This is a genomic window from Desulfofarcimen acetoxidans DSM 771 (genome assembly GCF_000024205.1).
Taxonomy (GTDB): Bacteria; Bacillota; Desulfotomaculia; order Desulfotomaculales; family Desulfofarciminaceae; genus Desulfofarcimen; species Desulfofarcimen acetoxidans.
The window spans coordinates 1-115,343 of record NC_013216.1 but is presented as its reverse complement, the minus strand read 5'-3'; the positions used below and the strand labels follow the sequence as shown (position 1 = coordinate 115,343).

Sequence of the window (115,343 nt, the reverse complement as noted above, 5' to 3'; positions counted from 1 at the left end):
ATTGTTCCAGTAATACCGGCTCCCTGGGTGTTTCGGGTTCCTCCAGCACACCTTTGCTGAACTTAACTATCATAGAGGTGGAGCGGCTGATCAGGTTGCCCAGATCATTGGCTAAATCGATATTAATCCTGTTTACCAGAGCCTCCTCTGAATAATAACCGTCAGAACCCAGAGGCAATTCCCTTAAAAGGTAATAGCGAATGGCATCTACCCCGTACTTATCACAAAGCTCCAGCGGATCAACAACGTTTCCTTTTGACTTGGACATCTTGCCGCTGTCCAGCAAAAGCCAGCCATGACCTAAAACCTGCTTGGGCAGTTCTATACCTGCAGCCATTAGCATTATTGGCCAAATAATAGTGTGAAATCTTACGATATCTTTACCCACCAGGTGCATATCAGCCGGCCAATACTTTCTAAATAAGCTGTCGTCCCCGGTACCATAGCCCAGTGCCGAAATGTAATTGGTCAAAGCATCCACCCAGACATAAATCACATGCTTGGGATCAAAAGGAACCTGTATACCCCAGTCAAAAGTTGTTCTGGATACGCAAAGATCCGCCAGACCGCTCTTGATAAAACTAACCATTTCATTGCGGCGGCTGTTGGGCTGAATAAACTCCGCATTATCCTCAATATATTTTAATATCTCGTCGGCATATTTAGACATCTTAAAGAAATAGCTTTCTTCCTGGAGGATCTCTACCGGCCTGCCGCAATCAGGACAATTGCCGTCTGCGTCAAGCTGGTACTCAGTCCAAAAGGTCTCGCAGGGAGTGCAATAATGTCCTTCATACTGTGCCTTATAAATATCACCCTGATCATAGAGCTTCTGAAAAATATCCTGTACTACTTTTTTATGCCTTTCCTGAGTAGTGCGGATAAAATCATCGTAGCTAACGTCCAGCTTTTTCCATAAGCTTTTAAATCCGGCCACAATTTGATCCACATATTCCAGGGGTGACTGGCCTTTTTCTTTAGCTGTCCTCTCAATCTTCTGACCGTGTTCATCTGAACCGGTTAAAAACCAAACATCATAACCCTTCATCCGTTTATAGCGGGCAAAGGAATCCGCCGCTACGGTAGTATAAGCGTGACCTATATGAAGTTTATCGCTGGGATAATAAATTGGCGTGCTAATATAAAATGTAGGTTTGCTCAAAATTTCAACCGCTCCTTTCCCTTAAATAAAAATACCCTAAAAGAGCCTGCTCTTCTAGGGACGAAGTTAACCTCCGCGGTACCACCCAAATTACCGCACCTAAATAAAAACATCAAAAAAAGCACAATAAGCACGGTCTCTTTTAAGTATGCTAACGGGTACTCTACCCGGCCCGGCCTACTGTGTCTTTCGCCAAAATCGTAAACCGTCATATCCTAAATGAAGCCGGTGGTTACCCCAAAACCAACCCCATTGTCGAAATTTGACGATACACTTTGCTTACACTTTCGCCGCAACATCTTCGGCGATCTCTGTAATAAGACGGCAACACATTTCTGCCAGCAGCTCTAAGGCCATGTTCACCGGGCTTACCTGACGGGCTTTCACCCTACCCCGCTCTCTGCACAGTTACACCGGGTTACTCTTCCTCTTCCACGCCTTTGTTTTATTTAGATTTTAAAATATTCTACTAAAGATATCCCCAGCTTGTCAAGTTTTACCTTGCTTTTATACTTCTTCGGTAAATGCAAGTACAATTAACAAATTTTACTTTAAGTATTGCCAGAGCAATATTTACAAGGTATACTATAATTATTATTTTAAGACAAATTACATCACAAATTGGCGCAATTGACGAATCGTACGACATTATCTGCAAAATTAAATTAATAATTAATTACGAACAGTTTCTAATTGAGTCGAATTTTAAAAAAAACCGGCAAATATGCAAAAAAAAATGTTGACTTATACTGCCAAGCTTGGTACCATTTAGTTGCGGCTATTTTGTGGTAGTTTGTTGGACAAGTTATTATTTCTGAGGGGGGGAGCTTTTTTGAAATCTACAGGTATAGTAAGAAAAGTTGATGAGTTGGGACGGGTGGTAATCCCCATAGAATTGCGTCGAACCTTAGGTATCGATGAAAAAGACGCATTGGAGATCTATGTGGATCATGAAAAAATAATTCTGAAAAAATATGAACCGGCCTGCGTATTTTGTCATAATGCTTCAGATGTGCAGCATTATAAAGGCAAGCTTGTCTGCCGCGAGTGCGCTACTGCTATGTTTGAAAATGTAAAAGATCAAGCTATATAACTAATTAAAAATTATTAGGAAAACCTCCGGGACAAGCACCGGAGGTTTTCTGCCTTTAAACCAAGGAATAAATTTTCATCTTAGAAGATTTTCTTTCGACTGAACATAGTGACTATAGACCTCTTTCTTAGGTATACCTCGAAGAACAGCCACCCTTTTCAATGCCTCTTTTCTGTCAAGACCCTGCAATAAAAACAATTCTACATGTTCGGCAATTGTCATATCGCCCCATAAATCGGCAACCTCTCCACTTTCCGACTCTCCCGCGCCTTCCACTACAACCGTAAATTCACCTCTTGGCCTGTCAGTCTTAAGAGAGTTTATTGCCTCACTGGCAGTACCCCTGACAGTCTGCTCAAATTTTTTGGTTAATTCCCTGGACAGTGAAATGCGCCTATCACCCAAGCAATGCATCACATCTTGCAGCATTTCGGTAATACGGTGCGGCGCCTCGTAAAATACCAGTGTTTCTGTCTGCTTTTTTAATTCAATCAGCCTATCCCGTCGCGCCTTTTTGGAAGCAGGCAAAAAACCGGCAAACATAAAAGAACGGGTAGAAAAACCGGATATCACTAAAGCTGCAATTACCGCCGATGCTCCGGGCAGAGGAATAACCTCTATCCCGTTTTCTATAGCCAATGCCACCATTTCCTCACCGGGATCAGAAATACCGGGCATGCCCGCATCAGATACCAAAGCTATATGTTCCCCCGCAAGCAGCTTTGTTAACAAAAATTGGCTCTTTTCTTCAATATTATGCCGGTGATAGCTGGTTAAGGGAATATGTATGTCATAATGACTGAGTAACTTTCTGGTGTGCCTGGTATCCTCGGCAGCAATCAGATCAACTTCCTTTAATACACGCAGAACACGCAGCGTAATATCCTCTAAATTACCGATGGGAGTGGCACACAAGTATAGTTTTCCGGCATTATTACTCATGATTTTATGGTCAATCCTTTTAAAATATAGTAAAAAATATTATGTATTCTTTTGCTCCGCACCGCTTTTTTGCAAAAGCGCCTGACAAAAAAGACAGTCATTGGATCTTTCCAATCCAAAGGAAAGATTGCAAATATGAAAACCCCTATCATATATTGTGATCAAATTTTTTAAGCCAATCCCAACATCCTCCCGATCACCGGCTGCACTATTATTTACCTGTTCACTGTTATAACAGCTAAGTGCCAATTCACGCCGTAAATTAGCATTTTCCTCCTCAAGGGCATATACTCTTACTGATAATTCTTGAATATCTCGTGACAGTTCCTGTAATTTCTCCTGAGATCTTTTCATTAATTGGGCCAGGGACAGCAATACCGTCACTCCTTATTCTTAAAAGTTACTTCATTAATTGGATAACTTTTAATAATTTTACTTTCTTTCAATTCAACACTAACAGTCCTTTTAAAAATATTTCTACCCGTAACCTTACCCTCACCGTCAGGTGAAATAACTCTGCTGCCGGCCTCAGGGAAATTTTCTCTCTCCTGTTCATAGAGTTCATTTTCATACTTCAAACAGCACATCAATCTGCCACATATACCTGAGATTTTCGTCGGATTAAGCGACAGATTCTGTTCTTTAGCCATGCGAATAGAAACAGAAACAAAATCAGATAACCAGGAGCAACAACATAATTCCCGGCCACAGCAACCTAAACCACCTATCATCTTAGCCTCATCACGTACTCCGATTTGTCTTAATTCGATACGAGTGCGAAACACCCCGGCTAAATCCTTGACCAGTTCCCGGAAATCGATCCGCCCGTCAGCAGTAAAATAGAAAATAATTTTATTCCCGTCAAAAGTCTGTTCTACATTAACCAGTTTCATCGGCAGGTTATGCTTGGCTATTTTCTCTTCAGCTACCTGAAAGGCCCTTACTTCTTTTTCCTGATTAATTTCTATCTGGTCCATATCTTCTTTTTCAGCCTTGCGAATCACCTTTTTCAGCGGCTGCACAATATCTTCCTCAGCCACCTCCATACTCTCAGAAACCACCTGACCGAACTCTATCCCCCTTGCCGTTTCCACAATAACATTATCACCTTCAGATAATTCAAAACCATCAGGCTCAAAAAAATATATCTTTCCCGCCTTTTTAAATCTTACTCCGACAACCTTGTAGGGCATAGTCAGTGCTCCCCTCTTCCTAAACGGGTCAAACTCAGCAGCAGCACATCCAGTGCCGCACGCCGGTTAGCGTTGCGCATTAATTTATATTTGGTCATCTCAGACATTTCCAAAGCGTTTACCAGTTTTTCCAAAGTATAATGCTCTGCTTCCGTATCTATTACATCCAGCTTGTCCCGGTTAAAAACGAGCTTTTCGTTATGTGAGGACTTCCAAATTAATAAATCCCGATACCATAATGAAAGCATTTCCAACATTTCAAAGATATTTACTTTTTTACCCAAAAGCTCTTCAACTTCTTGTAACAACAAAGAAATGGCCGAGCGCCTGGTACTTTGGGACAAGCGTATAACCAGCTCTCTTAGTTTATATTGTTGATCGTCATTAAAGTAGCTTAAAGCTCTGCCAATACTGCCTCGTGCCATCTGCGCAGCTAAACCGGCTTTTTCCTGATTAACACCGGATAATTGGATGAGCAATGAGGAAATCTCCTCCAAACCAAGATCTTTAAAAGACATCGGCTGACATCTGGAAATTACCGTCGGCAGCAGCAATTCCGGCTCAGCTGAAATCAAGATAAATACAGTTTGCTCCGGCGGTTCCTCCAAAATCTTCAGGAAGCAGTTAGCAGCTTCTCTGGTCATTCCTTCCGCCTGGTCAATTATAAAAATCTGGTGCTTATTTTGATAGGACTTGTACCTGGCTTTCTGCTGCAAGTCTCTGATCTGTTCAATTTTTATACTGGCTCCGTCAGGAGATATAATATGCAGATCAGGGTGGTTGCCATTCACCAGTTGACGGCAACTTGTACATTTGCCGCAAGCATCCCCACTCCGGTTAAAATCACAAAGAAGTGAGGCTGACAAAGCGAGTGCGGTAGTTTTTTTACCTACTCCATGCTGTCCGGAAAAGAGATAAGCATGGGCCACCCTTCCTGTTGCTACAGCTTGTTCCAGTCCTCTAATCAAACTTTTGTGCCCTATTATTTGGGAAAACATGTGCATGGAAAAACTCCTTTTAGGGTAACAGTTATCAAGCAAATGCAATGTTTTTATATCCTGAGACGCCGACAATAACAAATACCAGCCTCCTGTCATATTTTACCCAAAGGTCGCACCGGTTTAATCTTTTATATATACAATAGCTTTGGATTATTTAAGCAGAGTTTCTGACCTTATTTTATTATTATACCTTACAAAAAAGAATTTTCATACAGTATTGATTTTATCTAAACTGTACCGCTAGCTTTGGAAGGCAGTTACCCACACCGTCTATAATCCGGTCACTTACTTTATTTAACTCTTGATCTGCATTTACAACAAGATAACCGCCGCTTCCGGCACTGTTATTATCTATACCGGTACCTGCAATTTTTAAATAGCCTTCTCTCACTCTTTCGTAAAAAGAAACAGCTTCACTCTCCAAGCGATCCTTTTCTATACCGCTAACCTGGCGGTTGTTCAAGCGTTTTAAAGCTGCGCCCACTGGCAGATCCAATAATATCGTTAAATCCGGCTTTAACCCACCTGCAGCCAGTTGATTAAGATTATGCAAAAAGCTCAGGTCCTGTCCCCGCCCGTACCCCTGGTAAGCCAGTGAAGAGTCAATAAAACGGTCACATATAACTATTTTGCCACTGGATAAAGCGGGCCTAATCCTTTCCTCCACATGCTGTGCTCTGGCCGCAGCATACAAAAGTGCTTCAGTTCTGGCACACAGCTTGTCATTGGCAGGATTCAACAATATGTTCCTGATTAACTCACTGGTAGCAGTGCCTCCGGGTTCCCTGGTCAATAGTACATATTCAGAACCTGCCGGTTGGTTTTTAATTCTATTATGCTGAAGCAAATTTTTATATAAAATATTAATCTGTGTTGTTTTACCGGAACCGTCTATCCCTTCAAAAACAATAAAAACCCCGCGCATATGCTTCCTTCCAATCATTATTATTGGTCGATTATTAATCCAATTTCAATATCCATTTAAAGTAACTAATACCTTAATAATACTGTATCAATTTTTCAGATACCGGCGTCTATCAAAGGACGGTTTTAACTGTGGACAAACTGCTGTCTGCCAGGCCCTGTGTCGGCAAACCCAATTCTCTTACTTTTCTCAAATAATCAATTATATCAGTACTGATTATTTCTCCCGGACATAATAAAGGTATGCCCGGCGGGTAAACCGCTACCCACTCAGCGCTTATTTTATTTTTTGCTTTTACCAGGGCTGTTGTCTCGGTTTTTGCAAACCAGGCCTCCCTAGGTGTCATAGCTTTTTGAGGCAATTCCGTCAGTGCAGCACAAAATCCTTCGGCTCGATAATTTACTATGACACACTTATCCATATTATGCGGCAACTCTTTCTGCATAATGTCTCTTAATGCCTGCACTAAACACAGACAATCCCCTTCTGTTGTTCCAATTGTCACCGGCACGATTAAATTCAGGGCATCTGCCATCTCAATAAAGACACTGTAGCGCTCCGCCAGCAGCCTGGCTATATAATACCCGCTCAGACCACTCTCGGCCACATTTATAACCAGGCGGGTCGGGTCAAATACCTCCGCACCCGGCAAACGGGTTGAAATTTCATTTGATGAAGCACCATCAAAGCCTGCCTGCTGAGCTGTGAGGTGTCTATCGCTTAAAACCTTTATATAGGGTATTTCATCCAGCAAACTCCCGGTTTGAGCTGACAGCATAAGAGCGCGCTGCAACAATTCCCGCCCATGCAGAGCGAGCTGCCGGCGAGCGGTATCCAGAGATGCCATAAGCACGTAGGAAGGGCTGGTTGACTGCACCAGTCTCAGCGAGTCAGCCACCTTTTCGAAATCCAAGAACCCTCCCTTCAAGTGTAATACCGATGACTGCGTCAGGGAACCTCCCAGCTTATGAGTGCTCTGCACCGAGGCGTCAACTCCCAGTGCCAGAGCCTGCTCAGGCAGCTCGGGGTGAAAGGCCAGATGGGCTCCGTGTGCCTCATCAACAAGAAGAGGACAACAAGCTTCATGTGCAATCTCAGCAATGGACTTAATATCGCCTCCCACACCGTAAAAAACCGGGTATACCGCCATGATAGATTTTGCCCCGGAATGCTCATGTAAAATCTTCTTTAAATTTTGTTTTGTAAAACCGGCTGAAAAATTAAACCCCGGTATTATCTCCGGCATAATAAAAACAGGATCAGCCCCGCTAAAAATTAGTCCCGCCATTACCGACCTGTGCATATTTCTCGGCAGGATTACTTTGTCATAATGACCGCAAACCGACATTAATAAAGCCTGAAGCCCGCAGGAAGTCCCGTTTATTAAAAAAAAAGAACGCTCAGCACCATATAAATCGGCAACCAGTTCCTGTGCGTCTGCTATAACACCTTGAGGATTATGTAAGTCATCAAGTCCAGGAATTTCTGTCATATCAATTTTGAAAATATTCTTTCCCGCAAACTGCACCAGAATATCCGGCGCCGCCTTTCCCTGCCGGTGAGCAGGTATATGCAAATTTACCGACCCTTTAGCATGCCTGACTAATGCATCAAAGAGCGGTGCATTTTTTTGGTCCAGCAATGTTTGACAACTCCAATATTTTAAATAATTTATTCTACCACATACATGTGCTGCTTCCAAGGCGTTTAAAGGTTAGTCTGCCAACACTTTTACATCATATTAGTCCTTTCGACAGGCAAAAATATATATAAGGCAAGCGAAAGGAGCTGAATCTGTGACCGGGGAAAAAACCCTTATAAATATCAAACAACTCTCTAAAAAATATCGCACCAATGTCTCAAAACTAATTCAGGCATGGAGAAGGGGACACAGTGATCTGGAAATATCCCGGTCCTACAGAATTAATCTTACTACCTTACGCCAGATAAAGGCCGATATCGAGCTCACTCACAGGCGTATCAGGCTCGAAAAAAGAAAAGAAAAATTTTCGGATTTTTATTCTTCCCCGCAGCACCATATCTTTTTAAGGCCATTTATGTAAAAATTATATTTTGGATCATCAATTTTGATAGTTTTGATTTGCTTCTCACAATCCTCACATATGTATTTTTTATTAATCATCACACCATTATAACCGGTGATTTTTTCCTTATTGCAACAAATACATTTCATTGTGCCACCACCTTTTCTGTTTAATGTATTCTCACCGGTACCTGTCAGTGCCTGGTTATCTCATCTCATTAATTCACACTATTAACCAATATAGACCAAATAATATTTTTTTAACAAGCATAATTTTCCGGAACAACGGCAAAACCCCGCACCCATTATAGAGCGCGGGGTTTCTTACCGAAAAAGCTAACCGCAGGCCTTAATATTATTCTCCGGCCAAGCGTTTATAATTGGCCAATCTCTCCTTAGAGTCTTGTTCAGCCGCTTCAAACAGTTTCTCCGCAATATCCGGGAAAGTCTGCTGCAAGGAAGCATACCGTACCTCACCGGTAAGGAACTCCTTGTAAGAATCTTGAGGCTCCTTAGAATCCAGAATGAACGGGTTTTTACCCTGATCTTTAAGTATCGGATTATATCTGTAAAGGTGCCAGTAGCCCGCTGCCACAGCCTTTTTCATTTCTGCTGTACTGGTACCCATACCGGACTTGATGCCATGGTTAATGCAAGGAGCATAAGCAATAATTAAGGACGGACCGTCATAGGCTTCAGCTTCTGCAATAGCCTTTAAGGCCTGGCTCATGTTGGCACCCAGAGCTATCTGAGCCACATAGATATAGCCATAACTCATAGCCATTAAGCCCATGTCTTTCTTTTTAATCTTTTTGCCTGAGGCCGCAAATTTGGCAACTGCTCCGGTAGGAGTAGCCTTGGAAGACTGTCCGCCGGTATTGGAGTAAACTTCTGTATCCATTACCAATACATTTACATTTTCCCCACTGGCCAATACATGATCCAAACCGCCAAAACCGATATCATAAGCCCAGCCGTCACCGCCGAGAATCCACTGGGACTTCTTAACCAAATAATCCTTCTTCTCTACAATTTCCTCAATAGCCTTATTGCCGCTATAATCAATACCTTCCAGAACAGCCAGCAGTTTAGACGCGGCAGCCTTGGAAGCTTCGGCTTCATTCATGCCGGCCAACCACTCATGACAGGCTTCTTTTAATACGTCGCTGTCGGAAGTCTCTACTACTTGTTTCATTAAGCCAGCCAATTTATCTCTGGTCTGCTTAACTCCTAGATACATGCCGAAACCAAATTCCGCATTATCTTCAAACAGTGAGTTTGCCCAGGAGGGGCCTTTGCCTTCAGAATTAGTTGTATACGGTATAGCAGGAGAACTGGCCCCATAAATAGAGGAACAGCCTGTCGCATTGGCAATCATCATCCTGTCACCGAATAATTGTGTTATAAGTTTTATATAAGGAGTCTCACCGCAACCGGGACAGGCTCCGCTGAACTCAAACAAAGGCTGTTTAAACTGGCTGCCTTTAAGTGTCTTAGGATCGAGTAATTTATCCTTGATACTGACAGTTGCGGCAAACCCCCAGTTAGCTACCTGCTCGCTGTTTTGCTCATCCGCAGACTTCAGAACCAAGGCCTTCTCCTTAGCCGGACAGGTTTCTACACAGTTTCCGCAGCCGGTACAATCCAGAGTGCTTACCTGCATGCGATACTGCAGTCCCAGTTCCTCCAACCCTTTGCCTTTTGCAGCCTTAGTTATAAAAGTTGCCGGTGCCTTTGCAGCTTCTTCACTGTTCAGCAAAAACGGCCTTATGGCTGCGTGAGGGCACACAAAAGAGCACTGATTGCACTGGATACAATTATCCGGCTGCCACTCCGGCACCATTACAGCAATACCCCGTTTTTCATAAGCGGAAGATCCTACCGGCAAACTGCCGTCAACTCTTTCCATAAAGGCACTAACCGGAAGGGAGTCGCCCTCGTTTTTAACCATTAATCGTAAAATATTCTTGATAAAATCAGGCTCATTCTGTTCAACTTCTGCTTCATCCTGCACACCGGCCCAATCTGCCGGTACATTAACTTTGACCAGAGCGTCGATACCGCGATCTACCGCCGCAAAGTTCATATCAACAATATTGTCGCCTTTTTTACCATAAGACTTCTCTATAGAATCTTTCAGATATTTAACAGCATCTTCTACCGGAATTACATTGGCCAATTTAAAGAAAGCTGACTGCATAATCATGTTAATGTGACCACCCAATCCGATTTCCTGGGCAATCTTAACGGCATCAATAATATAGAAATTAATATTGTTTTCGGCTACAAACCTTTTAACCTTAGCCGGAAGTTTTTCTTCCAACTCTTCCTGACTCCACTGGCAGTTGAGTACAAAAGTACCGTTTTTCTTTAAACCCTTCAGTACATCATATTTATAAATATAAGCACTGTTATGGCAGGCAGTATAATCGGAATTTATTACCAGATAAGTTGACTTAATCGGGTTTTTCCCAAATCTCAAATGAGAAATAGTCGAACCGCCGGACTTCTTACTGTCATAGGCAAAATAACCTTGAGCATATAAGTCCGTGTGGTCACCAATAATTTTAATAGCAGACTTGTTGGCACCAACCGTTCCGTCTGATCCCAAACCCCAGAATTTACAGCAAATAGTACCTTCAGCACTGGTATCAACCAGGGGCTCTTCCGGCAGTGATGTGTAAGTAACATCATCTAAAATGCCGACAGTAAAGCGATCCTTAGGATCATCCTGTTTCAGGTTATTAAATACTGCTATTATTTGGGAAGGAGTGGTATCTTTAGAACCCAGACCATAGCGACCGCCAACAATCAGCGGCTTATTTTCTTTCTTATAGAATACATTAACAACATCCAGATACAAGGGTTCACCAACAGAACCATGTTCCTTGGTTCTGTCCATTACAGCAATTTTCTTTACCGTGCCAGGCATGACAGCTAAAAAGTGCTCTACTGAAAAAGGACGGTAGAGGCGTACTTTAACAACCCCAACTTTTTCACCCTTGCTCAATAAGTAGTCAATTGTTTCTTCGATTGTTTCACATACCGAACCCATGGCTACTATTACATACTCGGCGTCAGCCGCGCCATAGTAATCAAAGAGCTTATATTGACGGCCTGTAATCTTGCCGATTTCCTGCATATAGCCTTCTACTATAGAAGGTACTTTTTGATAATAACTGTTGGCAGCTTCTTTACCCTGAAAATAGATATCCGGGTTTTGAGCCGAGCCCCTTACCACAGGATGCTCAGGATTTAATCCCCTGGACTTAAATTCTTTTAATGCCTCATAATCAACCAGCTTAGCCATATCTTCATAATTTATCACTTCAATTTTTTGGATTTCATGGGAAGTCCGGAAACCGTCAAAGAAATGCATAAACGGCATCCTGCCTTTAATAGCTGATAAATGTGCGACACCGGCCATATCCATGGCTTCCTGTACACTGGAAGAAGCCAAAATAGCAAAACCGGTCGGCCGACAGGCCATTACATCCTGGTGATCACCAAAAATTGACAAAGCGTGTCCCGCTATCGCCCTGGCTGTAACATGAAAAACGCCGGGAAGCAGTTCGCCGGAAATTTTATACATATTGGGAACCATCAACAGCAAGCCTTGTGAGCAAGTATACGTGGTCGTCAATGTCCCGGCAGCCAGGGAACCGTGCACTGCACCGGCGGCTCCACCCTCAGACTGCATTTCCACAACTTTCAAAGGTTGTCCGAATATGTTCCTCTTACCATAAGCAGACCACTCATCCACCAGCTCTGCCATTAAAGAAGACGGGGTAATAGGATAGATTGCTGCTACCTCTGTAAAGGCATAGGACATATACGCAGCTGCTTCATTTCCATCCATAGTCTTTGTAACCTTTGCCATTAAAAAAATTCCCTCCTTTATAGATTAACTTAATTAGCTAACTAGTACGAAAAGTTTAATAATAATTTTTTTGTCACTGGTTTAATTAAAAAATCCTATAATTTCTGAGAAGTTATAAAGATAACCTATTACGATATATTATGCTCACATATGTAGTTTTATTTTATAAATCTGCCCTTCTATTCCCAATATTAGTTATACGTATTAGTATAAAACAAAAACAAATGAACGTCAAGAAAAATAATGACCACCAATGTGGTCATTTACATGATAAGATAATTAAGTATTAACAATAAAATAACCCCTGGCAATTGCAATAAACCCGCTGTCAGCATAGTAAGCGGATTTATTGCAAGCTGCAGTCCTAAATGCTTTAGTGCGAAGTTCACAAGCACCAATAAAAAACCACCTATAATAAAATAGAAACAAATGCGCATCAGATATTTAACCGGTTTATAGAATACAGTGCTTACAAGATAAATACCGGTAAAACCCAGCAGTCCCCAATAAATAAATTCCTTTTCCAATTCATAAAGCACCTCCATAAAAACAGCATAATAACTCTGCTAAATTTATATGGATTGAATTGGAATTTATGCCTGTAAATTATCCTGGGCCTGATAAAATAGCTAAATCTCCTGCCTGCCTTCCAATGCTTTGGTCAAAGTTACCCCGTCGGCATACTCCAAGCAAGCACCTACCGGTAAACCATGAGCAATCCTGGTTACCTTAATGCCTAAAGGCTTAATTAATCGCGCCAAATAAAAAGCCGTGGCATCCCCTTCCACGTTAGGGTTGGTGGCCAGAATCAATTCTCCGACTTTTTCCTTATGCAATCTGCTCAAAAGCTCTTTGATCCTCAGATTTTCGGGCCCAATACCGTCCATCGGAGAGATAGCACCGTGCAGAACATGGTAGAGTCCTTTAAAGCCACGGCTCTTTTCCATAGCTATGACATCACGAGGTTCCTGAACTATACATATAATGTTTTTGCTGCGCTTATTGTCGCTGCAAATAAGACAAGGATCAACGTCCGTTAAGTTGCTGCATACGGAGCAGTATTTGATGTTATCACGGGCCTCCCTCACTGCCTCAGCCAACCGGTGGGCTACCTCTTCCGGTGCGTTCAAAAGATAAAAAGCTATTCTCTGAGCAGTTTTAGGACCGACCCCGGGCAATAAAGAAAACTCATTTATCAGGCGACTTACCACTCCGGAATGGTTTAGCAAGAGTATTCCTCCTAAAACAAGCCGGGAATATTCAAACCGCCTGTTAGTTTACCCATTTCCTTGTTAACCATTTCCTGAGAATTCTTAATTCCTTCGTTAACAGCAGCCAGGATTAAATCCTGCAGCATTTCAACATCTTCAGGATCCACCGCTTCCGGTTTTATTTCAATTGCCAGGATTTCCTGCTTACCATTTACCGTAACCTTAACTGCTCCACCACCGGCAGTGCTGACCACAGTCCGGTTAGCCAGTTCTTCCTGCATCTTTAACATATCAGCCTGCATTTTTTGAACTTGCTTCATCATTTTATTCATATTACCGCCCATCAAAATAAAAACCTCCTTATTTAATATATCTTTTTTGTTATGCTTCAAACAAATTGATAATGCTCTGGGTAGTTATATCCTCTGTTTCAGGAATATCCTGTGCCAACTCGCTTACTTCAATAAATTTAAATTGACATTCCCATCCCAAAATTGATTTTATCGTCTGTTTAATTATGTCCCTGCATTTTTGATTACTATCTAACCTTTGCCTGTTAAAGTCATTACGAATACCTATTGAAAGCACATTATTTTCTATTCTGACCGGATACCCGTCTGACAGGGGTACAGCGATAGCCGGCATGGCCTTCCTGATCTCTTCCAAAACGAGCTTCCAGGAATTCTTAACTCTATTTATAGATATATTGTCCCTCTGCTCGTTTTTCTCTGCAACCGGCAAGTCATAACTTTTAACAAGCTTGCTGTTATCAGTATTTTCTGCAAGCAACTTTTCTTGATCATCTGCCGGCAATTTAACTTCCGACGGTAAAGATACTCTCATATCCTGATTATTTTGAATTTCAGTGCTTTCTTTAGTATTAATGCTTTGCAGCAGGTGATCCCGTCTGCTATAAATAAATTTAATCAGTGCCAACTCCAAGATTACCCTTGGCTGGGAGCTGAACTTCATTTTGGGTTCCAGCTCCGTTAAGCAGTCCAACAAAGCCAATAAATATTCAACGGAATAAATTTGATCTGTCCGAGAAAAGTTTTTTATTGCAGTTGGCTCAATGCTTTGGAGCAACAAATCTCTAACACAGGAGGCAAACCCTTTAACAAACATCTTTAAATCCTTGCCTTCCAGGAAAATTTCAGCAATAACTTGCAGTGAACTGCCGGCATCCCCCCGTAAAAGATACTCTAACAAACTATTAATAACCCTTTCATTTACCGTACCCAACAGGTTATGTATATCTTCTTCAGAAATTTCAGCTGTATTGTTAAAAGTTATTATTTGATCCAGAATGCTTAGAGCATCTCTTAGACCGCCTTCCGCCGCTTGTACTATCAATTCCAAAGCAGCAGGGCTGATTTTAACCTGCAAATCCTGCAAAATATCCTTCAACCTGGATGTCATAGGCTCTGCGCCAATACTTTTAAAATCAAATCTCTGACAGCGTGATAAAATGGTTAGGGGTAATTTATGCGGCTCCGTAGTTGCCAAAACAAATATAACATGCTCGGGTGGTTCTTCCAAGGTTTTCAATAACGCGTTAAAGGCTTCAATCGTCAACATATGCACCTCGTCAACAATATATACCTTATATTTACCGCCCGTCGGAGCAAACTTAACTCTCTCTTTTAAATCCCTTATTTCATCAATCCCACGGTTGGAGGCAGCATCAATCTCAATAACGTCTATAGCAGAACCCTGGGCAACAGATACGCAACTACTACACTTATTACAAGGCTCCACACCTTTTATCTGATGACAATTCAGAGCTTTAGCCAGTATCTTGGCTGTACTGGTTTTACCGGTGCCCCTGGGACCGCAAAATAAATAAGCATGTGCAATGCGGTTGTTTTTTAACGCGTTTTCCAGGGTATCAACAATATGTCTTTGGCCCATTATTTCCGCAAATAACTGTGGCCGGTATTCTCTGTACAAAGCACGGTAAGCCATTTACGCTACCTCCAACTCATATGATGCACGGCATGATGAATAATTGTAATATTCTTTAGCTTTATTAACTTCGCTAAGAAAATATTATTTCCTTTTCCTACACATTGAATAATTTCCTAGAGCATAAAAAGAACCGTTCAATAACATTGACGGTTCAGCATATATTTTAAAATAGATTTTTAGCTAAAATTTAAGTCGTGCATCCCGCCTTTGGATAATAACTTCCGAGCGTTACTGCTGTAGGTAGCTCGAACCAGGCAACCTCACGGCACCCGGAGGGCTTCTCTTAGTGCTGCTTCCGTCAGGACCTGACACGGTTCAAGAATCTCCGTCGCGTAAGACCCAATCGTCAACACCCCTTGCAACAGCCTGGCCTCACAAATTACACCCGGGGGCAGGCATTCAACCCCGCTACAGCGGATTGCGGGTACAGGGCACCGCTACCTCCCCGTCTAGCACGACAAATTTATAAAATAAATGGCGGAGAGAGAGGGATTCGAACCCTCGAGACGGGGTTAAAGCCGCCTACTCGCTTTCCAGGCGAGCGCCTTCATCCAACTCAGCCATCTCTCCACTAAGCGCACTACCTAACGTATACTATTAATTTTTAATTGCGGCGATAGCCGACTAAATTATTATACATCTTAATTTAAATGATTGCAAGCGTTTTTAGCTGATTAATTTTAGTCACAAAAAAATAATGAAAAAATTTTTCTTTTTCGGCAGGTATTATTTATTTTTTAACGAAATATGCAGTACAGCTTAAAAGACAATTATTGTTATTTTTATCCTGCTTTTTGGGGGATTGCATGATGTCGGCTATAAAAGAAAATGACTCAGAGAAAACCAGAGAACAGCTGCTGAACGAGCTTAATGAACTGAGACATAAAATAAGTAATCAGAAAAAACTTCATGAACAGCTAAGTGAGATCAAAAGTCACTTGGACAAGGCAATTGAAATTAATAAATCACTGGCCGAATTATCCGCCAAACTTTTGTCCCCAGCCACAGTGGAAGATATCTCATCACTTATATTGCGGCATGCGCAACAACTGACAAGCAGCAAATTCGGTTATGTCGGTTATATCGAACAGTCAACAGGATATCTGGTTTGCCATACTATGACCAAAGATATATGGGCTATTTGCCAGGTAGAAAATAAGGATATTGTTTTCAAAAAATTCGGCGGTTTATGGGGGCATGTATTGAAATCACGCAAATCTCTTTATACTAATTCCCCCTTACAACACGAACATTCTTCAGGAACACCGGAGGGACACATACAGATTAACCGCTTTTTATCTGCACCCGCAATAATAAACGGCTTACTGGTTGGACAAATAGCCCTGGCTAACTCTGAACGTGATTACACAAAGCAGGATTTGGCAATTGTCGAAAGATTAGCCGGTCTTTATGCAATTGCAGTTCAACGAAAACAAGCAGAAGATATACTAAGCCTGTCCGAAGAAAAATTTTTTAAAGCCTTCCACGCCAGCCCCTGCTTGATGAGTATTTCCAAATTATCTAACAGCACTTATCTTGATGTCAACGAGTATTTTCTGGATATTACAGGACATACAAGAGATGAGGTTATAGGCCATACTTTATTGGAAATAGAAATCTGGCTAAACCCAGAGGAACGCGAAAATATTATCAACAGGTTGTACAGGCATGAAAAAGTACGCAACCAGGAAGTTATGCTGCGCACCAAATCAGGTGAAATCCTTGAAGTACTTCTCTCAGCGGAAATCATAAAAGTAAGCGGCGAACATTTTTTTCTTATAGCCGCCAGCGACATTACGGAATACAAAAGATTGGGAGAAAACCTCCAGGAAAGTGAAGCAAGATATCGTATGTTGTTTAACAAAGGAAATGATTCTATCTTTGTACATGAGATAATTAATCAAGGAATTATGAGCAAATTCATGGAAGTCAATGATATTGCCTGCCATACATTAGGCTATTCCAGAGAAGAATTACTGCAATTAACGCCTTATGATTTGAGACCGGATAGCGAATCGAACAGCTATCAAGATATCTCGCAAAAACTGCTGTCAGAAAAAAACGCAATTTTTGAAAGAATACATTTAACCAGGGACGGCAAAAAAATACCGGTCGAAGTAAGTTCCCATGCTTTTGAATATAGGGGAAAATCAATGGTATTATCCATAGCCAGAGATATTACTGAGCGCAAACAGATGGAAAGGGAAATGGATCGCTTCTCCAGATTGAATTTAGTAGCTGAATTAGCGGCCGGAATAGGTCACGAAATCAGGAATCCATTAACAACAGTTCGCGGTTTTCTGCAAATGCTGCGCAGCAAAAAAAACGCCCAATACATGGAATACTATGATCTTATGATTGAGGAGCTGGATAGAGCAAATTCAATTATCAGTGAATTTCTTTCACTTGCGAGAAATAAGCCGTTGGATTTACATAAGCAAAATTTAAAACAGATAATAATAAATATCTCCCCTCTGATTCAGGCTGAAGCCATAATCTCGGATAAAAATATTAAGCTCGAATTAGAAGACATCCCGGAACTGTTGTTAGATAAAAAGGAAATCCATCAACTCATCCTCAACCTGGTCCTTAATGCTATTGAAGCAATGTTTCCAGGCGGAACTATAACTATAAAAACTTATACGGCTAACGATAAAGTGGTCCTGGCTATAAAGGATGAGGGACAGGGAATCAAACCTAATATATTGGAAAAGATAGGTACACCCTTTTTTACTACCAAAGAAAACGGTACCGGGCTTGGCCTGTCTATGTGCCACAGCATAGCCGGCAGGCATAATGCGACAATAAAATACGAAAGCGGGATTAACGGAACTACCGTGCTGGTTGAATTTATACCGGTCATATAAAAGATATTATTGATAGGGGGGTTAATTATGGATATTGCCGCGGCCTCAATTATTATGTCACAATCTAAGGCGCAAAACAGCGCCGGCATAATATTGTTGAAAAAAACCATGGATCTCAACCAGGAGAGCCAGCATAGGCTCTTACAAATGATTAACGATACGAATCAGAATATTTCCGCAGATCCCAATCTTGGTGCCATTTTAGATATCAAAGTTTAGTGTACCTAAATAATAGCAGGATATAAACAGAAAGGAGCATTCTCAGGCAACAAAACCCGTTAAAGTCTCAAAATATCAACATCACAGGAGTAGTTCAAAAATGAAATCAAAATACACACTTTTTTGCCTAACATTTCTCATCTCAATTTTGTTTTGCGGGTCAGCCTATGCTGATTTTAAACCACCGGCATATACAGATATTAAGGGTTCCTTTGCAGAGGATTCAATCAACAAACTGGTTGAAAAAGGCATCATTACGGGTGTTAACTCTCAAGAATTTTGTCCTAACAACAATCTCAACCGTTATGATTTTACTGTTTTAATTGCCAAAACATTAGGCATACAACCCATTTTTCCGACTGCAGCCACTTTCTCTGATTTACCGTCGGGAACATTGGAAACAGGCTACGTAGAGGCTTTATTTAAACTGGGTATGATAAAAGGCATAGACAAAAATCATTTTGGAGTAAACGAGCCGGTGTTAAGACAGGACGCCGCTGTGTTAATTCAAAGAACAATGGCAGAAGAAATTGATGTGCCTTCTTTAAGCGGCAGATACGCCGATTCAGGTCAAATCGCTTCTTATGCTATAAAAGGCGTAGACTTTGTTTCATGGAAGGGCTGGATGAACGGCAGCGAAAATAATTTCTATCCATTACGGCCAATAACAAGAGCGGAAGCTGCTGTTTTAGCTTATAGGTTACTCATTATCAGAACAGGACAGGCCTCCACAGCTTTTGAGCACATATCTTCCGACCTGGTACAGTTAGAAACTGAATCAGAGTGTCAACTGGAACAACGCGGCAGCAAAAAAGCTTTAAATTTTTCCACAACCTATGGATTGGATAACCAAGCGCTTTTTTCAGTTACTCCAAGCGGCAGCATAGTTTCCGGAAAAGAATCCGGAACCGGTTTGATTACAGTAAACTCCGGCAGCAATTATTATTCTGTAACAACAAAAGTATCTGCCCCTAAAGCAAACAACACCGTACAAAACTCCGTATACAAGGATTTTGCTGCCGAACTGGCCAATAAATCAACATATACTGTAACACAAACAGAACCTGATCCTGTACACAGCCAGGTAGAAAAAAACAGTTATCCCGGCCCACCGGAAGGGATTACTTCCAGCAGCGATACATGGACAGGGTTTCTGCGGCAGAAATCACGTGATATCACAGTAGACTTGAAAAAGATATGTTCTATATCGTATATTTCTATGGAATTTAACAGAAACGAAACTATGGGTATATATTTACCTGATTACATGCAATGCTCTGCATCACCTGACGGCATCAGCTGGTATAAATTAGGTTATGCGTACCGTAACAGTGATTTGCCCGCCGGCACAAAAGAGCAAAACGTTACGCTAACCCTTGTTTTACCAGCGGCAAACTTTCGTTATGTAAGAGTATCCTTTCCTGTAGAGTTATGGGTTTTTGCAAGACACTTATCCATCAGAGGAGACGAGGCTGCTGTTGATCCAGTCATTCTTGCCCACTCTGACTCAGCAAATAAAAATGTTAGCAGCAGTCCCTATATCAAAGTTCCCGGAAGCAAAAATATTTTGCTTATTTATACGGGAGATAAAAGCAAGAAGGCAGATTGGACAGCAGGTGATTTTATTCCGGTTGTAGCTTATATGGATGAAAACAGACGAATCAAGGGCAGCATGTTCGATACAATGCTGTTTCTCCCTTATTCGTTTGAGATAACTTGTACAAAAGAAAGCTGGAATGCTTATCTGGAAGATTTGTTTAACCCGGTCAAGCAGCTTAACGCACTTAATTTAGCAGTGGGGCAAATAAACCAGATAACCGGTCAGCAAGAAAAGGAAAAAGTTATTCTCTCACTTCCTTATCCCAGTGTTGACCAGCAAGACTTTGGGCAACTGGACAAAAATGAACCTTCACTTTCTTTTTCTGAGACTCAATTAGGAAAGGAACAGGCTGAAAAAAACAGGTTTGCTGCAGTACAATGGTACTATAACAAACTGATGGAAAAATGGCAGCAAGCTGATTTCAAAAACCTCGAGTTGATAGGTATCTACTGGTACGAGGAATCAGTTGATTATCATAATATCAAGAGTGAAACAGCATTGGTGCAAAAAACCGCCCGACTGGTTCAGGACAACAAACTAAAATTTTTCTGGATTCCTTATTACGGTGCGATTGGCTTTGAGGATTGGAAAAAGTTTGGTTTTGACTACGCTTTTATTCAACCCAGCTTCTATAACAGTGAACAGCTTCCGATTGAACGCATGGATAAGGCAGCCGAACTTGCCAGGAAATATAATATGGGGATTGAAATAGAATTCGATGATGAAATTCTTAATGGGGATTACTTCAACGATTTACTCCATAAACAACTGGATAAAGCGCATCAGCTTGGTTTAGATGACAGTAAAACGACCAGAGCCTTTTACATGGGCTTGCGCGCCATTGTCACTTGTTCCCGCAGCAATCAACCACAGGCTAGGGCCACCTACGATCTTCTCTATAAATGGCTTAACGGCAACTACTAAAAACAACAAAGTTTTAATTTTTCTAAGACCTCTTATTATTCAGAGGTCTTAATTTTTATATATTTAATAATTTAAGCTTGATTTTCATGTATGATTACCCTGCCACATCAAATACTAAGCCTGAATAATCAATCCACAAGGAGGATTTTTCATGGCCAAGGCATCAAAAACTATGGACGGCAATGAAGCAGCTGCCTATATCTCTTATCCTTTTACGGAAGTGGCAGCCATCTACCCCATAACACCCTCTACACCCATGGCCGAGAGTGTGGATTTATGGGCCGCCCATGGTAAAAAGAACTTTTTCGGACAAACGGTGAGAGTTGTCGAATTCCAATCAGAGGCAGGAGCATCGGGAGGGATGCACGGTTCACTGGCAGCCGGCGCATTGACCACCACATATACGGCTTCCCAGGGTCTCTTATTAATGATACCCAATATGTATAAAATGGCGGGTGAACTGCTCCCCGCGGTATTTCATGTTACCGCCAGAGCTATTGCAACACATGCTCTATCCATATTCGGCGATCACCAGGATGTTATGTCCTGCCGCCAAACAGGCGTGGCTCTGCTGGCCTCTGCCAGCGTACAGGAGGCTATGGATTTAGGCTGCATTGCTCACCTGTCAGCCATCAAGTCCAGAATACCCTTTCTGCATTTTTTTGATGGTTTTAGAACCTCTCACGAAGTGCAAAAAATTGAGGTGCTGGATTATACCGAGGTATCTAAACTCTTGGATTACGAGGCAATCAAAGAATTTCGCGACAGATCCTTAAACCCTGAGCACCCTTCTATAAGAGGAACAGCACAGAATCCGGATATCTATTTTCAGGGCAGAGAAGCCTCCAACCCCCTATATGATAAAGTGCCGGATATCGTTGAGAGCTACATGCGGGAAATCAGCAGAATAACCGGGCGTGATTACAAACCTTTCGACTATTACGGAGCGGAAGACGCCGAATATGTGATCGTAGCCATGGGTTCAGTCTGCGAAACAATTGATGAAACAATAGACTACCTCCGCGGAAAAGGAGAAAAGGTAGGAACAATAAGAGTACGCTTATACCGCCCTTTCTCGGCTCAACATTTCTTTAATGTGCTGCCTCCGAGCGTAAAAAGCATAGCGGTACTGGACAGAAGCAAGGAACCCGGTTCTGTAGGTGAACCCTTATATCTGGATATTGTCAAATCCTTTTACAACAAAGATAAAAAACCCGTTCTTGTCGGAGGCCGTTACGGCTTGGGCTCAAAAGATACCAGACCTTCACAAATAATAGCTGTCTTTAATAACCTTAAGAGTGGTACTCCAAAAGATCGTTTTACTATTGGCATTCATGACGATGTCACTCATACATCTCTGCCTGAAGAAGACATCATTGAAACAACACCACAGGGGACTATCAATTGCAAGTTCTGGGGGTTGGGCTCAGACGGTACGGTAGGCGCCAATAAAACCGCTATTAAAATTATTGGTGACAATACCAATCTTTATGCCCAGGGCTATTTTTCTTACGACAGTAAAAAATCCGGAGGTACAACTGTTTCCCACTTAAGATTTGGCAAACAACCTATACGATCAACTTATCTGGTCTATAATGCTGACTATATAGCCTGCCATAACAGTTCCTTTATTTTTCATTATGACTTACTAAAAGGCTTGAAGAAAAACGGCACCTTTGTACTGAACTGCCACTGGAAAACCAACGAGCTGGAAGAGAAACTACCGTCCTATATAAAAAGATACCTTGCTCAAAACCATATTAACTTTTACATCATTAACGCTATAGATATAGCATCTGAAATCGGTCTGGGTGCCAGAATAAATATGATCATGCAGGCCGCCTTTTTTAAACTGGCCAATGTGATTCCCCTGGAGAATGCAGTTAAATATTTAAAGGATTCTATTGTATCCAGTTATGGGCATAAGGGCCAAAATATTGTAGATATGAATAATAAAGCGGTAGACAAAGGTATCTCCTCTCTGGTCAAAGTTGAGGTTCCGGCAGGCTGGGCTAACGCAGATGATGAAAACCAACCCGTTAAGGAAGAACCTTTTTTCACTAAGAATTTTCAAAGACCGATGGCCAGAATGGAAGGTGACGAACTGCCTGTCAGCGCCTTTAAGGGCAGAGAAGACGGCACTTTTCCTTTAAGCACGACGGCCTATGAAAAGCGAGGTATTGCCGCAAGAATACCTCAGTGGCAACCGGAGAAATGCATCCAGTGCAACCAGTGTTCTTTTATCTGCCCCCATGCTGTAGTGAGGCCTTTCCTGCTGAATGAAGAAGAAGTCAAAAAAGCCCCCTCTTCTTTTATAACCAAAAAGGCAACCGGTAAAGGGCTGGAAGGACTGCAATACCGTATTCAGATAACCCCTCTTGATTGTACCGGCTGCGGAAACTGTGCCGATGTTTGCCCGGCTCCCGGCAAGGCTCTGATCATGAACGATCCGGAAGAGGAAATTGCCGCACAGTCAGATAATTGGGAATTCGCTCGATTGCTCACCGGCAAATCTCACTTAATAGACCACCGGACTGTCAAAGGCAGCCAGTTTGCCAAGCCCTTATTTGAATTTAACGGAGCTTGTCCCGGCTGTGGCGAAACCCCTTACATAAAGCTTTTAACACAGCTGTTCGGGGACAGAATGATGATTGCCAACGCTACCGGTTGTTCGTCCATATACAGCGCCAGCGCCCCCTCTTTTCCTTATACTACAACTGCTGAAGGAAAAGGACCGGCCTGGGGCAACTCTCTGTTCGAAGACAACGCGGAATATGGGTACGGTATGCTTCTGGGTGTTAGCCAGATAAGAGAGAGGCTGGCCGATTTAATGAGAACTGCTCTGGGAGAAAAATCTGCCGGGGAACTGAATTCTGACTTAACCTTAGAAGCAGCACACGGGAAAGCTTCAGATCAAGTCTTACGGCAAATTTCACCCGAAGCAGCTGCCGTCCCGCTAAGTGCAGAGCTTCAAGAGGCCTTTCGGGAGTGGCTGGCAGGGATGTATGACGGCGAGGCTTCCAAATCTGCTGCAGCAAAAATACTTGCGGCGCTAAAAGACTTTGGTAATGCTGAAAACCAACTTATAAAAGAGATTATTGATAAAAAAGATTTCTTGATAAAAAAATCTCAATGGATTATCGGTGGTGACGGTTGGGCTTATGATATAGACTTCGGCGGCTTGGATCATGTTCTGGCAGCCGGCGAAGATGTCAATATGCTGGTATTGGATACAGAGGTTTATTCCAATACCGGAGGACAATCATCAAAGAGCACCCCCACCGCTGCTGTAGCCAAGTTTGCCGCAAGCGGTAAAAAGATCAAGAAAAAGGACCTGGGCATGATGATGATGAATTACGGTTACGTCTATGTTGCCCAGATATGTATGGGGGCTAATATGAACCAAACTGTGAAAGCTATGGTGGAAGCAGAAAGCTATAAGGGACCCTCCCTGATCATAGCCTACTCTCCTTGCATTAACCATGGCATCAGATCAGGTATGGGCACCAGCATAGCTGAGGAGAAAAAAGCAGTTGAAGCCGGCTACTGGCATATGTACCGCTATAACCCCATGCTTAAAGAAGAGGGTAAAAATCCCTTTATTCTGGATTCTAAGGAACCTAACGAATCCTATAAAGATTTTATCAAAGGTGAAATCCGCTACTCTTCACTGTTGAATGCATTCCCTGAGCATGCCGAAAAATTGATGGAGGAGTCTGCAAAACAGGCCAGAGAGAGATACGAAGGCTACAAGAAGCTGGCTGAAACAAAATAATGTTATTAAAATGATATATTAAAAATTATCAATATGCCTCTCCCTGCAAAAACAAATCTCCCTCTCGTATAACAGAAGGAATACAATAAACCCGTACCGCCTTTTATGGGGATACGGGTTTATTAGGATTCGGAGTAACTTGTAACAATTCTGAGTTACCTATTTATTCTTATTAGGCAATAAGGTTTATAGACACTGACAACTTTTTTGCAAACCAATTTGCATTGCTTATGCTTATTTACTCTTCCATACTTTAATTAGCTGTAGCTATCCTTTTGATCAGATAATTCCAAATTTTACTTAAAAGCTCCTATTTTTAATTTCTCTATTTCTGGTTTTTATCTACCCATTCCTTGGCATCCCCTACTTCCTGATCACCGGGGATAGCAACCTTTGATACAGGCTGCATCTTATCAATATTTGCCCACGAAGCCGTAACATGTTGTTCTATGGGTTTTGACAGGTTTTTCTCTTTGTACTTATTCTCTGCCATTATATCACTCTCCTTTTGTTTTATTATTTGTCCGGACTGATATTCCTTATAACCTGAATTAAAAATTTTATTTAGCAATACAGTCACCCAGACGGCGCCACCTACCAAACAGTATAAACACAGCTTAGTAATTGACACTTATCCAATCATACTGCTATACTAGAAACAAAAAGTACGCCAGAAGCATTTAAGGAGAGAAATAATATGCCGATTTTTGAATTCCGCTGCCTCAAGTGCGGCAATATTTTTGAGAAGCTTTTTATCAAACATGATGAAGAGGTCAGCATTGAATGTCCGGAATGCCAGTCCGATAGTTTTGAAAGGGTTATTAGCCGGACTAATTATGCTATGGGAACAGGCAAAGGCGCTAATAAACCTAATTTAATCAACAAATCCTGCAGCCAGGGCAACAAGTGTTCTACTCTGGAAATACCAGGCTACGAGAGATAGTCCATGAATAATTTCAGATACAGCATGCAAAATGAACCGCGCGGCAAAGAACTGGCAAGGATTGCGACCTGCCCTTTTTGCGGTTTGCCACTGGAAAGACCTAAAGAACTGGATATAAAAAGACCGGGTGATATGCCGGTTGGCAGCTGTGTATGTGGTGCCGTATACGCTCATGACGCGACAGGACACAACCTGGGAGCCGCTTTTGCCGAAGCACTGGTTTTTGCAGCTAATATGGACTGGGATTTAGCTTGGAATCTCTTGCCTGAAGAAGATTATCAAGATGGTTTAGTCAAGGATTACGACCTGGAAAGCAATCTGATTGTTCCGGGGGGCACCTACGAGGGTAGGAGAGTAAATGGGGCGCTATACTTCATTAGAATGCATAATGAGATTCAAGAAGCTACCGCAGAAGGGGTACAAAGGAAATTGGAGAATGCCAAACCGGCAACACCGGCTTCCACTTCCGCCGGTTTGTCTTCGGAAAAAGCCTTCAACCGGAAGCAAATTGAGGATATGGTCCGGGATTATCAAGTAGAATCTCTTCTTTCCATTGCCTCTCAGGATAAAAGAGTTTTAAGAGAGCTTCAAAGGCTGCTTTACTCGGGCGATGAGTTGATGAGGATGAGAAATGCCGAAATTATTGGCAAAGTATCCGCAATTATTGCCAAATCAAATCCCGGCACTATTTCCAGGCTGCTGCAAAAATTAGTCTCTTCCGTCTCCGATTACGGTACATCTGTCTGGGGGGCCATTGATACAGCAGGTGAGATTATAAGTACTTCTCCTAATCTTTTTATTGGCTATCTCCCCACTTTGTATCAATTGCTTGAGGAGGAAGTTGTCAGGCATAAAGCTATGCGCGCTATAGGAAAAGTTGCGGCAAAAAGACCTGATTTGGTCCAAAAACCTTTTTTCTTCTTTACACCATTTCTTGCAGATCGGCATCCTGCTACCAGGGCATACAGCGCACTGGTCCTGGGACTTATCGGGGCTACCGCGGCTAAAGCTGATTTAGAAAAGCTAACTAGTGACAAACAGGAATTTGATGATTATGAACAAGGAAATATCATTAAAAGAACAGTATGCCAGTTGGTCGAAGAAGCTCTTGCCAAGCTGACCGGCCAAAAATAAGCTGCGAACAGTCATAAACATAATATTAGTAATTCAATGCAAGCTTTAATAAACATAAAAAACATTTCTGTTGAAAATCAGTATAAAAGGCAGTCCCTTTTTTCTCAGCTTTTTTCTGAGAAAGCAGAGATTGCCTTTATTTTTCTTGTATCTGGATTACTATAAAACTGCCATTTTTCAGACAAATTATCTTTCACCGATACGGTCTTTCCTGTGCTCATATTATTTAGCCTAATAACTACAGCTTTAGCGTTAGCTAAAATAAAATATCCTCCTGTATTCATTAAACTACCAAACCTGTCCACCTTATTATATCTCCTTCAGTATCTCTTCTATAGGCTTCTGTAGAACTGTGGAAACTGACAGGAGCAAAGCAGCGTTCTCATCTTTGTCGTACTGCAGGGCTTCCAAATACCTGACCGATAATTCAAAAAGCTCCTTATACATCATATCCAGACTAAAAACAGGATAGACCTGGTTGTTTTTAAAACCTGATTTATAACATACATGTACCTTACCGTCAATCATAGTGGGAACCCCGTAAACACGACAAGTAATTGGCCTGTGCTTATACATCTGACATTCCTGCTTATCATTTAAGAGAGGGCACCTGACCCTGAGCTTTTCAATAGGTTCTCCTGTCTGAGCCTTTGACTGCAATTCTAAATCAAACTTTTCCGCCATTACATTAATTTCCTGCCGGATCTTGGCGTCCATTTTTTTAAAGTGATAATTTATATAAGCCGCCTCTATTATAAAAACCCCAAATATCGCGTGACAACAATCTGAGCAGTGAATATCGCATTTGATACAATCGCTGTGATTTTTCTCTGTTTCCTGAAAGGAATGTTCCGCTTTCGCCACTAACTGTTCGTACTCATGAAATAAATCTGCTATAATCATAATTATCTCTCCCTATAGGGCTGCAGTTCTTTTAAAAAGTCAGGGTGTACAGAAAAACCCTGCCGCATAGCAATATCCAAATGTTCAATAGCCTTGTCATATTCTTCATTTAAATAATAAGCAGTGGCAAGATTATTTTGCCCTAATGAAAATTCCGGGGCAAATTCTATTAATTTTTTACCTGTCTCAATGGCCTTATCTATTTCATCCTTTTGCAGGTACGCGTTAATCAGGTTGCTCCATGCTTGAACGATTTCGGGGTTAAGTTCAATGGCCTTTTCCAGAGCTTCTATAGCTTCATCAGGACAGGCCATCTCCAAATAAGCAAAACCCATGTTAGCATAACCCCTGGCATACCTGGGTTCTATTTCAACTGCTTTTTTATTGGTTGCTGCCACCATCTCCAGATCTCTCTTTTTCAGGTATATATAACCCAAATTTACATATCCCTCAAACATTCTTCCGCTGTTCGCTATAGCCTCTTCAAACAACTCAATGGCTTGATCATACTGGCCTAACTCCATCATCGTAACTCCCAAATTATAGTGAGCATTAGCGCACTCGGGATTCTCGTTTATTAAACTTATTTGTTCAGCTATGAATTTTTCAGCGCTTTTTGGTATTTTCATATTATCTGCCTTTCAAAGTGGATTTAAGGGAAATATCTCTTTTCAGATAAAGAGAGGCCGTTATCCCAATAAGGATAACAACCTCCTTTAATACTTTACGGTTTATTCGGGATCTTCTGTCATGCCTCTCCCTTTTAAGCCGTACATAGTGCTGCTGCCGGTAGAAAAATAAATCAAGACTTCTTCATTTACAAGTGCACTGGCAGCCTTTTTAATATCCCTGGCTTTTGCATCCGGAAGGACCTTTTGAATGGCCTTTTCCATGTCCTTGAAATAAAACTTAGTTTTCTTGCTGGTTTCAGCAAACTCAAGGATGGCTTTTTTAATTTCGTCCATTCTATAACATCTCCTTTGTACTACTTGGAACTAGTCTATATCGCCTGCTGCTCTAGAAAGTGCCCAAGCTGCATCAGTGTACTTGAACTGAGTGCTGGTGCGCCATGTATCATAAGCAAGACGATAATCATCAATCAGGTGCTCGGTAAATTCTAAGCCAGTCTTCTCAAAGAATTTTTCCCAACCGATACGCTCAGCCCAGTCACCAAGACGCTCATATTTATTAGCATTCCCAGCGTAAGCTTCAATAATCTTCTTAACGTTTTCAACAACTTGCGGGAATCTCGGGAATTCGTTAGGTAACCAGGGAACAACAACTTTAGAGAATTTGGGTTCACTGATTCTGTTTGAGATTTTGCCGCCTGCCAGGATGGTAACACCGTCACCCTCTTTATCAGAGAGAGGCAGGGCCTGACACATGGTGTAGCAGTTACCGCAGAACATGCAGCGTTCGCCTTTAACTTTTACTGTTTTCTTACCATCAGCAGTCTTATCCGGAGAAATAGCACCAACCGGGCAAGCGGTGATAGCCAGAGGAATTTCACAAACCTTGCTGATAACTTCATGGTCAATAATAGGAGGCTTGCGGTGATAACCTAAAAGCGCTATGTCAGAGCAGTGCACGGCACCGCACATATTCAGACAGCAGGCCATGGATACTCTTACTTTAGCAGGCAAAGTCATGCCGGTGAAGTAATCAAACAGTTCGTCAGCAACCGACTTAACCATGGAGGAAGCATCAGTTGCCGGTGTATGGCAGTGAATATAACCCTGTGTATGAACAATGTTGGTAACGCCGGCACCAGTACCGCCAATGGGGAACTTAAAGCTGCCGGAAACAAACTTGCGGCTGTTTAAATCTGCCTTTAACGCTTCAACTTTTTCCAAGCTATCCACTAAAAACTCAATGTTGTTACGTGTTGTAAAACGAACATAACCGTCACAATGCTTATCAGCAACGGCACAGATTTCACGTACATGCTGAACAGTCATAAAACGCGCAGCACCACATCTAACGGTAAAAACTTTGTCACCGGTTTCCGAAACGTGTACTAATACGCCAGGCTCAAGGACTTCGTGATAAGCCCATTTGCCGTAATTTTCTTTAATTACAGGAGGGAAATATTCCCAATAATGCCTCGGACCAAGGTCAGTCAGCCTGTTTTCCTGTACTTTTTCGGGATTATATCTGCCAAGTCTATCTAAGGATAATGACATTAATCTAAACCTCCTATCTCTTATTATCTACAATTATCTCTTATGTCTCGCTCTGTACTCGTTAATGTCTCTGTCCCAACCGCCCGGTACGTCTTCTTCCTTCCAGAAGATATAGGGGTTAGAACGCGGAGCCTTAACCATTTGAGGAGTAGCCGGCAAACCAATAGTTTCAATGAATTTCGGCAGAGTAATACGCTGAATCATTTCACCCAAACGCTCGCGGTTACGGCCTTCTTCCATCCACAGTTCCCATACTTTCTCAATAAATTCTTTAATATTATCATAGGGAGGTTCTGCTTTCATAAAGGGAACGATCAATGTAGACATTTGAGCACCGTCCAAAATAGGTGCTTTTGCTCCGCAGAGAATGGTTACACCAGTATCAGTACCGGGACGCAGCGCTCTCGGCATTACGGCAATACAGTGCATGCAACGTGTACACTCAGCATTGTCAATTTTGAGCTCTCCACCTTCCATCCACATACACTTTGTCGGGCAAAGATCCAAAACTTCCTTCTTAATATCAAACTTGCCCCAGTCTTTACCGGCATGAGCGCCAGCGTTAGGAGCATATTCACCGTTAATATAAGCCTGTACAGCAGCCTGGTCAATACGAATGTCGTCTCTCCATGTGCCGATAAAAGACATATCGGAACGAGCGATGGAAGCTACGCAACCGTTCGGGCAACCGTCAAACTTGAACTTAAATTTATACGGGAAAGCAGGACGGTGTAATTCATCCTGATAATAATTTGTCATTTCATAGCACATTTCCTGTGTATCATATAATGCCCACTCACAACGAGCTTTACCAATGCAGCAGGAAGGTGTACGCAGGTTTGAACCGGAACCTCCGATATCCTGGTCCATTACGTGAGTAACTTCAAAGAAAATAGGCTCTAACTGTTCGGTAGTGGTTCCCAAGAGAATGATGTCACCGGTAGAACCGTGCAGGTTCAACATACCACTGCCACGATAGTCCCAGAGATCACAAAGAGATTTCAGAAAATCAGTATTATAAAATTTACTGGCAGGCTGGTTTAAACGTACAGTGTGGAAATGAGCAATAGAGGGAAATCTTTCCGGCAAATCGGAATATCTACCGATAACACCACCGCCATAACCGAACACGCCTACGATACCGCCGTGCTTCCAGTGAGTTTCCCCTTCATCAAAGGAAACCTGAAGCTGACCCAGCATATCTTCAACACCATTGGGGTCAATCAGCATACGGTCAGCAGGCAATTTGCTTCTGTGCAAAGCGGCTTGCTTGGCATCAGCAACAAAACTGGGCCAAGGACCGTTTTCCAATTCCTCTAAATCAGGAATATCATACTTAATTTTAAAAGCTTTAAGTTCTTCTTCCGTGTAGTTATTAATTTCTGCATCAGTGTAGATTCTCACGTCTTCATACTTTATGACTTTTTTGGGTTCTTGCGGTTCAAAGCTCACTAACAATACCTCCTTTTGTTGAACATAAGTTATTTCTACTTAAACCACTTGTCCTTTCAAAGAACAACTGCATACCTAACGTATACATTCGTTACTTTTTACATTATTCCTTCTTAAAAGAAATACTTTTTTAGAATTTTCACATATAAAATCTTATATACTTCCTTCTTCCCATATAGACTAACTCTGCTTATATTCTAATCAATTAATTATTATTAGTCTATAGACGTTAGGTGGGGGTTATGGTATTTGCCGGTACTCGGCAGCCCGATTAACCAAATTTGCGGCCCACTCTTTGACTGACAGCGCATGGATATGATTATACGTAGCCAGCACGTTTTTATAAATCATCCCGTCATTTTTGCCGTCAATGCCAAACCCCCGTTCTACACGATAAGCAAATTTGGCTGCCTGGTAATTCAGATTTATGACTCTTGAATGGTGAAATTCATGACCCTTGATCTTTGCTCCTGCCGGAAAGAAAGGATTTTCATCAATTACATCGGCAATCATATACCCATGGCCCTGAGGCTTATCAACCATCTGCACGTCACAAGGCAAAACACCCACCATATCATAAGCCAACCCGTGATAAATCAGTCTCTGGCATAAATACATAAGTCCACCGCACTCGGCATATACCGGCATACCTGCCTCAACTGCTGAGTTAATATCAGAACGCAAAGACTCGTTTGACTGAAGTTGAGCGGCAAAAACTTCCGGAAAGCCACCGCCAATGTATAGCGCGTTAATATAAGGAAGCTTTTTATCCCGCAAAGCATCAATTATCACAATCTCGGCCCCTGCATCTTTAATCGCTTCAATGTTCTCAGGATAATAAAAGCTAAATGCTCTGTCTTTGATTATTCCAACAACCGGCTTCAAGCCTTGACTAGTTTCTGTATCATCGCTTATATTGCTTATATAAGGCTCGTCTAATTCAATGGCCTTAGCACCTGCTGCAATTTCCAGCAACTTATCTAAATCCAGATAATTGCCGGCTGCTTCTCCAACTTTTTGTACCGCCAGGTTAAGCTCGTCATCTTCGTTAGCAGGTATTAATCCCAAATGACGATCAGGTATTATAAACTGCTGTCCTTTCGGTATAGCTCCCAGCACCGGTATACCACAGTAATGATCTATTACAGCTCTCAGCATATTTTCGTGCCTGGGACGAGCTATTTTATTCAAGATAACCCCGGCAATCAGCACATTTTCATCAAAATCCTGAAAACCTTTTACCAAAGCTGCAATACTGCGCGTCATTCTTGTAGCGTCAACAACCAATACAACCGGAGAGCAAATGGCCTTTGCTATTTCAGCAGTACTTCCGCTGCCTTCAATATCCACCCCGTCAAACAGACCCATAGCACCTTCAACAACTGCTATGTCTGCATCGAAAGCCCCCCTTGCGAAGGCTCTCTTGACATCTTCCTTTGTCATTAGGAAGCTGTCAAGATTGCGGCAGTTTCTACCGGTAACCTGTGTCATCCAACTGGGATCAATGAAGTCGGGTCCCTTTTTGAAAGGCTGTATTTTAAGTTTTTTACTCGTTGTCAGCGCTGCTAATATTCCCAATGTGACTGTTGTCTTTCCTGAACGGCCCTGGGGGGCACCAATTACCAAGCGCGGAATCCAATAGCTACTCACTTCAAATACCAGCCTCCCGGTCACCAGGTTAATTAGAAACGGCCCGTTACCAATATTGAATAATCAAAAAACATGCCCGACAGCAGCCAGTTAGGTGTATTATATGCAGGGAAAACCTACTTTACACCTACCTCAACGCCCCGGGCCCTAATAACCAATACCTAACAAAGGGCGAAATACCTGCGCAAATAAATCTGCGCAGTATTTCGATAATATTTTAATTATACACAACCAGTTGGTTTCGGCAGGCCGGAAAGTTTGCAGGCACCCTTAGCCGGGCCAGAGGGAAATAACTCATACATATGCTTAAGGGTTACACCTGTTTCTTTACAAAGCTTACGTACCATCGGAGCAACTTGGAATTGCTGATAATAGTCGCGGAGATACTCAATAATTTTCCAGTGTTCTTCAGTGATTTCTGAGATACCTTCGTCTTTAGCAAAAGCTAAAGCTAAATCTTTTGACCAGGCTGCGGGATCCACTAAAAAACCATCTTCATCCAACTCATAGCTAACACCATTAATTTCAATAGCTGCCATTTAAAACACACCTCCAAAATTATATATAGATTGATTCTTTGGTCACGCCTGATAGCAGGACATGAATATAAGCTAACTTTATATTCTACCTGAACAATAAAGTCTCCTGCCTGAAATAAGGATAACCAATATTTAATTTTGATTTATTATATTGCTACTTCCAAACCAAGGCTTTACCGACTAAATCAACCAGACCTTTTACTTCTACACCCAATTCATGCTCCTCAACCATTGGGTAAAGCTGGGCTTTACAAATGGAACAAGGTGCACATAATATTTTTGCTCCGGTTTCTCTAACCTGTTCGGCTTTTTTAGCTGAAAGCTGTATACGGCGCTGGTACATTTCCGGATCATCAAACAGAATAGCTGAACCTCCACCACAACAGAAATTTTTCTGACGGTTCGGGGTCATTTCACGAAAATCAGCTACTGATGCATTCATAAGCACCCTCATATCGTCGCAAAGACCACAGGCCCTTACATAGTTGCAGGGATCATGCAAGGTAACCGGATACGGGTTCTTACTGGGATCGAGTTTAAGCTGATTAGTACGGATTAGCTGCGCAATTTCCTCATGAACGTGTGTGATTGGAATACTTAAGGGACGATCAGCTAAACTGGGTATATACATTTTTGCCGCACGCCAGCCGTGACCACATTCACCCCAGACAATTTTCTTAATTCCCAGTTCAAAAGCGGCATTAAGCAATCGTGTAACGTTACTCCTCTGAGTATAGTACTGGTCAAATAATAGACCAAAGTTACCGGCTTCAGTTACCGTACTGGGAATCGTCCACTTGGCGCCGATATAGTGAAAAAACATACCTGCGCCAACCAGGGTATACGGGTTTAATAAAAAGTCTGCCGAAGAGGGTATATACATAATATCTGCCGGCTGGTCAACCGGAAATTCGAACTCTACCCCGAATTCTTCAGCTGCGTCCTCAGCCAGGAATTCCAGGGTGTCAATAATACCAGGCTTAGGCAAATTAGTATGGTTGCCTACTCTGCCCATAGCATTACCCACACCGGCATGCAGCTTGGGCACTATACCCAGCCAGTGCAGTATCTGCCGGCCAATAAAGGTAACTTCACAGGTATCAATGCCGAACGGGCAAACATAAGCACAACGCCTGCACTGACTGCACTGGTAATAATAGGAGTACCAGGATTCAATAACATCAAGATTAATATCTTCTGCTCCCACCAGCTTGCCAAACCAGCGGCCTTCAAGTGTAAAATAACGCTTGTAGATTTTCCTAATCAGCTCGGCACGATTAGTTGGTATATTATTAGGATCCCTGGTGCCTAAATATGTGTGACAGTTTTCCGCACATTGACCGCACTTAACACAAGACTCCATGGCCATAACAAATGAACGGAATTTTTTGCGAATATCATCCAGGTACTTCAAAGCCAATTCAGGTTTCTTGTCATCAGGTACCGGTGTCACAAATATTTTCTTTAAATCAGCTTCACTAGCCCTTACAGGCTGAACCATTCCTTTATACTCCGGCATTTTTTACACCTCCCGAGACAGAAACACAGGCAGGACAGTTGTCCCTGGCTTCAATACTGGGTGAATATAATACATCAACCGCATTTTCAACAGGAACATTAATACCAGGCAACCCTGGCGGCAACTCTTTATAAACACGGTTTACAATATTACGCTCAACAAACATGCCTAAAACATGCATTAATTTACTAAACGGGAAAATCATTAATAGAACTTGCACTAAGAAAAAGTGAATTGTAAAGAAAATATTATCAGGCAAAGCAACCGGATTAAGATGAACAATACCGCCTACAATGCTGTTAGCAGTTTCATAGTGCACAGCGTAGTCCGGGAATAAGCGCATAAAATTACCGGCAGAAACAATACCGATAAGCAATAAAAGTTGGAGTATATCGCTTGTTACAGTAACCTGCTTAACTGCGGCAACTGCTAAACGTCTGTACAATAAATACAAAAGCGCAAAGAATATTATGATACCAAAGGAAGTACCCAATAATTCGGATGCATGCTCGCTCATTGCTTCCGACATACCGATATAGGTAAACTGTTTGCCGAGGGTATAAAAACCTACTACGTGACCACCAAGAATGTTAAGCAGGGAAATATGCATAATCCATGCACCTGCCCATAAGCCCTTGTCAAATCTGAATAAACTTCTAAACAAAAAGGCTTCAGAACCGATCAACGCCAGCACCTCAGCGTTTGACTTAGGCCAATGAGTCGGACCGATATTATCGGAAAGAGTAATATTGTGAACTATACGGGTACGACCCCAGCGACTCAGACGATACAATATACCTACCGTAAAAACAATAATAGTGATATACGGCATTACCTGGCCTACAAAGAAATTCAAAAGCTTACACCTCCTTTGGGATTTCCCAAAGCCCAGAACACATTAATGTGTCTTATTTCTAATCTCTTTCCCCAAAAATACATAAGCTGATGGCAAATCAGCAGCTTTTTTCAATAATACCGGTTATAGCAATATAAAATATTGCTATAACCGGTTTTATCTTTAAAAAAACCGGGCCAATTTTAAAAAAATTACTTCTCTTCAATAGAAGTAGCGCCTGCCGGGCAAACAGAAACACAAGTTTCACAGCCCATGCAATCATTAGCGTCACCGGACACAAAGGCTTTTCCATTTTCAAAGCCTAAAATGTCAGCCGGGCAAGATTCTGCGCACTCACCGCAACCCTCACACTTATCCTGATCGATTGTTACTACGAACATAAATACATCCTCCCTCCTAATAGTTTTAAATAATAATATTGTGAAATGGCTGACAACAATAACACTAAGCACCCAGCAGCTTGATGCCAGTTGTCACCAAAGCACACTATATCAGGTTAATCAATGATACAATTAACCACATAACAATTGCGTTATGTACCTTATATTCGTTATATAAAAAATTATTCCTCCTGATCAAGACCTCTTTTTTATAAAAATTATCACAAAAATCAATTAAAGTATAGCACGTAACTTTATCTGTGATAAGGCTCATTTTTAATTATTTTAAAAGATCTAAAGATTTGCTCCAAAAGAATAACACGCATCAGCTGATGCGGAAAAGTAAACCTGGAAAAAGAAAGCAGGAAATCAGCCCTGGACAGCAATTCCCCCGACAAACCCAGGGAACCGCCAATAATAAAACTAACATTGCTCTTACCCGTTAGAGCCAGGTTTTTTAACATACCCGCAAATTCCTCTGATTCAAGCATTTTCCCTCTGCAATCCAATGCGATAAGATAACTTGTTTCATCAATCAGAGACTGAAGTCTTTTGCCCTCCCTGTTTTTAACCTGTTCAATTTCTCTGGACATAACCGAGGGTGCAAAACGCTCATCAACCACCTCTTTTACCTCGCATTTTGCATAGGCGCGCAGTCTTTTCAGATACTCGTTTTGACTTTCAGTCCAGTATTTTTCTTTTAGTTTTCCTACGGCTAAAATATTGATATGCAAAACTTAAACAAACCCTCTCAATCGTTTCTCCAGATCTTAGCACCCAGCGAAGATAATTTATCCTCCAAGTCCTGGTATCCCCTGTCAATGTAAAAAGAATTGATGATTTCGGTAACTCCTTCTGCCATTAAACCGGCAATTACCAAAGCAGCACCGGCCCGCAAATCAGAGGCCTTAACAACAGTCCCCTGTAAAGATGCAACACCCTCAATTACAGCCATACGCCCTTCAACCTTGATTTGAGCTCCCATTCTCTTTAATTCATCTGAAATCTGAAATCTATTTTCGAAAATATTCTCTATAATTATACTGGTTCCCGGCACATTTGTCAGCAGCGTCATTACCTGCGACTGCATATCAGTTGGAAAACCAGGGTAAGGCAGCGTCTTGATATCTATGGGATTTAGTTGGCTAACCGCTCTGACTCTTAGATTATCCCCTTCCTCAGTTATCTCAACATTAGCCTCCCGCAACTTGGCTATAAGAGGCTCAATATGCCTGGGAATAACCCCCTCAAGGATCGCATCACCCCTTGTCGCCGCAATAGCTACCATAAAAGTTCCGGCCTCAATGCGATCAGGAATTACAGCATAGCGACCACCGCGATCTAAAGATTTTACTCCTTCTATTTTTATAACATCTGTGCCTGCCCCTCGCACTTTGCCGCCCAGACTGTTTAAAAAATTTGCCAAATCAACTATTTCCGGCTCCTTGGCAACGTTTTCAATAATAGTCTGTCCCTCAGCCAGACAGGCAGCCATCATTATATTCTCAGTAGCTCCAACACTGGGAAAATCAAGATATATTCTGGCACCTGCAAGTTTCTTAGCAGATCCTTTGACACAACCTCTCTCTATATATAAATCCGCACCTAGACCGGCCAACCCTTTAAAATGCAAGTCCATAGGCCGCACTCCGATATTGCACCCTCCGGGAAGAGCCACTTCAGCATAACCAAACTTGGCCAATAGAGGCCCAAGCAATAAATTGGAGGCGCGCAATTTCTTTACATTATTATATATAGGAGATTTTTTAATTTCTTTAGGCGGAACAAAAGATATTACTTCCTTGTCCAACCAATCAATCTCCCCGCCCAAATCACGAATGATATTTACCATTATCCTAACATCACTTATGTCGGGCACATTCTCCAGGATAATACTTTCATTAGCCAACAAAGCTGCTCCAAGTATCGCAAGAGTTGCATTTTTTGCTCCGCTGACTTTTACTTTTCCCTGAAGCCTTTGCCCCCCTACGATAGCAATATTGCTCATTTTGCATCCCCAATCCACTATCATGTTTATATTTAATCGATTATTACTACATAATATTTTCTCACAAAGAAGCCGATCTTGCAATTGCTTCAAAAACTTTTAGCCAAATTGACTGATATTGTTGAAAATCCAATGCGTCAGGTTATCCTCAAAACCGTCCACACCAGTACCTGTGATACTTCGCAAAGCCGCGTCAATGCTTTTACCTTGCGACAAGAGATTCATTATTTTTATAATACCCTCCTGACCGTGATTGTCAGCTAAATATTTTACTGCAGCAAAGGACTGGCGGTAAGCAAGTGATTGATTAGGTAAATAATCAAAGTTTTGTGTTAGATCATTAAAAGAGTATAAATCCTGATTCAGATTCCCTCCGGTTTCAGTAAAACGGAAGCCCGTCAATTTGTACTCCTCATACTGAGCTAAACCTTCAGTAAACCAACGCGGGTAATTTCCTCTGGTAATATAATCAACAACTAAATGCGTATACTCATGGGCCATAGGACCGGAATTAACAAAAATATCTTCTATCTTATCGGGGTTGTCTGAGTCAATCCACGTCTTAGGGGACAATACACAAATAATACCTGACCAATACACACCCATTGCACTTTCGCTGGCAGGCCAGCCAAAAAAACCATTCAATTTCTCTTTGCTCGAATAAACTATAACAGGGATTTTTTTTGAAGGACTGTAATTATAGTCCTCGCTAACTGGAGTATAAAATTTTTCTGCCGTATTTAAAACCAATCTGGCCTCAGCCACCTCAACATCCGAAGGATATTTAACCACAAAATGGGGACCCTCCAATGCAGTCATGTTTCTGACATTAAAAAGAGTGCTCATTTTAATTGCCTCTCTGTACAAACTGTACCCGTATCCTCTCGCGTTTTCCGGCAAGCAAGCAAATACTGCTATTAACACCACAGATAAGACAGCAAACAATTTGAACACCTTTTCCCTTAAATTAAAATGAGATTCACTTCGTAATAGTTTACGATTTATATTTGCCATTAATATCACCTTAATCAGTTGTTGAAAAAATATTTTTTATAACTTGTTTTTCCTTGAAAAAAACTTCTCTTTATTCTAACCAATTATATTATAAAAGCAGGTCTGTCTGATTCCTAGAGGTAAATAATGTACATAGCTGTAAATTGCAAAAAAAAACAAATATGCCGGGTCTTTAACCGGAATATTTGTTTTTTTATCAGTTTTCTTTCTGCAACGCCTATTGTTGTTTTTGTTCAAGCTTGCTTTGCCAATCTTTAATCGTCTCTTTATAAACCTGAACATCTGGACCTGTCTTGGCCAATCTAACACATTCTTCTAATTGAGCTATACCGGCCCGGTAGTTCTTTTTACCGTCAGCCAATATAAACCCATAAAAATAGTGAACATCCTGGTTATCAGGCTCTAGAGCCAATAGCTGCTTAGCATATTTCTCCGCCTCATCATACCCGCCGGCATAATAATATTTCTTCATTAAAAAAGTAGCTGCCTCTATATTTTTTGGATCTATCGCAACAATTTTCTCATAAGTTCTTAAGGCCTGCTCAGGCATATTGTTTTGTTCATAAGCAAGCGCCAGTTTGCCCAAAACATCAACATCTTGCGGACTGCTTTTAGCGGATTTCTCCAGTTCATTCAGTTCCTGCTCGGGATTATACGATTGCTGCTGATTTTTATTGTCAGGAGTTTTTGTGCCTCCGTCGCCTGCAGACCACATTACGGAAGAACCAATCAAACCTACAGACAGTGCTATTGTCAAAAACCAAAAAACTATTTTTTGTTGCCTCTTTCTTTTTGCTCGTAAAGACATGCCTTTATAGGCCATATTTTCAACTCCCCATACTTATAATCCATGCAAGCTATAACATTATACCACTCAACCAATCTAAGACAATAGTCTGTTCCCAGGAATTAATGTAAGATTATGCAACAATAATGGTCATATTATAACATATTGACTTATACCCGTAAAGTTTTCGAAAAAGACTATTGACTATTATCCAAGCCTTTCTTGATATTATAGTAGAGCGCACACTCAATTCTTTTGCGAGCCAGTTTACAGGCCAAATCATAGGGTTTATATATTGTACCGTTAAAAGCTTCGGCATTTGCATGACAACCACCGCTGCAATAAAATTTAGCCCAACAATCCATACATTCCGGCTTATTGTACACATGTGCCCGGCGGAAATCAATAGCAATTTCTTTTTTACTTATGCCATCAAAAACATTGCCTAACAGAAAGTTTTTTCTTCCTACAAACTGATGACAGGGATAAATATCACCATTAGGTGCCACAGCCAGGTATTCATAACCGGCGCTGCATCCGGTTAGACGTTTTGCCAGACAAGGACCGCCGTCAAGATCAATATTAAAATGAAAGAAACTGATATTATTTCCTTTACGGGCATATTCAAGCAGGCCTTGTGCCAGTATTTCATACTCCCGTTCTATAACAGGCAAATCTTCTTCCTGCAAAGCATAATCCTTCCCTGACTCAGCCACAACAGGTTCAATTGAAAGAGAGTTAAACCCCAGACCCGCAAGATGAAAAATATCCTTGCTGAAATCCAGATTATGATGCGTATAAGTACCCCGTATATAATAGTCTTCCTGATGGCGGGAGTTAACAAAGCGCTGAAAGTTTGGCAGCACATATTTGTATGAGCCTTCCCCATTTGGCATGGGTCGCATATAGTTATGCAAATCAGGACGGCCATCCAGACTCAATACAGTACTGATATCATGACAATTCAGAAAATCCTCTACTTCCTTGTTTAACAGAAGCCCGTTTGTAGTAACAGTAAATTTAATAATCTTTCCATTGGCAGAGGCTAACCCCTCGCCATAGTAAACTAAATCCTGCAATACTTTAAAATTCATCAACGGTTCGCCACCAAAAAAATCAACCTCAATATTCCTCCGGCTGCCGGAACTTTTTATTAAAAATTCCATCGCCTTCTTACCAACATTAAGCGGCATCAAATCGGAACTGCCACCAAATTTTCCCTGCCCAGCAAAACAATAACGGCACCTCATATTGCAGTCATGTGCTAAATGAAGGCATAAAGCCTTTACAACTCCTTCTCCGGGTAAATAGTCATTATTCTGCAGAGGATCTTCACTAAAAAGCAACCCCTCTTTCCGCAACTCATTAATCTCATCACATACACCTGTAATCTCCTGTTCCGAGTATATATCACGATGTTTATTCAAAATATCTTCTATGCTCAAAGATAAATAATCTTCCAAAACCAACATAGTTAAGTCATCAACAACATGAAGCGCTCCGCTGTTGACATCCAAAACAATATTAATTTGATCTATCGTGAACTTATGTATCAAGTCTTAGCCCCCTAAAAAATTATTGCATTGTTCAAAAAAAAACCTCATCCCTTGCGGGATCAGGCTGTTAATTTTGCTTCTCCTTTTTACACACCTGGTTGCCAACCGTACAAGATGTTTTGCAAGCTGACTGACAAGAAGTCTGGCATTCACCGCAACCCCTGCCGCTTATGGTGCTATGTAAGGTCTTCTTATTAATTGTAACAATATGTCTGGTCATTTAATCTACCTCCCTTCCACTTCATTATAATGCAAGTTAAATAATCCCTGCAAGCAAATTATTTTTTAATTTTCACTAGCCGGTTTTTTATATTTCCCTTTGCAAGGATACCCAGAATTATAGCAGAAGTAATTTTAACTGTTGATATTGCTTGTTTTATTTCTTTCACCAACCTTTCGGAAAGAATATGAGTTTTTCTTAAAACATCCTGTGTGCCTTCAACCAGTCCCCGGGAAAAGGAAAAATGCTTTTCCATATAGACACCCATTGAAAAAACCAGTATCACACCCATTACTATTATTATATTTTTCTTCTTCATCTGTATCCCTCCAATATATGGAATGTATTTACAATTATATCATAAACACCCATAAATTTATCTACAAAAAAATATTTATTTAAATCTTTATATATTGCTGACCAACAAAGCAGATAAATTTAAAATCACTAAAAACTATATCGTTATAGGATATAAGAACATAATTGACTGTAGAACATCATACAGACAAAAGACAGTAAACATAAATACATGGCATAGAATAATTTCTATGCCATGTATTTATGTTTACTGTCCATTATTTATTGATGAGATTAACTTATCTATAGTACCTATTAAATCAAGATACTGAGGTTTACTGATCTGAGCATCTACACCTACCGCATAGCCTTTATGCAGCAGATCCTCAGTAATCAGTGAAGAGAAAATTACCACCGGCAGCTTCCTCAATAGAGGATGTTCCTTGATACGTTTTGTAAGGTGATGTCCATCCATCTTAGGCATTTCTATATCCGTAATTACTAATTGAATTTCTTCAAACAACTGCTCGCCTTTATCCTGCACCAAACTGACCAGGTAATCCCACGCTACGCTGCCGTTGTTATAGTAACTCAAATTGGTATAACCGGCTTCCGTTAAAACTTGCTTAAGAAAACTTCTCAGTGTAGCCGAGTCATCAACAACCATGATGTTTTTATCCGAACGCTCCCTGTCACTTAAAACCTTCAGGCTGTCACTGAGCACTGCCGATTGGGGACTGATTTCGGCCACAATCTTCTCGTAATCCAGCAACAAGATAATTCTATCCCCCATTTTAACTATTCCGATAGTTGTATTGCAATCCACCTGGTAAATGTCTGAAGGCTGTTCAATCTGTTCCCATGAAATTCGGTGAATACGGGATACACCGTGCACACGAAAAGCTACTTTAAGCTGATTAAACTCCGCAACAATCAACTTGTCGCTCTCAGGCCTGGGAGAAGGATCATAATTCAAAGCTCTGGCTAGATCTACCACCTTCATTATAGAATCCCTGAGTTTAATAATTCCTTCGATGCAGGGGTGTGCATTAGGTATTTTGAACACCGGCATTAATTCAACAATCTCACGCACCTTAATAACATTAATGCCGAACTGAGCATTGCCAATAGAAAACTCCACAATTTCCAACTCATTAGTACCGCTTTCCAAAAGAATGCCTTTACCTTTTTCCAATACGGCTGCCTCCTTTATCAATTATCCTCCGAAATATAATTACCTCCGGACCTTTTGCTGAGATACAACTGCTATCAACTCTTCTTAACAAGTAATTCACGCATTAGCTACTCTTTACCATAGTAAATCCTATAGAAACGGCAACTGACATATTAACATTTTCAGTTTTAAAGTTTGACTAAAAATTTTCCACAATAACTGGTATAATTCCTGCCGTAATCTTAAATTTTGTTAGCTAATTGGCATACTTAGTCTTCTAATCATTGGATTTATTGGCTCTATACAGAATTATTAAATGCAATTATACTCATCGTCCCGTATCCTATTTGTGATATACTTTATTGTAATGAAATTATAGATTCTGGATTGGAGGTATTTTTTATGAAAGTAGTTGCCTTTAATGGAAGAAACCTTGGGAAGAATATGGCCTGTCTGCTTAAAAAAATAAACAGCTAAAATTTAAAGGGGAATTGCCGCATTAAAACGGTTATCCCCTTTAAATAATGTCAGCATTTCAAATTGCTATTTATGCTCTTTTACCAGTATCATTCTTTCTCCGCCAGCACAACCCTCTCCCTGCCGGCGTAATCGAAAACAATTTCACTACAGCACCAAACCATACCCATACCGGTCATCTCCTGCACCAGAACATCTGCTTGCCCCGGACCGATTTCCAACATCAGCAAACCGCCACTTTTCAGAAGATCCCCGGCTCCGGGCAGGAGTCGGCGATAAATATCCAGGCCGTCCAGACCGCCGTTCAACGCAATTTGCGGCTCATATGACCTGACATCGACAGGCAAACCGGAAATATCACCACTTGGCACATAGGGCAGGTTAGCCGCAATCAAATCCGCCTTGCCTTCCAAAGCCAAATTGCTCAGAGGATATAACAAATCGCCGTGGAAAAAATGAATCCTACCCGCAACTCCGTGTATAGCTGCATTATGCTGTGCTAAAACCAACGCATCCCTGGAGCAGTCCACGGCATAAACCCGCAAACGACTGTTCATTCGCGCCATGCTTACAGCGATAGCACCACTGCCGGTGCCTATATCCAACACGAGCAACTCTTCCCCCGGCTTACCCTCCAAAAATTTCAACGCCCGTTCCACCAATATTTCTGTCTCCGGCCTTGGTACGAGTACAGCAGGATTTACTATAAAATCCATACCCATAAACTCCTTATGGCCCGTCAGATAAGCAACCGGCTCCCCTTTCACCCTACGCTCAATTAAACAGCGATAAGCCTTAGCTTCCTCTAAGGTAAGAACATAATCAAATCTCATATAAAGACCGGCCCGCTCAATACCCAGCAAATGCATCAATAACACTTCTGCATCAAGAGAAGCATTTTCCAAACCGGCATCTGCAAAAAAGACCCTGGCTTTAACCAGAGCCTCACGAACATTCATAGCAACTCACATCCCTGACATTTACTCTGTACTACGCAAACGATCCGCTTGATCAGTAGTAATCAAAGCTTCGATAATCTCGTCCATTTCTCCCATTAACACAGCAGGCATACGATGAGTGGTCAGCCCGATCCTGTGATCCGTAATCCTGTTCTGAGGGAAGTTATAGGTACGAATTCTCTCACTGCGATCACCGGAACCAACCATTGATTTTCTGGTGCTGGCTAATTCACTCCGCTGCTCAGACTCAGCCAAATCTTTTAGCCTGGCACGCAAAACCCGCATAGCTTTATCTTTATTCTTATGCTGTGACTTCTCATCCTGACAGGAAACTACCAAACCCGAAGGTAAATGCGTGATTCTAACAGCTGATTGGGTAGTGTTTACAGACTGACCGCCCGGTCCGGTAGAACAGAAAACATCTATTCTTAAATCATTAGGGTTAATATCAATCTCTACCTCTTCGGCCTCAGGAAGAACAGCCACAGTGGCAGCAGAAGTATGAATGCGTCCGCCTGACTCAGTAGAGGGGACCCGCTGCACCCTGTGCACACCGCTTTCAAACTTTAACCTGCTATATGCTCCTTTGCCCTCAATCATGCAAACAACCTCTTTAAAACCGCCAATATCCGTGTAATTCGCATCTAATACTTCAGTGCGCCAACCCTGTTTTTCCGCATAGCGAGTGTACATTCGGAAAAGATCCCCGGCAAAAAGCGCGGCCTCTTCACCACCGGTACCGGCTCGAACTTCCAGGATAACGTTTTTATCATCGTTAGGATCCTTAGGCAACAGCAAAAGTTTTAGTTTCTGCACCAGTTCTTCTTTTTTTTCAGAAAGCTCTTCCAGCTCCAGTTCGACCATTTCTCTAAAATCTTCGTCTAATTTATCTTTTAACAGTTCTCTGGCATCTGATACTTCTTGATCCAACTGTCTATACTCGCGGTATACATTTACAATATCCTGCATATCGGCATGTGCTTTAACATATTGCTGCCAGCGGGAATGGTCGGCCATAACTTCCGGATCACCCATCAAATCTCCTAATTCCTCATAACGTTCCTCAATTTTCTGCAGTCTCTCAAACACTCGCCTCACCATCCTTTAAAACTGCCTTAAGCGCAGATATAGCTACTTCAACCTGACCGTTATCCGGTTCCCGGGTAGTCAGTTTCTGCAGCCATTTTCCCGGGGCAATCATGATACGGCACCAGAGAGTACGATAATACTTTCCAGACAACTTCAACAACTCATAAGAAACTCCTGCAACTACCGGCATCAAGATAACCCTGGATAAAATCCGCCACCATAGTATCTTATAACCGGATAAAGAGAAAACTACGATACTTACCACCATTACAATCAGCAAAAAGCTGGTTCCACAACGGGGATGAAAGGTAGAATATTTTTGCACATTCTCCACAGTAAGCTCTTCCCCCGCCTCAAAAGCATTAATTACTTTATGCTCCGCACCATGGTATTGGAAGACTCTTTGAATATCTTTCATAAAGGAAATAGCAATTACATAAATTAAAAAAACCCCTACTCTGACTACACCCTCAACCAAGTTTTGACCTATACTTCCTTTAACTTTGGCTGCAAAAAAATGTGTTGCGGCAGTAGGCAATACAATGAACAACAATACTCCGAGGAGCAATGCTGTAGCAACTGTGAAAAATATTTCCCTGGTACTTAGCTCCTCTTCCTCTCCCACAGCCTGACTGGCAGAATATGTTAAGGCCTCAATACCAATAATTAAAGAGTCAATTAAAACTACCAATCCCCGCAGAAACGGCCATTTCAAAAAAGGGAAGCGTCGGGCAGGATCGCGCACAGGCTTTTGATCTACAACTATAGTCTCATCAGGACAGCGCACAGCAACAGCCCTGGTCGCCGGTCCTCTCATCATAACTCCCTCTATGACGGCCTGACCGCCATAGGTATAAGCAGGTTTCACCAAAAGCACCTCCCCGTAAACATCCGTTAGATTTAACCTTTGGGCCCAAAATCATCTTAGAAAATCTATTTCCCAGACAAGAGAGTCCCCTTAAGCGACCTTCGAGCGGCCACAGGCACTCGTGCTCGTCGGAAATTATGCAGTACCAACATTGATTGTGTAATATAGATCTGCACTTCATTATACCATGACTTATCCACAGATCCGTCATAAGCATAATTTCCTGGAGTAATACAAATAAATAGCAGAGCCTTCGCTCTGCTACCTGCCCTAACTTATGCCGTATTTTTTCCGGAAACGCTCGGCACGCCCGCCGGTTTCAATAGTTCTCTGTGTACCGGTATAGAAAGGGTGGCAATTTGAGCAAATTTCAACCCGCAGGTCTTCTTTGCGAACGGAACCGGTATTAAACTCATTTCCGCAAACACACTTCACCTTAATTGTTCTGTACTCAGGATGGATACCGCTTTTCAACACAATCACCTCTTTCACTGGCTGATAAATTCACATCTTACTAAAATTAATTATTTCACATATATCTTAAAAGCCCACGAACTTTTAAAAATGATATTTTACATACTTGATCATTATAGCACATGCTGCTAACACAATGCAAGAGAGTTATCTGCCACTTACCGGGTGACTAAAGCTGCCTATAATCAGGTGACGGCAATCACGCTTCAACCTGTCAATAAACTGACCTATGCCCAGCACTTCCGACGCCGCTCCGCCTATAACGGGAATAAGCATATCCGGGTCAATATTAAGATTTCTTAACTGTACCATATCTATATTATATTCATTAATTAAATTTATTAAGGCATTCATTTCCTCTTCCCTGTCCGTAATACCGGGAAAAACCAAAAGATTTAGTGATATGTATACGCCATAGGATTTAGCTAACAGCAAAGACCTTTTAACATCATCCAGATCATAATCTACCGGACAATGGTAGGCCCGGTAGGAAGCTGTTCTGGCACTAAAAAGACTGACCCTGATGCTATCCAGACCGGCATCGCAGAGTTTGTCCAACCCCCTGGTAAAACCGCCATTTGTATTTATGTTTAAAGTACCTCGATTTGTAATCCGTCTAATCTCTTTTATGGCCTGACTCCAGACGGCATATGCCATTAACGGTTCGCCTTCACAACCCTGACCGCCGCTAACTATTGCTTCAGAAGCACGGCTCAAGTGTGCCGCAGCAAGTTCAACCAGTTCTGAAACAGAAGGAGTAAAATTGATCCTGGACTGTGGTGAGGGACAACACTCCGAAGGCTGCAATGAGATACAGCCCAAACAGCGGGCATTACAGGCAGGTGATGCAGGTAAACCGGCCTCCCAGCGCTCGTAAAAAAGATTTTGTGCTGTTAGGCAGTGATAATTCATTGAACAAACAGCTAATTGCTCAATAATCCGGTTACCGGGAAATTCATATCTCTTCTTTTCAATTCTATTAGACAAAAAATCATCGTTATAATTTAAAGGATTCCATTTTTCACCCGGATCAGTAAGTATAGCGGCAACGCAAATTTGTCCCAAAGAGTCTACACCAACTGCCGTATAACCGTATAGCGGCAACACAGGAGCATTATGGGAGGAATTTTCGTAACCGGGCAGCAGCAACCTTGTATAACCGGCCGGCAGTACGGCGGCAACAGCGCAAACAGGTGAACCGTCCTCCATACACTCCAGTATTTCCGGTTCGCCGTCTGAATTTAAACCTACCGGAGACCGGCCCGGCAGAAGCATTAAATCCGCGCCGGGAGGCAGAATCAGCATTTCATCCTCGCTTATTTCCCAATATTCCTCGCCAGATCTGCCAAGAGCCAGCAAATCCTGATCCACATATAAGCGACCCAGCTGATCGGCATAAAGCAGCTTGTACATATAAAATTTCACCGCACTATTTATTGAACTTAAAACAGTAGTATTTTAACACAGTTATGAATTAATGCCAAGCTATAAGCTATTTTAATTTATTATCAAATATAACCGCGAGTCAGATAAAGTAAAGGATCATAATGTACTCCCCGGTTTATCACTTCAAAATGCAAGTGAGGACCTGTGGAACGGCCGGTATTTCCTATTTCAGCTATGCACTGCCCAACTTCAACATCTTCGCCATCAGACACCAATATTTTCGAGCAGTGGGCATAAAGGGTTTGCACATCCCTGCCGTGATCCAAAATAACCGCCAAACCGTAAGTACCCCTTGGTCCGGCAAAAACAACCCTGCCGCTTCTGGCAGCCTTGATGCTCTCTCCTTCATTAGCCGCTATATCCACCCCCTGGTGTGGACGCCCATCACGCATACCAAACACGGAGCTTATATCTCCCCGAACCGGCCAATTAAAGGCCATTAAAGGCATATTACGAGAAACCTGCTGTAATGATGAGGATTGCTCGTTTCTCGCTTCATTGGGCAATACAACCAGTACCTGGCCTTCGTATAAATGATTGATATCGGAAATCTTATTTTTCTCAATTAACTTGCTCAATGCCGAGTTATAATCGGCCGCTATAGAAATTAGTGTTTCCCCTTTTTTTACTGTGTGCAAAACCGGTTTTTCCGCAGAAATTCGTAATTTCTGCCCTTCTAAAATTAAATCCTTATCACGAGGCAAACCGTTTATGGACATCAATTCTTCTACCGTTAGACCATACATGGCGGACAACTTCCACAAGCTATCACCGCTTTTTACCACATATATTTCATTTTTTATACCCTTGCTTTTTATATCAACAACATTATTAATTCCGGCAGGAATAATTAGTTCATCATAACGAGCCAATGCGGGATAACCCATAGCAAAAATTGATGTTACTAATAACATGGAAACAGCATACTTTATTTTTCTACCCGAAATCTCCATACTAACTCCTTCTCTCTTAAACATTATTATATATATACCCATTTCATGATAATATATACCAAATAATCTCAAAGACCCTTCCTAGAAAGGAAGGGTCTCCAAAAAGACATCCAAAGATTTAATAGCTTAAGATAGAAATCTATGACGTAGAAACGCTTATAATATCTTTCTGGTATTATTGGTGGGGATTTCGGGGTTATTTAATCGGCCGGGGGTGGCTTTCCTGGACTGCTTGAAGTTTTGCAACAACTCCGCATTGTTCTGGGTGCCTCTTATTTTTTCCATCATCATTTCCATCGCGTCCCAGGGATTCAACCCGTGAATATTCTTGCGGAAGAACCACGTTAACTCTAGTTCATCTTTTGTCAACAAAAGTTCTTCTTTTCTGGTTCCGGAACGTTGAACATCTATGGCAGGGAAAATTCTCTTCTCAGCCAATCGGCGATCTAATACCAGCTCCATATTGCCGGTTCCTTTAAACTCTTCAAAGATAACATCGTCCATTCTACTTCCTGTTTCCACCAATGCAGTAGCCAGAATAGTCAGGCTGCCACCCTCCTCCAGCTTTCTTGCTGCACCAAAAAACCTTTTAGGTTTATGCAAAGCTGCCGGATCAACACCCCCTGAAAGGGTTCTGCCGCTAGGAGGCACAATCAAGTTATGAGCACGGGCCAGGCGAGTAATACTGTCCATCAAAATTACCACATCTTTTTTATGCTCAACCAAGCGTTTAGCCCGCTCTAAAACCATATCAGCCACTTTTACATGATTTTCCGGAGGCTCATCAAAAGTAGAGCTGACGACTTCCGCATTAACAGATCTTTCTATATCCGTAACTTCCTCCGGTCGTTCATCAATAAGCAAGATTATGAGAACGATCTCGGGATGGTTGGTGGTTATGCTATTAGCTATACTTTTCAGCAGAATAGTTTTACCTGCTTTAGGAGGAGCTACAATCAGGCCGCGTTGACCTTTACCCAAGGGAGCTATTAGATCAATTATTCGTGTAGATTTTCGTTCCGAAGAAGTTTCCAGAGTAATTCGTTCTTGGGGATATAGGGGGGTTAAACCGTCAAAATGAATTCTTTCAGCAGCAACCTGGGGATCAATCCCGTTAACCTGTTCTACCCTCAATAACGCAAAATACCTTTCATTATCTTTAGGCTTTCTTACCTGGCCGCCTACGCGGTCACCCGTTCGCAGATCAAAACGCCTGATCTGAGAGGCGGATACATAGATATCATCATAACTTGGATGATATTTAAACGGTCTTAAAAAACCATAACCGTCAGGTAAAATTTCCAACACGCCGGAAGCAAACAACAATCCGGTTTTTTCCGTCTTAATTTTAATAATTTCAAATATTAATTCTTTCTTGCGAAGCTTTGAGTAACCGACTATTTCCAATTCCTTGGCTATTTTATACAGCTCAACCATTGTTTTAGCTTCTAAATCAGACTGGTTCAACGGCATCCCTCCTTTTTATTATAACCAGCAAAAATCAGGGACGGGCTGTCAAACCCGCCCCCGAATTGAAAATTATTTTACGGGAACTTTCTCCCAATCTTTTAGAAATCTTTCAATACCTGAATCAGTTAAAGGATGTTTTATCATTTGGTATAAAACCTTATAGGGGATAGTTGCAATATCAGCTCCAGACTTGGCCGCATCAATAACATGCATGGGATGCCGGACGCTGGCAGCTATAACTTCCGCAATCAAACCGTACTGATTAAAAATCGCCATAATTTCCTCTATCAGCTGCATGCCGTTATAACCTATGTCATCCAAACGGCCAACAAAAGGGCTTACATACGATGCACCGGCCAATGCTGCCAGCAGTGCCTGATTAGCCGAAAAAATAAGTGTTACATTTGTTTTAATTCCCTGGGATGATAACTCTTTGACGGCTTTTAAACCTTCTGCTGTCATGGGTATCTTTACTACTATATTAGGATGAATAGAGGATAACTGCCTGGCTTCCTCAATCATAGGCGCGGCTTCCAGGCTTACAGCCTCGGCACTGATTGGCCCGTCTACAATGGAGGCAATCTCGCGCACAACCTGGACAAAATCCCGCCCCTCCAAGGCAATTAAAGACGGATTAGTAGTTACACCGGAAATAACACCCAGTGAATAAGCATCTCTTATTTCCTCCACATTTGCCGTATCCAAAAAAAGTTTTATTTCCAACACCACCTTTTTTATGCCTTACCGGAACTGCCAAACAATCTAATTTTTTCGCGAATTATTTCTATAGCTGCTTCCCTCGCGGGACCCAAAATTTGACGCGGGTCAATTTCATCCGGCTTGGCCGCCGCAACCTCACGAACTTTATAAACAAAAGCTTCCCTTATGTTTGTATCAATGTTTATTTTACCGACTCCCAAACTTACAGCTTCCCGGATAGCATCATCAGGAACACCCGAAGAACCGTGCAAAACAATAGGTATCTTGACCAGTTCCTTAATCTTTTTCAGCCTGTCGAAATCAAGCTTGGGTTCTCCCTTATATACACCATGCGCCGTACCGATAGCTACAGCCAGGGCATCTACAGAAGTTTCCCGGACAAAACGTTCTGCTTCCAGAGGGTCTGTAAACATCGCTTCTTTTTCATCCACAGTAATATCATCTTCTGTGCCGCCTATTTTACCCAACTCAGCCTCTACAGACACACCTACAGCATGAGCCACATCCAACACTTTTTTAGTAAGTGCTATATTTTGCTCCAACGGCAGTTTTGATCCGTCAATCATAACAGAACTAAAGCCCGCCCTGATACACTTCATCACTTGCTCAAAGCTGGTGCCGTGATCGATATGCAGCGCCACAGGAACACTCACGGAATCGGCAGCCAGCTTTGCCATAGCGGCAATATACTCTAAACCCGCATACTTAATTGCTCCCTGGCTGGCCTGCATTATTACAGGAGATTTTTCCGCTTCGGCCGCCGCTGCAATTGCTTGAACTATCTCCATATTGTTACAGTTAAAAGCGCCTACTGCGTAGCCTTCCGCATCAGCCTTTTTTAAAAGCACATCTATTGGAACCAATCCCATACAGTTACACACTCCCCATAGAATCAAGTATTTATAATTATTCCCTATCTATTAGACAATATGAATTATTTACGCCTGCGCCGGTTTTTTTTGTTTTTTACACTGTCCAAGGAATCAAGAAATTTGAAGCCATTCCTTGGCAGCTCAATTTTGTCTATCTGTCGAATAAATTTTAAATCGTCTTCATTTTCCGCATAAATAATATTAATACTGTCACAGCCCTTGCAGTGCAATTCCAATCGTTCCGGGAATATATCCAACTCTATATCATTATTGCCGCACTGACAATATAAGAAACCTCGATCAGCTATATCATGCAAACAATTAATTACTTCATACATTATTTCAGAATTAATAAAGTAGTCATCTTTTGTAATCTCATTCAATAATGTAGCTATCTCATCATCCTTTTCAGATAATACACCTTCTACCTCCAATATAGTTCCCCAGTAACCCAATTCAAGGCCCGTATCATGACAGAATAAGCAAATCACTTTATTCCCATGCCACAAGTTCTTACGAGAAATTCTGTGCAGATGCATATCTTCGCATACAACACAAGAAACACTTATGTGCCAAAACTTAGAATCCCTTTTAGGCTCAACAACTAACTTCACCGCTCCGCAAGAACAGATTACCTGAACAGCTTCATAATCAGAAAACCAAAAACGGGATAAGTTGTGATATTCCAATTTTCCACATACCGGGCAGCGCATGGCCAGCACCCTGTCAGTGGCTATCAACATTGTTTTACCCTCCTAAAATATAGACCAGCAAAAAACCTGTTCAAGAAATGATTTCGCTATTCACGCGGAGAAATCCTTTAACATAAAATAAAACTTTAAAATTCATACAATATCACGCGAACGATCAATTTCTGCCCCATCAGGAATTAAGGATTTGATTAACGCACGTATATCTTCTAAATCAAACGGTTTATTAATGTAGTGGTTCACACCTAATTTTTGAGCTTGCATGACTATCTCCAGCTCACCGTATGCAGTCATCAAAATAACCGCTGTGGCATCCTTGTAAACCTTGTTTAATTCGATCAGGGTTTCCAACCCGTTCATACCGGGCATTTTCATATCCAGCAAAATAAGACGGGGCCTTAATAATACAGCTTTATCTATGGCCTCTCGACCTCCGGCAACAGCCTCAACACGATAACCGTCTTCACTGAGTACTTCGTAAAGCAATCTACGAATTCCCGGTTGATCATCAACAATCAAAAGATCGCAATCTCCCAACGGAACATAACCCCCTAGCACCAAAACTTTGCTGAAAGAATATACCTTTAACTATTTGTTCGCGCAAAAGAAGGAAATTCCTCCAGAACACAAATAAATATTTCAAGAAAGTCGCCTAAGGCGACTTTCGAGCAGCCATAGGCACTCGTACTCGTCGAAAATTATGCAGCACCAACCATCTTTATGCAATATTAATTTGCTTACATTAAATAATGACTCATCCCCAAATTTATCACAAGCATAATTTTCCAGAGTACAAAAGAAGCCCCGGCTGTAATGACCGGAGCTTTAGTTTTTATATTTTGTTTTTCCCTCTCTCCAGTGCAGCGCCAATAAAATCCCTGAATAACGGGTGAGGGCGGTTCGGTCTTGACTTGAATTCCGGGTGAAACTGTGTAGCTACAAACCAGGGGTGTTCAGGCAGCTCAACTATTTCCACTAATTGACCATTCGGCAAAGTACCGCTCATAATCAATCCTTTTTCGGCCAAGCCCGCACGAAAAGTATTATTCAACTCATAGCGATGGCGATGTCTTTCATATATGATTTCCTGTTTATAAGAAAGGTAAGCCTTAGTATTAGGCAAAAGCTTACAAGGATAGCGGCCTAATCTCATTGTACCGCCCATATCCTCTATATTTTTTTGTGTGGGCAGCAAATCAATAACCGGATAGGGAGTCTGAGGGTTAAATTCAGTGCTATTGGCTAAACGCCAGCCCATCATGTTCCTCGCGTATTCAACCACGGCAAGCTGCATACCCAAACAAATACCCAACATAGGTATCAGGTTTTCTCTGGCATACTTAATAGCAAAAATCTTGCCTTCTATACCCCTGTCACCAAAACCACCAGGCACAAGTATGCCATCAGCGTCCCTCAGGTATTCTTCAGCCGGTACTCTCTCCAAATCCTCTGCATTTATCCATTTAATGTTTACTGCCGAACCATGATACAAACCAGCGTGTCGCAACGCCTCAGCCACACTTAGATAAGCATCCGGCAAAGAAACATATTTACCTACTAAAGCAATATTAGTCTCCTGGCGCAGGTGGCTCATACGCAAAACCATGTCCTGCCACTCAGTCAAATCGGGTGGGCTGCATTCAAGCCTCAATCGCTCCACCGCAATGTCTGCCAGACCCTCACGCTCCAGCATTAAAGGAACCTCATAAATTGACCTGGCATCCACCGCCTGAATAACGGCTTCTTTATCTATATCACAAAAAAGAGCCAGTTTTTCTTCCATATCTTTAGATATAGGCTCCTCAGTGCGACAAACAATGACATCCGGCTGAATCCCTATGCCACGAAGTTCTTTCACACTGTGCTGGGTTGGCTTAGTTTTCAGTTCATTGGCTACCTTTAAATAGGGAACCAGAGTTACATGAATGTACATAACATTTCCTCTGCCCAGGTCGCCTTTAAGCTGCCTGATAGCCTCCATAAAGGGCAGTGATTCAATATCCCCTACTGTGCCCCCTATTTCAGTAATAACAACATCAGGATTTTTTTCTTCAGCTACTCGCAAAACTCTTTCTTTAATTTCATTAGTGATATGAGGAATAACCTGCACAGTACCGCCCAGGTAATCTCCCCTTCTCTCTTTGGTTATAACCGACCAATATATACCGCCAGTAGTTACATTACTGCTTCTGCTTAAATTTATATCAATAAAACGCTCGTAATGACCAAGGTCTAAATCTGTCTCCGCACCATCATCGGTAACGAAAACTTCACCATGCTGGTAAGGACTCATAGTACCAGGATCAATGTTTATATAAGGATCGAGCTTTTGAATGGTAACATTTAAGCCCCGGTTTTTTAAAAGCCGGCCCAGTGAAGCGGCAGTAATTCCTTTCCCTAAAGAAGAGACAACCCCACCGGTGACAAAGATAAACTTGGCCATCATAAGCCTCCTGCAAAGCAAAACTTTTTAACACTCATACATTTTATATGTCACAGCTTGCCTATGTCAAGCATTATTTGCCCCAACCCATAACCCGTACAGCCAGGATATAACCTAAAAACATACCTACAACGCCCATTACACCGGACAATGTGGGGGGAGCGGGAACCGGCAGCTTTACCCGTGCAAACAGTATGCCGACAACAAAACCGCTGGCTGTCGACATCAATATCTCTTTTAAATTCAAACTGCTACCCTCCCTACATTTTTTCCGGGGCGGCTATGCCCAGGAGAGACAAAGCATTTTTAATCACAGTCTTCACACTCATTACCAGTACTAACCTTGCTTCAGACAAAGCGGCATCATCCACAATCACACGGTGGCTGTTATAAAAACTGTGCAGCAAACCGGCCAACTCATGCACGTAGCGAGCCAGGCGGTGCGGGGCCAAACTTTCCGCGGCGGAAGCTATTTCCTCAGGGAAATCCGCCATCTTACGAATTAAATCCAATTCAATCTCTTCTTTAAGCAAGGCTAGATCCACCGCACCGGCCTGCGGCAGCCTGCCTCCCTGCTCGTCTAATTGCCTGAGGATGCTGCAGATACGGGCGTGGGCATATTGAATATAGTATACCGGGTTTTCATTAGACTGTGATTTAGCCAGTTCCAAATCAAAATCCAGGTGACTGTCGGCACTGCGCATAACAAAGAAATAACGGGCCACATCACGGCCAACTTCTTCTATTAACTCATCAAGCGTGACAAATTGACCGGTGCGTTTGGACATACGCACAATTTCAGTCCCTCTGAACAGCCTGACCAGCTGCATTAGTATAATATCTAAAGACTCCGGATCATAACCAATAGCCTCAACCGCACCTTTTACTCTGCTGACATGCCCGTGATGATCAGCACCCCAAATGTTTATCACACGGTCAAAACCCCTATCGAACTTATTCTTATGATAAGCGATATCCGCCGCAAAATAAGTAGGCACCCCGTTTGAACGGACAACCACCTCATCTTTTTCCACACCAAATTCCGTGGCCTTAAACCACAAGGCCCCTTCCTTTTCATAGATATGGCCCTTTTCTTTTAATATCGCTACAGCTTCATTAACAGCGCCTGATTCATGCAAGTCCTTCTCGGAAAACCAGACATCGTATCTGACCCCGAAATCAAACAGAGTGTTCCTGATCTCTCTTAACTTTTCTTCCAGAGCATAGTTTATCATTACCATACGACGTACTTTTCCCGGCGCACTTAAAAACTTGTTTCCGTATTTGTCAACAAAACCCTGCATAGTTTGGATAATATCCAACCCGTGATAACCGTCTTCCGGAACAGGACAATCCTGGCCTAATAACTGCAAATAGCGGGCTTCCAGAGTCAGCCCGAAATTCTCAATCTGATTGCCTGCATCGTTAACATAAAACTCTCTGGTCACCTGGTAACCGGCAAAATCCAAGAGACTGGCCAGACAATCACCCAAGGCCGCTCCCCTGGCATTACCCATATGAAGAAGACCGGTTGGATTGGCACTAACAAATTCCACCTGCACTTTTTTACCTGAGCCAAGCATTACCCGGCCATAATCATTGCCCTCGGTTTCTATAATACGCAGGGTTTCATAAACCCAGGCCGGGTTTAAATAAAAATTTATAAAACCAGGACCCGCTACTTCCACACGATCCAGTAAAATGAAACTGCCGTCTTGTTTGTCCGATTTTATCTCTTCATTTAAATGTTCAACAAATATTTCAGCAATCCGGCGTGGTGCCATACGGGCCGGCTTTGCCAGCATCATAGCCAGGTTGGAGGCAAAATCGCCGTGCCCTTTTTCCCTTGGAACTTCCACTACAAATTCAGGAAGCTTGTCTGCATGAAAAATACCGTTATTATTAATATCCTTGAAAGCACACTCCAAAATTCTCTTTAAATTAACCCGTACCTCATTTACCATTCCGCCCATCTAACCGTTAGACCTCCTTGACAGTAATACATAATTCATTATAGCCTATTCTCTGCCTGTCTAATGCTAATTCATACTCCAGATTAATACTTCCCCCAACGTCTGTCAAGTCAACCTCCACTTTCCTTGGGAAAACACTGGTGAATAACTGGCCAAAGGGTGTAACATAACTCCCCTCATCCGGTACTCCTTCCTCAAAAACATGCTTCATTTCAGAAGTACCCATTCGGTTAACAGTCACTTTATCCGCTTCCGCCTTAACCGAGGTCACAGTCCCTTCCATGCCTGATAATTCTGTTTCGTTATAAACGATATAGTAACTGCTGTTCTTTAAATAGTAACTGCCCATAGTTACCAGTTCAATAGTATCTTGCTCCCCAAAATCATTGGTCTGAGTCCCACGCACAGTCACCAACACCTCTTTACGCATTTTATCCGCCCTCTCCAGTCAATTATGCTGTAGTACAGATTTTATCATATTTTTTAAAATTAAAATAATTATTGCAACAAATTTTCTATCTATTGAAACAATTAAAACATTTAATATAATTATTTACTTTAATGTACAGATGTTATCATTTTGTCGGATAACCTGCTTAACTAGCGATAACCGCTATTAAACCCTTATATAGCAAATGATCCATATTTCCAACAGCAATTTATTTTAGTATAATCCAATTAAAAGAAAAATGACATGTTACGATATGATTCAGAAAATAAGTGTGGTGGATTACAATGTCAAGATTCAAATTCCCTCTAATTTACATGATTGTTTTTTTATTACTCATCGCGGGGATCATGCTAACCGATTTATTAAATTATCACAGTCAACAAAATAATATTATGATTAACTCGTATTACCCGATCATTATTCTCTTAATAGTTACTTTTATCAGCCTAATAATTTACCTGGTCTTTCCAGAGCAAATTTATAAGTTTTACCCACTGTCAATGAAGAATGTATTGTTAAAATATGCTAATGATATATTGTTTTTGTTTGACTGTGATTTTAATTTTATCGAAATCAATGATAAAGCCATCAAAACATATGGCTATTCCCACAAAGAATTTCTTAAGATGAAATTTCATGATTTAATTGATCATAATAAATGTCCTCAATTTAATGAAATATGCAAAAAGATAGATTCTTATCACGGTTATATTTATGAAACAGTTCATCAACGAAAAGATGGCTCCACATTTCCTGTAGAAATTAGTTCCCGCCCGATTATTGCCGGTAGGAAAAAATACTATCATTCCATTATTCGCGATATAACTGTGCGCAAACAGGTAGAAGATCAATTACGTCAGGCTAATTTGGATTTAAATACTAAAATTAAAGAACTCCTCCATTCGGAAGAGAAATTTAATAAAGCCTTCCACGCCAGCCCGGTCATTATGTCCATTTCTACCTTAAAGGACGGTCGCTACATGGAAATTAATGATTCTTTCGTTAGATTGCATGGTTACAGCCGGGAAGAAATTATCGGCCGCACCGCGCTTGAAATTGGTGCCTGGAATGACCCCTGCGATCGTGATATAGTAGCGCAGCTGTTAAATGAACAAGGTTATGTAAAAAACTTGGAGGTTAATTACTTTACTAAAGCACGTGAACTGCATACTGGCTTGCTCTCCATAGAGCTTATCAATTTTGGCGGTGAACAATGCCTGATTGCCATCATGCATGATATAACTGATCTCAAACGGACAGAAAAACAGCTGCAACAAAGTAAACAGGAATTAACGACGCTCTTAGAAAATATTCCGGATATAATTTCCCGCTTCGATCGCAACCTGAGATACCTTTATGTAAATCCGGCCGTAACGCAGGCAACCGGACTTCATCAAAACTGCTTTATCGGAAAAACCAATCGTGATCTGGATATGCCGGAAGAACAGGTACATATATGGAACAGAGCATTGGAAAAGGTATTTATGACCGGCAAAAACCACATTATAGAATTTTACTACCAGTTAGCCGATAAACAAAAACATTTTGAATCACGCCTGATACCTGAAAATTCACCGCAGGGCGAAGTGGAATCAGTACTGGTAATTTGCCGGAATATCACCATGCGCAAGGAAATGGAACACAGGTTGACCACATACCAGGAGCAACTGGAAAATATGGTTTATAAGCGCACCTTGGCACTAAAAAAGAGCAATGAGCAGCTTAAGCAGGAAATAATTGAACGTTTGCAAGCTGAGACGGCCCTCCAGCAAAGCGAAAGAAAATACAGGGCACTGTTTAACAATACAAATGATGCCATATTATTACATGGGATTTCAGGCAATAACTCTTTCGAAAGCATTATAGAAGTTAATGACGCTGTCTGCCGCCGCCTGGGCTATACCCGTGAAGAACTGACGCAATTGTCACTGGCTGATATTTATGCTCCGGAAAGCCGTCGATTACTGCCAAATATTCTAAATATTATTTTAAACCGGAAACACTTGACCTTTGAAGTAATACACATTACTAAAACCGGTCAAAAAATACCGGTTGAAGCGGCATCTCATTTATTTACCTTAAACGGCAAAAAAGTAATCCTGTCTGTAATCCGAGATATTACAGAGCGCAAGCGTGCGGAAGCTGAATTACAAGAAGCCCGTCAGCAGGCGGAAAGGCTGCAAACCATGGCTTCCCTTGCCACTATGACAGCAGGCATTGCCCATGAAATCAACCAACCACTGAACTCCCTAAAAATTATGGTGGACGGGTTGCTGTTTTGGCATGATCGAAACGGAACTCTTGACGAGAATGAACTAATTGATGGACTGAAAAACATCTCTGCTCAAGCAGATCGCATCAGCTTGATTATTAGACGTATGAAGGCTCTGGTTCGACATGAATCACCCCCAAATCTCTACCCCTGCAATCTCAACAGCGCTGTAGAAAAAGCTATAGTTACAATGCATGCTCAATTGCTGGCATCCAATATTAAATTGCGAAATATATTACAAAACCCATTGCCGCCGCTTTCCGGAGAAAATTTTGGACTGGAAGAGGTGATTGTCATCCTGCTGGTTAACGCCATACAGGCACTTAATAACAGTAGACAAATAGATAAAGAAATACTCATTACCACACGTTCTGAAAGATATATTATTCTGGAAATAAGTGATAATGGCAGCGGAGTGCCAACAGATTTACAAGAGAAAATTTTCGAACCTTTTTTTACTACCAAGGAAGTGGGACAGGGTATGGGTTTGGGACTTTCTATTGCCCATACCATAATAACATCTTTCCATGGGCAGATTTCACTCAGGACAAATGAAAAAGGAGGAACTACCTTTCAACTGGATTTTCCTGTTTACAATAATGATTTAATAGAGGAGGTTGGGCTATGAACATACTGTTGGTGGAGGATGATCTGGACAGTCGCCTTTATTTAGGTCAATTTCTCCGGAAACTTGGTCACCGGATTGTTGAAAGTGAAGACGGCGAAGACGCTTTAAGTAAATTCCCAACCGGACAGTTTAATTTAGTAATATCCGATATAAGGATGCCCAAAATAAGCGGGCTGGAACTGCTGCAAACTATAGTCCACCTGCCAGCCGGCCGGGATACAGATATAATACTCTTTACCGGTCATGTCGATGTGAGTCTGGCAATAGAAGCTCTACGGGCAGGAGCATATGATTATTTACTGAAGCCAATAAATGTCAACGAATTGACAGCAGTGATTCAGCGGGTATCTGAGCGCCAATCCCTGCTCCGGGAAAACAAAATTGCAAACAATAAGTTTAAGAAAGAAAAAGCTGCTTCCCAGGCCACGCAAAGGGAGTTGGAATTACTGAAAACTTCCTATGTCAGAGAAATTAAACGGGAAGAGGTATTTATTTTCTCGAAAAAAATGAAACAAATTTATACGCAGGCAGAAAATTTTCAACTTGATACATCCCTGCCCATTTTAATTCAGGGTGAAACCGGTACAGGAAAAGAGATTTTAGCAAAATATATACATTATTACCATTCTAAAAATGAGAGGCCTTTTATTGATATTAATTGTGCCGCCATGACTTCCGGCATTTTTGAAAGCGATTTATTCGGTTATGAGGCCGGTGCTTTCACAGGTGGACTGCCTAAAGGACAAAAAGGCAAGCTGGACATTGCCCAAGGCGGAACAGTTTTTTTTGATGAAATAGGGGAACTGTCAGTAGACTTACAAGCTAAATTACTGCGTTTTATTGAGGAAAGAGAATTTTACCGGGTTGGCGGACTTAAAAAAATAAAATCCAATGTCAGAATTATTTGCGCTACTAATGTGGACATCCCAAAACAGATACAGCAGGGGCTATTCAGATCAGATTTATATTACCGCCTTAATATCGGCCACTTCATAATTCCCCCCTTGCGGGAGCGACCAGAGGAAATTCTGCCTATGGCCAATATTTTTTTGAATAGGCTTGCTCGCCGCCGGGGCAAAAGATTTAAAAATATTAGTAAAAAAGCCGCTAAGTTATTAATAACCTACCATTGGCCCGGCAACGTCAGGGAATTAAAAAACGCCATAGAGTGGATCACTTTCACACATGATGATTCGGAAGTGCGTACTGAACACCTGGATAGAATTATTAGATCCGCCTCAAAACCTGCTGAAACCAATAATAACCACAGCTTATCCGGAGAAATAGCGGAATTTAAGCTGCCACGAGACTTTTTTGATATTGAAACATTCTATAATGAAGTAGTGCGACAGGCTCTGGAAATGCACAAGGGAAACAAAGCCAAAACCGCTTCCTACCTGAGAATGTCCAGACACAGCTTGTATAGCTGCCTAAAGCGTATGGAAGTAGACAAGTAAAGCTAAAAAATGTTCACTTTTGCTCACTTAGTAGGATTTGGGACAGTTCTTATTATGAAGTACTATTATACTGCTCCATAAAAAAACCTTTCAAACCTCATTCATACAAGAAGTTAAGAAACTTGCCAGTGTCTGGCAAGTTTCTTGCATCTTATGACTGCAACTTATTATAAATTAAAACCATTATTTGCTTTTCGCCACAACAATTTATGAAAATAACAACAAATTCAACAATCATCTATTTTAGGATCAATTTCACACATCGGCAAAAACATATTCAGAAGCCTTAAAGCAAATTTATCTCATCCCTATGATTAAATTTAACCTTATATAAATGAATGGCAAAACATTATATGGAGGGGGATACTGCTTTGAAACTACGGTGCTTGCTAAATTTTATCCAATTGCAAAAACACAACATGCTGAATCATTTACAGATAATTTCTAGTTTATTACAGCTAAATAAACTGGACTGGTTACGGGAATATATTGATGAGGCTTGTCTGGATATAGTTCATTTCAATGAAGCCACCAGTGTCAAGCTTCCCGAAGTTACTGCAACATTACTATGCGCCTATAGCGAAGCATTTAATCGTAAAATCAGACTGCATATGCTGGTCGATACAGATTTAGCGGAATGTACAGTGCCCGGCCATATATTAGGAGAGGCACTGGAGTACTGTCTTATATACGCTTTGGAATCTATGAACCCTGAGGCAGGGGAGCAGCCGGATCTTTTTTTTAAAACCACTGAGAACGAAAACAAATACTTATGCAATTTAGTTTTTGCCGCACCAAAACGATATCATCCATTGCCATATGAGGTAGGTCTGGTACAGGCTGAAATTTTACTGGGGAGGTTTGGCGGCAGGGTGTTTCTGGCATATTGCAACAACAAGCTTGAGATTTTTCTTTCTTTACCTAAACGCCAATCCAAAACATGATTAATTGCTTATATGAAATATAAAGTTAAAATGCTTATACCTGAGTACAATTATTAAAAGGGTTGGTGAGAATGATGATCCTTAGTTTCAAAATACCTTTTAAACATATTGCTATTTTCCTTTTATTTATTCAGGGTATTATATTGATCGGTTATCTATACTTCAATAATCAGCAATTTAATATAAAAACAGCTATTATTTTCTTATCAGTTGCTTCTTCTTGGCCCATAATTTACCATTACTTATATGAGAAGGATTATAAATCATATTTATTATCAATACAAAACAGATATTTAACAAAATATGCAAATGATATAGTTTTTTTACTTGACAGTAATTTTAACTTTATAGAGATCAATGATAAAGCAATAAAAACGTATGGTTATTCTCATGAGGAATTTTTTAAAATGAAATTTTATAACCTGTGCGACCAAGAAAAATATTCGGAAGACGATGAAGTTTATACAAAAATTGATTCACATGATGGCTATATTTATGAAACTATACACAAGAAAAAAGATGGAAGCACTTTCCCTGTAGAAATAAGTTCGCGTACGATTATTGCCGGAGGGAAAAAACACTATCATTCAATTATCCGCAATATAACCGAACGTAAAAAAACAGAAGCAATTCTGAGAAGATATCAACTGCTATCAGAAAATACCCGGGACATTATTCTATTCGTTCGCAGTGACGGGCAAATTATTGACGCAAACTTAGCAGCTCTGCAGGCTTACGGCTATAATAGTGAAGATATTCTCACGCTAAATATTCAGAATATTAGAGAGAAGGCAACCCGAACGTTAATAAATTACCAATTGCGGGAGGCCGTAGATAAAGGAATCGTGTTTGAAACAATACACCAGCGTAAAGACGGCAGCACTTTCCCGGTGGAAGTCAGTTCAAAAGGCGCATTGCTTGAGGGAGAACAGATAGTAGTAAGTATCATCCGCGATATAAGCGAGCGCAAAAAGTTTGAACTGCAAATTAAACACCTGGCCACACATGATTACCTGACAAACATACCAAACAGGTACTACCTGGAGGAATCATTAAAGCGCTACGTGGCCAAAGCAAAACGCGGAACAACCAGCGCATTACTGCTATTGGATCTGGACAACTTTAAACTGGTAAACGACACCAAAGGACATGTGGCAGGCGATGAGTTATTAATCATATTTACAAAAATACTAAAAGCCAATTTACGTGAAGAGGATCTGTTGACCAGGCTGGGAGGAGATGAATTCGCTGTACTTCTGGAAGGAATAAGTATAAATGAAGCAACGGAAATCGCAGAAAAATTGCGGGCTGTAATTGACAACCAAACAATTGCCTTGAGTCTGATTAATGTAAGGTTTAACCTTACTGTAAGTATCGGTTTATCAATGGTGGACGGAAGCATGGATCCGATCCAAATATTATCACAGGCTGACAGAGCTTTGTATATTGCTAAGGAAAGTGGGCGCAACCGGGTAATCACCATTAAGGGTGTTGAAGATACAGAGGAAAAACTAACCATGACTAACCAGTTAATAAGTTTAATAAAAAAAGCATTAAGAGATAACCTGTTTGAAATTGTCTTCCAACCAATAGTAAAAGTTGCCCATAGGGATATCATTCACTTTGAAGCACTGCTCAGGCTGAAGGATGACCACGGCCATTTGATTTCTCCGGGACATTTTATTCCGGTGGCTGAACGTTTCGGCATGATGGCCCAGATTGACTTGTGGGTACTTCAGTCAGTTATTGATACTCTGCGCATGCATGAAGGAATAAGCATATTTATTAACATCTCGGGCACCAGTTTAAGCAACGAGCGCCTGCTGAATCAATTTGAAAGCATCGTTCTGAACAGCAGCGTGGAACCTTCGCGACTGGGTTTTGAAATTACAGAAACCGCCGCAGCCAGAGATATGATTAAGGCTGAACAATGGATCCGCAAATTAAAAAGACTGGGTTGTAAATTCGCCATAGACGACTTTGGCATAGGTTTTTCATCTTTTTCTTATCTGCGCCTGCTGCCAGTGGATTACTTAAAGATAGACGGATCCTTTATATACAATATTGATCAAGAAACGACAAACCTTGCATTGGTTAAAGCTATGAATACTGTTGCACACACTTTAGATAAGAAAACCATAGCTGAGTTTGTTGAAAACGAAAATATTTTACAAATTCTAAATGAGCTTGACGTTGACTATGCGCAGGGATATTTTATCGGCATACCTGCGCAAATTGAACAGTATGTGATGAATAAAAATAATGAAAAACAAGAGCATCTGGATTAAATAACTATTATTTACCGGCATCTTTAGAAAATCAGAAATCTACCTGCACATATAAAGGAAGAGACAAATACGAAAAACCCGTACCAAATAGTAGGCACGGGTTTCTTCTTTGGATTTAATTATGTTCCTCCATGATGGCAACAAAAACCAACCTAAATAGAACCCTTCTCTTATACATGTCAACAGTTTTATTATCCCTCATATCCGGCCTCAAAAGCGGCCAGATTTATCTCCAGCAGTTTCTCCGGCACTTTGGCTTTTAGTGCCTTAACCCAGATTTCCTTATCCAGCGGCAGCCTTTTTGCCAGAACACCCAGCAGCACAACATTGGCAGCTTTAGCATTTCCGCAGTCAACTGCTTTTTGCAAAGCATCAACCACTACAACATTTTCAAGCCGGCTTCTGATATACTCCAAAATATTCTCCGGATATTCAGCTGCACCAATCAATACAGGCATGGGAGCAATAGCCTGGTCATTTATAATAATAGTCCCGCCCGGCTTTAAATAAGAGAGATAGCGCAAACCTTCCAGCCGTTCAAAAGCCAGAATAGCATCGGCACTGGCCAACTCCAGAGTAGGAGAATAAACTTTCTCTCCCATTCTGACCTGAGTTACCACGCTGCCGCCACGCTGGGCCATACCGTGAATTTCCGACATTTTCACATCATAACCTGCTTCCAGTCCCACTTGAGACAATACTTTACTGGCCAAAATAGTACCCTGACCGCCTACACCAACCAATAACAAATCCAACGGTTTACTCATTTCTCTCACCTCCCTGACGCAAAGCCCCGTGTTTACATATTTGAACACAGAGACCGCAGCCTACACAGGTAATTATATCGATAACAGCTTTCTTTTCCAATTTATTAAAGGACATAGCCGGGCAACCCAAACGCTGGCACTGCTTACACCCTTTACAAACATCAGGATCAACCACGTAAGGAGCAGCCTTTTCTTTTACCAACAACTCGCAGGGTCGCTGGGCAATAATTACCGAAGGCTCATCGGCAGCAATTTCTTGCTGGACAACGTTTTTAAATTCTTCCAAACTCAAAGGATCGACCTTGGTTACCCTGTTAATACCCAAAGCACGCGCTAATTTCTCAATATCAATAACCGGCGCCGGCTGCCCCATTAAATTTATCCCCGTGCTGGGATTCTCCTGGTGACCGGTCATGGCAGTAGTACGATTATCAAGAATAATAACCGTGCTGTTGCCCTGATTATATACCACATCCACTAAGCCGGTAATGCCTGAGTGAAAAAAGGTTGAGTCACCAATAACAGCCACGGTTTTTCCTTTCATCTCGGGCACAGCCTTTTCCATTCCCAGTGCCATGCTGATACTGGCACCCATACAAACTGTGGTGTCCATAGCCTGCAAGGGCGGCAAAGCACCTAAAGTATAGCAGCCGATATCTCCGGTAACCACCAGCTTCAAACGGTTTAACGTATAGAAAACCCCTCTGTGCGGGCAACCCGGACACTGCACCGGAGGACGCACCGGAGTTGCAGGCGCGGTTTGTTCAGGCACTGCAGCAATCTTCTCCGAAGCATCAATAATTTTTTCATCAACAAATTTTTGTCTGATTAAATCAGCACTGAACTCACCAATAGAAGGGAATACCTGTTTACCTAAAACTTCTATGCCCCATATCTTTAATTGTTCCTCTATAAAAGGCTCCAGTTCTTCCACAACATAGAGTTTTTCCACTTGACCGGCAAAATCTTTGATCATTTGTTCCGGTAAAGGAAAAGTCATTCCCAGCTTTAACACCGAAACATCTGGCAGCACTTCACGCACATACTGGTAGCTGATTCCACTGGTAATAACACCAATTTTTTGGTCACCGGGAATTGTAAAGTTAACCGGAGTTTTTTCACTATACTCAGCTAAGTCTTTCATCCTGTTCTCAATAAAGTACCTGCGCATACGTCCATGCCCCGGCACCATAACATATTTCTGGGCATTCTTCTGATAGGGTTTATCAATAACTTCACGGCGCTCCCCAATTTCCGTCATACTTTGAGAGTGAGCTACTCTGGTAGTCGTTCTCAACAGTACCGGGGTGTCATACTTTTCACTGATTTCCAAAGCCAGCCCTACCATATCTTTGGCTTCCTGGCTGTCAGACGGCTCCAGCATAGGTATTTTGGCAAATTTGGCAAAAATACGATTGTCCTGTTCATTTTGTGAGCTGTGCATACCGGGATCATCAGCAGAAAGCAGCACCAAACCACCGTTCACACCTGTATAGGCAAAAGTTAACAGGGGATCAGCAGCAACATTAACACCCACATGTTTCATAGTAACCAGAACCCTAACCCCGGCTAAAGAAGCACCTATACCAACTTCCAAAGCTACTTTCTCATTCGGTGACCACTGGGCATAAATACCCTCATATTTAGCGAAATTCTCTAAAATCTCTGTGCTAGGTGTACCGGGATAGCCGACACCCAGCTTCACTCCGGCCTCATAAGCACCACGTGCTATAGCCGCATTACCGGATAGCAGGTCTTTCATGTATACACCTGGTTTCTAAAACCTACTAAAAACTACAAGTAGTTTTTTCACCCGTCCGACAAACGGGTGGCAGTGTCACAGGATTCAACTGCTAGGCCATAGGCTCTCGCCTATGTTCCGGGTGGTCTCCTCTAAAAGAGTTCCCCGCCACTGCTTAAAGCGAGCGTACTAACCGGAGAAGGTGTTACCTCCGCCTGGGTTTCTGACTTGCGGCAACAGCCTTTCGCTGCGTGTACTGTGCCGCCCGCAAAATTTATAGCAAAGGGATTAACCTATACCTAACACATTTTTCCGGTGAATCTGCCATGAAACCAGGCTATTCACCTTCTTCCTTTTCGTGATTTTTTTAATCTTGGCCAGCACAGACTTTTTAACTGCTGACCATTGTTTCCAATTTGCCATTTGTTTAAATTCAGGTTTCTTTTTAATCAGTTTATCAAGCAATATCTTGGGTATCTTCTCATGATCAAAGCCCAAGCCACGCCGGGCTATGACATAGCCTGCCGCTTCGTGAACAGCTATGCCGTACATGTGCTGGTATTTTAGGATGCCTATGACTGAAGTAAAAGCCGGTTTTACCTTTAATATCGGCACTCCCTCACGGGCAGCACTCCGGTCAACTGCTTTTAGAAACTTCGACCAGACAAAACTGTGACTCATTCGGTTAAACTTGGCCGTTACGGACTTGTCATTTTTAAACTTCAAGTCCTCTACCGCCAGGGCATAACCTTTTTCTTTAGCCTGGAGGATCACTTTCTTAGCCATTTCGCAGGTCTGGTTATTTCTCCGGTTTGTTCTGGCATAAGTCCATTCACCTTGACCAAGCCATTCACTGCCCCGGTATTGCCCCAGACAGTCTACCTGGGTTACGCCTAATCCGTCCGGGTTGGTGTCTACACCAAACGCGCCCTTATGATTATATGGCATCGGAACTTCTTCTTCAATACTCACATGGACGTAATATTTACCGTCTCTGCGGAGGATTTCTACCTGATAGGCACTGCCTGTTTTAAGATAATCCAAAACCATTTGCCGGTAGTTGATACCGTTAATTTTGTTGGTCTTTTTCGATGGCTTTTGAGCTAAATAGATCGGCACCGTTATGCGGTTATACCGAACGGATTTCCCTTTCCGTACCGGGTCGGCGGCTATATCAAGATAGATTTGGTCTTGGCCTTCGTATATGCGGGTATTTAGGTTGCCGCCTTTGGTTTTATCTCCCCGTGACAGATAACGGTTACTTCTGACTTCCTGCCACTCTTCTCTGGTAATATTGCCTTTGCAGCGTTCTTGAAAGAGCTTCTTTCCTCCGAATACAACAGGCGGAAAAGTATTGTTATCCAGGTGATTTTGCCAGAAGGCCAGTTTACGCTGTTCCTTTTCTAACCGTTTTTGCAGTTTGGCAATCTTAGCCGGTGATTTAGCCTTGGCGATACGCTTTTCTGTAAATTCAACCTTTGCTTTGGCGTTTTCATAGTGCATCTGCACTAATTCATATTGGCTTTTGATTGTGGTCTGGGCATCATATACTGCATCGTTAGCCTGCCGGGAGTTAAGTCTGAACTTTCCTTGTACAGTTATACGAATGTCCTGTACTTTCCATCCGTCCAGCAGTCTTTTAAATGCCCAACGAACTGCGGCACAGTAACGATCCATGAGGTTATCAATGTATTCTTTCTGTTTAGGTGTCGGTTCCGGGATTATCCCCATCGCCGTTGTCTTCACTGGCAGTCACCTCGCCTTCAATGACCTTTGACAGCTTTTTTGCTGCTCTGCCGCCAGTAAGCCTTCCTATTTGTCGATCAAGATTCCCGGCATCAGCCTGTTTTTGCGTAGATACCCTGGCGTAGAGAAATACGGTATTTTGAATTCGGCTATATTTTTTGCCCTCAAAGGATTCTACTTGGGACATTTTATAGCGGCGATGGCCAGTAGGAGTTCTTTCTGGAACTAATATCTTTTTCTTTTCCCAAACACGTAAAGTATTAATACTAACCCCTAAATATTTAGCTGCTTTGCCAATACTTATATGGTTTTCCATCCTAATCACCCGCCAAAATTATATCCTATTATAGCAGGTTTTTTGATATTAATTTAGTTTTCTAGTAACAGTTATATCCTCCATTGTCTAGTATTTTATGTTTATATAATTAAATCATTGCTTAACTAACACTCAGACACTTTATTTAGGCCTGTTGTCAATAATCCTCTTGGCCTTGCCAACACTGCGCTCAATAGAAAGCGGTTCCATAAGACGTACTCTGGGACTGATGGAGAGCACATTATGCAGACGGCGGCGTATCTTTTGCTCCAACTCCTCAAGGTCTTTAAAGTTACCTGTAAACCTTTCCTGAGCTATCTCAACCTGCACTTCCAGGTAATCCAAATAACCTTTTTTGCCAACTACTATCTGGTAATGAGGTGCAACGCCTTCGATATTCATAATCACGCTCTCTATCTGCGATGGGAAAACATTTACACCGGAAATAATCAACATATCGTCGGTTCTGCCGCCAATTTTACGCAGGCGGGCCGAACTCCTGCCACACTCACAGGGAGCCGTGTTGATTACGGAAATATCCCTGGTACGGTATCTAATCAGAGGTATTCCCTCCTTGGTTAAGGTAGTAATAACCACCTCACCCTCCTGCCCGTAATCCAAACCTTCACCGGTATCGGGATCAATGATTTCCAGCAGGAAATGATCCTCCGCGATATGCAATCCATTGGCAAAGGAACACTCACCGGAAACTCCGGGCCCCATAACTTCACTCAAGCCATAGTTATCAGTAGCCTTTATACCCCAGGCCCGTTCTATCTGAGCGCGCATACTTTCACTCCAAACCTCTGAACCAAACATTCCAACGCGCAGCTTCATTTCGGAAGGGTCTATTCCCAATGCGGCAACTGATTCAGCCAGGTGCAGCACATAAGAAGGCGTACCGATCAAAGCAGTGGTACCGAAGTCCTGCATCAACATAACCTGTTTTTCTGTATTGCCGGTAGAGGCCGGCACAATAGTCGCGCCCACTCTCTCCAGTCCATAATGCAAACCAAAAGCACCTGTAAAAAGACCGTAGCCAAAAGTTATCTGAGCCACATCATCACTCGTAACACCAGCCATAGTTACCAACCTGGCTACCAACTCTGTCCAGGTTTCAATATCTTTTTTTGTGTAACCAACCACAATAGGTTTTCCCGTTGTGCCGGAAGACGCATGCAGCCTTATAATTTTCTGCAGAGGTACGGCAAAAAGGCCATAAGGGTAATTATCCCGCAAATCATTTTTTACAGTAAACGGCAACTTTTCTATATCTTTTAATTTCTGAATATCAGCCGGTTTTACACCGGCAGCAGTGAAACTCTCCCGGTAAAAAGGGATCCGGTCAAATACCCTTCTCACTGTTTCCTGCAGTCTTTGCAGCTGCAAAGACTGCATTGCTTCCCGGTCCATGCATTCCACATCTGGATCCCAAATCATAATAATTACACTTCCTCACTCTTCATTAGCCTTTTATTAGAAATTTATGTTTAACAAATATCCGCAAATAAGCTATTAACTTAATCAAATATAAATCAGAAAAAGAGCTGCCCTCATGCCAGCATCCTCTCGTTTGCATATAGAGTATCATAAAAATAGCCGCTCAAAGGCGACTATTTTTATAGTACTGTCTTCCTTTTTTATTCTATTTATCTGCAGCAGATTCCTTCTATCAACAAAAATTTTATTTATAATGGCATATTAAAGCAATTATTAATTAACTGGAATATCTCTTTACAAAACGATTCATTCGCCTAAAAGCTTCCGTCAATTTCTCCACGGAATAAGCATAGGAAATCCTTACATGGCCTTCACCTGCTTCACCAAAAGCAGTACCGTCAACAACTGCCACTTTCTCCTCCATCAGCAAGCGCTCAGAAAATTCGGCGGCATTCATTCTCGTTTTAGTGATATCGGGGAAGGCATAAAACGCGCCGCCCGGCTCAAAACATGGCAAACCTATTTCCTCCATGGCATCCACCACAAGTTTTCTCCGCTTATTATACTCTGCAGTCATTCTCCTCATATCAGGCTTACCGCTCCTGAGCGCTTCCAAAGCACAAACTTGAGCCTGTGTCGGGGCACACAACATAGAATACTGGTGAATTTTGGTCATGGCACCGATGAAGTCCGGATTGCCGCAAGCATAACCGGCCCGCCAGCCGGTCATAGCATAAGACTTGGAAAAGCCGCTCAGCAAGATAGTGCGCTCCTTCATGCCCGGCAGGCTGGATACACAGGTATGAGGTTCAATATAGGTCAGGTGTTCGTATATCTCATCTGAAATAACAATCAGGTTATGCGCTTTAACAACTTCGCAAATATCCAACAATTCCTGTCTGGTCATCACAGCTCCGGTTGGGTTATTCGGATAAGCCAGCAACAGTATTTTTGTACGCGGCGTAATAGCCTTCTCAACTTGCTCAGCGGTTACTCTGAATAATTTATCCATATTGGTCTTTAAGGGCACTGTCTTGGCATAGGCTAAAGCAGCGCAAGGTATATAGGAAACATATGTCGGTTCCGGAATAAGCACTTCATCCCCCGGTGAAATCAAGGCCCGCATAGCCAAATCCAAGGCCTCACTGACACCTACCGTAATAAGGATTTCCGACACGGGATCATACTTTACACCATAGGAACCGTTAATTTCTTCAGCAATAGCTTCTCTGAGCTCGAGCATACCTTGATTTGAGGTGTACCCGGTCTGACCGTTGTCAAGTGATCTGACGCAAGCATCAATAATATTTCGTGGAGTAACAAAGTCAGGTTCACCCACCCCCAGAGACACAACATCTTTCATTTCCGAAACTAAATCAAAAAAACGGCGTATACCGGACGGAGGCAAAGATTTTAAAACCGGATTTATAAATTCCGACCAGTCTGGACTACCTTTCCGCTCCTCCATTTTAACAACTTCACTCACAATCTCTCCCCCTTATCATCAAAGCCTGGCTAACCCGCGGCAAGCCCCCGCAACTCTTATACAGTACTGTATACAAACACATTATTTACTATGAATATTGTATTGCTACCAAAATATTAAACCCAAAAAATTTTGACCGGCCGGATCAAAAAAACTAAGCCCTCATCCCAATAAAGGGACGAGAGCTTTTTCTCGCGGTACCACCCTAATTGTTCATACATATATGTACGAACCTCTTAAGCCCCCAAATAACGGCGGGGATCCGGCAACAGCTTATTCCCCCATTTTTCTATCGGGTTTCAGCCTGCAGCTCAGGGGCGGCCTAGAACAGCCTTCTTGACCGGGCTTGCACCATCCCCGGATCGCTTAGCAATATAACTGCCTTTCTTCCCCTTCAATGCCTTTCAAGATTAAATTAGAATTAATATAGCATGAGAATAGATAAGTGTCAACCATAAAAATCAGCAAACTACATGGTCAGTGTTCCGTTATTCGTGCCAATTACTTTAAGAATTTTTTCTTGTTTTCCGGTTTGACTGTCGATATAAATCAAATATATTTCCTTATTCAATACACCGGAAAACTCATAAGTCAGTTTTTCCCCACCCGAATCAGTGGGTATTACGGCTAATCTTCCGCCTTTAATATTTACATTTTTGTTAACTGCTTTTTTAGCCTCAGCCAAAGTTACTTTTGGAGGAGCAAGCTTGCGATCATAATGAGACATCAAATAACCGGCAGCATCAACCGCAATAATATCCCCGTTGTCAAGAGCAACCGTTACTTTAATCAAATCATCGTAATAGATAATGTCATTCTTATCAAGATAAGAAAAGTTAATAGTAACTGAGCCGTCTTCACGGACATAATAGGTATTCATCATATTTTTATAACCGTGCTTAGCCAGGTACTGCTGAGCTTTTTTTATCGCGGCGTCTATACTGACAGTGCTTTTGCCTACCGTCCTGGTGTTAATCAACCAGATCAAGTGGCCTCCTTGCTGAGTTACTTCAACTACTGTCTTATTTTTATTGTCTTTCTGAGGGTAAATTTCCGTTCTGTAGCTGGGTATCTTTCCTTTTGTTTTATCAGTAACCTGGGCTACTAGATTTGTTTTTTGTGACTGCTCAATATAACCCAGTGCCTTACTCCTGGCCTCACTCACACCGATACTTGCTCCCGTCACTCCCCTGGGTTTTGTTTTTTCCAGGTGATCCGAGAACGGGCCGTCATAAATCAGGGCGGGATAATCCTGCACTTTCTGGTTTATTTGCTGAAAGTTACTGCTGGCCAGCCTTTTAGCCTGTCCTTGCATTTTACTCCCGGATTCCCCCGCCAGTTCTTGAATGCTTACGTGTCCGTTCATCAAGTTTGACTGTGCTGTCTGCAAATCCTTGTTTAGCTCCTGCGACTGGAGATATAATTTATTCAATGTTTTCCACTTATCTGAACTGATTTCCGTATCACTGCCAGCACCTGCAGCCATCATACGCGAGTAATCGCCAACCTGTGTAAGAAATTTTGAAGTTCGTCCTACTATCGACTGGTTTACCGGCAGTTGTGTCAGATTTTCCTGTGCGGCGCTGGCATGCTGCCAGATATCACTGTATACCTTGCCGTCATATTTTTTTTCCGACACAAGCAAACTTTTACTTAATAAAACCTCCATATTTTGCACATGGTCAGCCAGGTTATAAAAGGATCTCTGGTAATTATTATTTACATAAGCTTCTGCCATTTTTCTTGTCTGCTGCTCCTTAAAACCCCAGTAACCCAAACCCAGTATAGCCAAAAATCCAATCAACACCGGTATAGCAAAATAACGTTTTTTCATTTTCTCACCACCTTTCTCTTAACGTGCAAACACATGTCCACCGATCTGGGTTATAATTGGCCTGGACCATATCCAAGAACTTACTCTTTTGGCCGGGTTCCAGAAAAACAATGCTCCACCCGTGGGATCCCAACCGTTTAAAGCCAGCCTGGCAGCTTTAATAGACTCCTCACTTGTCGTCCTGTTGTACATCCCGTTAGTTACGGATTCAAAGGCATTAGGCTGGTAAATAACACTGCTTAGTGATTGAGGAAAAGCTGAGCTTCTAGTCCTGTTAAGCATAACCGCACCCACGGCTACCTTGCCGACAAACGGCTCATCCGCCGCTTCACCTTCAATAACTTTAGCCAGAAGCCCAACCCTACCGTCGTTAGAATAAGCGCTGGATCTGGAAACGGTTGTTGTTGTTGCATTTGCAGTACGGTTAAATTCCTGCAAGCCCAGGGCCGTCAGGGTTTGCCTGCCAACCACACCATCCTTGCTCAATCCGTTATACCCCTGGAATTTACGTACGGCTTTTGAGGTTTTAGTACCAAATAACCCATCAACCGGACCTTCATAATATCCCCACCAGTTTAACCTCTGCTGAATTTTTGTTACCCGGTAACCAGATGAGCCCCAGTGCAAAAGCGGAGCATCCTGAGCTGCTGCCTCAGCAACCGGCATTATTACAGAACAAAAAGCAGTCAGAATAAAAAGTGCAATAGGTATAAGGATTATTTTTCTTAGTGACAAATTAATTTCCATCTCGCAATCACCTCCCTTATTTTGAATATATTTTTACTTTAATAACTGGTTTTTATGTAAGCTGTTCAATAAAAGGTTTGAAAACTAATACTTAAAAGTTAGGAACATTTTACCGTTATTTAATTCTGCTGAGAATTTATCACCGTTAAGTTATAATCTCCGCAAAAAACCTTGCTAAATCATACAAAACTGATATAATTTTATTTAGATACTTATCTAAATATTGAATTAAGGGTGAGAGATGCATTGATTAGCTCAACCTTCAAAGCACTGGCTGATCCGACAAGACGAAAAATTTTGAAGCTCCTCAAGGAACAGGATATGAGAGCAGGAGAAATAGCAGATAATTTTAATATTAGTAAACCCAGCATTTCACATCATTTAAACATTTTGAAACAGGCCAGGCTGGTATTGGATGAGCGTAAGGGGCAATTCATTTATTATTCGCTGAACATGACTGTTTTTCAAGAAATTCTGGGATGGTTTTCCGGGATTATTGATAGAAAGGATTGGTGATTTATAAAGTGAATGCTTTAACTGAGGATAATAACGGTTTTGCCAAAACATTGCTTTCTGACTGGCTGCTGTTAATACTTATATTTTTAAGCTTACTTGCCGGTTATACGGTATATCCTCATTTACCCGAGCGGGTAGCCACTCACTGGAGTTTGTCAGGAGATGTGAACGGTTATTCCTCACGTTTCTGGGGGGCTTTTGGTATTCCCTTGATGACAGGCGGCCTTTACTGCTTGCTGCTGTTTCTGCCGCTTATTGACCCGCAAAAAGAGAATTATAAAAAGTTTGCTGCGGCATACAAAGTTATTAGAAGCTTGCTGGTGGTTTTTATGTTTGGAATTTATACAGTAATTATCTTAAATGCTCTTGGTTATGATATTCCTGTTAAAAAAATTACTATGCTGGGCGTTTCTTTACTGTTTATGGTTATTGGAAACTTCATGGGACAAATCAGACAGAATTATTTTGTAGGAATTAAAACTCCCTGGACACTGGCCAGTGAAGAGGTGTGGCAAAAAACACACCGGCTTTCCGGTAAAATTTGGGTAGCAGCGGGCTTTTTAGGTATTGCCGGCACATTAATTGATAAACCCGCAGGCAGAGTCCTACTAATTGCAGCACTGGCAATAGCAGTTATCATCCCTGTAATTTATTCATATCTGGAATATCAAAAAACACACGTAAGAAAAGTCTGAGTTTTAGGGACAGTTAAAATTTAATAGAACCAAACTCGCACATTAAAAACTTACCGTTATTTCTCAGCCATTCCCTGTGTGCCCTGCAATCAGGGCACACACTTTTCACTAAATACCAGAATTTTTTTGAATGGTTCAGTTCTAACAAATGCATTAACTCATGTATAACAACATAATCCAATACTTCAAGCGGAGCCATTACCAACCGCCAGTTAAAGTTTAGGTTTTTTTGCTGCGAGCAACTACCCCAGCGTGTCTTCTGGTCCTTTATAAAAACATTTTTATAAGTTAGATTCAATTTATTGCTTAATAGTTTTACACGGCTGTTTATAAGCAAACGGGCCTGCAGAAAAAGCCACTCTCTCAAGTAATTACCTACTTTAAAAAACTGACTGTCTTCCTCGGGTATAAGAACAATCATTCTTCCGTTTTCCAATAATACATCCGGTTTTTCCCGCATCTCCACTCTTGTTGTCAACTCATACTCTTTCCCTGCAAATAAAATATGACGGCATTTGTTTTGTTCACATATCTTACTGTTTTCAAGTTCCTGTGCAAATTTATCTAGTTTTTCAAAAATCCAGTCCCGCTTCTCACGGATAAATTCTTCCAGATATTTTAATTTATATCCCTTTGGAATTGTAACCAGCAAACCGTTTTTGGCACTCACCTGCAAGCGTAAATATTTTGCCCTGCTACTAACTCTTAAAATAAACTCCAGCTTCCTCCCCGCAAGCATAACCGAATACTCTTGTATAGCTGAATTCTGATCTGAATCAGTTTGTGCGGAAAAATTTTCCATTAAAGGAACGCTCCTAAATTTTAATCAATTACTATCTATAACTGCTAATACAGTATTATATTTTCTGATTAAAAACAAGCCGCTTATTACATAAAAAACAATAACTATTCTCAAACATGTTCCGTAGACTAAATACAATATTACTCTAAATAATGTATAAATCTGCAAAAAACAGCCTCCAAATTATATCAGTATTGTATCAAGACACCAGTTGACTTCATACAATAAGGTAAATAGAGGTTGCTTAAAAATTTTATATATGTTTTAAGTGGTCTCAGATATATAAATAAAAGGAGGTATATTAATGGCAATTTCCTCAAGATTTAATTTTGCTCCAGGGGTTACAGTTAATATTTTAACAAATGGCGGTTTTATTTTTACCGGTGAACTAATTGATGAAACTAACGTCACAGATACAACAACAGGCACGACAACAGGCACAAACGGCAGCTTTTTAATTATCAGACTAACTGCTGCTACAGCACCTTTCGTTGCCGGTCAAGTGGTTAGGATAAGCACCAATCAAATAGTTGCTCTAGGCTGATTATAAACCCATTAAAGACATAAAAAGAGTCTTTAATGGGTTTTTGAAGGACTTTGGCGAAGAGTCCGGGAGTTACACCCGGCTGCAATTTCTGATTAGAATACCGGGGTTTAAATCACCCGATATTCCAATTGAAGTTTACAAAAATAATTGCTCTGCTAATTCAAATATCAACTCAAACACAAAGCTATTCAAGAAGAATATTCCCAATAACGTCATTAGATAGCGTTTTCCCCTGTTTCACCGGTTCTGATCCGGACCGCATTGTCAATTCTATAGGCAAAAATCTTGCCGTCTCCAATATCCCCGGTTCTGGCCGCTTCTGTTATTATTCTTATAATCTCCTCAACATCTTTATCCGGAATAACAATTTCAACTTTTATCTTGGGAAGCAGGTTTATGCTGTATTCCTGGCCACGGTAGACATTAGTATGTCCTTTTTGCAGCCCGCAGCCAATCACTTGAGTAACAGTTATACCATGAACACCAAATTTATTCACTGCTTCCTTAACGCTCTCCAGCTTAGCCGGCCGCAAAATGCACTCAACTTTAGTCATCACAATCCCCCCTTTTATTTCCATTATTCTACAGGAAAGTCTCCTTAAAATAGAGTATTAAAAAGCGGGTTTTTCTGCACCGACAGGAGCACCGCCAGCAGTCATATCAACTCCAAACGGAGACCCGGAAACAAACTCGGTATAGGCGTCCTCTCCATGTTGGGTAAAATCCAAACCTGTCTCCTGTTCTTCATCACTGGCACGCAGCTTGGTAAACAGGCTGATTACTTTCAATAAAACTAAAGTACCTACAACAGCGACAGCCCAGCTTGCCGCGGTAGCTATCAACTGAGTGACCAGTTGATCAGGATTGCCGTAGAAAACACCGTCATTGCCCAGCTCGTTTGCAGCTTTACTGGCGAATAAACCGGTAGCTATAGCACCCCAGGTACCTCCCATACCGTGCACACCAAAAGCATCAAAGGAATCGTCATAACCAAGTTTTGCTTTCATTATAGCTACTGAAAAGAAGCATATAAATCCGCCTATAAAACCAATGATAATGGCTGACATAGATGTCACAAAACCGCATGCGGGGGTGATAGCCACCAAACCTGCCACTGCACCGCTGACAGCACCCAACAGAGTTGGTTTGCCATGACGTATCCATTCAAAGATCACCCATGACAGCATTGCTGCTGCAGTAGCCAGCTGTGTGTTAACAAAAACCATAGTAGTCAGACTACCGGCGCCCAATGAACTGCCCGCATTAAAACCAAACCAGCCAAACCACAGCAGAGAAGCTCCCAAAACCGTCATAGGTAAATTATGCGGTATCATTAACTCTCTCCCATAGCCTTTGCGCTTGCCCACATACATTGCAGCTACCAGCGCTGATACGCCGGAAATGATATGCACAACGGTACCGCCGGCAAAATCAAGTGCCCCAAGATTGCGTAACCAGCCTCCTACACCCCATACCCAGTGAGCTACAGGATCATAGATAAAGGTTGCCCAAAGCAGTATAAAGGCCAGGTAAGCGGGAAATCTCATCCGCTCGGCAACAGAACCGGAAATAATGGCCGGTGTTATAATGGCGAAAACCATCTGGAATACCATAAACGCCTGGTGCGGTATAGTAGCAGCGTAATCGGGATTCGGCTCTAATCCCACACCTTTTAAACCAAGCCAGTCAAGGCTGCCAATAAAATGCCCCACATCAGGGCCGAAAGACAGACTGTAACCGTAAAACGCCCATTGAATACTTATAATTCCTAAGGCTATAAAGCTGCACATGATAGTATTCAAAACATTCTTCTTGCGTGACAGGCCGCCATAAAAAAGGGCTAAACCCGGTGTCATCAACAGAACAATCGCTGCAGAAATCAAGATAAAGGACGTATCACCGGTATCGACAGCGGGCGCTGCCGCTTCCTCAGCCCACGCCAGTACAGGCAGTGTCATCAAAAAGGAAAGCGCCATGATAATAACTCGTAAAATTTTCATTACTTTAAAACCTCCCTCGTATTTTTTATCACTTTGAGAACCATCCATTCAAACGCTTTTCTTTCAAAGTCGGCGCCCCACTTAAAGATTTACGCTTTCCTTTACAGGTTCTCCAATAATATAAAGACGCTCTTATAACAAGGAATTTCAACCTTGAAACAAGAGCGTCTTTGCTCAATGATCACACCTGTGTGATTCCGCAAGAAAGTGGCATAAGGCGACTTTCTTGCTGCTATAGGCACTTGTACTCGCTGGAAATTATACAGTGATACCCTTAACTTATCCATAGATCCACTATATGCATAATTTTCCCAGAGTAACAAAAAACGCTTTTCAAGAAATACTCTCTTGAAAAGCGTCATTGCCGTTTGATACAACTTCGTATCCTATTTACACAGTCTTGTGATAATTATTTTATGCAGCATCTCTAAAATAGTTAATGACTAAAACTTGTCTATGAATATAAAAAGGATAATTTTAATCAGCTCAAAGCATTTTCGTTTATACAACTGTGTATAACTTATTGCTTTCACTCTTATCAAATAAACCACAAATCATATTTACATATGAGAATCATTTATTTGTATGACTTTATATTAGCATAGCTAATCAGTTAAGTCAACTATATTCTGAAATAAAACTTGACATTTTACTATACAATTGTCTTGAACTTCTTAAACTACAAACCGGAGCCCCATTTTTGGGTCATCATTGTAGTAGTATATTTTTCTATCTTCCAGGCTGGTATTTTACATTTGCCGCAGGCACAAAAGGACCACTTATTCCTCAACCACCTGGAGGCCCTGCTGTTTCGCGAATTCCAAATAATAAACATTTCCCCGCAAAAAGTAGTTACTTCAGCGGTATTGCTATGAATTTTAATTGATTTAATCCCGTGCAAAGTACCGGAACGAGATGGCCATAGCTTAACCTTTTCCAGCAGCTTAAAAAACTCAACATTTTTTCTGTAATATCTTTTCTTTTGACTGTTCATGCCATTTTGTATATCCGCGGTAATATCGGCGTTTTTTTTCGAACTCATACTCAAGCCTCATTTCCGTTAAGTTAAAACATCAAACAACATAGTTGCCACACCTATCTCCAGAGCATCGTGAATCAACCTGTGGGGAACCAGCGGAAGGCATTCCCGAGTTAAACCCAAAGGAATCCCGGGAGCGGATATCATCATATGCTCACCCAGGTGCTCTTTACCAATTATGCCTTCGGCAGGCGAAGCATCAAATAATAAATCATATTGGGACAAAGCCTCATAAAAGTTATTTATTATTTCAACTTCCGGCAGGTTCTTTTTCAGCTTTTCAGCCTGTTCTCTGTTAATATCATATACAAAAACCTTCGCCCCGTGTGTTGACATAAACACTGAAGCTCCGGTACCTACAGGTCCAGCCCCGATTAAAAGCACTTGCTTATCCCGCAAACCGCCCGATAATAAATCCAGGGCCGCGGCATAGCCTTTTCCCGTGGCCTCGCCGTTATCAACCACCTTACCGGTTAAAATATTAATCGCAACAAAACGGTTGTCGTCGGCAAGAAAAATTATCTTAGCACCCTTCTCAACTGCTTCCGCCAGGCCACCCACATCCTTTTGATCTGTAACAAAAGCTGAAAAGCCCAGGAAATCAATGATTCTTTGGACTGATATGGAAAATCCGTTAATTATACCTTCTCCACAGGTTATTGGAATAACTGCTGCCGGTATGTCCTGCCGCAAATTATAAATTATCTCTTTTGTAGTACCGGCAGCATATGCCGCAATTCCCCCTAAAGATTTACCTGTGTCTTTTAGCAATTTTTTATTATACTCATTTAGATTCAAAGGGATATGTGAAATATCCTCTTCTCTCAGTCTAGTCATATAACCACCGGTTTCTTATAATATATTTATTTTATAATCATTTTAACTCGGTCATCCTTTATTTGAAATGCCGGTATCCATGCAATCCTCAACAGCAAACTCTTGCATGATATTCTTTATAACTGCCGTTCTTTTTAACCAAGCCTCCTGCCTGTTCTTACCTGTAATAATGAGAGTAGCAACCCATTCTGTTTTATCCCTGTCATAATTTGAAATAGCTTCGTCTGCACCAAAAAACTTTTTTAAGATATGCAGGCGACCGGCTCCCGCCATTATATGCTCTCCGCCAACTTCAATCAGCCGGTTGCTTCTTACTTTAATATGTTCATAAACAACGCCCCTGGTCATTCCTATTTCTTGCTTCTCCCTTCTTTTTAAGCCACCGGGCCATAAAACTTCCAGCATATTAATACCCGTGGCTTTATAAACTACGGTTGGAGTCTGGCTTGGCAAGCGGGCGTCTATTTCCAGTACTTTAAACTTTTCATCATGCAAAATGACTTCGACATCCATAATTCCATTCAAGTTGAGAGCCCGGGCTATTTTAACAGCCTGAGATTTAAATTCATCCTGCTTTTCCGTGGATAATTGCGCAGGAGCCAATACTCTTTTACAATCATGAGCGGCGTCCATTTCTAATTCTGTTATCTGGAAAGTCTGATAATCCCCCTTGCAGCCTATAACTTCAATCGAGTAGGAGGGACCCCGCAGATATTCCTGTTTGACCCAACTATCCAGATTACCCAGCTTCAAGGTAAGCTCGTTAAAATCTCTGAGACTGTTAATCTTATAAACATTTTCACTGCCGCTTGCTCCGGAGGGCTTTATGACAACAGGAAAGCCACAGCCGGACCAGGGCTTCGGAACAGGCAGATCAAGCCTTGCAAAGAGTTTATCCGACTCTATTTTGGAGGAAGAAAGAGCATAGGCAGCAGAATCATAAATAATTTTCACACCTGCCGCAAGGGCACATTCTTTGATATTTTCCAGTACCTCACTGTTTTCCACAGCCGGAATAACCAGTTTAACTTTCTTAAATAAATCAACTAATTTATCTTTCTCCATAAGATCAGCTTGGATAAAGTTATCGCACATCCCGGCAGCCGGAGCGTCCCGATTCCTGTCAACCAGCACTGCTTTCCATCCGGCTTGCCGGGAAAGATAGGCCGCTTCCACGCCCTGCAGCTTTCCACCCATTATTGCTACCAGCACAGCATTTCCTTCCTTTTATCAATTTTTATCGGATGGCCCTGTTTTTCTTTTATCCATTTGGTATATTCAGCAAGAGTCGCCGGCTTCAACCCGCAGGACTGCAAAGCCGGCATGATCCCTTTAACCGTTCTGTGCCCCTCAGAGATATCCAGCGTGCTCTGTGAAACTCCAACCAATCCCCGCTCAGGCGGAATCAAAGAAGTAACAACATTTGCTCCTGCATCAAGACGCTCTTTCAAGCCAAATATACCCTTAACATCCAGAGAAGCAGGAATCAGCCTATCCGGAAATAGGATACGCATAACGGCAATAATATTAAGCTCCAGAGCGTCACCAGGCGCATCTATTCCATACAGCGGAGTACCTTGCTGGGGTACGAAAGTCATCGTCCTGACCTGCTCCGCCCCCAGGCTTTTCATTTCCATTAAAGAATTAACAATATCGTCAATGCTGTCCCCCACACCAACCAATAGACCTTCTTCTACCAGCATGCCGATAGTTTTTGCATATACCTTTATAGCCCATCTTTCATTATAGCTCTGGTTTAGTCTTAGTTTTTTATACAACCGCCGGTTATGAGTTTCCTGATAGCAGGCATACCAATCGGCCCCGGCCTCTTTTAATTTTTTTAACATGCCGGCCGCTACAACACCAGGAGATATCATAACCGGCAAACCTGTACTTTCTTTCACCATTCTAACAATTTCCAACAGTTTCTCCTGTCCCTCCGTACTGTCTGAAAGGTACAGGGGATCCTCACCCATGGTTAAATCAATGAGATATACTCCTGACTCAGCCAGGGCACGGGCGATATCAGCAACTTCCGCTGCCGTCTTGCGATACCTCCGGCACAAGTTATTGGATTTGCGATAATAGCAAAAGCTGCAATCATTCCTGCAATAAGTAGAGAAATAAATAAATCCATATAGGAAAACCCGATCCTGAAAATATCTGTTGCGCAATTCCCTGGCTGTTAGAAAAACTTTTTCCTTCATCAGAGGGTCAGACAGCTTAAGAAGAAATTTAATTTCTTCTTTTGAAAGAGTATTTCGGTTCAAGGCCTTGTCGATAATTGCTTCAAGATTTATAGTAACCATGATAATAACTCCTCTTTCTCACAATACTTTTCAATATTTATTATCAGATATTTAGCCTTACCCCGTCCAAATAAGTCAGGCTTTTGCCCATGCTGCGAACATTCTGTCCGCCCTGTTCAACCATAAGCAGGCGTTCCAGGCCAAAACCAATGCCTACCCAGGGACCAACAACGCCCCAGCGCCCATCAAGAAAGTGCGGGCCAAGAGCGCCGGAACCCAATTCTATGTCTCTATGCATAACATCCACGGTTTCACCATAGACTACTGATTCCGCGTGTTCCAAATGGTATTCATCAATACCGGTTTCATCCATTACTAATTTAGCCAATTCACTGATCCTCTTCTGGCGCTGTTCTTCCGGCAAGCCCCATTCAACCAGGTTAAGCATAGTAAATTCATTTAAATGATTGCTGCCCTGTGATTCCTTGCGAAAACAAGAGCCAATCTCAAAGATGCGAACCGGTTTTTCCCAGAGCCTCAACAAATCCTTTAGAATATAATACAAGTTCGGGGCAAGCATGGGACGCAGGCATTTATTTTCTTCAATCCAAAAGACCTGTGAGAAAAGTGCATGCTCATCAGTAATAGTCATCTTCCCCAACAACTTTTTAGAAAGTATAACGGGCGTTGCAACTTGCACAAAACCTGCACCCCTCAGGGCTGCCGCCAGGCGATTTTCCAAAGCACAAATGGCAGGTCTTTTGGTTTCGTGTCTTAGTTTATTCAAACGCTGTTTGCTTTCATTAATCAACCGCATCTCAACTCTTTTATAAGCTGCTTCCCTGTCTGACGTCGAAGAAAAGCTCATATTTTTCTCTTCTTCGGAAGCGTTTAATTCACTAAGTCTTTTTTGTTGCGACACAGTCCATAAAAATGACATCTTCCTACCCCCTTTCAAAATATTATAGCAATTGAATTTGCCGCACTACTGGCTGCACCCTCAACTTTTAACACGAATATTTGATTAAGAATGCTGTCCTGCCGATACCTACTCCCACTGCATCATTTTTCTTCTCCGTCAAGAATATTCTGCATATGGGGGAAGGAGTCTTTAGCATGGGGGAAATACATAGCCTCAAAAAAATGTTTCTGAAAATCTGCTTCCGCCGCTGTCTCAACAAATTTAACAAAGGAAGCAGCCTCTTTAGCTTCTAAACGCTTATCCTTATCCAAAAGGGCCAGTCTGGCCCCTTCTCCCGCGGCGTTACCAACAGCAATAACATTTTCTAAAGCACAATCAGGAAACATGCCAATCAGCAGAGCACTTTCCTTATTTATATAACTGCCAAAGGCTCCGGCCAAAACAACACCATCCAGTTTATTGACATCCCTTTTTTGCATAAGAATTTTTGCTCCTGCATATAAAGCGGCTTTAGCCAATTGAACCGCACGAACATCTTTTTGTGTTATCGTTATGTCCTGTCCGGCAGATGTCTCGGCGGCCCAGACCAGCACATACTCCATTTTCCCTTCTGAACTCCGGCGCAGCCTCGGAATATCAAGCTTTTTATTGAAACTACCGTCCGGCAGGATAATACCTGCTTTAAACAAACAGGCAACTGCATCAATAATACCCGAACCACAAATACCTTTTATATATCCCGTCTGTGAGCTGCTATTAACTCCCCCCCCAATAACTTTGCATTCAGGCTCAAAAGAATGCCGGTCAATCTTAACCCCTTCTATTGCGCCGGGAGCAGCCCTCATGCCATGTTTTATTTGAGCTCCCTCCAGAGCAGGCCCGGTAGCGCACGAGGTCGACATTATACAATCTCTATTACCAAGATTAATTTCACCATTGGTCCCTATGTCTATAAGAAGCATCATTTTATCCTGTTTATACGGCTCTTCAGCAATTAGTACGGAAACATTATCAGCCCCAACAAAACCGGCCTCAACCGGGAGACAGTGAACATTACCGCCTTCGGCAATTTTTATACCCAATTCTCTTGCTTTAATATCTACAGGCTCTCTTATAACAGACACAAAAGGGGAACTCCCCATATATCTCGGATCGATATTTAAGGTTATGTGATGCATGGCGGTGTTAAAAACAAGAACCAATTCATATATATTTTCACAATTAACATGCGCGGCTTCCGCCATTCGTTCTATCAGCTTGTTTATATCTTCAATAATCAGATTGTGCAGTCTGGCCAAACCATCCTCATTCATCATGCAATAGGATATACGCGAGATTACATCATCGCCATAGCGAACCTGGGAATTCATCAGCGAGTCACGTTTTAAAAGCATGCCCGTGTTTAAATCACAAAGATAAGCAGCTATAGTGGTTGTTCCAATATCAACAGCAATACCGTAAGCTTCTTCCACCCGCCCCGGCTCCACAGCAATTACATTTCTCTCATTCCACAGGGTGACAGTTACCTTCCAACCGCTTTCTCTCAAAACATTCGGCAATGTTAACAAAACCTTGTAATCTACAGAAAATTCATCCTTCAAGTGACTGTAATTTTCTATTAAAGCATTTTTAAGCCGCATATAATCATCCCTGTAATCATCCAGAGTCGCCTTTTTCATCTCTATATAATATTTTTTTACGGCAGGATTTAAATTGGCGCTTCTACCCCGCGAACTTTCCAAAATTACTTGTTTGGCCTGGCTGCTTTGCTCGGGAACAAAGACCAGGACATCTCCTTGAATTATTGCACAGCAGGCTAATCTATAATGATCAAGCTGCTCATCAGGTGTGAGCACGGCCTTTTCCTGCTCGGTCAACGGCAAAAGATTTGAGCTTTGTGAAGTTATACTGTACTTCTCAAAATAGCCTTCCTCAATTTTTACCTTGCACTTGCCGCATTTTCCGGTACCGCCGCAGGGTCCTTCGATATCGGCGCCCAGATCCCGGGAAGCCTGAAGGAGGCTTATACCCTCAACCACCATACCCCGGCGTCCCGACGGTTGAAAAACAACGTTATATTTCATTAACAGCACTTCCGATCCGTTTATATTATGCCGCGACAGCCATACCATTTTTAAATAAAAGAATTAAAAGAGGAACATAAATATAAAATGTGAAGGCAGCAATGCCAGTATATTCACGTTCCTCTTCTAATTAATCTTTTTTATAAGCTTTTGTGTTTGGCGAAGAGTCCGGGAGTTACACCCGGCTGCATGAGTTTAGAGTTCATGCGCTCCTTACGAGCCACTCTCCAAGATAATATAATTTGGAATACCGGGTTTCCCAAACCCGGTATTCCATTTTTCATACTCTAGGAAATTACACTTATGATGATTAATTATTTGGTCCAATAAGTAAGACCTAAGCCAGTAAGAATCTTCACTGCCTCATCATACACATCCAGATATTCCTGGGTAGGAACTAATTTCACCATATCATAACATTCTTCAAAGGGTTTGCCTTTAGGAGCAGTTTTGTAATCTTTTTCATAAATAGCAACCAGGTTATCCAAAATTTCATTAACTTTTGCGGTTTCCATACCTGCTGCGGCACGGGCCGCTTCCGCCATCATCCTTGCTTCCAGGCCGGTTGTGTAGTTTGTGGCTACTCCCTTGGAGGCCGCTACACCGGACAGAACTTCACGACCACTGGCAGTATCAGTGATGGCCTGTGCGGCTGTCTCCAATAAACACATTACAGTACAGGGACCGGCTAAAGTGTAGTACTGGTTGCCCAGCATTAAATTAGTGTTGGCTTCAATGGCCATGGCACAGTGACCGGCTATGGCCAAAGTCTCTCTCGCCGTAGTTATACCCCAGCGCACATGGACAGGACCGTCCAGGTGCCAGGTGGCTTGCGTCATAACAAAAGAGTTTATTGTGGTGGCTACATCGACAATAGTTGTTTCTTCCAAACCACCTGCATAACCACCATATATAGGCATCTGCTCGCACATAATAATATTCCCAGTTAGTACATAATGAGCGGTGAAAACCAATGCACCTACATCAATCTTCAGCTCATTTAACTGTGATACCTCATGGCTGTCAGAAGGCCTCATCCCACCGGGAAAATCTGCAGCGATAACTCCGGCAGGTGAAAGTGAAGTTTCATTCCCCTACAATCCCATACCAGGCCGACCGGCCCTGCTTTGAGCCGCCCTAACCATAATTGCTTCGGATTTAACCGCCGCAATTTCCCACGGGCTGTTTGGCACTGGATCATGGCCATTGATTGTTTGCAGCACACCGTCTACAATAGTATCTACCAGCGGTTCTTGAGCATATGACTGGTGTATGGACAGGAACAAATCCTCCGAACAAGGTGCTCCCGTGGGTCCCCCCTGAATTATCGGCGGGCGGGAATCGGTATAACTGCGGCAACTCAACTCAACCGCATCTTTTCCTTCTCCATACATAACTTTGGTAGGAGCAGTTGCTATGGAAGCAAGCACCTCTTCCTCAGTATACTTTATCACGCGGTTAGTATCAATGCAGTATACTCCGCAATCCACCAACATCTCCAACCCGGCTTTAAAGAGATTATTAATTAACTCCTTATCTGTTGGAATAATCTGCTTTTTGTCCATTTTTATGTTGTATTTTTTCTTAAGTGCGGCCGCTTTCTGGGGTATTAACTTGTAATCCCAGTCCTTTTCCTCCATTTTGGGGCCGCTTTTAGCTCTGTCATATATATCAAATACTGTTATAGTCTTGGCCAGAGCCATTTTATCCACTCCTTTTCTCTGCCATTAAGGCCAGTGCCTGCTCAACAGCACCGGAGGCAGTATCTGCATATGCGTCCGCTCCAATTTTAGTTACCCATTCAGCAGAGACAGGCGCCCCGCCAAACATGATTTTAAATTGATCACGAATACCTTCTTCTTTCAGCAGGCTGACGATATCCCTCTGAGCGGGCATAGTGGTAGTCATAAGAGCCGACCCGGCAATAATATCTACCTTATGCTGCTTGGCCTGTTTAATCACTTCTTCCACAGCCACATCCCGACCCAGGTCAATTACTTCGAAACCGGCGGCGGACATCATAGTTTTAACAATATTCTTACCAATATCATGTATATCCCCCTGTACGGTATGTATCAGCACTTTGCCTTGAGAGGCACTGCTTTTTTCCTCTTCAGACATTTCACCGAATATTATACCCATGGCTGTTTCAAAAGCTTCGGCGGCAAGCAATAACTGTGGAACAAAAACCTCTCCTTCATCAAAAAGATCGCCGATAACCTTCATTCCTTTGGACAAACCATCATTTACTGCCACTGTCGGTTCAATTCCGGCAGCTACCGCCTCATTAGCCGCTTCTGCCGCCAGATCGCTGTCTGTTTCTGCAATTGATCTTTTAAGTTTTTCTAAAATCTCACTCCGACTCACCCTCTTACCTCCTATTCTCCATTATTAAATTCCTCCAGGGCTACAAAAAAGCTTTTTAGGTTAGCTATGGGCACTTCCATAGGAAGATCACAGCCTGATGATAAAACAAAATGTTTGTAAGGTTTCATTTTTTCTAATAAATCTTTTGTAGTCTCCTTAATAAGTTCCTCTGTTCCTTCATTTAGTACCCTGGCCGGATCTATATTGCCGAATACCAGGTACTTTGGTGGAATTTGTGAAATAACATCAACCATTTGCACTGCGTTGCCGAAATGATAACCTTTAGCGCCTGTGCTAACCATGGAATCAACTAGTTTTTTTGTATTGCCGCAGTTATGCAGAACAACAAAAAAACCTTCATCTTGAACCGCATCGACAATTTCTTTTACATACTTAGAGGAAAACTCATCACAATGCTTAGGCGGCAAAAGACCTGCTGTCGGTTCAGCTATCAATATGCCGTTGGCTCCCGCTTCTTTAAACGCTTTGGCATAAGCTATCAGGTAACAGGTGCATTTTTCCAGCACTATGTGAACTGTTTGGCCATCCTTTATAGTTGCTTTAAGGGCACGCTCAATTCCCATCAAAACTCCCGCCAGGGAATAAGGTCCCAGCATGCCCCCAAAGGTGGGGCGGTCTGTAATATTCTGTGCCGCCAATCCGGCAGCCTTCACAAAAACCGGTCCTCGCCCGTCATTTACGGAAGGTACTTGCAAACTTTCTGCAGAAGCTCTGTCAAAGACAATTTCCCCGGTAATATGTGGTGCCTCAGTATCCGAAAAACTAACCCCACACCCAAAGGTTTCAGCTTCAGAGGTTAAATCCATACCAGTCATAGCACCAATCATGGCTGGAAATTCCGCTATAACATTTTTCATGTTTTCATAATGAGCCTCGGCATTATTGATTACCTCAATAACTCCTTTATTTATTGTAGGAAGACAGGGAAAAAACAGTATAGGCAAGTTCTTAACTTTTTCATCCTCAATAATATCCCCGGCCCATTTATCCATATTTATTTTCAATAACTATACCCCCTTTTCAGTATATTTTTATGTTAAGCAACCTAATATAAACAAAAAAACGCTTTTCAAGAGATTAATCTCCTGAAAAGCGTCATTGCCAACTGATACCACTTTGTATCCATTTTATAATAATCTTATCTTAATTTTTAGCCAATTAACCTTACAATATAATTATTACTGGATAGCCTGCTGCAGAAAGCTTCTTCGCCATATTTAAACAAACAGCTATCCATTTATTTATATCTTACATTTGAAAACAACTTTCTTGCTTGGCTTTATATTAGCATAGCTAATTGGCTAAGTCAACTACTTTTTGAAATTTAAACTACTGTTTTACTGTACATTTGTTATAGATATTATTAAAAAATTTTTATATAATAGTTTTGACGCTAAGATCACAAAGTATATTAAAATTGATGTCAATTACATAATCACTAAACAGGAATTACAAATAAAACAGCGAAGTTGTTAATTATGGCTGCAAATATAATAATATTCAGGTATGTAGGATAAAACCATACTGACCAATAAAGCAGCAAACCAGGGTATGAATTTAAAATAAGAATCTAAAGAAAAGGATGGTATAAATGCAACCTCTAGACAGCATTGATTTAGCTATTGTAAAAACCCTGCAAGAGAATGCCCGCTCCTCCTATCAAGATATAGCCACCCAGGTTGGTGTGTCACGGGTGACCATTAACGAAAGGATTCGCAAACTAATTGAAAATGGTGTTATCGAAGGCTTTCACGCTAGGATTAATGCTCAACGCATTGGATATCAAGTAACTGCTATTGTAGGCTTAACCACCGTTCAGGGCTGTGAGGCCTACCGTACCACCAAAGAATTACAGCAAATTGTTGAAGTGGAAGAAGTGCATGTTGTAACCGGACGCTACGATTATCTTGTTAAAGTAAGAGCACAGGACAATGAAGATCTCCTGCATATTCTTTTTAATAAAATCGACCAGGTATATGGCTTTCAACGGGCTGAGACTATGATGGTTCTCTCTTCACCTATAGAAAAGTGTGGTATAGATATACAACAAATACTTAATAATTCCCAAGCAGTGATTAAAGAATAATCCTTGTACATATTTTTATTTGCCAATTAAAATATGTACTCTTTAAATATATTAATCATACTGATAATCAAAGCTGTAAAAAGTCCGCAAAGAATAATTGCCAAACCAGCCAGGGAGCCCTGTTCGCTGTTTTCCTGGAGAGCCCGGCTGGTTCCTATGGCATGGGCAGCGCTGCCCATAGCCAGCCCTCTGGCAGTATTATCCCTAATACCGGTTAGAGTAAGAAATTCCGGGCCAATCAGGGCTCCCAAAATACCGGTTACAACAACAGCAGCAACCGTTAACGAGCCGATACCCCCGTATTTAGTGGCAATAGCCAGAGCTATTGGTGTAGTGGTTGATTTAGGCAAAAAAGAAAAGATAATTGATTGATTAATACAGAGCAGCTTGCCCAGAATATATACGGAAAAAACACCCGCAATGGCTCCGCAAAAGGAACCCAATAAAATGGGCCATACTCTACGCCGAATCATGGAAAAATCCCGGTATAAATTATAACCTAAAGCCAGTGTAGCAGGTCCCAAAAAAAATGAAATAAACCCTGTTGCTTTTTCATAGGTAATATAATTTATCCCTCTATTATACAAGAAAAGAATAATTATTAATGATGACAAAGGTACCGGGTGAAATAAGAGCAGCCTATATTTTTTATAAAAAGAAAGTGAGACAAAATAGCAGGCTAGTGTTAACCCCACAAGAAACAGTGGAGAAATAAAAAATTTATCCATAATAATCATCGGCCTTCTTTAAAAGATTTTTTATCCTGAACACGGATAAAATATTGTGTCATATGTCCTGTAATAAAAAGAACAATAAATGTACTTACTCCCACCAACAGTATCAATTGAGCCAGCTGATCCCTAACCAAACTCCAAACCCCTACAATTCCTACAGTCAAAGGAATAAAAAAAAGTGGCATGTGTTCCAGAAGTATTTGAACCGCCTCTTTAACCCTGCCATCAGCTAATATCCCTGTGGATAAAAAAAATGTTACCATAAGCATTCCTATCAAAGTACCTGGCAGCGGAAGATATAATACAGACACCAAAACTTCTCCCAAAAGCTGAAGCCAAATTAAAATACTAAAACCCAAAAAAAAGTCTTTCACGTTCATTCTCCTCGCATATAGAACATTGCTACATCATTTTAATTATACAGATATTGAGGAGTATAGCAACACATACCCTCAGTTGAATGTTTCATTATATAAAAACCAAACTTGTTATAAAATTTACTAAATGAAATGCTTATTGCTTAATTCAAGATTATACGTTTGCTCACTTACTTACAATTATTAATATTTTATGTTAAAATTAATGATAGGATATTTTGGGAGGTATTGACTTGAGCAAAGAAGAAGTTTCCCTAACCCCCGAAGAAGTCTCAGGCATATTAAAAATTGCAAAAAATACCGTATATGAGTTGATTAAACGAGGCGAACTTCCTGCTTACCGGGTGGGAAGAAAAATTAGAGTGGATTTAAAGGATGTTGAAAATTATAAAAAGCAGGGTAAAATAAATGAATTGCTGTCAGAAAGTCATATCCCGCAACATCAAAAAATTACCGGCAATCTAGCAGCTAAAAAGGGGTTTTTCACCGATGAAATTATTCCTGCATCTCAAGAGTTAGTCGTGTGCGGTCAAGATGTGCTTCTTGATATTTTAGCCCGTTACCTGGATCGCCACCCCAATGGAGCACGCAGTTTCCGTCATCATGTAGGAAGTTTTCCCGGTCTTTTAGCTCTCTATCAGGGTAAGGCTCATTTAGCCGCAATACATCTATGGGATGGTGAAAAAGATATTTATAATATTCCTTATGTGCGTCATTTAATGCCTGGCACACCGGCGGTAATAATTCACTTAGCTTGTCGCATGCAAGGTTTTTATGTAGCTCGAAACAATCCCAAACATATTAAAGATTGGCATGATTTAATTCGAACAGATATAGTTTTTATCAACAGAGAAAGAGGCAGCGGCACAAGAGTTCTTTTAGACGAACATCTTCACAGGTTGAAATTGGACAGGCAATTAATTAACGGTTATGATAAAGAAGATTATTCCCATTTGGCCATGGCTAGTGCTGTTGCCAGAGGCGAAGCTGATTTGGCTTTAGGTAACGAAAAAGTATCATTACAGGTAAGGGGTATTGATTTTATTCCTTTACAAAAGGAACGTTATGAAATGGTCATAAGAAAAGAAAACATGGAAAAACCCCTGTTTCAAGCAGTCCTTGAGATAATCAGATCCTCTGAATTTAAATCAGAACTACAGGGGTTGGGTGACTATGACTTAAACGAAACCGGGCTTATTGTGGCAGAAGTATAATGGTTAATCATGTTTAATCAAGTGAATTTTTTGTCCATTTAACAATAGTCCTATTTATCTACTAATAATGCTGCTATCTTATTAACCTGCCTGGTTAAATTCACTAAAAGATCAAAGGTTATTCACTTGCAATAGCAGAAATGACAATTCTAAATAATTTCCGGATAGACACGAACGAATGAACGCGAATGTTTAATATAAGTTTTAAAATCAAGTTAGCAGATGGTTAACAAAAAGGCCTCCCTTTTAAAGGAAGGCCTTAGCTTATTTATGTTTAATTGTTTTGTGTATTCACCTTCGATATCTCTTAATTTTTAAATGATATTAAAGCTATCATTGTATGAATTAAGCATAATGGACAATTCGCATTTGACGACCTACTATACTTTTGTCTTTCACCTGTGCGATTTAACCTTTCTTTCCATAATCTTTTCCTTGTCAGCAACCGTACCGATTATCAGTTCATTTTGAGGATTGTGCGAATTATACCGACGCTCAATAACGGCAGGATTGCCATTTGCGTAGCAGTACACACAGCCGTTTAAGCATGTGTTGTATGCACCGATATCAACGCTCTCCATACACCCGCAACCGGGGCGTTGATTTTTGTCAGGCAAAATGTTAAGTTTGCACCCGCAGACTTTTTCGAGCATTATTTTATCAATACAGCTCGCTTTTTCTATGCCGTATTGTATAAGACTGTCTTTCTCACAGCAGGCAACAACGCTCAATCCATAGGCTTTTGCAGTTTTGCCAATGAATTTGCTCAATTTGATGATTTCATCTGGAGTAATTTCGCGAATTAAATTTGTTTTCAACTTAGTATAAATGTCAACAAAGCTGATTATCAATGTTTCTGTATAGTCCGCAAGTTTGTCGCACATCCGCTCAAACTGCGCCCTATGGTATGCAATATCCAGCGTGCTGTTGAGTATTATCGGATCATAACGCCATATAATTTGTTTTTTGCCTATTTGCTTTGACAGTGCAATGAAGGTATCCTCAATTTCGGCTTTGCCGCGCAGATTTCGCTCAAGTGAGCGGTTATACGGTGTCAGTGTAAACTGAAAACAGTATTTATAACCCATGCCATCAAGCACACCGAGGTGCGGCATAATGTTTTTTGCGTCCTTCGTCCAGAAGACGATGCAGTCAACGATTTCGGGCGAGAGGGGTATACGCGAAAGCTGCGCGTGATTCATAGGATTGCGTGTTAAGACATATCCGGCTCTGATTCGGTTCATGAACCAGTCGGAATAAAAACACGGTATGTCTGTTCTTCGCGAGGCGGAGAGAATCATGTTTTTTTCTCCCTGTCCACAATTTCCTTTCCGGTATTTTTTTCTTGCGATACCGGCGGTCAGGTTTCCTCCTCCGCCAGCCTTTAATTTCTTCAAAGGCAGCATACGGGAAGCCCCACCCTGGTCTTGTTATATTTAGAATTGATACTCCGGCTATAGTTTTTTACAATTTAACCATTTTGTTATTGGATTAGCAGGTTCTATTTTTTAACAGAGCGATATCTAAAGAAAAAAGTAACTATTCAGCAAAATGTAATATGTGTTATATTTATTCTAATTAAGATGGTGAACCTGATGAGTTATCAGATTGGCTTTGTTGCTGCCGTGAGAAGTGTGTTTCTACCAATAAACGCTTCTATTAAGGTAATATGTGATTGTATAATTGAAAGATCTAGTGGTGACTTTACAAAAGTTCTCGGCCAAATTAATAATAGTAAAGTCAACTTCATTGTGGAAAAGAATAATGATGGTTGGCCATTAATAAACTTTAAATCCTTGTAGCTCTTGCACTAATCAATATATTCATATGTCGAACAATTCCTTCATATTAATCTCCAGACCTGATAAGAGTGGCGATACCAAAATATCATTTATGTTAAATGCTCCAAATAGGTTCCAGTTCATTTCTCCCGGTACAAAAATTTCTATGCATTTAATATCCGGGTCAACAATCCAATACTCCTTGACCCCATATTTGTAATATATCTTGCTTTTTTCTGTACGGTCATATATGGCAGTTGACGGTGAAAGTATCTCAATCAGCAAATCCGGTGTGCCTTGAATATTATTTTCAGTAATAATGTTCAGCCTATCCTTTGAAATAAATAAAATGTCCGGCTGTGGTTTTTCAGTGTGAGACAAAACAACATCCATCGGGGCGGTAATAACTCTGCCTAATTTATTTTTTCGTACATAATCCAGCAGTGTAGACGCTAATTCTAAACTAATTATTTGATGTTTAGACTTTGGAGAAGGTACCATAATCAACTTACCCCCGATTATCTCATATCGGTTATCGTCGTCCAATTTTAAGTAATCGTCGTAAGTGTACAGTGTTTCTTGCATTGGTTTCCCCTCCTTTGCATTTTTAAGAAATTATAACACAGTCCAGCCGGGAAGTCCTCAATATTTCATTTTCAAATATAATTTCCGATTCTTGTAACTATTTAGCAGGGAGTAGGGTGTGCTATGGTTATCCCAGCGTAGTGACTGGTTTCATTTGTTTATTCATGAAAAAAGGGAAGGTATTGCTTCATTTGAAGATTAGGATTAAATGGATCTTGGTTATTGTTAGTATTTTAATAGCTATTATGTCAGGTACAATATTACTCACAGATCAATACGTTCAGCGAATAGATTTGCAATATATTATGAGTCCTAACGAGGTTCCTAAAGCGATGTTATACTTATTCTGGAGGCATATGTTTTTCCTGACGTACAGTGTCTACTATGCTCAATGACCGGTTGACTGATACATGTGAACAAGGCTCTATTGATATTTTATTTAAGCAATTAAGGGAATCGGTAACTATGGAACCGTTTAAAATTTATTTCGTCTATTATGATCCGATTGCTAAAAAGGGATGGGTAAAACTAATATAAATAAGCAACACCAAGTTATTGGCATTGTGATAAAGTAGGTACATCTGCATGGAAAGTATCAACTCCATGGCTTAGAGTATCATCAACCAATATTTTCATGATTATTGGGCACCCAAAATACTAGATACAAATTACAGATATAGTACCAATATGTTCTATAGAAAGAATCAAATCATCCAAATACATTAAAAACAAAATCCTATAAACAATGGATTTTGTTTTTAGAGATTAGAAATTGGGCAGAGATTTAACCTATTGTTGATGTATTGCTTAAAAAAATATAAGACCCAAAACTCCTGTATTCTTAGGAGATTAATTAGGTCTTAGATTCCACGTCTTTCTTCATTAAATTACGAATATTAATTATAGGTAATATCAATGACTCTATATTAGCAGTTCGGGTGATATCAGCAATTGCTGATCTTAGGAATGGAAACATTGCGGCCGTTCCACTTGTCTCACAATATTTTCTAAACTCTTCAATAGGCATGCCGTCTTCGCCTGCAAATAGTCCAGTAACTGCAATATCTAAAAAAAAAGGGAACCTATTTTCCTCCGCATTGTCAAAAACAATCGCATTTATAGTTATTTTTCCTTTAGGTTTTTCACTATTAAATGCCATCTCAACTCGCAAATCAAAATCAATATCTATAGGCTCTTCAAATGTAAAACCAGAATTTAATTTAAAATTAATATAATCAACTTTATAATCAATAAACTTAAAAACACTAACTAACTGATTGTCCATTTCTAAGCCACCTTTAAATCAACCACAAAGTTATTTTTATTTGCGTCGGTTATTGAATGCGAATAAATACCTGCTGCTTCTTTATAGGATACAGACATGCTAAGACTAATTTTAAGTGAAGTATCCATCACAAAAGGACATTCATCTACTTCAACTATGCCCGCATCTATTAAAAGCATATCAAATTCTTCGTCTGATAAATTATTGAGCAAATCTATTACTTCTTCACTATACTTTTTAATGTCCATTATATGACACCTCCTCAATTGAGTCTTTACATATACACTCAGAATTTCTAACACATAATTGAATATGTATTGGTACAATGTTAGTTCTTTGTACAACGTAACCTTTAGGTACGGGAAATGGAGCTCTTATAATATCAAACGGTTTTAATTTATACATCGCATTAAATACAACGGCGTTCATTAGTTTTCTAGGACGACCATCTTTTCTTTTATGATATCTATCTTTAAATAGCTTTGCTATTTTTTGAAACTCTTCTACATGATCGGTTAAAGTTAAATCCCAAAACACATTACATACTATTTTACTTTTTAATATCGTCCAGTTAGTATATTTCTTTGCCTTAACACAATAATAATATGCTTGTTTAATATCCTTTTCAAAGAAATATACACCTTCACCTAACCATTCTTCATCATCCATTGAATATTTAAAATATCTCGTTTTTATTATTTCTTTAGCGTTTTCTGCAGTAGTACCATGAAACCCAATAAAAGTTTCAGCCATTATGATTCTTTCCTCTTTTATTAATTATAATACTATTAAACAAAGTATTATAGAATAGTTTTTTTAAATGTACTATTCACTATGAACTTAGATTCTACTAATTCAACAAAAATTCCTGCTGCCTAAATAAAATTTTGGAAAATATTTTTAAACTTTCCTTAAGCACAAATCCCCATAGAAACACCCCAAGAGCAAATAAAATGTCCCACCCTGGTACGCATTATTAATAGTCAAAACGAGGCGAATTATTAGCCTTCAAATGGGAGGATATTGACTTTAAGAATAATATTCATAAGTATTAAAAGGACTCTGGCCCATGTCACCTTTCCGGATGAAAAAACATCCAAGCTAATATTTTCTGAACCTAATATAGAAAAGGGTAAACATGAAATTCCATTATTACCAGGTATATTACAGAAGATTAAAAACCATAAAGCCCGGCAAGCACAAGAAAAGCTGCCCCTGGGTGAAGCGTATCATGATAACGATCTGGTATTTGCCACGGTGGAAGGCAAACCAACTGAACCCCGGAATTTTTTCCGGCTGCATACTAAAATATTAGAAAGAGCAGGTTTGCCTCATATTAAGTTTCACACGCCATGCGACACACTTTTGCAACGTTAATGCTGGAGGCCAGGGAAGAGCCTAAAGTCCTGCAGGAAATACTGGGACATGCTAAAATATCCACAACGTATGATATTTATTGTAAGACCAATAAAGCAATGAAAACAGAGGCACTCAAGGTTATTGAAAATATATTGTTCTCCGATGTGGTATCTAAAAAATAGCAAATAAAAAAACCTTCCGGCAATACCTGAAAGGTTATTCTTAACCTGCCCTTGAGCAGGATTTTTTGTTTTCAGTTTCACTGTCAAATTCGTTTTTACTGTCAGGCTCCTAACTTCTGAACCCTTGATTTAGTTGGAGCGGGTGACGAGACTCGAACTCGCAACCCCCAGCTTGGGAAGCTGGTGCTCTACCGTTGAGCTACACCCGCTAAGTGAGAATTATTATACCACACAATTAATAAAAGTCAAGATATACTCCGGTTGAATTTTTATACTTCATATCTTCTTAACAAAGCTGAGCGTACAAGCTTTATATAGTGATAAGATATATCTTCCGGCAGATTATCTTTTATTATTTTAAGCTGAGACATTAATCCGAATTTTTCTATTACCAGGTAAATCTGCTTTCTGACTTCCCAGGACAATAGCTCAGCCAATTCCAGTTTTCCCTCACTGACCAGTTGTTCAAGATAAGTCTCTACAGTGGATACAGCTCTGCCTGTTTCCTGAGCTATATTTTCAATACTATAACCACTCCGGCAAAGTTCTTTTACTTTATTAAGCAATATCTCTTTTGTAGCAGTCGAATCAATATTAGCCTGCTGATCCGTTCCTGTATATTTAGCAACTATATTTAAAATATCTTGCCCATGAGCAGCAACCTTTTTCTCACCCATACCATTAATTAATAATAATTGAGCATTGCTGGAAGGCTGCATAAGAGCAATTTCCTCCAACACACGGTCATGGAAATAGACATAAGGTGGTTTTTGCTCCTGCTGAGACAACTTCAACCGGTAATTTTTCAACTCTGAAATTATTTTCATCCCTGTATCGTCAATCAGTCCTGCCGTTTTCTCCTGCTGCGGTGCCGCATCCTCCCATACAGGTAAGGTTTTTTTATTCTCTAAAGCATTTTTACCCTTTTCAGTTAACATTAAAACCGGGTATTCACTGCCTTGCTGCATTAAATAACCGTCACCCAACAAACTATCAATCAATCTCATTATTTTGTTCCGGTTAAAGGAAGACATTTGACCATAACAAGGGACTTTATCATAAGAAAAGCTAATAATATCTTTTGCTTTAGATCCTTTTAAAATATCGGCCAGTTTAGAACGCCCAACATTACGGGTTAATATCTTAACACATTTTAAAACTTCGATAGGCAAAGTAGACTCGACAAGATTCAGCCGTTTTGCTCTATCGCATGCATCACAACAATTATCATGCTTAAATTGTTTTTGCTCACCAAAATAATTTAAAAGTATCTCTCTGCGGCAGCTGCTGCCGTTTATCCAATTAACTACAGCATTTAATTTTTCTTTACGGAAATTTATTCTCTCTTCTGCCTCTGCCATAACCTCTTTCATTATATCCGGTGTAGCTTTAACCACGCCTGCTTCCAGAATTAAATTATCCTGGTCTTTGTCCGCCAGCTTAATCAATTGTCTTCTTTCCAACATGCTTACCAGCAGGCGCTGTTTTGTTTCATTGAGATTATGTTCTTCCAAATGGTATATAGGTATTACAGATGTACCGTTTTGCATATATTCCTTCAAAGCACGCCAGAAAACCACTAGATCATCTCTTTTTATAACATCGTTATCAATAATCCACTCCTGTAATTGCTTGTCTTTAGCTGCATAAATCAGCGTACAGCGGGAGGGCAGATTATCTCTTCCCGCGCGTCCAATCTCCTGATAATAAGCCTCTAAAGAAGCCGGCAGACAATAGTGAATAACAAACCTGATATTGGGTTTATCAATACCCATTCCAAAAGCATTTGTAGCCACAACGGTATTTATTTTACCCCCTAAAAAATCCTCCTGCACTCTGCTGCGCTCATCTTTATTCAATCCCGCATGATAACAGGCTGTTTTTATCCCCAAATGACGCGCCAGCCAAACTGACAACCATTCACTGTCCTTTCTGGTAGCCGCATAGATAATACCGTTATCTCTCTGGTTTTTTAATGTTTCTCTCAAAGCAGGCAGCTTATCTTTTTCTTTATCTACTCTTATAATTTCCATATAAAGGTTAGGGCGATCACTACCGCTATTAATTAATTTCGCTCTTGGAATATCCAGATAGTGCAGTATATCCTGTTGTACCATGGGAGTGGCAGTCGCAGTTAAAGCCAGAATTGTCGGGCGGTAATTAAGATTTTGATAAAAATCCTTGATATTAAGATAATCAGGCCTAAAATCATGTCCCCATTGGGATAGGCAATGAGCTTCGTCTATTACCAAAAGATCTAATTTAATTCTGGATAACTGTTCAATAAATCTACTGTTTCTCAATCTTTCCGGAGCTATATAAACTAACTTATAATTGCCTTGACTTATACCGGTCATTCTTTCCTGGTAATCAATAAAATCTATTTGGCTGTTAATTAATGTTACCTGATCCAGGTTTTTTGCCCATAAGGAATCAACCTGATCTTTCATCAAAGCTACTAAAGGAGATATAACAAGAGTTGTTCCTGACAACATAAAGGCTGGAAGTTGGTAGCATAATGATTTACCTTGTCCTGTTGGCATTACTGCCAAAACATCTTGCTTATTTAATACATATTCTATAACTTCTCTCTGTCCGGCCCTGAATTGCTCAAAATTAAAATATTTTTTTAGAGCGGCTTTCAACTCCATATCTTTACCTCCGCAATTGCCAGCACTAAACTCTTTATAATATATTAAGTATAAAAAAGAGGTCTTGCCTGTTAAAGCAAAACCTCTCTTAAAATGGTGACCCCACCGGGATTCGAACCCGGGTTACCGCCGTGAAAGGGCGGTGTCTTAGACCGCTTGACCATGGGGCCTGGTGGTGACCCATCCGCGACTCGAACGCGGGACACCCTGATTAAAAGTCAGGTGCTCTACCGACTGAGCTAATGGGTCAATGGGTCACACCTCACGATTAAGATAATACTACAAAAGTGGCAGGCTTGTCAACTATATTTTTTATATTAAATCTTGATTGAAAAAGACCGGTAAAAAACTGGATTTTACTGTTAATAACTACTTAAAATAATTCATGTACAATAATGGTTTGATCACGTTTCATACCAACACCTATAACAGCTACAGGCACACCGGCCAGTTCTGCAATTCTATTTAAGTATCTCTGTGCATTCACCGGCAGATCAGCAAAATTTTTTATTTGAGAAATATCTTCCTGCCAGCCAGGCATTTCTTCATAAACCGGCTCGCATTTAGTAAGAGTTTTTAAGCTGCAGGGAAAATCTTTTAATATTTTATCCTCAAATTTATAGCCAGTACAAATCTTCAATTTTTCCAAACCGGTTAATACATCCAACTTAGTTACAGCCAGGAAGGTTAAACCGTTAATTCGCACGGCATAGCGAGTAATTACAGCATCATACCAGCCACATCTTCTAGGCCTGCCGGTTGTAGTGCCAAACTCACGCCCGTTCTGCCTGATCATTTCCCCCAGATTATCCATTAATTCAGTAAGGAAGGGACCTTCACCAACACGGGTAGTATATGCTTTAACCACACCAAGAATTTTATTTATTTTCGTCGGTCCTACACCTGCACCCAGACAGGCTCCGGCTGCTACAGGATTAGACGATGTAACATAGGGGTATGTTCCATGATCTAAATCTAAAAGTGTACCTTGAGCACCTTCAAATAAAACATTTTTTCCCTCATCAATAACGTCATTTATCAAAAGCGATGTATCAGTTACATATTTACGCAAATTATCGGCATATTGCTTTGCTATTTTAAATACTTCATTAAAATTAAAACTTTCATGATCATAAACTTTAGTAAGTATTTTATTTTTAGTTTTTATATTCATTTCCAGTATTTCTGCTAATCTGTCTTCTTCCATCAGATCTATAATTCTAACACCTACACGGGCTGATTTATCCATATAAGTTGGACCAATACCACGGCATGTTGTACCGATCTTATTCTTGCCCTTACTATCTTCTTCAGCTTTATCCAATTCCCTGTGATAAGGCAAAATCACATGAGCCCTGGTACTTATGCGAAGATTATCAGTATTTATACCGCGTTCTTGTAAGCCCTTTATTTCTTCCATTAGTACCGAAGGATCAATTACCACACCATTACCAATCAGGCATAGTTTATCTTTATACAAGATACCTGAGGGAATCAAATGCAGTTTAAACTCATCATCACCCACAACTACTGTATGCCCTGCATTATTACCACCCTGATAACGAACTACCATATCAGCTCTTTCAGACAGATAATCGGTTACCTTGCCTTTTCCTTCATCACCCCACTGGGCACCTATAAGAACAACTGTTGACATTTATAATCCCCCTATATTATACAGTATTCCTTATTTATTTTGATTTATCCTTTTTAATATTTGTCTGGCTGCCAAAACACCCGCAGCAGATGCCTGAGCTAATCCCCTGGTAACTCCCGGGCCGTCACCGGCAGCAAATAAGTTATTTATAGGTGTTTCCAGTAAATTATTTAAATCTAAACGAGATGAATAAAATTTTACTTCTACCCCATACAAAAGAGTATATCGGGAATACACTCCGGGCGCTATTCTGTCCATAGCTTTCAACATTTCTAAAATACTGGTTAACTGCCTGTAAGGAAAAACAAAACTTAAATCACCCGGTTTAGCTTCTTTTAAAGTTGGTTCTACCGGGCATCTCTCTAATTTATCTTGTGTTGTACGGCGTCCATTTAATAAATCTCCCAGGCGTTGAATTATTACACCACCACTTAAAAGATTGGCCAGGGCTGCTACATTTTTACCATAAGTAATAGGTTCTTTAAAAGGTTCGGTAAACTTATTGCTAACCAATATGGCAAAGTTTGTATTTTTTGTTTTCTTGTAAGCATGTGAATGGCCATTAACTGTAATTAGTCCATCGTTATTTTCTAAAACAACTTCACCATAAGGGTTCATGCAAAATGTACGGACCGGATCTTCAAAAGTTTTCGAGTGATATATAAATTTTGATTCATAAAAAATTTCTGTTAATGGTTTCATAACGGAATGCGGCAATTCTACCCTAACACCTATATCAACAGGATTAACAGCGGTTTTTATGCCCAATCTGTCTGCTTCAGCAGAAAGCCAGGAAGAACCCTCCCTTCCCGGAGCCAGAATGACATAACCACTCTCATAAACATTACCATCAGCTGTTTTTATCCCTGTTACTGTTTTATCTTCTGTCAAGACTGATTCTACAGAACAATTTGTAAGAACTTCTACACCGCTTGATAATAAGTGTTCTTTCATAGCCAGTAATATTTGCATGCATCTTCCTGTACCAAGATGGCGAATTAATATAGGCACGAGTTTTAAACCGGCTAAAACAGCTTTTCTCTGAAATGTTTGATTCTCGTCCTCATTATCACCACCGTACACTTTATCAGGAGCACCAAACTTCACATATATACTATCCACATACTCTATTAATTGAACCAGTTCATTAACACCGATATACTTATCCAGCGTGCCTCCAACTTCAGTAGACAGAGTAAGTTTACCGTCACTGAAAGCACCGGCGCCACCCCAACCACATACTATTGAACAGGGAGAACACTGTGCACAGCTTATATTCTTTTCCTTGGAAATACATTTTCTATTTACTAAATCTCTACCCTTTTCAACTATCAGTATTCGTAAATCAGATTGATTCTTTATCAACTCTAGAGCACTGAAAATACCGGCGGGTCCGGCCCCTACAATTATCACATCATATTTTTTTGGGGCAATAATAATCCCCTCCTATGCTGCACCAATGCATAAAATAAACTCAAACAACCTTTTAATTGACTGGTTTGAGTCTAATAATAAAATTTATGCATCTGTACTATATTTTAAACAAGAAATATTGCACCTGCTTAAAAATGATCATACAACAAGTTCATTTTAGCAAAAGAATATTAAATTGTCAATAAAATTTACACTTATAAAATTAACATATTTTCAGAACTAGAAATAATATAGTAGTAAATATTTATTTATAACTTTTAATTCCCAGGACAACAAAAAACGAGCTATAAAGCTCGTTATTATTTGTTTGGCATTAGCTGTTTCCTGAAACAGCTGTAAGATTTTTGTCTTCCAAAGCAGTTCTGATTATACCCTCAATTACTTGAGAAATAGTTAATCCTGTTCTCTGGCATATTTTCTTAATCTGCTCAACAGTATGATCATTAGCAACAATATCTACTTTTTGATAGTCATTAATATTAACAATCTTTCTTTGAGCAATTTTCTGTAAATTATTCTTAAGTGAACTTTGCAAAATAAATACCTCCATTATTATAAATTATTGTTATTGATTATTACAAGGTAAAGATATAAAAATTATTTTACCTTTATTTTATATACGGAGAAAAGAAAAATATTATGTATTTATCATACATGTTAATTATTATTTTCACACAATAATAATTCTCTAAACAGTCTATAAAAACCCTTCAGATATATTAACTAAGACTGTCGAATTAAATAAAGCATTCGACATTAGTTTTAAAAGAATAGTTTCTATAAAAAAATCAATATATATTTATAAAAACCAATAAACAATAATTATAAGAATATAGAGTTTTGTTTATTTAAAATTTATATTAAAAGGTGTAAATGCAGAAAATCAAAATTCAACATTTTCAATGCGCAGCGATTATTATGTCAAAATAAAATAAAAAACCTCTTAATAAAAAGAGGTTTTTTATTCAACATCGGCATCTACTTCTGCATTCACTTTGGCTATTGTCGCCACACTGTCACCGGAAGATAATTTCATTAAAGTTACACCTTGAGTCGCCCTGCCTGTAGTTGAAATTTCATTTACCTTCATGCGGATTATAATCCCTTCAGAGCTAAGCATCATTATTTCTTCATCTGGTTTAACCACCAATAGAGAAACAACTGGGCCATTGCGATCCGAAATTTTTACATTAATTATTCCTTTACCGCCTCTTGTCTGTAAACGGTACTCAGATATAGGTGTTTTCTTACCAAAACCATTTTTAGTAACTACCAGCAAATCCCCTTCATTTCTAACAGTATCCATACCTACTACAAAATCACCTTCAATTAGACCTATACCCCTTACACCTTTAGCTATACGTCCCAGTTTACGTACATCATCTTCAGAAAACCTGATAGCCAGCCCTTTTTGTGTTCCAATAATAATCTCTTCCTGACCGTTGGTTAACCTGACATCTACCAAGTCGTCATGATCATCCAGAGTTAGGGCAATAATACCGTCTCGCCTTGAAGTGTCAAATTCATTAAGAGAAGTCTTTTTCACAATACCATTCTTAGTACACATAAAAAGGAATTCATCTTTATTAAACTCTTTTACCGGTATTACAGTTGTTACTTTTTCTTCAGTTCCGACAAAGAGTAAATTTATAATAGCAGTACCTTTTGATTGGCGACCGGCTTCAGGAATTTCATGTACCTTTAAACGGTATACTTTACCTTTATTAGTGAAGAATAAAATATAATGGTGAGTGGAAGTAATAAATAAATGCTTCAGAAAATCTTTCTCTTTTACTCCCATAGCTGAAATGCCGCGTCCGCCTCTTTTTTGGCTACGATAAGTATCCAGAGGCAGTCTTTTAATATAACCGTTTCTGGTTATAGTAATTACCATATCTTCTTCAGCTATTAAATCTTCAACGTCAAAGGCAGTGTCTTCATCACTTATTACAGTACGTCTTTTATCAGCATATTTTTTCCTGATTTCCAATAACTCATCTTTAATAATAGCTAAAATTTTTCCTTCATCAGAGAGAATTGCTTCCAAATAAGCTATCTTTTCCATCAGATCCCGGTATTCTTGTTCCAGCTTTTCTATTTCTAAGCCGGTTAAACGTTGTAGTCTCATTTCCAAAATAGCCTGGGCCTGAATCTCTGTTAAAAGAAATTTTTCAACTAAGCCCTGCTTGGCAATTTCAACCGTTTGCGAAGATCTAATAGTATTAATAACTTCATCCAGGTTAGCCAGTGCAATTCTTAAACCTTCTACAATATGAGCTCTGGCCTCAGCTTTTTTCAAATCAAAGGTAGTACGGCGGATTATAATATCTTTCTGATGCTCCAGATAATAATAAAGCATATCCCTCAAATTCAAAACATTAGGTCTTCCGTCAACCAGTGCCAGCATGATTACACCAAAGCTATCTTGCATTTTAGTATGTTTGTATAATTGATTTAAAACAAGCTGCGGGTAAACATCTCTCTTTAATTCTATAACTATACGCATACCCTTGCGATCTGATTCATCACGCAAATCAGAAATACCCTCTATCTTTTTATCCCTTACTAATTCAGCTATTTTTTCAATTAAACGGGCTTTGTTAACCTGATAAGGTATTTCATTAACAACTATTCTGTTTTTACCGCCACTCATTTCTTCTATTTCGGCTTGAGCACGTATTTTTATGGAACCCCTGCCTGTGGTATAAGCCGATATTATACCCTGTACACCCATTATTTTACCGGCAGTAGGAAAATCGGGACCCTTTACTGCTTTCATTAATGTCCTGGAATCGGCTTCCGGGTTATCCACCAGCATTATAACACCATCTATTACTTCAGCAAGATTATGTGGTGGTATATTTGTAGCCATGCCTACGGCAATACCGGAGGAACCATTGATTAGTAAATTTGGTACCCTGGCCGGCAAAACAGTTGGTTCCTCTATACTCTCATCATAATTAGGAATAAAGTCCACCGTTTCTTTTTCAATATCAGTGAGCATCTCTGTAGCAATCTTAGTCATACGAGCTTCTGTATAACGCATAGCCGCTGCAGAATCGCCATCTACCGAACCAAAGTTGCCGTGACCGTCCACCAGGGTATAACGAATAGAAAAACTTTGTGCCATACGTACTAAAGCATCATAAACAGCCACATCACCATGCGGGTGATACTTGGCCAGTACTTCACCTACAATATGAGCGCACTTTTTATGAGCTTTATCAGGAGTCATTCCTAAACCATGCATAGCATAGATAATTCTCCTGTGTACAGGCTTTAAACCATCTCTGACATCAGGCAGGGCCCGTCCGACTATAACGCTCATAGCATAATCCATATAAGAGTTCTTCATTTCGTCTTTCAAGTTAATCGGTACAACTTTACCGGCAGACAAATTTAAGTCACCTCAAATTCATAGGTTTTTACCAAATATCATAATCTATATATCAAGGTTTCTTACATCATGAGCATGCTTATTAATAAAGCTTCTTCTTGGTTCAACTCTGTCACCCATTAAAGTATCAAATATCTTATCCGCCTCCGCGGCATTTTCCAATTCAACCATGAGAATAGTTCTGTTCTCCGGGTCCATAGTAGTATCCCAAAGCTGTTGAGCATCCATTTCACCAAGACCTTTATAACGCTGAATACTTATACCGTTACGGCCAACTTCTTTTAATTTATTTTCTAAATCCCTGTCACTGTATAAATAAATCTCCATTTTTCCCTTTTTTAAACGATATAAAGGAGGTTGGGCTATAAATATATAACCGGCTTCTATTAATGGGCGCATATACCGGTAAAAAAAAGTCAACAAGAGAGTTCTGATATGCGAACCATCTACATCAGCATCAGTCATTATGATCAATTTATGATAGCGTGCTTTGGTTATATCGAAATCTTCCCCTATCCCAGTGCCTAAAGCTGTAATCATAGCCCTTATTTCATCATTATTTAAAATTTTATCCAGGCGAGCCTTTTCCACATTTAATATTTTTCCTTTTAAAGGTAATATAGCCTGAAATTTTCTATCTCTGCCTTGCTTGGCTGAACCTCCGGCTGAATCACCCTCCACCAGATACAGTTCACTCTCACTAGGATCCCGATTAGAACAATCAGACAATTTTCCCGGTAAAGTTGAAGATTCCAAGACATTTTTACGCCTGGTTAATTCCCTGGCTTTACGCGCAGCTTCTCTGGCCCGGAAAGCTGATATTGACTTTTCAATAATTTTTTTAGAAACAGCAGGATTTTCTTCTAAAAATGTACTGAGTCCTTCCGCAACCACGGAATCAACTATACCTCTTACCTCACTGTTGCCCAGTTTACCCTTGGTTTGTCCTTCAAATTGGGGTTCAGGCACCTTAATGCTAATAACTGCAGTAAGTCCTTCCCTGATATCTTCACCTGATAAATTACCTTCATTATTTTTAATTAAATTATTCTTCTTAGCATAATCATTAATAACTCTGGTTAATGCCGATCTAAAACCGGCCTCATGTGTTCCACCGTCTATTGTATGTATATTATTTACATAAGAAAATAAATTTTCAAAATAGGCATCAGTGTACTGCATAGCTACTTCTACCATAACATGATCTTTTTCTCTCACAAAATAGAGAGGTGCTTCCGGCAACAAAATTTTATCCTGATTTATATGGGCAACAAAATCTTTAATGCCACCTTCATACATATATGAAAATTCCAGGTTATTTATAAAATCCTTTAAATATATCTTCACCCTGCTGTTTAAATAAGCTAATTCTTGCAACCGCTGCTCCAGTGTTTCACGACTAAATATTACATCTTCAAATATTTCTTCATCCGGGGAAAAAGTAATTTTCGTCCCGGTAAAACTGCTGTCTCCTACAATTTTTAAGTCGCTAACCGGGATTCCTCTTTCATAACGCTGAAAAAAAATCTTTCCCTGCCGCCTTACTTCCACTTCCAACCATTTAGAAAGAGCATTAACTACTGATACCCCCACTCCGTGAAGACCACCGGATACCTTATAACCACCCCCGCCAAATTTACCACCGGCATGCAGTGTAGTCATAACCAGTTCTACAGCCGAGTTACCTGTTTTTGAGTGTATATCTACCGGTATACCTCGCCCGTTATCAGTAACAGTAATTGAGTTATCCTCATTAATAAATACTTCTATATGATCGCAATAACCGGCCATTGCCTCATCAATACTGTTATCAACAACTTCATATACCAAATGATGCAAACCCTTAGCACCGGTACTGCCTATATACATACCCGGCCTGCGGCGTACAGCCTCCAGTCCTTCTAAGACCTGTATTTCTTCAGCACCATACCTTTCGGTAATCCGCTCTGGCAATTTAAGAACCCCCTGTTAATTATTGCTCCGACATTTAATTTTATAATAAAAATGTATAATAATCAAATGATATTTTATCTACATAACAATAATTATAAATATTTATATATAAATTACTATATTAGTTTATCCAGTTTTACTATTTCATGAACATATTAAAAATATGTTCATAATTTTTATAATCTTCTAGAGTAATAAAAAGGTATGGATTAAGATTTAAATCTTAATCCATACCTTTTTTGTAAATTCTATTTTATTGATTCAAAAATATTTTCCGCTCGTTTCTTTAAAGTAGCACAAGAAATAGGTGACATATAAACATTTTTGCTAGTAATAACAACTGATTTAACTTTTTCAGCTATTACTTTAGTGAAACCTTCATCCTCGGATATCTGTAAAAACTCTCTGGTAACGGAAGATCTCTTTGTACGAATATCGATTATCATAATTACATCTTTTTTTGGTATAACAATATCTGCACCGAGATGTAAAAACATCTATAATTCCTCCTCACAAACTAAACCGCTGCGTACATTAAATATTGCATTCTTTTTTATATTAATTAAATTTTTCTCAGTATTAGCCATACCGGTTGAAGTTATAAATACCTGAACATCCTTATTTAATAAATCAAAAATATATTTTTGTCTTTTACTGTCCAATTCAAAAAAAACATCATCCAGCAATAGTACCGGTACATCGTTTAACTCGCAACTCCAAAGATTTATTATAGCAAATTTCAAGGTTAAAATAATAGTTCTTTGTTGTCCTTGCGAACCAAAATCCGTAATATTTTTATTATTAATCAAAAAAACCAGATCATCACGATGAGGTCCAACTGTTGTCTGGCCTTTTAAGTAATCTTGCTGCCTGTTTTTTAATATTACCTCTCTAAACTGGTCATATATTAGTTCTTCCCTGAAATTGCTGTTTAAATTCAGGCTTGATCTGTACCTTATTGTTAATTTTTCTTTATCTGATGTTATTTGATTATGAATCTGCTGAGCCATTGGGATTAATTTCTTTAAAATTTCCATTCTGGCCATTAAGATTTTAGCACCATAACTAATTAATTGATTGTCCCAAAGTTCCAGTAAATCAAAAGTATCAGCTTGTTTTTTTTCTTTTAACTCTTTTAGAAGATTATTGCGCTGGAGCAGTACTTTTTGATAGTTGACAAAATAATATTTATATTGGGGATAAAAACTTGCTAATTCCAAATCCAAAAACCGTCTTCTCTCTTTAGGTGAGCCTTTTATTATTGATAACTGATCAGGAGTAAATACTATAGTGCCAAAATTAGTAGCAAGTTCAGGTTTACTGGTAGTGGAATTGTTTATCTTAATAATTTTTGGCTTTGTTCTGCTTAAACTTATATCAATTGAATAGTTTTGGTTATAAGCTTTCAACTCAGTTTTTAATTTAGATTGCTCAGAATCAAAATTTATAATTTCTTTTTCATGTGAAGTTCGAAAAGATCTTCCTTGCAATAAAAAACATATAGCTTCCAGTATATTAGTTTTACCCTGGGCATTATCACCTATAAAAATATTTAAGTTTTCCTTGGGCTTTATATGCAAACTTTTGTAGTTGCGAAAATTATTAATAAATAATTCTTTTATTCGCAAACCAATTATTACCTCTCAATTAATTATTCTGTACTATTGACATGGTAAAGAATATCTCCTACTTGTACAATATCACCATTTTTCAAATTTCTTCCCCTTTTAATTTCGATACTTTGATTAACCTTTACACCACCTGAAGTTATAAGAATCTTAGCTTGTCCACCAGTGGAAACAATAGTGGCCCATTTTAAAAACTGATCTAATCGTATAGGGCCTTTAACTTTTATCTGCTTATTCAGTCTAAATCACTCCAGACTTTAAGGTCTTACCGGCAATAAAATTGATAAGTAGTTTCTGTCTTCTGTTCTCAATAAACAAGGATTAATAGGTCCCGATAATTCGAGATAAATTTCTTCTGAATCTACAGCTTTAAGCGCATCCATCAAATACTTACTGTTAAAATAAATTTGTAAAGCTTCTCCTTCAAAAAAGACCGGTATTTCTTCATATATGTGACCTGCTTCATTATTCGATGAAATGACTATAAAATCACTATTCTCGCAATCTATTCTTATATGTTGAGATATTGAACTGCTTAAAAGAGAAGCCCTTTCTACAGATTGTATAAAATCACTTAACTTAATTTTAATTTTAGCAATTATGTCTTTGGGTATAACATGATGATAATTTGGATACTGTCCTTTAATTAGCCTGGATATTATATTTATTTCATTAAGCAAAAAGAAAATTTGATTTTCAGTAACGGTAATCTTTATTTCTTCATCTTGTGTTGAGTTTAATATTTTTAATAGTTCACTCAGCGTTTTGCCTGGTACTATAATACCGGGCAATTCCTGCTTAATTAGGGGCAAATGTTCTGTAATCATAGCTAATCTGTGCGTATCAGTTGCTACCATTTTAAATTCCTGTTCTAATATTTGAAAATGAATGCCGGTAAAAACAGGTCTGTTTTCATCTGTACCTGTGGCAAAAATAGTTTGTCTTAACATTTTTTTAAAAATGCTAGTGGAAATTAAAAAAGTAAAACCGTCGTTTAAAGGTGGAAGCATCGGGAATTCATCTGCCGCAAAGCCGTGTATATTAGCCTGTGAATTTTTATATTTTATAGTAATTGAATTCAAATAATCGTTGCTTTCAAACTCAATAACAGTATCAGGAAGTCTTCTTATAATATCAATTATATATTTCGACGGTAAAACAATTTCTCCTGTTTCTATAACTTTTACAGGCAAAAAGCATTCTATACCTAGTTCAAGATCTGTTGCCCTTACAATTAATGTATTGTCATAGGCTTTGAATAAAATTCCCGATAAAATTGGCAAAAGGCTTTTTGGGGAAACAGCTTTTTGTACAGTTTGAATTGCATAAAGAAGATTGTCTTTTGTACTGATGAATTTCATAATTTCCCCTCCTTTTTGTTTATTATTATTGTTATTTTTATAAAAATATAATTACTTTAGTAGTAGTAATGGCTGTGTTTTTGTTGAAAAAGCTAATTAGAGCAGTAAAATTAAGGTTTATTACTGTTTACAATACTTTAATTAATCTTTGGACAAATATTTAAAATAAATTTTTTAAAAAAATTTATACAAGTAATTAACAAAATCAACAACCTGTTATTATTGCAGCTTGTTTATAAGCTCTTTTAGTGTATTTTCTAATTTCCCATCCTTTTTAATTTGTTCTTTAATTTTTTCATGAGCGTGCAAAACTGTAGTATGATCACGTCCGCCAAAGGCTTCACCTATTTTAGGCAGTGAAAGGTCAGTTAGCTCTCTGGCTAAATACATAGCGATTTGCCTGGGATGTGAAATTGTTCTGCTTCTGTTTTTTGCCTTTAACTCTTCACTTTTTATTTCAAAATGTTCCGCTATAGATTTTTGAATTAATTCTACAGTTATTTGTTTTGTTTTTGGATTTAAAATATCTTTTAAAACCTGTTCAGCCAGTTCCACGTTCATCTCTTTTTTTGTAAAAGATGCATAGGCAATAATCCTGATTAAACACCCTTCCAGTTCACGTATATTGGATTTTATTTTTGTCGCAATAAAATTTATTACTTCATCCGGAATATAAAGCTTGTCTACTTGAGCTTTTTTTCTTAGGATGGCTATTCTGGTTTCATAGTCAGGAGCTTGTATATCTGTTATTAGACCCCATTCAAAACGAGATCTCAATCTGTCTTCCAGTGTAGGTATTTCTTTGGGTGGACGGTCGCTGGAAATAATAATTTGTTTATTTGCCTCATACAATGTATTAAAGGTATGAAAGAATTCCTCCTGAGTTCTTTCTTTACCAGCCAGAAACTGAATATCATCAATAAGCAGTATATTCATGCTGCGGTATTTATTACGGAATTTTATGGTTTGATCATCGCGAAAAGAATTAATTAGTTCATTGGTAAACTTTTCAGAAGTTACATAAACAACTTTTGAACCGGTACCCTGGGTTAAAATATAATGCGCTATAGCGTGCATTAGGTGAGTTTTGCCTAAACCCACTCCTCCATAGATAAATAAAGGGTTGTATGATTTTGCGGGTGATTCTGCAACTGCAAAACAGGCTGCATGAGCAAACCTGTTGCTGTCACCTACTACAAAAGTATCAAATGTATATTTTGATTTGATATGGTTGGTGTTATACTCAATATCCTCTTTAGCTTCCTCAACCTTTTCTAAGCTGTGTTGGGATAAGTAATTTTCCACTTCAGCGGCGAGAATAAATTGGATATCAGTATCAGTTTTTAATACATTTCTTAAATTAGACTTTAATAAAGGATAGTAACGGTCATTAATCCAGTCCTTAGTAAAGTTGTCAGACACCTCAATGGTTAGAACATTATTATGCAGTCCAATGGGGTTGAGTGAATTTATCCACAAGTCATAGGATTGTTGTGACACTTTATTCTTTATAGAAATGAGTAATTCTTCCCAAATATTCTTGACATTAGTATTTTTCAATGGTGGATAACCCCCTAATTCTATTTAAAA

103 protein-coding genes, 4 tRNA genes, 1 other RNA gene, 1 pseudogene and 2 other annotated features (1 of these 111 running past the window's edge) are annotated in these 115,343 nt (G+C 40.4%); of the genes and pseudogenes, 18 read left to right on the top strand and 91 right to left on the bottom strand.

All coding sequences use genetic code 11. From position 1 onward, the window contains the following. Window positions 1–1,162, bottom strand: the 5' portion of a protein-coding gene (metG, locus tag DTOX_RS00540) for a methionine--tRNA ligase (RefSeq protein ID WP_012813521.1). The gene continues 440 nt to the left of window position 1, outside the view; only the first 1,162 of its 1,602 coding nucleotides appear in the window; it begins with the start codon at window positions 1,160–1,162; its stop codon lies off the left edge, out of view. Between the two features lie 53 nt (window positions 1,163–1,215). Then, window positions 1,216–1,606, bottom strand: a binding site (T-box leader). Window positions 1,607–1,994: 388 nt separating this feature from the next. Here metG and DTOX_RS00530 point away from each other — a divergent pair. Further along, entirely contained in the window at window positions 1,995–2,255 is a 261-nt protein-coding gene (locus tag DTOX_RS00530; RefSeq protein WP_012813520.1) for an AbrB/MazE/SpoVT family DNA-binding domain-containing protein, read from the top strand. 75 nt (window positions 2,256–2,330) lie between these two features. On the opposite strand, the gene rsmI is transcribed toward DTOX_RS00530, so the two are convergent. The 14 genes from rsmI to DTOX_RS00470 all read right to left on the bottom strand — a co-directional run bounded on the left by rsmI (window position 2,331) and on the right by DTOX_RS00470 (window position 15,989). Beyond that, window positions 2,331–3,197 (bottom strand): 16S rRNA (cytidine(1402)-2'-O)-methyltransferase, encoded by an 867-nt coding sequence (rsmI, locus tag DTOX_RS00525; protein ID WP_012813519.1) that lies wholly within the window; start codon window positions 3,195–3,197, stop codon window positions 2,331–2,333. 39 nt (window positions 3,198–3,236) lie between these two features. Beyond that, the gene (locus tag DTOX_RS00520) at window positions 3,237–3,572 is read right to left on the bottom strand and encodes an initiation-control protein YabA (RefSeq protein ID WP_012813518.1); all 336 of its coding nucleotides are present in this window, start codon (window positions 3,570–3,572) and stop codon (window positions 3,237–3,239) included. Between the two features lie 5 nt (window positions 3,573–3,577). Continuing rightward, window positions 3,578–4,390, bottom strand: coding sequence for a PSP1 domain-containing protein (locus DTOX_RS00515; RefSeq protein ID WP_012813517.1), 813 nt, complete (start codon window positions 4,388–4,390; stop codon window positions 3,578–3,580). A gap of 2 nt (window positions 4,391–4,392) precedes the next feature. Then, the gene (holB, locus tag DTOX_RS00510) at window positions 4,393–5,469 is read right to left on the bottom strand and encodes a DNA polymerase III subunit delta' (protein WP_012813516.1); all 1,077 of its coding nucleotides are present in this window, start codon (window positions 5,467–5,469) and stop codon (window positions 4,393–4,395) included. Between the two features lie 145 nt (window positions 5,470–5,614). Continuing rightward, on the bottom strand, window positions 5,615–6,316 hold the full coding sequence (gene tmk, locus DTOX_RS00505) for a dTMP kinase (protein WP_012813515.1): 702 nt from the start codon (window positions 6,314–6,316) through the stop codon (window positions 5,615–5,617). 112 nt (window positions 6,317–6,428) lie between these two features. Further along, window positions 6,429–7,958 carry an aminotransferase class I/II-fold pyridoxal phosphate-dependent enzyme gene (locus DTOX_RS00500; protein ID WP_012813514.1) on the bottom strand — a complete coding sequence of 510 codons (1,530 nt, stop codon included), beginning with the start codon at window positions 7,956–7,958 and terminating at the stop codon, window positions 6,429–6,431. 375 nt (window positions 7,959–8,333) lie between these two features. Then, window positions 8,334–8,510 (bottom strand): sigma factor G inhibitor Gin, encoded by a 177-nt coding sequence (locus tag DTOX_RS21855; protein WP_012813512.1) that lies wholly within the window; start codon window positions 8,508–8,510, stop codon window positions 8,334–8,336. Between the two features lie 205 nt (window positions 8,511–8,715). Then, window positions 8,716–12,240 carry a pyruvate:ferredoxin (flavodoxin) oxidoreductase gene (nifJ, locus tag DTOX_RS00495; protein WP_012813511.1) on the bottom strand — a complete coding sequence of 1,175 codons (3,525 nt, stop codon included), beginning with the start codon at window positions 12,238–12,240 and terminating at the stop codon, window positions 8,716–8,718. Between the two features lie 263 nt (window positions 12,241–12,503). Beyond that, complete coding sequence (locus DTOX_RS00490) at window positions 12,504–12,767, bottom strand: pro-sigmaK processing inhibitor BofA family protein (RefSeq protein ID WP_012813510.1); 264 nt, start codon at window positions 12,765–12,767, stop codon at window positions 12,504–12,506. A 102-nt stretch (window positions 12,768–12,869) separates the two neighbouring features. Beyond that, window positions 12,870–13,469, bottom strand: coding sequence for a recombination mediator RecR (gene recR, locus DTOX_RS00485; protein WP_012813509.1), 600 nt, complete (start codon window positions 13,467–13,469; stop codon window positions 12,870–12,872). An 11-nt stretch (window positions 13,470–13,480) separates the two neighbouring features. Then, on the bottom strand, window positions 13,481–13,798 hold the full coding sequence (locus DTOX_RS00480) for a YbaB/EbfC family nucleoid-associated protein (protein WP_042316415.1): 318 nt from the start codon (window positions 13,796–13,798) through the stop codon (window positions 13,481–13,483). Between the two features lie 34 nt (window positions 13,799–13,832). After that, window positions 13,833–15,416, bottom strand: a complete 1,584-nt coding sequence (gene dnaX, locus DTOX_RS00475; protein ID WP_012813507.1) for a DNA polymerase III subunit gamma/tau — start codon at window positions 15,414–15,416, stop codon at window positions 13,833–13,835. A 195-nt stretch (window positions 15,417–15,611) separates the two neighbouring features. Then, an RNA gene (ffs, locus tag DTOX_RS21850) (signal recognition particle sRNA large type) lies at window positions 15,612–15,877 on the bottom strand. A gap of 17 nt (window positions 15,878–15,894) precedes the next feature. Continuing rightward, a tRNA-Ser gene (locus tag DTOX_RS00470) sits at window positions 15,895–15,989 on the bottom strand. Window positions 15,990–16,225: 236 nt separating this feature from the next. Here DTOX_RS00470 and DTOX_RS21150 point away from each other — a divergent pair. From DTOX_RS21150 to nifJ (DTOX_RS00450), 4 genes are all read left to right on the top strand, one after another. Beyond that, a complete protein-coding gene (locus DTOX_RS21150; protein WP_012813506.1) occupies window positions 16,226–18,286 on the top strand; it encodes a PAS domain S-box protein in 2,061 nt (686 codons plus the stop codon). A gap of 27 nt (window positions 18,287–18,313) precedes the next feature. Then, window positions 18,314–18,505: a YjfB family protein gene (locus tag DTOX_RS00460; RefSeq protein ID WP_012813505.1), complete on the top strand. Its 192-nt coding sequence runs from the start codon at window positions 18,314–18,316 to the stop codon at window positions 18,503–18,505. Between the two features lie 100 nt (window positions 18,506–18,605). Beyond that, window positions 18,606–21,029, top strand: a complete 2,424-nt coding sequence (locus DTOX_RS00455) for a DUF4855 domain-containing protein (protein WP_012813504.1) — start codon at window positions 18,606–18,608, stop codon at window positions 21,027–21,029. A gap of 151 nt (window positions 21,030–21,180) precedes the next feature. Beyond that, complete coding sequence (nifJ, locus tag DTOX_RS00450; protein ID WP_012813503.1) at window positions 21,181–24,804, top strand: pyruvate:ferredoxin (flavodoxin) oxidoreductase; 3,624 nt, start codon at window positions 21,181–21,183, stop codon at window positions 24,802–24,804. A gap of 325 nt (window positions 24,805–25,129) precedes the next feature. On the opposite strand, the gene DTOX_RS00445 is transcribed toward nifJ (DTOX_RS00450), so the two are convergent. Continuing rightward, window positions 25,130–25,384, bottom strand: a complete 255-nt coding sequence (locus DTOX_RS00445; RefSeq protein WP_042315183.1) for a CDIF630_02480 family spore surface protein — start codon at window positions 25,382–25,384, stop codon at window positions 25,130–25,132. A gap of 117 nt (window positions 25,385–25,501) precedes the next feature. Between DTOX_RS00445 and DTOX_RS00440 the strand changes: the two genes are divergently transcribed. Together DTOX_RS00440 and DTOX_RS00435 are read left to right on the top strand one after the other, a co-directional pair. Further along, on the top strand, window positions 25,502–25,747 hold the full coding sequence (locus tag DTOX_RS00440) for an FmdB family zinc ribbon protein (protein ID WP_012813501.1): 246 nt from the start codon (window positions 25,502–25,504) through the stop codon (window positions 25,745–25,747). A gap of 3 nt (window positions 25,748–25,750) precedes the next feature. After that, window positions 25,751–26,881: a DVU0298 family protein gene (locus DTOX_RS00435; RefSeq protein WP_012813500.1), complete on the top strand. Its 1,131-nt coding sequence runs from the start codon at window positions 25,751–25,753 to the stop codon at window positions 26,879–26,881. A 104-nt stretch (window positions 26,882–26,985) separates the two neighbouring features. Here the strand turns inward: DTOX_RS00435 and DTOX_RS00430 are convergent, their stop codons facing one another. From DTOX_RS00430 to DTOX_RS00270, 34 genes are all read right to left on the bottom strand, one after another. Further along, window positions 26,986–27,186, bottom strand: a complete 201-nt coding sequence (locus DTOX_RS00430) for a hypothetical protein (RefSeq protein ID WP_012813499.1) — start codon at window positions 27,184–27,186, stop codon at window positions 26,986–26,988. 4 nt (window positions 27,187–27,190) lie between these two features. After that, entirely contained in the window at window positions 27,191–27,784 is a 594-nt protein-coding gene (locus DTOX_RS00425) for a YkgJ family cysteine cluster protein (protein WP_012813498.1), read from the bottom strand. A gap of 2 nt (window positions 27,785–27,786) precedes the next feature. Beyond that, complete coding sequence (locus tag DTOX_RS00420) at window positions 27,787–28,413, bottom strand: tetratricopeptide repeat protein (protein WP_012813497.1); 627 nt, start codon at window positions 28,411–28,413, stop codon at window positions 27,787–27,789. 102 nt (window positions 28,414–28,515) lie between these two features. Beyond that, complete coding sequence (locus DTOX_RS00415; RefSeq protein ID WP_012813496.1) at window positions 28,516–28,749, bottom strand: dissimilatory sulfite reductase D family protein; 234 nt, start codon at window positions 28,747–28,749, stop codon at window positions 28,516–28,518. A gap of 30 nt (window positions 28,750–28,779) precedes the next feature. Beyond that, window positions 28,780–29,967 carry a dissimilatory-type sulfite reductase subunit beta gene (gene dsrB / locus DTOX_RS00410; RefSeq protein WP_012813495.1) on the bottom strand — a complete coding sequence of 396 codons (1,188 nt, stop codon included), beginning with the start codon at window positions 29,965–29,967 and terminating at the stop codon, window positions 28,780–28,782. Between the two features lie 33 nt (window positions 29,968–30,000). Next, window positions 30,001–31,419: a dissimilatory-type sulfite reductase subunit alpha gene (dsrA, locus tag DTOX_RS00405; protein ID WP_012813494.1), complete on the bottom strand. Its 1,419-nt coding sequence runs from the start codon at window positions 31,417–31,419 to the stop codon at window positions 30,001–30,003. Window positions 31,420–31,659: 240 nt separating this feature from the next. After that, a complete protein-coding gene (locus DTOX_RS00400; RefSeq protein ID WP_012813493.1) occupies window positions 31,660–33,069 on the bottom strand; it encodes a cobyrinic acid a,c-diamide synthase CobB in 1,410 nt (469 codons plus the stop codon). 221 nt (window positions 33,070–33,290) lie between these two features. Next, a complete protein-coding gene (locus DTOX_RS00395) occupies window positions 33,291–33,608 on the bottom strand; it encodes a TusE/DsrC/DsvC family sulfur relay protein (protein ID WP_012813492.1) in 318 nt (105 codons plus the stop codon). A 154-nt stretch (window positions 33,609–33,762) separates the two neighbouring features. After that, window positions 33,763–35,127, bottom strand: coding sequence for a (Fe-S)-binding protein (locus tag DTOX_RS00390; protein WP_012813491.1), 1,365 nt, complete (start codon window positions 35,125–35,127; stop codon window positions 33,763–33,765). After that, window positions 35,114–35,983, bottom strand: a complete 870-nt coding sequence (locus DTOX_RS00385; RefSeq protein ID WP_012813490.1) for a respiratory nitrate reductase subunit gamma — start codon at window positions 35,981–35,983, stop codon at window positions 35,114–35,116. The genes DTOX_RS00390 and DTOX_RS00385 overlap by 14 nt, the downstream gene beginning before the upstream one ends. A 191-nt stretch (window positions 35,984–36,174) precedes the next feature. Beyond that, entirely contained in the window at window positions 36,175–36,363 is a 189-nt protein-coding gene (locus DTOX_RS00380; protein WP_012813489.1) for an indolepyruvate ferredoxin oxidoreductase subunit alpha, read from the bottom strand. A 254-nt stretch (window positions 36,364–36,617) separates the two neighbouring features. Then, window positions 36,618–37,097, bottom strand: a complete 480-nt coding sequence (gene rlmH / locus DTOX_RS00375) for a 23S rRNA (pseudouridine(1915)-N(3))-methyltransferase RlmH (protein ID WP_012813488.1) — start codon at window positions 37,095–37,097, stop codon at window positions 36,618–36,620. Window positions 37,098–37,114: 17 nt separating this feature from the next. Then, window positions 37,115–38,371 (bottom strand): UDP-N-acetylglucosamine 1-carboxyvinyltransferase, encoded by a 1,257-nt coding sequence (gene murA, locus DTOX_RS00370; RefSeq protein ID WP_012813487.1) that lies wholly within the window; start codon window positions 38,369–38,371, stop codon window positions 37,115–37,117. Between the two features lie 99 nt (window positions 38,372–38,470). Beyond that, complete coding sequence (locus DTOX_RS00365) at window positions 38,471–39,385, bottom strand: peptidase MA family metallohydrolase (RefSeq protein ID WP_012813486.1); 915 nt, start codon at window positions 39,383–39,385, stop codon at window positions 38,471–38,473. Window positions 39,386–39,602: 217 nt separating this feature from the next. Next, window positions 39,603–40,208: a tetratricopeptide repeat protein gene (locus tag DTOX_RS00360; protein WP_012813485.1), complete on the bottom strand. Its 606-nt coding sequence runs from the start codon at window positions 40,206–40,208 to the stop codon at window positions 39,603–39,605. Between the two features lie 161 nt (window positions 40,209–40,369). Beyond that, window positions 40,370–41,728, bottom strand: a complete 1,359-nt coding sequence (gene scfB / locus DTOX_RS00355) for a thioether cross-link-forming SCIFF peptide maturase (RefSeq protein ID WP_012813484.1) — start codon at window positions 41,726–41,728, stop codon at window positions 40,370–40,372. A 67-nt stretch (window positions 41,729–41,795) separates the two neighbouring features. Next, window positions 41,796–41,948 (bottom strand): six-cysteine ranthipeptide SCIFF, encoded by a 153-nt coding sequence (scfA, locus tag DTOX_RS21845; protein WP_012813483.1) that lies wholly within the window; start codon window positions 41,946–41,948, stop codon window positions 41,796–41,798. 58 nt (window positions 41,949–42,006) lie between these two features. Further along, entirely contained in the window at window positions 42,007–42,267 is a 261-nt protein-coding gene (locus tag DTOX_RS00350) for a hypothetical protein (protein WP_012813482.1), read from the bottom strand. A 246-nt stretch (window positions 42,268–42,513) separates the two neighbouring features. Next, window positions 42,514–43,440 (bottom strand): chemotaxis protein, encoded by a 927-nt coding sequence (locus DTOX_RS00345; protein WP_012813481.1) that lies wholly within the window; start codon window positions 43,438–43,440, stop codon window positions 42,514–42,516. 545 nt (window positions 43,441–43,985) lie between these two features. Beyond that, a complete protein-coding gene (prmC, locus tag DTOX_RS00340; RefSeq protein WP_012813480.1) occupies window positions 43,986–44,855 on the bottom strand; it encodes a peptide chain release factor N(5)-glutamine methyltransferase in 870 nt (289 codons plus the stop codon). Window positions 44,856–44,876: 21 nt separating this feature from the next. After that, entirely contained in the window at window positions 44,877–45,944 is a 1,068-nt protein-coding gene (gene prfA, locus DTOX_RS00335) for a peptide chain release factor 1 (RefSeq protein ID WP_012813479.1), read from the bottom strand. After that, window positions 45,937–46,812 (bottom strand): DUF1385 domain-containing protein, encoded by an 876-nt coding sequence (locus DTOX_RS00330; RefSeq protein ID WP_012813478.1) that lies wholly within the window; start codon window positions 46,810–46,812, stop codon window positions 45,937–45,939. Before DTOX_RS00330 ends, prfA begins: the two co-directional genes overlap by 8 nt. A 270-nt stretch (window positions 46,813–47,082) precedes the next feature. Next, window positions 47,083–47,286, bottom strand: a complete 204-nt coding sequence (gene rpmE, locus DTOX_RS00325) for a 50S ribosomal protein L31 (RefSeq protein WP_042315177.1) — start codon at window positions 47,284–47,286, stop codon at window positions 47,083–47,085. Window positions 47,287–47,433: 147 nt separating this feature from the next. After that, window positions 47,434–48,699, bottom strand: coding sequence for a radical SAM family protein (locus DTOX_RS00320; protein ID WP_012813476.1), 1,266 nt, complete (start codon window positions 48,697–48,699; stop codon window positions 47,434–47,436). 95 nt (window positions 48,700–48,794) lie between these two features. Beyond that, window positions 48,795–49,685 (bottom strand): peptidoglycan DD-metalloendopeptidase family protein, encoded by an 891-nt coding sequence (locus DTOX_RS00315; protein ID WP_162013531.1) that lies wholly within the window; start codon window positions 49,683–49,685, stop codon window positions 48,795–48,797. Between the two features lie 156 nt (window positions 49,686–49,841). Beyond that, complete coding sequence (gene rho / locus DTOX_RS00310) at window positions 49,842–51,152, bottom strand: transcription termination factor Rho (protein WP_012813474.1); 1,311 nt, start codon at window positions 51,150–51,152, stop codon at window positions 49,842–49,844. A gap of 72 nt (window positions 51,153–51,224) precedes the next feature. Then, window positions 51,225–51,872, bottom strand: coding sequence for a fructose-6-phosphate aldolase (gene fsa, locus DTOX_RS00305; RefSeq protein ID WP_042316407.1), 648 nt, complete (start codon window positions 51,870–51,872; stop codon window positions 51,225–51,227). Between the two features lie 17 nt (window positions 51,873–51,889). Then, on the bottom strand, window positions 51,890–52,744 hold the full coding sequence (locus DTOX_RS00300; protein WP_012813472.1) for a class II fructose-1,6-bisphosphate aldolase: 855 nt from the start codon (window positions 52,742–52,744) through the stop codon (window positions 51,890–51,892). Window positions 52,745–52,809: 65 nt separating this feature from the next. Beyond that, window positions 52,810–53,490 carry a hypothetical protein gene (locus tag DTOX_RS00295; protein ID WP_012813471.1) on the bottom strand — a complete coding sequence of 227 codons (681 nt, stop codon included), beginning with the start codon at window positions 53,488–53,490 and terminating at the stop codon, window positions 52,810–52,812. A gap of 102 nt (window positions 53,491–53,592) precedes the next feature. Then, the gene (locus DTOX_RS00290; RefSeq protein WP_012813470.1) at window positions 53,593–53,994 is read right to left on the bottom strand and encodes a response regulator; all 402 of its coding nucleotides are present in this window, start codon (window positions 53,992–53,994) and stop codon (window positions 53,593–53,595) included. A gap of 295 nt (window positions 53,995–54,289) precedes the next feature. Further along, window positions 54,290–55,900, bottom strand: a complete 1,611-nt coding sequence (locus DTOX_RS00285) for a CTP synthase (RefSeq protein WP_012813469.1) — start codon at window positions 55,898–55,900, stop codon at window positions 54,290–54,292. Window positions 55,901–55,973: 73 nt separating this feature from the next. Next, window positions 55,974–56,147: a XapX domain-containing protein gene (locus DTOX_RS00280; protein ID WP_012813468.1), complete on the bottom strand. Its 174-nt coding sequence runs from the start codon at window positions 56,145–56,147 to the stop codon at window positions 55,974–55,976. 13 nt (window positions 56,148–56,160) lie between these two features. Beyond that, complete coding sequence (gene argS / locus DTOX_RS00275; RefSeq protein WP_012813467.1) at window positions 56,161–57,873, bottom strand: arginine--tRNA ligase; 1,713 nt, start codon at window positions 57,871–57,873, stop codon at window positions 56,161–56,163. A gap of 7 nt (window positions 57,874–57,880) precedes the next feature. Beyond that, window positions 57,881–58,303 carry a YwiB family protein gene (locus DTOX_RS00270; protein ID WP_012813466.1) on the bottom strand — a complete coding sequence of 141 codons (423 nt, stop codon included), beginning with the start codon at window positions 58,301–58,303 and terminating at the stop codon, window positions 57,881–57,883. A gap of 305 nt (window positions 58,304–58,608) precedes the next feature. Here DTOX_RS00270 and DTOX_RS00265 point away from each other — a divergent pair, with 305 nt between their 5' ends. The 4 genes from DTOX_RS00265 (at window position 58,609) to DTOX_RS21140 (ending at window position 65,913) form a co-directional block, all read left to right on the top strand. Further along, on the top strand, window positions 58,609–61,224 hold the full coding sequence (locus DTOX_RS00265) for a PAS domain-containing sensor histidine kinase (protein WP_012813465.1): 2,616 nt from the start codon (window positions 58,609–58,611) through the stop codon (window positions 61,222–61,224). Beyond that, window positions 61,221–62,681, top strand: coding sequence for a sigma-54-dependent transcriptional regulator (locus DTOX_RS00260; protein WP_012813464.1), 1,461 nt, complete (start codon window positions 61,221–61,223; stop codon window positions 62,679–62,681). Before DTOX_RS00265 ends, DTOX_RS00260 begins: the two co-directional genes overlap by 4 nt. Window positions 62,682–63,052: 371 nt before the next feature. Continuing rightward, complete coding sequence (locus DTOX_RS21145) at window positions 63,053–63,625, top strand: Spo0B domain-containing protein (protein ID WP_012813463.1); 573 nt, start codon at window positions 63,053–63,055, stop codon at window positions 63,623–63,625. A gap of 71 nt (window positions 63,626–63,696) precedes the next feature. Then, a complete protein-coding gene (locus DTOX_RS21140; RefSeq protein WP_012813462.1) occupies window positions 63,697–65,913 on the top strand; it encodes a sensor domain-containing protein in 2,217 nt (738 codons plus the stop codon). Window positions 65,914–66,104: 191 nt separating this feature from the next. Here DTOX_RS21140 and DTOX_RS00245 read toward each other — a convergent pair whose 3' ends face one another. The 8 genes from DTOX_RS00245 to sleB form a co-directional block, all read right to left on the bottom strand. Next, a complete protein-coding gene (locus DTOX_RS00245) occupies window positions 66,105–66,680 on the bottom strand; it encodes an indolepyruvate oxidoreductase subunit beta (protein ID WP_012813461.1) in 576 nt (191 codons plus the stop codon). Beyond that, window positions 66,673–68,442 (bottom strand): indolepyruvate ferredoxin oxidoreductase subunit alpha, encoded by a 1,770-nt coding sequence (gene iorA / locus DTOX_RS00240; RefSeq protein ID WP_012813460.1) that lies wholly within the window; start codon window positions 68,440–68,442, stop codon window positions 66,673–66,675. The genes DTOX_RS00245 and iorA overlap by 8 nt, the downstream gene beginning before the upstream one ends. Before the next feature lie 267 nt (window positions 68,443–68,709). Continuing rightward, complete coding sequence (locus tag DTOX_RS00235; protein WP_012813459.1) at window positions 68,710–70,167, bottom strand: IS200/IS605 family accessory protein TnpB-related protein; 1,458 nt, start codon at window positions 70,165–70,167, stop codon at window positions 68,710–68,712. Beyond that, entirely contained in the window at window positions 70,124–70,483 is a 360-nt protein-coding gene (locus DTOX_RS00230) for a MerR family DNA-binding transcriptional regulator (RefSeq protein ID WP_042315173.1), read from the bottom strand. The genes DTOX_RS00235 and DTOX_RS00230 overlap by 44 nt, the downstream gene beginning before the upstream one ends. A gap of 141 nt (window positions 70,484–70,624) precedes the next feature. Beyond that, window positions 70,625–71,923: a phenylacetate--CoA ligase family protein gene (locus tag DTOX_RS00225; protein WP_012813458.1), complete on the bottom strand. Its 1,299-nt coding sequence runs from the start codon at window positions 71,921–71,923 to the stop codon at window positions 70,625–70,627. A gap of 277 nt (window positions 71,924–72,200) precedes the next feature. Further along, entirely contained in the window at window positions 72,201–73,391 is a 1,191-nt protein-coding gene (locus tag DTOX_RS00220) for an aminotransferase class I/II-fold pyridoxal phosphate-dependent enzyme (RefSeq protein ID WP_042316399.1), read from the bottom strand. Window positions 73,392–73,580: 189 nt separating this feature from the next. Further along, window positions 73,581–73,816, bottom strand: a binding site (T-box leader). A 62-nt stretch (window positions 73,817–73,878) separates the two neighbouring features. Beyond that, entirely contained in the window at window positions 73,879–75,243 is a 1,365-nt protein-coding gene (gene ypeB, locus DTOX_RS00215) for a germination protein YpeB (protein ID WP_012813456.1), read from the bottom strand. Between the two features lie 18 nt (window positions 75,244–75,261). Beyond that, entirely contained in the window at window positions 75,262–75,990 is a 729-nt protein-coding gene (sleB, locus tag DTOX_RS00210; protein WP_012813455.1) for a spore cortex-lytic enzyme, read from the bottom strand. 246 nt (window positions 75,991–76,236) lie between these two features. Between sleB and DTOX_RS00205 the strand changes: the two genes are divergently transcribed. Both DTOX_RS00205 and DTOX_RS00200 read left to right on the top strand, forming a co-directional pair. Then, a complete protein-coding gene (locus DTOX_RS00205; RefSeq protein ID WP_012813454.1) occupies window positions 76,237–76,506 on the top strand; it encodes an autorepressor SdpR family transcription factor in 270 nt (89 codons plus the stop codon). Between the two features lie 8 nt (window positions 76,507–76,514). Then, window positions 76,515–77,201 carry an SdpI family protein gene (locus DTOX_RS00200; RefSeq protein ID WP_242652497.1) on the top strand — a complete coding sequence of 229 codons (687 nt, stop codon included), beginning with the start codon at window positions 76,515–76,517 and terminating at the stop codon, window positions 77,199–77,201. Between the two features lie 13 nt (window positions 77,202–77,214). Here DTOX_RS00200 and DTOX_RS00195 read toward each other — a convergent pair whose 3' ends face one another. Beyond that, window positions 77,215–78,003, bottom strand: a complete 789-nt coding sequence (locus tag DTOX_RS00195) for a M48 family metallopeptidase (RefSeq protein WP_012813452.1) — start codon at window positions 78,001–78,003, stop codon at window positions 77,215–77,217. A 304-nt stretch (window positions 78,004–78,307) separates the two neighbouring features. Here DTOX_RS00195 and DTOX_RS00190 point away from each other — a divergent pair, with 304 nt between their 5' ends. Continuing rightward, complete coding sequence (locus DTOX_RS00190) at window positions 78,308–78,547, top strand: hypothetical protein (RefSeq protein WP_012813450.1); 240 nt, start codon at window positions 78,308–78,310, stop codon at window positions 78,545–78,547. A gap of 218 nt (window positions 78,548–78,765) precedes the next feature. Here the strand turns inward: DTOX_RS00190 and DTOX_RS00185 are convergent, their stop codons facing one another. From DTOX_RS00185 to DTOX_RS00130, 11 genes and pseudogenes are all read right to left on the bottom strand, one after another. Next, window positions 78,766–79,104, bottom strand: coding sequence for a P-II family nitrogen regulator (locus DTOX_RS00185; protein WP_012813449.1), 339 nt, complete (start codon window positions 79,102–79,104; stop codon window positions 78,766–78,768). A 57-nt stretch (window positions 79,105–79,161) separates the two neighbouring features. Further along, window positions 79,162–80,550, bottom strand: a complete 1,389-nt coding sequence (locus tag DTOX_RS00180; RefSeq protein WP_012813448.1) for an ammonium transporter — start codon at window positions 80,548–80,550, stop codon at window positions 79,162–79,164. 679 nt (window positions 80,551–81,229) lie between these two features. After that, complete coding sequence (gene pylSn, locus DTOX_RS00175; protein WP_012813447.1) at window positions 81,230–81,592, bottom strand: pyrrolysine--tRNA(Pyl) ligase small subunit; 363 nt, start codon at window positions 81,590–81,592, stop codon at window positions 81,230–81,232. 18 nt (window positions 81,593–81,610) lie between these two features. After that, window positions 81,611–82,426 (bottom strand): 3-methylornithyl-N6-L-lysine dehydrogenase PylD, encoded by an 816-nt coding sequence (pylD, locus tag DTOX_RS00170; RefSeq protein WP_012813446.1) that lies wholly within the window; start codon window positions 82,424–82,426, stop codon window positions 81,611–81,613. A 51-nt stretch (window positions 82,427–82,477) separates the two neighbouring features. Then, on the bottom strand, window positions 82,478–83,638 hold the full coding sequence (pylC, locus tag DTOX_RS00165) for a 3-methylornithine--L-lysine ligase PylC (protein WP_012813445.1): 1,161 nt from the start codon (window positions 83,636–83,638) through the stop codon (window positions 82,478–82,480). Beyond that, window positions 83,629–84,735, bottom strand: a complete 1,107-nt coding sequence (gene pylB / locus DTOX_RS00160; RefSeq protein ID WP_012813444.1) for a methylornithine synthase PylB — start codon at window positions 84,733–84,735, stop codon at window positions 83,629–83,631. The genes pylC and pylB overlap by 10 nt, the downstream gene beginning before the upstream one ends. 43 nt (window positions 84,736–84,778) lie before the next feature. After that, on the bottom strand, window positions 84,779–85,615 hold the full coding sequence (pylSc, locus tag DTOX_RS00155; RefSeq protein WP_012813443.1) for a pyrrolysine--tRNA(Pyl) ligase large subunit: 837 nt from the start codon (window positions 85,613–85,615) through the stop codon (window positions 84,779–84,781). 122 nt (window positions 85,616–85,737) lie between these two features. After that, window positions 85,738–87,681 (bottom strand): ASKHA domain-containing protein, encoded by a 1,944-nt coding sequence (locus DTOX_RS00150; protein WP_012813442.1) that lies wholly within the window; start codon window positions 87,679–87,681, stop codon window positions 85,738–85,740. Between the two features lie 314 nt (window positions 87,682–87,995). Further along, window positions 87,996–89,384 (bottom strand): annotated as a pseudogene (locus tag DTOX_RS23955) (monomethylamine:corrinoid methyltransferase). Window position 89,385: 1 nt separating this feature from the next. Further along, window positions 89,386–90,048 (bottom strand): corrinoid protein, encoded by a 663-nt coding sequence (locus tag DTOX_RS00135; protein ID WP_012813440.1) that lies wholly within the window; start codon window positions 90,046–90,048, stop codon window positions 89,386–89,388. A gap of 11 nt (window positions 90,049–90,059) precedes the next feature. Next, window positions 90,060–91,073 carry a uroporphyrinogen decarboxylase family protein gene (locus tag DTOX_RS00130; protein ID WP_012813439.1) on the bottom strand — a complete coding sequence of 338 codons (1,014 nt, stop codon included), beginning with the start codon at window positions 91,071–91,073 and terminating at the stop codon, window positions 90,060–90,062. A gap of 587 nt (window positions 91,074–91,660) precedes the next feature. On the opposite strand from DTOX_RS00130, the gene DTOX_RS00125 reads away from it, so the two are divergent. After that, the gene (locus tag DTOX_RS00125; RefSeq protein WP_012813438.1) at window positions 91,661–92,155 is read left to right on the top strand and encodes an Lrp/AsnC family transcriptional regulator; all 495 of its coding nucleotides are present in this window, start codon (window positions 91,661–91,663) and stop codon (window positions 92,153–92,155) included. Between the two features lie 26 nt (window positions 92,156–92,181). Here DTOX_RS00125 and DTOX_RS00120 read toward each other — a convergent pair whose 3' ends face one another. After that, entirely contained in the window at window positions 92,182–92,883 is a 702-nt protein-coding gene (locus DTOX_RS00120; RefSeq protein ID WP_012813437.1) for an LrgB family protein, read from the bottom strand. A gap of 5 nt (window positions 92,884–92,888) precedes the next feature. Then, window positions 92,889–93,263: a CidA/LrgA family protein gene (locus DTOX_RS00115; protein ID WP_012813436.1), complete on the bottom strand. Its 375-nt coding sequence runs from the start codon at window positions 93,261–93,263 to the stop codon at window positions 92,889–92,891. Between the two features lie 236 nt (window positions 93,264–93,499). Between DTOX_RS00115 and DTOX_RS00110 the strand changes: the two genes are divergently transcribed. Continuing rightward, window positions 93,500–94,480, top strand: a complete 981-nt coding sequence (locus DTOX_RS00110; RefSeq protein WP_012813435.1) for a helix-turn-helix transcriptional regulator — start codon at window positions 93,500–93,502, stop codon at window positions 94,478–94,480. A gap of 395 nt (window positions 94,481–94,875) precedes the next feature. Here DTOX_RS00110 and DTOX_RS00105 read toward each other — a convergent pair whose 3' ends face one another. From DTOX_RS00105 to DTOX_RS21135, 5 genes are all read right to left on the bottom strand, one after another. Continuing rightward, a complete protein-coding gene (locus tag DTOX_RS00105; protein WP_242652495.1) occupies window positions 94,876–95,886 on the bottom strand; it encodes a DUF1848 domain-containing protein in 1,011 nt (336 codons plus the stop codon). Between the two features lie 417 nt (window positions 95,887–96,303). Then, window positions 96,304–96,846, bottom strand: coding sequence for a Uma2 family endonuclease (locus DTOX_RS00095; RefSeq protein WP_012813433.1), 543 nt, complete (start codon window positions 96,844–96,846; stop codon window positions 96,304–96,306). An 853-nt stretch (window positions 96,847–97,699) separates the two neighbouring features. Then, window positions 97,700–98,131 carry a protein-export chaperone SecB gene (locus DTOX_RS00085; RefSeq protein WP_012813431.1) on the bottom strand — a complete coding sequence of 144 codons (432 nt, stop codon included), beginning with the start codon at window positions 98,129–98,131 and terminating at the stop codon, window positions 97,700–97,702. A gap of 2 nt (window positions 98,132–98,133) precedes the next feature. After that, window positions 98,134–98,379: a hypothetical protein gene (locus DTOX_RS00080; protein ID WP_012813430.1), complete on the bottom strand. Its 246-nt coding sequence runs from the start codon at window positions 98,377–98,379 to the stop codon at window positions 98,134–98,136. Next, window positions 98,369–98,884, bottom strand: coding sequence for a hypothetical protein (locus DTOX_RS21135; RefSeq protein WP_012813429.1), 516 nt, complete (start codon window positions 98,882–98,884; stop codon window positions 98,369–98,371). Before DTOX_RS21135 ends, DTOX_RS00080 begins: the two co-directional genes overlap by 11 nt. 270 nt (window positions 98,885–99,154) lie before the next feature. Between DTOX_RS21135 and DTOX_RS21130 the strand changes: the two genes are divergently transcribed. Together DTOX_RS21130 and DTOX_RS21835 are read left to right on the top strand one after the other, a co-directional pair. Next, window positions 99,155–99,508, top strand: coding sequence for a hypothetical protein (locus DTOX_RS21130; RefSeq protein WP_052292884.1), 354 nt, complete (start codon window positions 99,155–99,157; stop codon window positions 99,506–99,508). Then, window positions 99,484–99,672 (top strand): tyrosine-type recombinase/integrase, encoded by a 189-nt coding sequence (locus DTOX_RS21835; RefSeq protein ID WP_083773326.1) that lies wholly within the window; start codon window positions 99,484–99,486, stop codon window positions 99,670–99,672. The genes DTOX_RS21130 and DTOX_RS21835 overlap by 25 nt, the downstream gene beginning before the upstream one ends. A gap of 134 nt (window positions 99,673–99,806) precedes the next feature. Here the strand turns inward: DTOX_RS21835 and DTOX_RS00065 are convergent. The 14 genes from DTOX_RS00065 to dnaA all read right to left on the bottom strand — a co-directional run bounded on the left by DTOX_RS00065 (window position 99,807) and on the right by dnaA (window position 115,313). Further along, window positions 99,807–99,881, bottom strand: a tRNA-Gly gene (locus DTOX_RS00065). Between the two features lie 60 nt (window positions 99,882–99,941). Next, window positions 99,942–102,323, bottom strand: coding sequence for a RecQ family ATP-dependent DNA helicase (locus tag DTOX_RS21125; protein WP_012813428.1), 2,382 nt, complete (start codon window positions 102,321–102,323; stop codon window positions 99,942–99,944). A 94-nt stretch (window positions 102,324–102,417) separates the two neighbouring features. Beyond that, window positions 102,418–102,493, bottom strand: a tRNA-Glu gene (locus DTOX_RS00055). Between the two features lie 3 nt (window positions 102,494–102,496). Beyond that, window positions 102,497–102,572 (bottom strand) — tRNA-Lys (locus DTOX_RS00050). A 124-nt stretch (window positions 102,573–102,696) separates the two neighbouring features. Continuing rightward, a complete protein-coding gene (locus DTOX_RS00045; RefSeq protein WP_012813427.1) occupies window positions 102,697–103,980 on the bottom strand; it encodes an adenylosuccinate synthase in 1,284 nt (427 codons plus the stop codon). A 30-nt stretch (window positions 103,981–104,010) separates the two neighbouring features. After that, on the bottom strand, window positions 104,011–105,393 hold the full coding sequence (locus tag DTOX_RS00040; RefSeq protein WP_012813426.1) for an NAD(P)/FAD-dependent oxidoreductase: 1,383 nt from the start codon (window positions 105,391–105,393) through the stop codon (window positions 104,011–104,013). A 334-nt stretch (window positions 105,394–105,727) separates the two neighbouring features. Continuing rightward, the gene (locus DTOX_RS00035; protein WP_012813425.1) at window positions 105,728–105,949 is read right to left on the bottom strand and encodes a hypothetical protein; all 222 of its coding nucleotides are present in this window, start codon (window positions 105,947–105,949) and stop codon (window positions 105,728–105,730) included. 426 nt (window positions 105,950–106,375) lie between these two features. Then, window positions 106,376–108,811, bottom strand: a complete 2,436-nt coding sequence (gene gyrA / locus DTOX_RS00030) for a DNA gyrase subunit A (RefSeq protein WP_012813424.1) — start codon at window positions 108,809–108,811, stop codon at window positions 106,376–106,378. Between the two features lie 45 nt (window positions 108,812–108,856). After that, window positions 108,857–110,764 (bottom strand): DNA topoisomerase (ATP-hydrolyzing) subunit B, encoded by a 1,908-nt coding sequence (gene gyrB / locus DTOX_RS00025; protein ID WP_012813423.1) that lies wholly within the window; start codon window positions 110,762–110,764, stop codon window positions 108,857–108,859. 248 nt (window positions 110,765–111,012) lie between these two features. Then, window positions 111,013–111,261 carry an extracellular matrix regulator RemB gene (gene remB, locus DTOX_RS00020; protein ID WP_012813422.1) on the bottom strand — a complete coding sequence of 83 codons (249 nt, stop codon included), beginning with the start codon at window positions 111,259–111,261 and terminating at the stop codon, window positions 111,013–111,015. Then, window positions 111,262–112,392 carry a DNA replication/repair protein RecF gene (gene recF / locus DTOX_RS00015; protein WP_012813421.1) on the bottom strand — a complete coding sequence of 377 codons (1,131 nt, stop codon included), beginning with the start codon at window positions 112,390–112,392 and terminating at the stop codon, window positions 111,262–111,264. It abuts the gene before it with no gap. 23 nt (window positions 112,393–112,415) lie between these two features. Further along, complete coding sequence (locus DTOX_RS21830) at window positions 112,416–112,601, bottom strand: RNA-binding S4 domain-containing protein (RefSeq protein WP_340140026.1); 186 nt, start codon at window positions 112,599–112,601, stop codon at window positions 112,416–112,418. A 48-nt stretch (window positions 112,602–112,649) separates the two neighbouring features. After that, window positions 112,650–113,753: a DNA polymerase III subunit beta gene (dnaN, locus tag DTOX_RS00010; protein WP_012813419.1), complete on the bottom strand. Its 1,104-nt coding sequence runs from the start codon at window positions 113,751–113,753 to the stop codon at window positions 112,650–112,652. A gap of 219 nt (window positions 113,754–113,972) precedes the next feature. Next, entirely contained in the window at window positions 113,973–115,313 is a 1,341-nt protein-coding gene (dnaA, locus tag DTOX_RS00005; RefSeq protein ID WP_012813418.1) for a chromosomal replication initiator protein DnaA, read from the bottom strand. Between the last annotated feature and the right edge of the window lie 30 nt (window positions 115,314–115,343).

What these genes read in the sequence shown, in the direction of transcription:
- DTOX_RS00270 (WP_012813466.1), bottom strand. Translation starts at nt 58,303, where the DNA reads ATGCGTAAAGAGGTGTTGGTGACTGTGCGTGGGACTCAGACCAATGAT.
- remB (WP_012813422.1), bottom strand. Translation starts at nt 111,261, where the DNA reads ATGTTTTTACATCTCGGTGCAGATATTGTTATACCAAAAAAAGATGTA.
- ypeB (WP_012813456.1), bottom strand. Translation starts at nt 75,243, where the DNA reads ATGAAAAAACGTTATTTTGCTATACCGGTGTTGATTGGATTTTTGGCT.
- pylB (WP_012813444.1), bottom strand. Translation starts at nt 84,735, where the DNA reads ATGGTTACTATAAATCTTGAAGCAATTATCGACAAGGCCTTGAACCGA.
- DTOX_RS00515 (WP_012813517.1), bottom strand. Translation starts at nt 4,390, where the DNA reads ATGCCCTACAAGGTTGTCGGAGTAAGATTTAAAAAGGCGGGAAAGATA.
- DTOX_RS00085 (WP_012813431.1), bottom strand. Translation starts at nt 98,131, where the DNA reads ATGGACAATCAGTTAGTTAGTGTTTTTAAGTTTATTGATTATAAAGTT.
- iorA (WP_012813460.1), bottom strand. Translation starts at nt 68,442, where the DNA reads ATGAAAGACCTGCTATCCGGTAATGCGGCTATAGCACGTGGTGCTTAT.
- pylSc (WP_012813443.1), bottom strand. Translation starts at nt 85,615, where the DNA reads ATGTCATTTTTATGGACTGTGTCGCAACAAAAAAGACTTAGTGAATTA.
- DTOX_RS00350 (WP_012813482.1), bottom strand. Translation starts at nt 42,267, where the DNA reads ATGAAGAAGAAAAATATAATAATAGTAATGGGTGTGATACTGGTTTTT.
- DTOX_RS21835 (WP_083773326.1), top strand. Translation starts at nt 99,484, where the DNA reads ATGCGACACACTTTTGCAACGTTAATGCTGGAGGCCAGGGAAGAGCCT.
- DTOX_RS00415 (WP_012813496.1), bottom strand. Translation starts at nt 28,749, where the DNA reads ATGGACGAAATTAAAAAAGCCATCCTTGAGTTTGCTGAAACCAGCAAG.
- DTOX_RS00315 (WP_162013531.1), bottom strand. Translation starts at nt 49,685, where the DNA reads ATGGAGATTTCGGGTAGAAAAATAAAGTATGCTGTTTCCATGTTATTA.
- DTOX_RS00195 (WP_012813452.1), bottom strand. Translation starts at nt 78,003, where the DNA reads ATGGAAAATTTTTCCGCACAAACTGATTCAGATCAGAATTCAGCTATA.
- pylD (WP_012813446.1), bottom strand. Translation starts at nt 82,426, where the DNA reads ATGACTAGACTGAGAGAAGAGGATATTTCACATATCCCTTTGAATCTA.
- DTOX_RS00265 (WP_012813465.1), top strand. Translation starts at nt 58,609, where the DNA reads ATGTCAAGATTCAAATTCCCTCTAATTTACATGATTGTTTTTTTATTA.
- dsrB (WP_012813495.1), bottom strand. Translation starts at nt 29,967, where the DNA reads ATGTCATTATCCTTAGATAGACTTGGCAGATATAATCCCGAAAAAGTA.
- DTOX_RS00045 (WP_012813427.1), bottom strand. Translation starts at nt 103,980, where the DNA reads ATGTCAACAGTTGTTCTTATAGGTGCCCAGTGGGGTGATGAAGGAAAA.
- DTOX_RS00285 (WP_012813469.1), bottom strand. Translation starts at nt 55,900, where the DNA reads ATGGCCAAGTTTATCTTTGTCACCGGTGGGGTTGTCTCTTCTTTAGGG.
- DTOX_RS00245 (WP_012813461.1), bottom strand. Translation starts at nt 66,680, where the DNA reads ATGAGTAAACCGTTGGATTTGTTATTGGTTGGTGTAGGCGGTCAGGGT.
- DTOX_RS00180 (WP_012813448.1), bottom strand. Translation starts at nt 80,550, where the DNA reads ATGAAAATTTTACGAGTTATTATCATGGCGCTTTCCTTTTTGATGACA.
- DTOX_RS21140 (WP_012813462.1), top strand. Translation starts at nt 63,697, where the DNA reads ATGATGATCCTTAGTTTCAAAATACCTTTTAAACATATTGCTATTTTC.
- DTOX_RS00080 (WP_012813430.1), bottom strand. Translation starts at nt 98,379, where the DNA reads ATGGACATTAAAAAGTATAGTGAAGAAGTAATAGATTTGCTCAATAAT.
- DTOX_RS00300 (WP_012813472.1), bottom strand. Translation starts at nt 52,744, where the DNA reads ATGGGATTGGTTCCAATAGATGTGCTTTTAAAAAAGGCTGATGCGGAA.
- murA (WP_012813487.1), bottom strand. Translation starts at nt 38,371, where the DNA reads ATGAGCAATATTGCTATCGTAGGGGGGCAAAGGCTTCAGGGAAAAGTA.
- DTOX_RS00460 (WP_012813505.1), top strand. Translation starts at nt 18,314, where the DNA reads ATGGATATTGCCGCGGCCTCAATTATTATGTCACAATCTAAGGCGCAA.
- DTOX_RS00105 (WP_242652495.1), bottom strand. Translation starts at nt 95,886, where the DNA reads ATGCTGCCTTTGAAGAAATTAAAGGCTGGCGGAGGAGGAAACCTGACC.
- DTOX_RS00420 (WP_012813497.1), bottom strand. Translation starts at nt 28,413, where the DNA reads ATGAAAATACCAAAAAGCGCTGAAAAATTCATAGCTGAACAAATAAGT.
- DTOX_RS21855 (WP_012813512.1), bottom strand. Translation starts at nt 8,510, where the DNA reads ATGAAATGTATTTGTTGCAATAAGGAAAAAATCACCGGTTATAATGGT.
- DTOX_RS00440 (WP_012813501.1), top strand. Translation starts at nt 25,502, where the DNA reads ATGCCGATTTTTGAATTCCGCTGCCTCAAGTGCGGCAATATTTTTGAG.
- DTOX_RS00260 (WP_012813464.1), top strand. Translation starts at nt 61,221, where the DNA reads ATGAACATACTGTTGGTGGAGGATGATCTGGACAGTCGCCTTTATTTA.
- DTOX_RS00185 (WP_012813449.1), bottom strand. Translation starts at nt 79,104, where the DNA reads ATGACTAAAGTTGAGTGCATTTTGCGGCCGGCTAAGCTGGAGAGCGTT.
- nifJ (WP_012813511.1), bottom strand. Translation starts at nt 12,240, where the DNA reads ATGGCAAAGGTTACAAAGACTATGGATGGAAATGAAGCAGCTGCGTAT.
- dnaN (WP_012813419.1), bottom strand. Translation starts at nt 113,753, where the DNA reads ATGAAATTCATCAGTACAAAAGACAATCTTCTTTATGCAATTCAAACT.
- DTOX_RS00230 (WP_042315173.1), bottom strand. Translation starts at nt 70,483, where the DNA reads ATGGAAAACCATATAAGTATTGGCAAAGCAGCTAAATATTTAGGGGTT.
- DTOX_RS00360 (WP_012813485.1), bottom strand. Translation starts at nt 40,208, where the DNA reads ATGGCCTATAAAGGCATGTCTTTACGAGCAAAAAGAAAGAGGCAACAA.
- DTOX_RS00390 (WP_012813491.1), bottom strand. Translation starts at nt 35,127, where the DNA reads ATGCCGGAGTATAAAGGAATGGTTCAGCCTGTAAGGGCTAGTGAAGCT.
- nifJ (WP_012813503.1), top strand. Translation starts at nt 21,181, where the DNA reads ATGGCCAAGGCATCAAAAACTATGGACGGCAATGAAGCAGCTGCCTAT.
- DTOX_RS00295 (WP_012813471.1), bottom strand. Translation starts at nt 53,490, where the DNA reads ATGTTGATAGCCACTGACAGGGTGCTGGCCATGCGCTGCCCGGTATGT.
- DTOX_RS00425 (WP_012813498.1), bottom strand. Translation starts at nt 27,784, where the DNA reads ATGATTATAGCAGATTTATTTCATGAGTACGAACAGTTAGTGGCGAAA.
- DTOX_RS00190 (WP_012813450.1), top strand. Translation starts at nt 78,308, where the DNA reads ATGGCAATTTCCTCAAGATTTAATTTTGCTCCAGGGGTTACAGTTAAT.
- DTOX_RS00320 (WP_012813476.1), bottom strand. Translation starts at nt 48,699, where the DNA reads ATGTACAAGCTGCTTTATGCCGATCAGCTGGGTCGCTTATATGTGGAT.
- DTOX_RS00125 (WP_012813438.1), top strand. Translation starts at nt 91,661, where the DNA reads ATGCAACCTCTAGACAGCATTGATTTAGCTATTGTAAAAACCCTGCAA.
- pylSn (WP_012813447.1), bottom strand. Translation starts at nt 81,592, where the DNA reads ATGAGTTCGAAAAAAAACGCCGATATTACCGCGGATATACAAAATGGC.
- DTOX_RS00365 (WP_012813486.1), bottom strand. Translation starts at nt 39,385, where the DNA reads ATGGCAAATATAAATCGTAAACTATTACGAAGTGAATCTCATTTTAAT.
- DTOX_RS00455 (WP_012813504.1), top strand. Translation starts at nt 18,606, where the DNA reads ATGAAATCAAAATACACACTTTTTTGCCTAACATTTCTCATCTCAATT.
- rsmI (WP_012813519.1), bottom strand. Translation starts at nt 3,197, where the DNA reads ATGAGTAATAATGCCGGAAAACTATACTTGTGTGCCACTCCCATCGGT.
- dnaX (WP_012813507.1), bottom strand. Translation starts at nt 15,416, where the DNA reads ATGGCTTACCGTGCTTTGTACAGAGAATACCGGCCACAGTTATTTGCG.
- DTOX_RS00380 (WP_012813489.1), bottom strand. Translation starts at nt 36,363, where the DNA reads ATGTTCGTAGTAACAATCGATCAGGATAAGTGTGAGGGTTGCGGTGAG.
- DTOX_RS21135 (WP_012813429.1), bottom strand. Translation starts at nt 98,884, where the DNA reads ATGGCTGAAACTTTTATTGGGTTTCATGGTACTACTGCAGAAAACGCT.
- DTOX_RS21125 (WP_012813428.1), bottom strand. Translation starts at nt 102,323, where the DNA reads ATGGAGTTGAAAGCCGCTCTAAAAAAATATTTTAATTTTGAGCAATTC.
- sleB (WP_012813455.1), bottom strand. Translation starts at nt 75,990, where the DNA reads ATGGAAATTAATTTGTCACTAAGAAAAATAATCCTTATACCTATTGCA.
- DTOX_RS00220 (WP_042316399.1), bottom strand. Translation starts at nt 73,391, where the DNA reads ATGGAGGAGCGGAAAGGTAGTCCAGACTGGTCGGAATTTATAAATCCG.
- DTOX_RS00150 (WP_012813442.1), bottom strand. Translation starts at nt 87,681, where the DNA reads ATGAAATATAACGTTGTTTTTCAACCGTCGGGACGCCGGGGTATGGTG.
- tmk (WP_012813515.1), bottom strand. Translation starts at nt 6,316, where the DNA reads ATGCGCGGGGTTTTTATTGTTTTTGAAGGGATAGACGGTTCCGGTAAA.
- DTOX_RS00435 (WP_012813500.1), top strand. Translation starts at nt 25,751, where the DNA reads ATGAATAATTTCAGATACAGCATGCAAAATGAACCGCGCGGCAAAGAA.
- DTOX_RS21150 (WP_012813506.1), top strand. Translation starts at nt 16,226, where the DNA reads ATGATGTCGGCTATAAAAGAAAATGACTCAGAGAAAACCAGAGAACAG.
- prmC (WP_012813480.1), bottom strand. Translation starts at nt 44,855, where the DNA reads ATGAATGTTCGTGAGGCTCTGGTTAAAGCCAGGGTCTTTTTTGCAGAT.
- DTOX_RS00225 (WP_012813458.1), bottom strand. Translation starts at nt 71,923, where the DNA reads ATGATTTGGGATCCAGATGTGGAATGCATGGACCGGGAAGCAATGCAG.
- scfA (WP_012813483.1), bottom strand. Translation starts at nt 41,948, where the DNA reads ATGACCAGACATATTGTTACAATTAATAAGAAGACCTTACATAGCACC.
- DTOX_RS00395 (WP_012813492.1), bottom strand. Translation starts at nt 33,608, where the DNA reads ATGGCAGCTATTGAAATTAATGGTGTTAGCTATGAGTTGGATGAAGAT.
- DTOX_RS00120 (WP_012813437.1), bottom strand. Translation starts at nt 92,883, where the DNA reads ATGGATAAATTTTTTATTTCTCCACTGTTTCTTGTGGGGTTAACACTA.
- DTOX_RS00095 (WP_012813433.1), bottom strand. Translation starts at nt 96,846, where the DNA reads ATGCAAGAAACACTGTACACTTACGACGATTACTTAAAATTGGACGAC.
- argS (WP_012813467.1), bottom strand. Translation starts at nt 57,873, where the DNA reads ATGGGCGGAATGGTAAATGAGGTACGGGTTAATTTAAAGAGAATTTTG.